This is a genomic window from Streptomyces sp. NPDC002838 (genome assembly GCF_040295365.1).
Classification (GTDB): domain Bacteria; phylum Actinomycetota; class Actinomycetes; order Streptomycetales; family Streptomycetaceae; genus Streptomyces.
Window position 1 is genome coordinate 57672 of record NZ_JBEOVF010000007.1, and the last position, 115343, is coordinate 173014.

A 115343-nucleotide genomic window follows, 5' to 3' on the forward strand; every position below is an offset into this window, starting at 1 on the left:
CGAACGTTTCGAACAGACGGACCTCAGGCGAGCAGCGCCGGGATGGTCCCCTCGTGCGCGGTGCGCAGCTCCTCCAGCGAGAGGGTGAACTCGCCCTGAACCTCGACGGTGTCACCATCCACGACACCGATGCGCGTGGCCGGCAGGCCCCGCGCGCCGCACATGTCGTTGAAGCGGAGCTCCTCCGAGCGCGGTACGGCGACGACCGCGCGGCCCGCCGACTCCGAGAAGAGGAACGTGAAGGCGTCGAGCCCGTCCGGTACGACCAGACGCGCGCCCTTGCCGCCGAGCAGCGCCGACTCGACCACGGCCTGGATCAGACCGCCGTCCGACAGGTCGTGCGCGGAGTCGATCATGCCGTCGCGGGAGGCGGAGATCAGGATCTCGGCGAGCAGGCGCTCGCGCTCCAGGTCGACCTTCGGGGGCAGGCCGCCCAGGTGGTCGTGGATCACCTGTGACCAGGCCGAACCGCCGAACTCCTCGCGCGTGTCACCGAGGAGGTAGAGCAGCTGGCCCTCCTCCTGGAAGGCGACCGGCGTGCGGCGGGCGACGTCGTCGATGACACCGAGGACCGCCACCACCGGGGTCGGGTGGATGGCCGCCTCGCCCGTCTGGTTGTAGAGCGAGACGTTGCCGCCCGTGACCGGCGTGCCCAGCTGCTGGCAGGCGTCGGCGAGTCCGCGGATGGCCTCCGCGAACTGCCACATCACCGCCGGGTCCTCGGGCGAGCCGAAGTTCAGGCAGTCGGAGACGGCGAGCGGCTTGGCGCCGGTCGTGGCGACGTTGCGGTAGGCCTCGGCGAGCGCCAGCTGCGCGCCCGCGTACGGGTCGAGCTTCGCGTACCGGCCGTTGCCGTCGGTCGCGATGGCCACGCCGAGCCCGCTCGCCTCGTCGATGCGGATCATCCCGGAGTCCTCGGGCTGGGCGAGGACCGTGTTGCCCTGCACGAAGTGGTCGTACTGGGAGGTGATCCAGGACTTGGAGGCCTGGTTCGGGGAGCCGACCAGCTTCAGGACCTGGTCCTTCAGCTCGTCCGGAGTCGTGGGCCGCGGCAGCTTGCCCGCGTCGTCCGCCTGGAGCTCGTCCTGCCAGGACGGGCGGGCGTACGGGCGCTCGTACGTCGGACCCTCGTGCGCGACCGTGCGCGGGTCGACGTCGACGATTTTGCCGCCGTGCCAGTAGATCTCCAGGCGGTCGCCGTCGGTCACCTCACCGATGACGGTGGCGATGACGTCCCACTTGTCGCAGATCTCCAGGAAGCGGTCGACCTTCTCCGGCTCGACGACCGCGCACATGCGCTCCTGCGACTCGCTCATGAGGATCTCCTCGGGCGAGAGCGTGGAGTCGCGCAGCGGTACGTCGTCCAGCGTCACACGCATGCCGCCGGAGCCGTTGGAGGCCAGCTCGCTGGTCGCGCAGGACAGGCCCGCCGCGCCCAGGTCCTGGATACCGACGACCAGCTTCTCCTTGAAGGCCTCCAGGGTGCACTCGATGAGGAGCTTCTCCTGGAAGGGGTCGCCGACCTGGACGGCGGGGCGCTTCGACGGCTTGGCGTCGTCGAAGGTCTCACTCGCGAGGATCGACGCGCCGCCGATGCCGTCGCCGCCCGTGCGGGCGCCGTACAGGATGACCTTGTTGCCCGCGCCGGACGCCTTCGCGAGGTGGATGTCCTCGTGCCGCATCACACCGATGGCACCGGCGTTGACCAGCGGGTTTCCCTGGTAGCAGGCGTCGAAGACGACCTCGCCGCCGATGTTGGGCAGGCCCAGGCAGTTGCCGTAGCCGCCGATGCCGGCGACGACACCGGGGAGCACGCGCTTGGTGTCCGGGTGGTCGGCCGCGCCGAAGCGGAGGGGGTCCACGACGGCGACCGGCCTGGCGCCCATCGCGATGATGTCGCGGACGATGCCGCCGACGCCCGTGGCCGCGCCCTGGTAGGGCTCGACGTACGAGGGGTGGTTGTGCGACTCGACCTTGAAGGTGACGGCGTAACCCTGACCGACGTCGACCACGCCCGCGTTCTCGCCGATGCCGACGAGCAGGGCGTCGGACTGCGGGGCCTTCTCGCCGAACTGGCGCAGGTGCACCTTCGACGACTTGTACGAGCAGTGCTCGGACCACATGACGGAGTACATGGCGAGCTCGGCACCGGTGGGCCGGCGGCCGAGGATCTCGACCACGCGCTCGTACTCGTCCTTCTTCAGGCCGAGTTCGGCCCAGGGCAGCTCGACGTCGGGGGTCGCGGCCGCGTGCTCGACCGTGTCCAGAGGCGTCCGGCTCATGCGTTGACCAGCTTCTTGAGGATCGAGGTGAAGAAGGGGAGGCCGTCGGTGCGGCCGGTGCCGATGAGCGGCTCCACGGCGTGCTCCGGGTGCGGCATCAGGCCTACGACGTTGCCGGCCTCGTTGGTGATGCCCGCGATGTCCCGCAGCGAGCCGTTCGGGTTGAAGTCCAGGTAGCGGAAGGCGACCCGCCCCTCGGCCTCCAGCTTGTCCAGCGTGTACTCGTCGGCGACGTACCGGCCGTCCATGTTCTTCAGCGGGATGTTGATCTCCTGGCCGGCCGTGTAGTCGGTGGTCCAGGCCGTCTCCGCGTTCTCCACCCGCAGCTTCTGGTCGCGGCAGATGAAGTGGAGGTGGTCGTTGCCGAGCATCCCGCCCGGGAGGAGGTGGGCCTCGGTGAGGATCTGGAAGCCGTTGCAGATGCCGAGGACCGGCAGTCCGGCCTTCGCCTGCTCGATCAGGGGCTCCATCACCGGCGAGAAGCGCGCGATGGCACCGGCGCGCAGATAGTCGCCGTAGGAGAAACCTCCGCACAGCACCACGGCGTCGACCTGGTGGAGGTGCTTGTCCTTGTGCCACAGGGCGACCGGCTCGGCACCCGCGAGGCGGATCGCGCGCTGGGTGTCCCGGTCGTCCAGGCTGCCCGGGAAAGTGACGACGCCAATACGAGCGGTCACTTCACGGCCTCCGCGGCGTGCGTCTCGTTGTTGTCAACCCTGACAGAGAAGTTCTCGATCACGGTGTTGGCGAGGAAGGATTCCGCGAGATCATGGATGCGGGCGAGCGTGGCGTCGTCGACCGGCCCGTCAACTTCCAGTTCGAATCGCTTTCCCTGACGTACGTCCGAGATGCCGTCGAAACCCAGCCGCGGCAGTGCGCGCTGCACCGCCTGGCCCTGGGGGTCGAGGATCTCCGGCTTGAGCATGACGTCGACTACGACGCGTGCCACTGGCACTCCCGGTGTTGTGGTGCTGAGCAGGTTCCTGCAGGTGCCTTCAGACTACCCGCACAAAATTTCTACGCGAGTAGAGTTGTAGGAATCTACGTGACCGCTGTCACGATCCGGTATCGGACGGGTGCCTTCACGAAAAGTTCAGGGAAAGATCCTGGATCAGCCCCGGCATCCCTATTGCGCTCGGACACGCTGACAGATTTAGTCGAGCTTCACATTGCAATGCCGGGCACTGTACAAATGAATTGCCAATAGCCGATACTTTGCCCAATAACAGGCGGACAGTCGACATCTCCCAGGCGTCCTGGCACGTCATCGCAGAGGTGTCGCATCGAAGGGACCGATATTCGTGGCGCAGAAGGTCGTGGTCACTCTCTTTGACGACATCGACGGCTCGGAAGCGGCGGAAACGATCGCCTTCGGACTCGACGGCAAGTCGTACGAGATCGACCTGAACACAACCAATGCCAAGAAACTGCGTAAGGCGCTCGCGCCGTACGTGGAGGCCGGCCGCAAGCGGTCGAGGTCCGGCAAGGCGTACCGGCAGACGGAGGTCGCCCCGGACCCGGCGGCCGTGCGGGCATGGGCCCAGGCCAACAAGATGGATGTGCCGGCGCGCGGGCGGATCCCGAAGAAGGTCTACGAGGCGTTCGCCGCGGCGCGGTAACCGTGGACGACGGCTGGTCACCCGCCCCTCGGAGCAACCGACTTGCGCTGCACCCCTCCTGGTCAGCTAGAGTCTGGAGCACGCCGAGGGGCGGGGCCGGAAAAGCCCAGTCCACGGAGGCTTGCGGGTGTAGTTCAGTAGTAGAACATCCCCCTTCCAGGGGGAAGGCGCAGTGTGCAATTCCTGTCACCCGCTCTGCACCGCCGGTACCGACCACTCTTGTGGATCAGGTAGGCTGGTGCTCGCGCCGATCGGTGAGAGCCGGTCGGAAGCAATGCGGACGTAGCTCAGTTGGTAGAGCGCAACCTTGCCAAGGTTGAGGTCGCGAGTTCGAGCCTCGTCGTCCGCTCTCTTTTCGAAGGCCCCAGTCTTATGACTGGGGCCTTCGTCGTGTGCCGTGACATGAGCCTCTGACATTTGTCATGCGGAGTGATGACAGCTCGCACTGCTGCCCGGCCCGGGATACCGGGACGCTAAAGGCATGAACACGAACGAACACGAACACGTGATTGAGGTCACTGACCTGCGGCGTGTGTACGGGGGCGGGTTCGAGGCGGTGCGCGGGATCAGCTTCCGCGTGGACCGCGGCGAGGTCTTCGCGCTCCTGGGCACCAACGGGGCGGGCAAGACGTCGACGGTCGAGCTGCTGGAGGGGCTGGCGCCGCCGGCCGGGGGCCGGGTGCGGGTACTGGGACATGATCCCTACGCCGAGCGGGCCGTCGTACGCCCTCGGACCGGGGTGATGTTGCAGGAGGGCGGCTTTCCGTCCGAGCTGACCGTCGCGGAGACCGCGCGGATGTGGGCGGGGTGCGTGAGCGGGGCGCGTCCGCCGCAGGAGGCTCTGTCGCTGGTCAGCCTCGAGGGGAAGGCCGGCGTACGGGTGAAGCAGTTGTCCGGGGGTGAGCGGCGGCGCCTGGACCTGGCGCTCGCTCTGCTCGGCAGGCCCGAGGTGCTGTTCCTGGACGAGCCGACGACCGGTCTGGACGCCGAAGGGCGCCGGGACACCTGGGAGTTGGTGCGCGCGCTGCGCGACGGCGGTACGACCGTGCTGCTGACCACGCACTACCTGGAAGAGGCCGAGGACCTCGCCGACCGCCTCGCGATCCTCCACGAAGGCCGTATCGCGGCCGCCGGAACACCGGCCGAGGTGACCGCCGCGCAGCCGTCCCGGATCTCCTTCGAGCTGCCCCACGGCTACTTCGTGGGAGACCTGCCGCCGCTCGGTGAGCTGGGGGTGTGCGGGCACGAGGTCGAGGGGAGCGTCGTACGGCTGCGCACGCGGGAGTTGCAACGGGCGGCCACCGGGCTGCTGGTGTGGGCCGAGCGGGCCGGGGTGGAGCTGCGACGGCTGGATGTGCGGTCGGCCTCGCTGGAGGAGGCGTTCCTGGGGATCGCTCGGGAAGCGGCCGGTTCCCCTGAGACGGTTGAGGAGTATGCGGCATGAGTGCCCTGATCACGACGCCTGTCGGCCGGATGACGTCGCTCGCGCGCGCAGAGCTGACGCTGCTGGGGCGGAGCAGGGGAACACTCGCCGCCGCCCTGTTCGTGCCCCTTGTCGTGCCGATCAGCGTGCGTTCCGCAACCAAGGACATGGACCTCGAGGAGGCCGGCCTGAACGTCGGCACGGTCCTTCTGCCCGCCTCCGTCGGCGTCTCGCTGCTGTTCGCGGTGTACGGGGTGCTCGTCGGCGCCTTCGTCGCCCGACGCGAGGAGCTCGTGCTCAAGCGGCTGCGCACCGGTGAGCTGCGGGACGGCGAGATCCTCACCGGCGCCGTGCTGCCGGCCGTGACCATCGGCCTCGTACAGTCCCTGGTACTGGTGGCGGGCTGCACCGCACTGCTCGACCTGGCGGCCCCGAAGGCACCCCATCTCGCCGTCGTCGGGCTGCTGTTGGGCCTGGTGATGTGCGCGGCCCTGGCCGCCGTGACGGCGAGCTTCACCCGCACCGTGGAGAGCTCGCAGGTCACCTCGCTGCCGCTGGTGATGGTCTCCATGGTGGCCTCCGGGATCGCCGTACCGCTGGAGCTCATGCCCGACCGGGTGGCGAGCGTGCTCGAACTGCTGCCGCTGTCGCCGGTGATCACGCTCGTACGGGGCGGCTGGACCGGTGACCTGTCGGCGTACGAGGCGCTGGGGGCGGTGCTGACCGCGCTGGCCTGGGTAGCCGTGGGGGTGTTTGCTGTACGGCGGTGGTTCCGGTGGGAGCCGCGGCGCTGACGTAGGTCGTACTGGTCGTACTGGTCGTACGGGTTGTACTGGGGGGAGAGCGGGGAAATGCGCGGGCCGGGCACGTGGTGGCGGGGGAAGAGCACGCCGGCGAAGGTGGAGACGTACACGCGGTGGTCGTTCCACTTCTTCGCGGTGATGGAGTTCGCGGCGGTCCCGCTCCTGGGGTTCAGCGGGATCGGACCGCGCCTCGCGATCGGGCTGCAGATGATGGTGGGCCTGCATGCCGTGACCTGCGCGGTGACCGCGTCGCGGGCGCTGGACTGGGCGCGCGGCCGCCGTGAGCGGCCCGTACGGCAGCTGTGGACGCTCGGGGGCGTCACCGCCATGGTCAGCCTGTTGACACTCGCGATCGTGGAGCACGGCCCGAGCGGTGACGATGTCGACAGCGCTGCGGGCGGGGCCTTCGGCACCGTCCTGATCTTCGGTGTCTGCGCCCTCGCGCTCGGAGTCCGGCAGCGGCGCCAGGTGGTCGCGCTGGTCGGGGGCTTCGGGCTGGGCGCCGCGGTCGTCTCGTTGGCGCTGGGCCGCCCCTGGCCCGCCGCCCTGTTCGGGGCTCTGGCCGTGCTGTTGGGCGCCGGGCTCCTCGCCTTCACAGCCGTCATCTCCGTCTGGCTCCTCAACACCGTCTACGAACTCGACGAGGCCCGCGAGACCCGGGCCCGCCTCGCCGTCGCCGAGGAGCGGCTGCGGTTCGGGCGGGACCTGCACGACGTGATGGGGCGCAACCTCACCGTGATCGCGCTCAAGAGCGAACTGGCCGTGCAACTGGCCCAGCGCGGGCGGGCCGAGGCCGTGGAGCAGATGATCGAGGTGCAGCGGATCGCGCACGCGACGCAGCGCGAGGTACGGGATGTCGTACGGGGCTATCGGGAGGCCGACCTGGAGGTCGAACTCGTCGGCGCCCAGGGGGTGTTGACGGCCGCGGGCATCCGGTGCGAGCTGACCGGCGAGGCGACCGGGCTGCCGACCGAAGTGCAGTCGGCGCTCGGCTGGGTGGTGCGGGAGGCGACGACCAATGTGCTGCGGCACGGGGATGCCGGGCGGTGTGCGGTGAGCCTGCGGGTGACGGAGGGGCGTGTGGTGCTGATGGTGGAGAACGACGGGGTCGGTGCCTCGTCCGGTAGGGACTCCGGTACGGACGGTTCGGGGCTGGCCGGGCTGCGGGAGCGGCTCGCGGCGGTGGACGGGACGCTGGAGGCGGGGCCGGTCGACGGAGGGCTGTTCCGGCTGGTCGCGGAGGTGCCGTTGAGCACGGCCTCGATGCGTGAGGTCATGGCATGACCTCTCCCGTACGACTCCTGCTCGCCGACGACGAGCATCTGATCCGGGGTGCGCTGGCCGCGCTGCTCTCCCTGGAGGACGACCTGGTGATCGTCGCGGAGGCGGCGACGGGACCCGAGGCGCTGGCCATGGCCCGTGCCCACGCCCCGGATGTCGCCGTACTGGACCTCCAGATGCCCGGCGCGGACGGTGTGAAGGTCGCCACATCCCTGCGCGCCGAGCTGCCCGGCTGCCAGGTGCTGATCGTGACCGGCCATGGGCGGCCCGGGCATCTGAAGCGGGCCTTGGAGGCGGGTGTGCGCGGATTCGTCCCGAAGACGGTCAGCGCCCAGCGGCTCGCGGAGATCATCCGCACGGTGCATGCCGGAAACCGTTACGTCGACCCCGAGTTGGCCGCCGACGCGATCTCCGCCGGTGACTCGCCGCTGACCGTGCGGGAGGCGGAGGTGCTGGAGCTCGCCGCCGACGGGGCGCCCGTCGCGGAGATCGCCGAGCGGGCCGCTCTGTCGCAGGGGACCGTACGGAACTATCTGTCGTCGGCCGTGACCAAGCTCGGGGCGGAGAACCGGCACTCGGCCGTACGGCTCGCACGCGAGCGAGGTTGGGTATAGTTGCTCTCGCGCCACGGCGCAACGCGGACGTAGCTCAGTTGGTAGAGCGCAACCTTGCCAAGGTTGAGGTCGCGAGTTCGAGCCTCGTCGTCCGCTCGGTTGTGAAGGCCCCGGTCCACTGGACCGGGGCCTTTCACGTTGCTGGTGCCCCGGCAGGCAACGTTTGCCCGTTGAGGAGCGGCGTCCGGTGCGCGTGCTCTCGGCGTGCCGGCCGGAAGCCCTCGTACTGGACGTACTCGGGCTTTCGGCCGGTGCGGCGAGTGGGGGCACCGCCCACGCCCTTGGGGCAGTGGGGGAGCGTGCCGGGCGTCGCGACGGGGCGAACGTTGCCTTTCGGGGCACTAGCTCCAGGTCGTGCCGGTGAGGCGCTCGTACGCCTCCACGTACTTGGCGCGGGTCGCCTCCACCACCTGCTCCGGCAGCGGCGGCGGGGGCTGCTCGCTCGCCCGGTCCCAGCCGGACTCCGGCGAGGTCAGCCAGTCGCGGACGAACTGCTTGTCGTACGACGGCTGCGCGCGGCCCGGCTGCCACTGGTCGGCCGGCCAGAAGCGGGAGGAGTCGGGGGTGAGGACCTCGTCGGCGATGACGAGGCTGTCGTTGTTCTCCAGACCGAACTCGAACTTCGTGTCCGCGAGGATGATCCCCCGGTCGCGGGCGATGTCGCGGGCGCGGTGGTAGACGGCGAGGGTGGCCTGGCGCAGCTGGGCGGCGGTGTCCGCGCCGACCTGGCGGGCGACCTCCTCGTAGGAGACGTTCTCGTCGTGCTCGCCGACCGCCGCCTTGGTGGCCGGGGTGAAGATCGGGGCGGGGAGCTCCGAGCCGTCGACGAGGCCTTCGGGGAGGGCGAGGCCGCAGACGGTACGAGTCTCGTCGTACTCGACCAGGCCCGAGCCGGTGAGGTAGCCGCGGGCCACGCACTCGACCGGGATCATCTGGAGCGACTTGCAGACCAGGGCGCGGCCTGCCCAGTCGGCGGGGGCGCCGGCCGGCAGTTCGGTGCTCAGGACGTGGTTGGGCACCAGGTCGGCGAGCTGGTCGAACCACCACAGGGAGAGCTGGGTGAGGATGCGGCCCTTGTCGGGGATCTCGGTCGGCAGCACCCAGTCGAAGGCGGAGATGCGGTCGCTGGCGACCATCACGAGGTCGCCCGCCTCGTTCTGGTACAGCTCGCGCACCTTGCCGGTGTGGAGGTGCACCAGGCCCGGAACCTGGATCGGCTCGGGCTTTTCTACGAATCCGGACACGGTTCCTCCCCGTGGTTTGAATAAAGGGTGGCCCGCAGGGCTCGAGGTGGTGGTGGGAGACGGGCGGGCCAAGTGGCTCGATTCTCCCGTATGCCGGAGATCGGTCTTGGTCCGGGGTGTGTGGGGCAGGGCTCAGTCACGTTTGCAGATGCGGTCCAGGAGGTTCGCGGTGGCGCGCTGGATACGGGGGTCGACGTGGCCCGGGCGGTCCAGTGCGGGGGTCCAAGCGAACGTTCCGGACGCGAAGACCAGGGCGCCTGAGGGGGCGCGGTAGAGGGAGGTCTCCTGGTGGCGGACGGCTCCCTCGCGGTCGGTGTAGGGGGAGTGCGCGAGCAGGATGCGGCTCTCGTGCTCGGGGAGCGGGGCGCGCGGGAAGTAGCGGTCGGCCTCGCCCGCGACCAGACCGGCGATCTCGTCGCCCTCGTGCGCGCCGGTCGCCTCCCAGAGCCAGTGGTCGGCGTTGCGGACGACTAAGGGGTGGGGTTCGGGGACGTGGCCCGCGTACTGGATACCCATCAGTTGCTGCTCGGGCCGGTCGATCTCGCGCCAGAGCACGGGTTTGCCCGGGCCCCTGCGTTTGCGGCAGGTGAGCAGGCGATCGGGGACGCCGGAAGGGGACGGGCCCAGCTCCACCTGCCAGTACAGGGTGTTCGCGGAGAGGAAGACGAGGGACGTGCCGTGGTCGCGGGCGCGTTCCACGGTGTGGCGCATGTTCGTCGACCAGTACTCGTCGTGGCCGGGGAAGACCAGGCCGCGGTAGCGGGTGGGGTCGATGTGACCGGCGTGCAGGTCGCGGGCGTCGGCGTAGGCGAGGTCGTAGCCGTAGCGCTCGGCCCAGCGGATGAAGTCGTAGGAGTGGCCGACGTGCAGGGGGAGGCCGGCGCCCGCGTACGGGCGGTCGAAGGAGACCGTGGTCGCGGCATCGGACTCGCCGAGCAGGCGGCCGTCGGCGTCCCAGGCGTGGTAGAAGCTGGCGCCGGTGCGGCCGTCCTCGGGGTAGAGGTTGTAGGCCTGCCAGGTGATGTCGGGCAGGAGGAGGAGCAGGTCCGCGGGTTGGTCGTCGCGGACGGTGAAGGGGATGTGGGAGCGGTAGCCGTCGGCGGTGGTGAGGACGGCGACGTACGCCCCGATGCTCCAGTAGCTCGGGATCTGCAGGCGCCAGGACAGCCACCAGTGGTGGCAGGAGACCGTGCGGTCGGCGGTGAGCGGCGGGGGTTGCACGATGCCGGACAGGCGGGGGCTGGAGGTGATCTTGGCGGCGCCGTCTCGGCTGTAGTGGCCGATGCGGTAGACGTCGACGCCGAACTCCTGGGGCGGGTCGACGGTGATGTGGAAGTCGACGGCCTCGCCGGGGGCGACCGCGCCGGTGGAGGTGAAGCCCTTGATCTGGCGGTGGACGTCGTCGGCGGAGCGAGGGCCTTCGCCGGAACGAGGGGCGGGCACGCGGGGGCTCTTCAGCGCGGGCTGCTGGGCGGGGTCGACGTACCAGTCGACGTACCAGGGGACGATCCGGCCGGTGTCGTCGAAGTGCGTCGGGTTGCCGCGGAGCCAGGGGACGGGGCCCTGGCCGAAGGGGTCCGTCACGGCGTGTGCGAGTGCCCCCGACTCCCAGCGGCGGATCTGCTCCGATCCCATGGTCGCTCCCCTCCTTCATGCCCCCGTGTGTGAAGTGCGTGTCTCGTGCGCGCTGTGTGCCTGTCTTATGTCGCAAGCCCTTGCCATGTGCGCGTTCGGTCCCAGCACATCACATTACGCACGCGGGCTGTCACTATTCGTTGCGAATTTGCCGGAAGTGGAAGTCGCGGCTCCGGTATGGGTCTGGGCGTGGTAGGCGGGGCGGGATGCGGGGGCCTGCCGGCCGTCCGTCGCCTGGTCTGTGGGCGCGGGAGGGGGCTTGGCGTCAGACGAGGCGTACCGGCTTCTCGGGGCGTATGCCCGACTCGATCAGCCAGGTCCGCAAGGGGGCGGGGTCGCCGTCCTCGACCAGGCTGAGGACGCGGGGAGTCAGGTCGGCCGCCCGTTCGCCGTTGACCATGAGGGACGGGCCGTCGAGCCAGTCCAGGCCCGGAGTCGCACCGGCGGTGTCCATCGCCGCGCAGCACACCATCGCGGTGACGTGGTCGGCGAGCAGTTCGCGGCCGGTACGAGGGGGTTGCATGGGGAAGAGGGGGAGCGTGCCGTCGTCCCAGAGGGCGGTGTCGGGGCTGCCCTGACCGGGAGCGGGCGATCCTGCCGGGGACGTGTTCGCGGGTGCCGTCGCCTCTTCGCGAGCGAGCTCGGCGGTGAGACGGGCGGCCAGGGCGGCGCTGCGTTCGTTGGGGGTGGGGGGGTCGTCGGGGTAAGGGGCGGGGGGGTCTTCGGTGTGGCCGACGTGTTCGGGGGGTTGGGGGGCGTCTGTGGGGCCCTCGGGGCGGTCGTCGGACTGGGCCTCGTCGTCCTGGCCCTCGGAGCGCTCGCCGGACAGGACCTCGACGCCGGAACCCTCGGCACATACGCCGGACGAGACCTCGCCGCGGTGGCCCTCGGGGCGGTCGCCGGACGAGACCTCGACGTCCTGGCCCTCGGAGCGTTCGCCGGACAGGACCTCGACGTCCTGGCCCTCGACGTCCTGGCCCTCAGAGCGGTCGCCGGACAGGACCTCGACGCCGGAACCCTCGGCACATACGCCGGACGAGACCTCATCGCGGTGGCCCTCGGGGCGGTCGCCGGACGAGACCTCGGCCTCTGTGCCGGACTCGTGCGGGAGGGAGTTGCCGGTGGCCGGGTGCGGCGCGCTGTCCCTGTCGGGTGGGGGCGGGGGCGTCAGGATGGTCAGGTGGTCCATGACGCGGGCCAGGGTGGGGCCGTCGGGGTTCGGTGACGTGGGGTCGGGGGCGCGGCGTACGCCCAGGGCGTCCAGGACGCGGTGGAGGCGGGCCGCGTCGGTGCGCCACTTGCGGTCGACGACCTCGTCCGGGTACTCCTGCCAGTCCACCGGGGACCAGTCCGGGCCGGGCTCGGCCGGACCGCCGTGGAACAGCCGGGCGGCGAGCAGCGAGGTCGCCTCGTCCACCGCACCGGGCTCTTCGAGCAGGTCGCAGGCGGGACGCTCGCCGAGGCGGGAGGCGAAGCCCTCCGCCAGCCGGTCGCGGCGGGACAGCTCGGTCAGGGCCGCGACAACACCGGCGTCCAGCCGGGAGGGCCACCGGCCCATACGCCATGCGGGCAGCGCGACCCGGGTCAGCAGCCGGTCCCAGCCCGCGTACGCAAGCCCCACCTGTTCCTGGGCGACGATCCTGAGCCCGTAATCCACAGCCTGTGCACGATCGGCGGCCGCGGCGGCGACGCCCCGCTCCATCTCGGCGGCATGACCGCGGCAACTGCGCAGCAGCAGGCGGGCGACCCAGCCGACGCCCGCGAGCACCGCGCGGGTCGCGGGGTTGCGGCCGGGGGCCGATGTCACGGCCACCGCCGCGTCCAGGCCCCGTACGAAACGGCGGGCCGCAGCTATGTCGGGGTGCGCCGAGGGTCCCGTACCGGCGACGACCGGGGCGAGGACCGCGCGCAGCTCGCCGACGCGCATCCACCACAGGAACGGGGAGCCGATGACGAGGACGGGCGCGGCCGCCGTACGCCGGTGGGGGCCGCGGACGCCCGCTATCTCGTCCTGGCCCTCGCGCGGGGGCGGGCCGTGGGCCCGGTGCGTGCGGTCCTCCAGCCAGCTGTCGCAGTCCGGGGTGAGCGCTATGGCGGAGGGGGCGGGGACGTCGAGGCGGTCGGCGAGGTCGCGCACCATCCGGTACAGGTCGGGGGCCGATTCCTCGCTGATCGGGACCGTCGGGCTGACGGCGGGGCGGGCGCGGGCCACGACCAGGGCGATACCGCCGGCGGCGAACAGGGCGAGGAGGGCGAGCACGCTCATGGTCCAGCGGGCGGTGTCCCAGGCCGGGCCCGGGAGGTGGCCCGCGGAACCGCCGGCGAACAGCACCACCGCGACCGCCGCGGGCAGCAGCGCGACGGCCAGGGCCCGGCTGCGGATGCGCAGCACCGCGAGTGCGCGGTTGCGCGCACCCTGTGCGCCCGACTCCACACTCATACCGCTCATGACCCGACCTCACCCCCTCCCTGCCGTCCTGGCCGACCGGCTCTCCGCCCGGCATTTCCTGGCGTTGCTCACTCCCCCACTGTGGCACCCACTACTGACATCGCAATGCCGGTGGGCCAAGTGCCGGACCGTGTGCGGACCGCTTGCGCCGCACCCTAGTTGGGGCCCCGGGCCCCGTCAGCCGGATGGGGCAGCGGTCACTCGATGGAATGGCTTTGGGGAAAGGTGGATGACGGAAAGCAAGCATCAGGCCCCGAATCCTGAGACGGAATCGGGGCCTGCGGGGTTTATCGACGCCGGGAGATTCTCCCCGGCGTTCCATGGCGCTCCATGGCGTTCCACCAGGATGCTCGGGCAGGATGCTCGGGCGGACGGGACGGCGACCCTGACTACGCCTCCGCCGCCTTCGCCGCGATGTCCGTACGGTGCTGGGAACCGTCGAGCCGGATGCGGCCGACGGCCCGGTACGCGCGGTCACGGGCCTCGGCGAGGTCCTTGCCGGTCGCCGTGACGGACAGGACGCGGCCACCCGCGCTGACGACGGCGTCGCCGTCGCGCTTGGTGCCGGCATGCAGGACGTACGCGTGCGGGGCGTCCTGGGCGGCCACCTCGTCGAGGCCGGTGATCGGGTCGCCGGTGCGCGGGGTGCCGGGGTAGTTGTGCGAGGCGACGACCACGGTGACCGCCGCCTCGTCGCTCCAGCGCAGGGGCTCGAGGTCGGCGAGGTTGCTGGTGGCGGCGGCCAGCAGGACACCTGCCAGCGGTGTCTTCAGCCGAGCCAGCACGACCTGGGTCTCGGGGTCGCCGAAGCGGGCGTTGAACTCGATGACCCGTACGCCACGGGAGGTGATCGCGAGACCGGCGTAGAGCAGGCCGGAGAACGGGGTGCCGCGGCGCCGCATCTCGTCGACGGTCGGCTGCAGGACGGTCTCCATGACCTCGTCCACCAGCTTCGGGTCGGCCCAGGGCAGCGGGGAGTACGCGCCCATGCCGCCGGTGTTCGGGCCTTCGTCGCCGTCCAGCGCGCGCTTGAAGTCCTGGGCGGGCTGGAGGGGTACGACCGTCTCGCCGTCGGTGATGGCGAAGAGGGAGACCTCGGGGCCGTCGAGGAACTCCTCGATGACCACGCGCTCACAGGCGACCGCGTGTGCCTTGGCGGCCTCCAGGTCGGCGGTGACGACGACACCCTTTCCGGCGGCGAGCCCGTCGTCCTTGACGACGTACGGAGGGCCGAAGGCGCCGAGTGCCTCGGCGGCCTCTTCCGGTGTCGTACAGACGTAAGACCGCGCCGTGGGCACCCCGGCCGCCGCCATCACGTCCTTGGCGAAGGCCTTCGAGCCCTCGAGCTGCGCGGCCTCCTGGGAGGGGCCGAAGACCGGGATGCCGGCCTCGCGTACGGCGTCGGCGACGCCCGCGACGAGCGGGGCCTCCGGGCCTACGACCACGAGGTCGACGCCGAGTTCGGCGGCCAGCGCGGACACCGCCGAGCCGTCGAGGGCGTCGACCGGGTGCAGCTCGGCGACCTCGGCGATGCCGGCGTTGCCGGGGGCACAGTGCAGCGCTGCGACGTCGGGGTCGAGGGACATGGAGTGGCACAGGGCGTGTTCGCGGGCGCCGCTGCCGATGACGAGGACCTTCACGGGGGTCAGCCTAACGGGGTTTTTGTGCGAGGTTCCGAAGGGGTGGGGGGTGGAGGGCTGTAGATACCTCCAAGGTTCTCGCCTACTCGGCTACTCGTTCGAGAACTCCTCCACCACCGTCGCTCCCAGCTCCCGAACGATGAGTTCGTGGCCGGAGAGGGCCGACTCGTCGAGATCGGGGTCGTCGTCAGCCGGGATGTCGTCCTCGGGGGCGACCGGACGTGGTTCCGGGGCGGAGGACGGTTGGTGAGTGGGGGTGGCCCGAGCGGGCGCGGGGGCCGGTGCCGACGTGGAGGACGTCGAGGACGTGGGTGCCGAGGACGGCGTGGATGCGGCGGGGGTGGGCTGGGGGGACGCCGGGCGCTGGGATGTCGTAGCGCCGCCGCCACCGCCGTAACCGCCCCCGGATCCACCGCCGTAACCGGCACTGGAGCCACCGCCTGCGCCATAACCCGCGCCGCCGCCTCCGCCGTAACCGCCGTTGGAACCGGGGGAGCCGCCGGTCGCGGGGGGTGCCGAGCCGCCGCCCGACGGGTCGACGATCGCCTCGATCTTCCACTGCACGTTGAACTGCTCGGCCAGCGCCTGCCGCAGTACGTCCTCGCTGCCGCTGCCGGCGAAGTTGTCACGCGCGCCGGCGTTGACGAAGGCGAGCTGGAGGGTCGTGCCGTCGAAACCGGCCACCTGGGCGTTCTGGCTGAGCAGGATCCAGGTGAACCGGCGGCGGTTCTTGACGGCCTCCAGGATGTTCGGCCAGAGCATGCGGGGGTCCAGGCCGCCGGTCGGGGCGGCGGGAGGGGAGGTCGGGGTGGAGGCCGGTGGGGCTGAGGGGGGCGACGGGGGCGGCGTGGGCGATGTGGGGGCGGGCGCGTTCGGCGTGGACGTCGTTTGTCCGCTGCCGGCGGGAGCCGCGGTGGGCCAGCCACCGGGTCGCCGACCGCCGCCACCTGCGGGTGTGGCGGCGGGCCAAGCCCCGGGGGCGGGGGATGCGGGGGCAGGGGTGGGCGAGGGCTGAGGCTGAGGCTGAGGTTGAGGTTGGGACTGAGCTTGGGACTGAGGTTGGGGCTGAGGCTGTTGAGATGGCTGGGGCTGCTGTGGGCGATCGATACCCGAAGGACCACCGCCAGGAGCCGCAGACGCCCCGGGGCCAGCCGCCGCCGGGACTCCCTGCCCCGAGGGCGCTCCTTGGAGGTTTCCGGCGCCCGGCGTCCCGGAACCCCGTACCGCCGCCCGAGCCGCAGCGGCACCGCCACCAGGCGGAACCGGGTCGGCGGCGGCCGCGGCCGCTCCCCCATGCGCGTCGGGCCCCGGCACATACCCCACCGCGGGCATGCCGGCCCCCGTGGAGAAGTTCACGCCACGCTCCAGCCGGTCCAGCCGGGCCATCACGGAACGCTCGTCGCCATAGGCCGCCGGCAGCATCACGCGCGCGCAGATGAGCTCCAGCTGAAGGCGCGGCGAGTTGGCGCCCCGCATCTCCGTCAGCCCGTCGTTGACGAGGTCGGCGGCACGGCTCAGCTCGGCGGCGCCGAAGGTGCCTGCCTGGGCCTGCATCCGCTCGATGACGTCGGCGGGGGCGTCGATGAGCCCCTTGTCCGCTGCGTCCGGCACGGCGGCGAGGATCACCAGGTCCCGCAGCCGCTCCAGCAGATCGGCGACGAACCGACGGGGATCATTGCCACCCTCGATGACGCGGTCCACGACCTCGAAGGCGGCGGCGCCGTCACCGGTGGCGAAGGCCTCGACCACGGAGTCGAGGAGCGACCCGTCGGTGTACCCGAGCAGCGAGGTGGCCATCGCGTACGTCACACCGTCGGCACCGGCCGCGGCGAGCAGCTGGTCCATGACGGACATCGAGTCACGCACGGACCCGCCCCCGGCCCGCACGACGAGCGGCAGAACCCCGTCCTCGACGGGGATGTTCTCCCGCCCGCACACCTCGGCGAGGTATTCCCGAAGCGTCCCCGGAGGCACAAGCCGGAACGGATAGTGATGGGTCCGCGACCGAATGGTCCCGATGACCTTCTCGGGCTCGGTGGTGGCGAAGATGAACTTGAGGTGCTCGGGCGGCTCCTCGACGACCTTGAGCAGGGCGTTGAAGCCGGCCGACGTGACCATGTGGGCCTCGTCGATGATGTAGATCTTGTACCGGCTGCGGGCGGGCCCGAAGAAGGCCTTCTCCCTGAGATCACGGGCATCGTCCACACCACCGTGGGAGGCGGCGTCGATCTCGATGACGTCGATGGATCCCGGCCCGTTCCGCGCCAGATCCCGGCACGACTCGCACTCACCGCACGGCGTGGGCGTCGGCCCCTGCTCGCAGTTCAGGCACCGCGCCAGGATCCGCGCACTGGTCGTCTTCCCGCAGCCGCGCGGACCACTGAACAGGTACGCGTGATTGACCCGGTTGTTCCGCAGCGCCTGCTGCAGCGGGTCGGTCACATGCTCCTGCCCGATGACCTCGGCGAACGACTCCGGGCGATAGCGGCGGTACAGCGCAAGAGACGACACGCATACGAGGTTATAGGCGTCCACTGACATCGGGTCCTGCCCAGGCCCCCGGGAACGCAAGCGCCCCCCACGCACCCGCCAGAGCCAACCTACCCTTGCTGCCTTCCGGCCCTGGGGGAGTTCAGTCAGATAGCGCCGCGTGAGGGGCTCCACAGAGAGTACCCGATGTCAGCGGCAGGGAACGAGTTCGCGAGCACTCCTCTGGGTCATGTAATGTTTCCGGCGGAGGATTCGCCTAGAGGCCTAGGGCGCACGCTTGGAAAGCGTGTTGGGGGCAACCCCTCACGAGTTCGAATCTCGTATCCTCCGCCAGTGCCTCACCGGGCACGATGTCGAAGGGCCCCACCGTTCGCGGTGGGGCCCTTCGTCGTTGTCCGTCTCAGTTTCCGTCTCAGTTGGATTTTCCGGCCGTGCCTGGCGGCTCCCAGAGCGCGTCTCCAACTTGCTGAGCGACCTTGCGGAGCATGGTCCCGGTCACGTGCATGTACCGGGCGCGCATCCGGGCCGCTCCCCCGGGCTCCCAACCCATGATCGAGTCGATCACGACGTCCGGGACGCCGAGGATCAGGAGCACGGTAGCGGCGGTGTGGCGAGCGTCATGGAGGCGGCCGTCTCGGAGGCCTGCGTCCCGAAGCAGCCGCTTCCAGATGTGGAAGTCAGTGTTCGGGCTCAGCGGCCCGCCGGTCGGCGAGGCGAAGACGTACCCCTTGCCCTCCCAGTCGGCACCGGCCGCGATCCGCTCCCGCTCCTGCGCTTCCTGGTGCTGGCGGAGAATCTTGATCAGCGGATCGGGCAGGCCGATGGTGCGCCGCCCCGCGCGCGACTTGGTGGACTTGTGCTCACGCCGGGTCTGCTCCCGCTTGGGGCAGTAGCCAGCCTTCCGACCACATGGGTTGGCACCGCAGCCGTGCGCGTACTTCGGGCGCAGTCGGTTCTTGCGAATGCGGACGTATCCCGCGTCCAGGTCGACGTCTTCCCAGTGGAGCCCGAGCGCTTCCCCTTGGCGGAGGCCGAGCGCCAGGGCGACGACCCACCGGGCGCTGTTGCGAAGCTTGGCCGCTTCGACGAGGAGACTCTGCACCTCTTCGATCGTGTAAGGCTCGATGTCCTCCTCTTCGAGGCGGGGAGCCTTGGCGATCTCGGCCGCATTGGTGACGACGTGGCCGCGCCGCACGGCCTCACCGAGGGCGACTCGGATCGTGCGGTGAGCGTGGTGGGCGGTGCCGGCGGAGCTCCCGGACGCCTGCATCTTCCGGTAGAAGCGTTCGAGGTGCTCGGGCTCCAGGCGGTCGAGCTTGTGAGCGCCCAGGCCGGGGACCAGGTGAACGCGTACGTCGACCTCGTACCCGTCGTACGTGTTCTCGGAGACGTACGGCTTGGCGATGTTCTCGACCCAGTGCTCAAGCCAGCTCTGGACGGTCCAGCCCTTACCCGGCTTCCGAAGCTTCCTGTCGTCGCGGGCCCGCTCCAGCTCGCGGACGGCCTTGGTCACCTCGGCCTTTGTCTTCCGCTCGACGTGACGGCGGTCGGGCTTCCCGTCATCGCGGACGCCGACGGTCACCCGGCCGTGCCACTTCCCGTCCTTGCCGAGGTAGATGGACGAGGCCCCGTTCGGCTGTCGGGTGCGCTTGTTCTCTGACATGCCTGCCCTCCTCAGGCCGCGTGGGCGGGTCGGTGGCGCAGCTTGGCCACGTACGCGGGGACGGCATCGGCGGGGACCCTTCGCAGCCGCCCGACCGTCACCGACTCGATCTCTCCGGCCAACACAAGCCGGAAGCACGTCGTACGGCCGATTCGGAGCCGCCGGGCCGCCTCCTCGACGGTCAGAAGGGCCAAGGAGGGGTCGAAGGGGTCCAGCTCAGCGGCGGTGGCCTGAGCCTCAGGCATGGGTCGGTTCTCCTTCCGTTCCGGGGGCGGGTTCGAGGGACTCGGCAAGCCAGGCTTCGGCGTCCGAAAGGCCGGTTCCGGCGAAGACCCAGTGCGCGAGGACGTACGTCGTGTCGTGCTCGGAGTCGGTGAGGGCGGCGGCTTGAGCGCGGCGCCATTCGGCTCGGGCGTCGCGGAGGGCGCCGAGGGTGGTGGAGTAGCGGCGGGACTTGGTGGAGAAGTGGCCGCGGAAGCCGAGCATGTGGGCCCAGGCGCGCAGGCGGAGGTCTTCGAGGTCCTTCCGCGCGCCGAGGGTCCAGGCCGTTCGGATCATGCGGCGGGCGTGGTCACTGATGTCGAGCTGGGCGAGTTCGGCGAGGAACTTGAGCGGGCGGTCGAGAGCTCCCGTGGCGGTCTCGGCACCCTTGGTCGCGTACTTGGCGATGTAGGCGGCTACGGCCCGTTCGGTGAGTTCCTGGCCGCCGTCGAAGTCGGCGCTGCGGATGGTGCGTACGTCGAGCTGACGGCCGAAGGTGAAGGTGTGCGGGCGGGCGTCAATGACCGGGCCGTCGACGCGGACGTGGGCGGCGGCGGTGCGGATGGCGTCGGTGAGCAGCTCAGCCGTGGCCCAGGCGGGTGGCGGGGTGTCGCCGCCCTCGGGGCCGTCGATGCGGATGACGGCGTGGAAGTGGACGGCGCCGCGCTTCTGGTACTCGGCGACCTTGGCGAACGACACCCGGGCGTGCTGGCGGAAGGCGCGCTGGGCGAGTCCGGCCCGCTTGGCGACCTCTCGGCGCAGGTAGGTCGAGAAGCGGCGCCAGAGGGGTCCGGCGTGGGCGTTCCAGAGGACGGCAGCGTCGTAGTCGTAGGTGTCCGGGTCGAGCGGGGTGCCGAGTGCGTCGTCGTCCTGGTCGTGGAGGGTGCCGCAGCGGCAGCGGCGGACTGAACCGGCCGGGCCGGTGGGGCGGTTGTGGACCGGGCCGAAGCTGGGGGCGGTGAAGGTGGCGAAGACGCGGGGGTGGGCGGCGACTCGTTCCGGGGTGCCTTTGCCGCCGCGCAGGCCGGAGGTGATCAGGTGGAAGGTGTCGCGGCGGTAGACCTCGGCGCAGGCCGCGCAGCGGGTCGTACGGCGGTTGTTGCAGCGCACGAGGAGGTGGCCGGCGGGGAGGTCGGAGGAGTCGAGGTGGTGGAGGACGTTGCCGATCTCGCCAGTCGCGGTGTTCACGTCGTATTCGGTGCGGTGGCCGTCGAGACGGATCGGGTGAGTGCAGCCGCCGAGGCTGGAAAGTTGGCGCAGCAGGCCCGGCATGGTGCCGAGCGCGGCCAGGTCGCCGAGTTCGTGCAGTGGAGGCGGGGTGGCGCGGGAAGTGATGACTTGCTCCTTCTGGCGTCGGTCAGGAAGGGGAGAGCCCACGGGGGTGGCAGATGGTTGACGGCATCGAGGCCACCCCGGGGTCTGTTGATCAGCGGCGGGTGTGCTGGTCGCGGAGCACCGAGCGCAGAACCACGGCGGCGACGGCTACAGAGATGGCCGTGACGGCGACGGCGGCCAGGAGGGCGGTCAGTACGACCCCGCCGACGATCACGGTCGCGATCGCGCCGGTGCTGATGGAGACCTGAGGGAGCGTGCGCTGTACCGGGGCCGGGTCTGTCGGAGCGTGGGTGTGCACGGGTGGCGGGGTGGCGCTGTCGGGGTACTTGGGCAGGAACACGGCGGAACTCTCCTTATCTACTCGTCTAGTCGTGTGAGCCGTTTATGACGTCCACGCCGGAGCGTGTGCCGGACTCGATGGCCGGGGCCATGAAGGTGTGCGAGAGCCAGAAGCCGAAGAGGGCGACCAGGACGACGATCCAGGTACGGACGCCGAGGAACTTGACCGCTCCCCAGGCGAAGAAGCCGAGGACGAGGACGAGCGGCAGGCTGACGGTCACGGAGGCGGGTCCTTTCAGCGGATGGGGCAGCGGTGAGTGCGGGCGGCCAGTTCGGCGGCGGCGCGGCTGTCGTAGTCGGCGGAGAAGCCGCAGCGGGGGGCGGTACAGGCGGCGGTGTGCTTCTCGCGGCCGCGACCGTCGTACGAGGTGCCGACCTGGACGGGGCCGATGCGGGTGACGGAGCGGAAGCGGCGGTTGGCGCTCATGTGGATCTCTTCTCAGAGCTGGGCGGCGATGGCGTCGGCCATGGGCATGGGGACGCCGAGGCGGGCGCGCAGGGTCGGGGTGTCGATGGACATTCCTGTGCGGGTGTGGTGTTCGGTGGCGACTTTGCGGGCGTGTTCGACCAGGGCGGCCGGGACGGAGACGGCGGGCGGAGGAGTCGGGGCGGGCGTGGGTTCGGCGACGGGTGGCGGCGGGAGCTGCGGGACGGGATCGGGCGCGTCCTCCTGGTCCTCGATGTCCTCGGGCTTCGCCGGGGGCTCGATCTCCTCGCGCCGGTCCTCGATAGCGTCGGTCTCCTCCTCCTCGGTCTCGTCGTGCGGGGGCGGTGTCGAGTGGGCGAGGAGAGTTCCGCCGAGGAAGGCGACCGCAGGCCAGCCCGCGACGAGGATGCGGAGCCAGTCCGGCACGTGGTCCATGTCGAGGAGTCCGGCGGTGGCGACGTTCGCGCCGAGGGATGCGGCGAGTGCGATGACGAACCAGCACCACCCGGAGGCTTTGGCGTCGCCGGTCCGCAGTCGGCGCCAGGCGGCGACGAGCAGCAGGTCGACCGAGATCGGGTAGGCCCAGGCTTTCCATCCGTCCTGTCCGGCCGCCGAGGCGACGTCGTGCAGGTGGGCGAAGGACAGGGCGGCGGCGATGACGGCTTGGACGAGCACCGCATCGATACGGGCCAGTTGGGCGCGCATGCTGCGGCTCCTTCCGGATTCAGGCATGGGCGGGGTAGGGACGTGGCGTGAGGCGGTCACGCCGGCCGGGGAAGAGGGGAGCGGCTCAGTCGGTCACGGGGCGCGGTGACACAACCGGCGCCGGGGGCCAGACCGGCCGTACGGGGATGCAGGGCCGGAAGGGCTTGAGCGCGGGCAGCTTCGGCGCCAGGTGGGCCGATTCCTGGCAGATCTCAGCAGCGTCGCCGAGAGAGAGGTAGGGCGTGCGGATGCGCGACCAGCCGCCGGAGGTGTCACCGGCCACGGCGAGGCCGGGCCGTTCGGGGGCGATGGCACAGGCGGCGGCGACCGCTTCGGGGGCGATGTCGCCGAGTGCCATTTTGGCGGAGGCTTCGTCGTTGACGCGGTGGCAGACCCGGCCGGTGAGCTGGGCACGGAGCATGGTGGCGCCCTTGCCGAGTTCGGCGCCGAAGCGTTGTCCGCAGACCTCCAGGTAGATGCCAGCGGCGCGACCGAGCTGGGCGAGGCGGATAAGCTGGGTGACCATCTCGTCCCGGCGTTCCTCGTCCTTGCGTGTCGCGACGAGGAAGAGCTCAGCCACCTCGTCGACGAACAGGACGATGGGCACGGGGCGTTGGTAGTCGGGCAGTCCCCAGATGTCGGAGGTGATCTCCTCGTCCGGTGTGCTCGGGGCGATGCCCTGTCGCGCCTTGATCAGGTCGTATCGGTCCTCCATTTCCTTGACGAGCACGGGCAGCAGATCGGCTGCCTGCTCGGGGTCGGTGGCGAGCGCCGAGAGTCGTGGGGCGAAGGGGGCCAGTTCGACGCCGCGCTTGCAGTCGATGCCGACCAGGGCGACGGGCTGAGGGGCGAGTCCGGCCACCAGGTGGCGCAGGTACATGGACTTGCCGGAGAGCGTTGCGCCGAGGGTGAGTTGATGCGGGACGGTGCGGTAGTCGCGTACGAAGGCAGTGGCGTCCTCCCGCAAGGCCACCGGCACCTTCAGGAACCCTTCCTCGGCCTTGCGGGGCATCCGCACTCGCCGCAGTACGTCGAAGCCGACGAGCCGCAGCTCGACGACACCGGGCTTGATCGTGGTGACGTAGACGGCGTGAACTCCCCAGGCGTGCCGCAGGCGTTCGGCCGAGGCAGCGACATCGGCAGGTTCCTGTCCCGGGGCGAGCCGCAGACGAAGCCGCAGTCCGGTCGACGTAGGGCGGATGATCCCGCGCCGAGGTGGGACGGGCCGGACCTCCCGTCGGGTGGTGGCCTTGACTGCCAGAACCCGCAGCCGGGACGGAGCGACGGTCAGGCCGCAGGCTTCCATGACCGAGCTGTACGAGCTGAGCAGCCGGACCGTGGATATCGGCAGGCCGACCGTGGACCAGTAGACCCCGGGGTGGTTGGCCCGGGCGTAGGCAGCCCCGCCGCCGAGCGCGGCGACAGGACCACCCACCTCCAGAAGCGTTGCCAGGTCGGTCATCAGGCCGAGGCCTCCATGGCGGCCGGGAAGGCGGCCGGAGTGACGGCGGCGGCGCGGTAGGCGATGCCGTGCCGCTGCTGCCCGTTGAACACGCTCTCCCACGGCCGGGCAATGAGCCCCGGCAGCGAGACCGGGGCGCCGAGTGCGAGCCCTTCCGCTACCCCGCTCTCCGGAAGGGTCACCTTGATCAGGGACGACTCCCCCTCCTCGATGTAGACGACGCCGATCGTCATCAGTGCCTCGCCGCTGACGGCGTCCTTGGCGATCTCGCCGGTCTGCCGGTCGCGGACCTTGGGCTCAGGTGCCTCGGTCAGCAGGATCGTGGCGGCCGAGGTCTCCACACGGATAGTGCGCAAGATTCTTTCCCATCTACTCGTCTATACAACATGCAGCCTTCGAACCCGATCTCCGGGAACGACGACCAGCCTGTCACACAACTTGCCCACTCGTCTATACGAGTATGCTTGTTGGGGTGTACGAGTTCGGGAAAGCGGCCCCGCGCACCACCGGCGGTCAGGCCCTCACGTGGCCGGGAGCTGGTACGACAGGACGTAAGCGTCCGCCGCCATGACCGTGTCACAGACCTCCACGGCCCGCCCCTCGGTGTCGTACGCGGTACGGATCAGGTGGATCACGGGCACGCCGGAGGCCAGCCGGAGCGTCTTCACCTCGGACGGCGACGGCATCCGGGCGCGGATCTCCTCCTCGAAGTGGTCGAGGTGGTGGCCCAGCTCTTCGAGGCGGGCGTAGATGCCGCCGGGGCCGGGGTTGGGTTCGGCGATCTGCGTGCCGCGAGCGATGTCGAGCGGGAGATAGGAGGTTGCGAACTCGACCGGCCGACCGTCGAGCAGATACCGGCGCCGACGGGCGAGCACGCGCCGCACCGAACCGAGCCGGGTGGAGATGTCCTGGCTGGCTTTCTCCTCCTTGACCTCAAGGCTGTCGACCTGGGGGTGACTGCCGGCCGCATCGGCTTCCACGATGAACGCGGACTTGCCTTGCTCGCGATGGCGCCGGGCGAACCGGTCGGAGGCGAGCCGCCGCACAGGTGGCCGTGGTCGCACGAACACGCCCTTGCCGTGCTCGGCGTGGACCAGGCCCTCGCCTTGGAGAATGGAGAAGGAGTTCCGAACTGTCATCCGGGAAACCCCGTAGTGTTCGACGAGTTCCGCCTCGGAGGGCAGCTTTTCGCCCTCCTTGAATCGCCCACGGTCGATGGCCTCGCGCAGCTGGTCGGCGATCTGCCGGAAGACCGCACGATCACTCGTGGGGTCGAGGTCGCCGAGGAGGCTCGGGAGAGACGTCACGTGTACTCCTTTAGGTATCTAGACGAGTGGGCGAGTGTTGTTGCTACCGTGGAGAGCCTAGCCAGCTGAAAGGGCCGAGGAACGTGAGCACTGACCGTCCGCACTCCGTGAGCGTTGCCGGAGTCATCGTCGACGACCAGGGCCGCGCTCTTTTGATCAAGCGCCGCGACAACGGCCACTGGGAACCCCCGGGCGGGGTCCTCGAACGCGAGGAAACCATCCCTGAGGCCCTTCAGCGCGAAGTTCTCGAAGAGACCGGCATCAAGATCGCACTTCCCGCGACTCTGACCGGCGTTTACAAGAACATGAACGGCTTGATCGTCTCGCTGGTGTTCCGCTGCGAGGCCGCCGACGGCACGCTCACCACCGGGGACGAGACCCGCGCGCTGCGTTGGGCCACCCGTGAAGAAGTCACCGACCTCGCCGACGAGGCGTACGCGATCCGTGTCCTGGACGCATTGAACGCGACATTTCCACCGGCCATCCGCGCCCATGACGGCGTGAAACTCGTCTAGCCCGTACCCGCTGCACATGGCGGCCTACCTGCACGAAGGAACTTGTATGCACGAGTATACGAGCACCGCTCGGGTTTGGGGCCTCAGTTGCCCAGGTTTCCCGGAAGAGGTCAGCCGGGCCCGCCGCTGGACCCGTGACATCCTGCGCGGCTCCCCTTTAGCCGAAGACGCCGAACTGATCGTCAGTGAGCTGAGCGCGAACGCGATTCTTCACACGGCCAGCGGCCTGGAGTCCGGCAGCTTCCACCTGGCCGTCGCCGTCTCGGCCCAGGTGATCGCGCTGTCGGTAACGGACGACGGAGGCGCGAGCGCGGCCCCGAAGGTCGACCACCGGGACGAGGACGCCGAACACGGTCGAGGTCTGGGCATGGTCAGCGCCATCGCACACCGGGTCGTCGTCCACGACAGCGACGGCGGCCACACGGTCACCGCGGAACTCTTCATGGACGTCCGAAGGGGGGAGCACCCGTGCTGATGGACAAACCGCAGCGCGGCTACTGGTGCGAATGCTGGACCGAAGACTTGGCCGAGGGATCGCGGCCGGCACTGCGAGGGTCTCTCGACGCGTATACGGCACCGCAGGCGGACCGATGGGTAGCGGTCGCACTCCGCACTATCTCTCCGGCGCTCGACCCCGAGGCATCCGACGAAGCATGGGCCTGGCTCTACGAGGGCCGCATCCAGACACGGCGAGCACTCCTCCGCGCGGAACCCTGCACTGTCTCAGTCACTCACGCCAGCACCCGCATCACATGGATGATCCGACCCGTGCTCTTCTTGCCGCTCGCTCACCGCCAGGGTGTCGAACTTCCGGCCTGCGTAGACGATTTCAAGCCCCTACCGACCGACTGAGTTACAACTTTCTCTACGGGTTCAAGGCACCCGGCTCCGCTCCGCTCCGCCGGGCGGGCTCACGGCTCCGCTCGGGGCGCCGCTCCTGCCTTCGGCCCGCTCGGCCCCGGCTGCGCCGACGCCCGCCCACTGTGGATAGGCCCGGAGGACATGAGTCGAGCACCCGACGAACGCGGCCCACGGTCACAGACGATGCCTCCGGCGGGGGACCGGCCGGCACCGGGTGGGAGGGGGCGCCGTTCCCGGCCGCGGGCACATCGTGGCGAGCGTGGGGGCTCCCATCCCGTCCGCCGTCGACCCAGGCAGAGCCGAGCAGACGCGGCCCATGGCGTCCAGGTCGTTCGTACAGTGGCGCGCTCCACCTGGACGCCATGAACCACGCCCGCTCCACGGTGTGTGGGTCGACGGCGGACGGGATGGGAGCTGGGTTGGTTGGCGAGCCGAGGAAGGGGCAGCGGAATTCGCAAGATCGGGTATCAACCCAGAAGATACGAGACCTTCTCAACGGCGTCAGGGAGCTTCGCTACAACTGGACATGCCTGATGCCCACCCCTCCACGACCTCTGTAGGTAATTGGTGGCCACTCTCTCAGCCACCACTACATCGGCATACGCGGCAGCGCATCCCAAATAGAGCATGTCAATCAGATCATTCGGCTCCCACTTAGCACGGATAGCCAGACGATGACCAATTGCATCCCCGTACACCCGGAGCGAGGGCATGGAATCAATTCGCTCATAGAGCTCAACAGCCAGACGTTCCTCCATGGGAATTCCCAAACTATGAGCCGCAGCGACCCCCTCTGATACCACATCACTGATAGCCAAAGCTCGCCCATCGATCGCCTTCTGCTTGGGCGACCGCGCCTGGAATTCTGGATCCATACTTACTCTGTTAAAGTGCTCATGCCAACCCGGGACCGGAGACGGAACCCGCTCCGGATTCATAAGGACGTCGTAAATACTAGCGAACGCTGTGAGCCTGTTAGTCAATTTCGACAAGTCCGCCGGAAGATCAGACGTTTCAGTGACACGCTCCTTCGTGTCCATAGCTCCAGCAGCCAGGCTAAAGACGTCGAGCTCAGGGAGAGCAACAGAAGCTGTGTACGCTTTCGATAGCGCTTCACCCATCTCATGCGTTCGCACCGCTACGGGACTCCGCATCTGCCATCCCCGCGAAATTCTGAGAATGGTAGACGCGAGATTCTGACGCCTCTCGTCAAATAGCGCCGAGGTCTCAAGGGCGTGAGCGGATGACACAGGAATGATGACACGCCCTGCCTCAGCCCATTCAATCAAGCGCTCAGCAGCTTCAAGGTCTTTCTCATTTCGAACCCGAGCACGGTCAAAAATGGAGTTAGATAGCGTACTCCAATGACATTGATCCAGGTAAACAACCGGAGGACGGATTGACTCAGAAGCCGCCCCCTCCGGGTCTACCTCAAAACGATCCCCACGTACGCTTTCTAGGCGAATTACTCCACTGGAAAAATCGTAGGACACTTCCCTAAGCACACTGCCTGGATCGCCGCCACCCAAGCTCGATTCCACTACACGACCATCACGGAACTTTATTCTCACTTCTCCCGTGACCGGATTCTCGGCGACCTCTTCGAATGCCTGGCTGATCTCGCTAAGATCAGGATTGCCCTCTGTCATGGTTCACGCCTCTCCTTGCGCCCAATGCCTAGACCATGCGGTACACCTCGTCAGAGACCGACCGTATCTGGTTGATGATCCGAGAGGAGCCTCAGCGCGCCATCCAGCCTGACATCACCTGCTGACATCAACGACCGCGCACACAGGCAGCCTTGAGCCACCCAGGACGCCCGGCGCGCGAGGGCCTCATAGCTCCATGGCGGCTGATGGATCGACCTGCTAGAGCGGGTGTCGCAAGGTGCCGTCGGCAGAAGCCGGCGCCTAGCCACGGACGGCTGGAGCAGGGGCCACATTCGCCAAATAGACTCGACAGCGTGCCAACCTGCTGACACAGTCATGCTCCATGGAGACGGACATGCAGACTGCCGTAATCTGGTCTGGAATCTTTAGTGACGCGAACTATTTTGGTCGCTACTTTCGAGACGTAACGCGCCACGGCGATGATCCGTTGAATTCCGTGTTGGCTTTCTGTATGGCACCGTATTTCTCGCTCGCCATGCACGAGTCTCTACAAAAGGCGGGGAAGATCGATGCCAACATCTCCGCAGTATTCGAAGAGGGTACAATCACCATTAGTGCCCGGTCTCGGCATTCATTGAAGCTCTTCGAAGACACTAAGCGAGGCATTGAGGGGCAGATTTCGTACTTTCGGGACGAGGTGTTCACCGCGCATTCTGCCAAGTTCCTCGGTAACACGTGGCTTCCGCTGGCTCGCTTTCTAGAAACCGATCTCGGCCTGTATAGCTATGGCGGGCGACTAGTCACAACAACCCATGCCGCGACGTTCCATCTCGGATTTGAGCCGAATGAGCTGCTCGCGGAGGGGGCCGGAACTCATATCCGAGCAGTCTTTGAGGAGTACGGATCATACTTCGCAGGTTTGGGAGCCAGCCTCGATGATCAGGGGGCGGACACCTTTGTAACTGCGTTGAGCGTTTCGGCCCTGGATGAGTCACGAGATGTGCGCGCCAGCAAGTACTACCGCAAGGTCTTCAACGGACCAGAAACGCCCGAGCTGAATGCAATACTCACAACCTTCCGAGCGATGCTTAATTTCGCCGAAATCGTTGTATCGTCTGGCGTTGATCGCCGGCACCTCGACTACACGGCTTTCAAGATCGGATACCTTTCGCTTTATCAGGTATTGCGCAGCGTGCGTATTCTGTTGGACGATTCATCCTACCGCCTCACGACTCGATCCGCTGCGATCGCTGATCACATTGTCAATTTGGAATCAGCACAAGATATCTTGGATCCGAAGGCCAGGCCTTTCCGTAACATGCTAATGCACTACAATTTGCCGCCCAAGGTGGACATGGCCAAGGTGGACTTGTCTCAGCCCTTCTTTGGCACAGTACCCATCTATTTCCCTCGACACGACATCTCCAGCTTTATTCAGCTGGTGAATCAGTGCGGCGCTATCACTGCCGCAATTTTTGACGAGTGGGCAGAAGGGGATTAAGGCGCATGGTGGAATCATCGCCATCACTTCTTTCCTTATACGGTCACGCCCCAGCAAGGTACAGCCCATGCCTCTCTCTCCTGACAACCCGGCAGCAGGGAAGATCTGGGGTGAGTGTCTAACTGCGTGACAACGCCGACACACAGCGGCGGACAGCCACGCACACCTACGGACCCTCGCCGCAGGTGAAAGGCGCACCAGGCCGACGTCAAGCACCCACCCAAGTTGCTTCGGGACGAAGAGGTCTCGCGGTTGGGCGGCGGTGGAACCGCGCGGGGCGATTTAGGCGTTTGGGCTGTGCGAGCGGGGGCCGTGTTCCTAGGCTGGGTCACCTGTAGTCGTGAGGTCGGGGGGCAAGTGAGCGCTGAGATCGTGCAGTTGGTGGAGCAGGCGGGGCCGTATCTGGCGACTGCGGTGGGCGCGTACGGGGCGGCGGTGTTCTCCCGGGCAGAGAGCGCGGCGGTGGATGCCACGGCGAATCTGGGGCAACGCATCCTGCAGACGGTGTGGCGCCGCTGCAACGAGCAGTGCCGGGCAGAGCTGGAGACCGCAATCCAGGACGCGGCCGAGGCGCCGGAGGATGCGGACGCGGCAGCCGCTGTGCGCCAGCAGATCAAGCGTGCGCTGCGTGAGGACGCCGAGTTGCTGGCAGAGCTGGCCAGGATATTGCCCGCGGTCGGGGAGACGGTGACCGTGACGGCCTCAGGTGAGCGGTCGATCGCCGCTAGGACCATCACCACGGCCGTGACCGGGGACCACACAACGATCAGACCATGACAGACAGTGCGGCAGCCGGGGGCGGCGACCCGCGGGCGACGGGCACCCGGTCCGTGGCGGTGGGCGGTGATGTAAGTGTGGCGATCACCGGGGACGGGGCCCGGGTGGTGATGCTGCCGGCAGAGGCGGTGCGCTGGGCCAAGGAGGTCGACGCGCCACCGGCGGCCGGTAACCTGCCCGGGTCCGCCTCCGGGGTGTTCGTCGGACGCCAGAGCGAGCTCGCAGAGCTGCGCCGGTTGCTGGCTGATCAGGGGGAGGCCGCGGTCACCCAGGTCTCCGGGGTACGGGCGGTCCATGGGCTGGGCGGGATCGGGAAGAGCACGCTCGCCCTGCATTACGCCCACACCTACCGACGTGTGTACACGCTGGTGTGGTGGATCAACGCCGCGAGCACCGAGCAGATCGTTACCAGCCTGGCCGCTCTCGCCTCGCGGCTGTGCCCGCAGTGGGCGGCATCTGCAGGCGTGCCGGAGCGGGCGGCGTGGGCGCTGCTGTGGCTGCAGTGGCACCCCGGTTGGCTGCTCGTCTTCGACAACGTCGAAGACCCCGCCGACCTGCGCCACTACCTCGGCGCGCTCCCAGACGGGCACCATCTGGCCACCAGCCGCACCGCGACCGGCTGGCACACCATCGCCCCCACCATGCCCCTGGGCCTGCTGGACGCCGAGGCGGCCGTGGACCTGCTGTGCACTCTCACCTTCGGGGCGGAGCACGCCCCCACGTCGGCACAGCGCCGGGACGCCGCAGACCTTGCCGCCGATCTCGGCTACCTGCCGCTGGCTCTGGAGCAGGCGGGCGCCTACCTGTTCGAGACCGGCACCTTGCTGGCCGACTACCGGCAGATGCTGGGACGCGTCATGGACGCGGCCGCGGGCGGCATCGACCCCGAACGCACCATCGCCCGCATCTGGCACCACACCCTGACCGCCATCGAACGCCGCAACCCCCAGGCCGTCACCCTGCTGAACGCCATGGCTTGGCTCGCGCCTGACGCCATCCCCCGCACTCTGCTCGCCCCGTTCTGCCCCGACCCACTCGCTCTCGGCCAGGCCCTGGGCGCGCTGTAGGCATACAACATGATCGCCTACAGCGCCGACCGCCAAGCCATCAACGTCCACCGCCTCGTACAGACCGTCCTGCGCCACCAGCCCGCCGGATCCGACGGATATCCGCCCGGCCGGCAGGACGCCGAACACCTCATCCAGCGAGCCGTCTCCGCCGGCAACACAGACACCCTGGAATGGGAACGGCTCCTGCCCCATGTCATCGGCCTCGCCGAGTCCACACCGGCCCATAGCCCAACATCCACCGAGACGGCCGATACCTACGACGCCGCTGCACAGTACCTGCACCACCAAGGGCGTGAAGCCCACACCATCCGACTGCGTACAGCCGCACTCGTCCAGCGCGAGCAAGCCCTCGGCGATACCCACCCCAGCACCCTGACCAGCCGCAACAACCTCGCAAGCGCCTACGAGTCGTCGGGGGACATGAAGCGGGCGATACCGCTGTACGAGGCGACTCTCGCCCAGCACGTGGAGATCCTTGGCGACACCCACCCCGACACCCTCACCAGCCGCAACAACCTCGCCTACGCGTACTGGTCGTCGGGGGATCTGAAGCGGGCGATACCGCTGTACGAGGCGACTCTCGCCCAGCGCGAGGAGATCCTTGGCGACACCCACCCCAGCACCCTGACCAGCCGCAACAACCTCGCAAGCGCCTACCGAGCGGCGGGGGACCTGAGGCGGGCGATACCGCTGTACGAGGCGACTCTCGCCCAGCGCGAGGAGATCCTCGGTGGCACCCACCCCGACACTCTGACCTGCCGCAACAACCTCGCAAGCGCCTACTGGTCAGCGGGGGACCTGCAGCGGGCCATTCCGCTTTTCGAAATGGCGCTTGAGCAGCGCGAACGGGTGCTGGGAACTTCCCACCCGGACACCATGACCGGGCGCAATAACCTCGCAAGCGCCTATTTCAAGGCGGGAGACCTAGAGCGGGCCATCGAGCTGCTTGAAACAGTTCTCGCCCAGGCTGAACAAATCCTCGGCGACATCCACCCCCACAGCTTGGCCACTCGCAACAACCTGGCAAGCGCCTACCTCATGGCGGGAGACGTAGAGCGGGCCATCGAGCTGCTTGAAACAGTTCTCGCCCAGGCCGAACAGATCCTCGGCGACACCCACCCCACCACCGTGACCAGCCGCAGGAACCTAGCGGATGCCTACCAGGATTTCGGGGCTCCAGCACGGGCAATCCCACTGTTGGAGACGGCCCTCGCCCGGAGCCAACAGTTTCTGGGCGACATGCATCCCGACACGCTGGCCATCCGCAGCAAGCTCGCTCAGGCGCGCCAGCCGCCCACGACCGATTGACCAGCCCGCAAGACCCGAATGACTGTACAGCCGAGAGTCCGGGACGAAGAGGGCATGCCAGACGCGTGCCAGATCGTGCGGGAAACCGCGGGGAGCACCGGGGAAACCAAAGGACCCGCCTACCGGCCGCCAACACCTTCCGCTGCAGGTCCGGTCAGCGACAGGCCCGAGATCACCTCAGCTTCCCAAGCTGATGGCGTTAGGCGAGGGAGGCCAAGGACGAGGCGGGGAACCGCTGCGGGCGTTTCGGGCGTTTCAGCTTCACGACGGGGGTGGGGTTTCTACCCTGGTGTTCTTTCGGATCGCTTAGGCCGGGGGATCAAGTGAGTGCTGAGATCGCGCAGTTGGCTGAGCAGGCGGGCCCGGCGGTGACGGCCGCGGTGGGTGCTTACGGGGCGGCAGTGCTGACCCGGGCGCAGGATGCTGCTGCCGAGGCGACGGTCGGTCTGGGGCAGCGGATCCTGCAACTGGTCTGGCGGCGCAGGGACGAGGCCGGCCGGACGGAGCTGGAACAGGTCGTGGGTGAGGCCGCCGACGAGCAGGATGACACCTACTCCACGGCTGTGCTGGGCCGGCTCCTGAGGCACGCGTTGCAGGACGATCCCGGGCTACGGGAGGAAGTGTCGGCCCTACTGCCCGCCCCGGCCGCGGGCACGGTCACCATCACGGCAGCGGGTGAGCGGTCGATCGCTGCTCAGCACATCGGCACCGCCATCACCGGTGACGGTCACACCCCGCCACGGTCGTGAGCGGAGAGGAGGCTGCGTCCGGGTCCCGGATCGAGGCGGCCGGAGAGCGGTCGATCGCAGCCCGGCAGATCGGCAGCGCCTACACGGGTGACGTCGTACTGCCTGCCGAGGCGTTGCAGGCGGCGGAGCGAGTCACTGCGGCGCCGGGCGTCTCGAACCTGCCTCCGTTGCCGCTGTGCCTGGGCCGTCAGAAGGAGCTGACCTGGCTGCGGCGCACCCTGACCGGCCAGCGCGAGGGTGCGATCACGCAGAGCGGGACCGTGTACGGTCTGGGCGGGATCGGCAAGAGCACGCTCGCCCTGCACTACGCCCACCAATACCGCGGCGATTACACCCTGATCTGGTGGGTCAACGCCGCCTCGCCCGACGAGATCGAGACCTCGCTCACCAGCCTCACTCAGACTCTGGTTCCCGGCTGGGCCGCCACGGCCGTGCGCAGGGCGCAGGTGGCGTGGGCGAGGCAGTGGTTGGCCTGGCACCCAGGCTGGCTGCTGGTCTACGACAACCTGGACAACCCCGACGATCTCGCCCCCTATACCGGGGCCCTGCACCAGGGGCACCACCTGGCCACCAGCCGCCGCACCACGGGCTGGCCCGACACGGCGCCCACCCTGGCCCTGGGCGACCTCCACCCGGACGACGCAAAGAATCTGTTGTGCCGTCTCGTGTTCAAGGACACCACCCCCACTGCGCGCCAGCAGGCCGATGCCCGCGCTCTCGCCGCTGAGATGGGGCACCACCCTCTGGCGATCAAGCAGGCCGGCGCCTACCTGGCCCAGAACCGTGGCATCAGCCTTGACGCCTACCGCCGACGCCTGGGTACCAACCTCACCAAGACCGCCCACGGCCTCGCCGCCGAACGCACCATCGCCCGCATCTGGGACGTCACTCTCCACGACCTGGAGCGAGCGAATCCGCTGGCCGTTCAGGTGCTGCACACCGCCGCCTGGCTCGCCCCCGACGACATCCCCCACACCCTGCTCACCCCGCCCGGCACCGACCCGGACGACATCGCAGAAGCCATCGGCACCCTGGCCGCCTACAGCATGGTCAGCGACACCGGCACCAACGTCACCGTCCACCGCCTGGTCCAAGCCATTCTGCGCGCCCCCCGGCCTGCCGACGACACCCAACCACCCCGGCACCTGCAAGGACGGGACCGCGCCGAACAAGCAGTCCTCCGCAGTTTGCCCCTGTCTTCGGGCCAGGACACCACCGCCGACAACCAGTGGGACACCCTCATCCCCCATCTGGTTACCCTCGCGGCTACCACCCCGCCAGGACGCCACAACGCTCCCCTCACCGACGCGTACACCACAGCTGCCAACCGTCTCCACCAGCAAGGCCACACCGCCCGCACCATCCCCCTGCTGAAGGCCACCCTTACCCAGCGCGAGCAGCTCATCGGCGACACTCACCGCGACACCCTGACCAGCCGCGGCAACCTCGCCTACGCCTACCTGGAGGCGGGGAATCTGGCTCGGGCCGTCCCCCTATTCGAGGCGACCCTCCCCCAGTACGAGCGGATCCTCGGCGAAACCCACCCCCAGACTCTGGCCAGCCGCATTCACCTCGCAGGTGCCTACCAGAAGGCTGGTGACCTGGAACGGGCCATCAGTCTGTACGAGACGACCCTCATCCAGTACGAGCGGATCCTCGGCGACACCCACCCCCACACCCTCGCCAGCCGCATTCACCTCGCCTACGCCTATCGGGAGTCGGGCAACCTGCGACGCGCCATCAGTCTGTACGAGGCCACCCTCACCCAATGCGAGCAGATCCTCGGCGACACCCACCCTCACACCCTGGCCAGCCACAGCCACCTCGCGGGCGCCTACCAGGAGGCGGGGGACCTAGAGCGGGCCATCCCTCTGTACGAGGCCACCCTCAGACAGCGCGAGCGAATCCTCGGCGAAACCCACCCCGAAACCCTGAATGGCCGCCACAACCTCGCCTGCGCCTACCAGGAGGCGGGTGATCTGACACGGGCCATCAAGTTGCTACAGACCACCCTCAACCAGTACGAGCAGATCCTCGGCGACGCCCACCCCCAGACCCTCGCCAGCCGCAACCACCTCGCAGGCGCCTACCAGAAGGCGGGTGATCTGACATCGGCCATCAACCTGCTGGAGACCACCCTGGCCCAGCGCGAGCAGATGCTCGGCGACACCCATCCTGACACCCTCGCGAGCCGCAACAACCTCGCGTATGTCTACCTGGATGCGGGTGACCTGACACGGGCCATCAACCTGTACGAGGCCACCCTTAGCCAGAGCGAGCAAATTCTCGGCGACATCCACCCCCGGACACTCGCCAGCCGCATTCACCTCGCAGGCGCCTACCAGAAGGCTGGTGACCTGGAACGGGCCATCCCGCTGTACGAGGCCACCCTCACCCAATGCGAGCAGATCCTCGGCGACACCCACCCCAGCACACTCGCCAGCCGCAACAACCTCGCAGGCGCCTACCAGAAGGCTGGTGACCTGGAACGGGCCATCCCGTTGTACGAGGCCACCCTCACCCAATGCGAGCAGATCCTCGGCGACACCCACCCCCACGCCCTAGCGAGCCGCAACAACCTCGCGTATGTCTACCTGGATGCGGGTGACCTAGAGCGGGCCATCCCGCTGTACGAGGCCACCCTTAGCCAGAGCGAGCAAACTCTCGGCGACATCCACCCCCAGACCCTCGCCAGCCGCAACAACCTCGCGGGTGCCTACCAGGAGGCGGGGGATTTGGCGCGGGCCATCCCTCTGTTTGAGGCCACCCTCAGACAGCGCGAGCAGATCCTCGGTGACACACACCCAGACACCCTGCTAAGCCGCAGAAACCTCGCGGGCGCCTACCGAGCCGCCCAAGCTGTACAGCAGAGAAGTACAGCAACCCCAACGACCACAACTGACCCTCAGCAGCCGCCTACGGCCGATTGACCAGCCCATCAGACCTCAATGACCACCCGGCCGAGAGTTCGGGACTAAGAGGTCGTCGTGCCACAGCCGTGCCAGATGCAAGGGTCAGCCACGGTCAACACGGGTGCTTAGCGGGTGCACCCCCTGCCCGCTAGCCCCGGCAGCAAAGCCGCAGGTCACCGGCAATACACCCCAGCCTCTCTCCTAAAGCGGTGCTCAGCTCCCGTCGTGCAGTGCGCTACTGATCTCCAGAAGGCGCCCCTCAGGCAGAGCGAAAGCGTTTCTGGGGTTCCGGTAGGAGTGTCCACCGTCGTTGATCCAGACGCCGTCTGCCAGCTTCCAGCAAGCGGGAGCCCATTGGCCCTGGTTCTCAAGGAGCATGCTCGCCACGTCGGCGGGCTGCTCGATCAAGGTAAGAGCGCTGAGCGCGGTGGTGAGGGCAACGGTTGCGTCGTCGGGAAGTCGCGCGTCGCCGAGTGTGGGAAAGAGCAGCAAGAGACGGGCGTCGGGATCGTCAACACCCCTTGTTGACGACTGTCGAGCAGCGGATAGCAACTCCGGCCAGGCCATGCCGGGCCCCATGAAGTGCCCGTCATCCACAGCGAGGGTTTCCGCTGCTGGCCAAGTCGGGTGATGGATCAGATAGTCCACCCCTCGGTCTCCGTCGAAGTTACGATAGATGACGTAGATGGTGTGGCCGGAGCGGAGGGGCACGCTGAACATCGGCCACTCCTGCTCGGCGGAGAGCACGCGGTAGAGCTCCATGGCCGCGTCCCAGTCAGCTCCGAACGCGGCTCGTTGCGCGTCCTCGCCGCGCAAACAGGTGCCGAGGTGCACGGGCCAGAACAACGGATCATCAAGGTAGGCGCCACCCTCGACCAGAGGGCCGCCTTCATATCCGGGGATCTTCAACACGCGAGGATCATGGCACGAGGGACCGACACCACCAGGGCCTGAGGGTCGGCCCCCGCTCCGTCTCAGTTCCCGTCTCATTCAGCGCCGTTCACGGCCGTTCAGACGAGGCCCAGAGCCGTCCCGCCCCGATGACCCGACCGCCCATGAACCCAGGTGAACGCCCCTGCACACAGCCCAAGACCCCACCAACACAGTTGGAAAGAGTGTTGGGGGCAACCCCTCACGAGTTCGAATCTCGTATCCTCCGCAGCCGCCTGAACAGGCGAAACAGAGCGTCGGACCGCAGCTCGCGGTCCGACGCTCTGGCATGCTCTGGTCTCAGTTTTGGTCTTATTTGTTTCTAGCATTCAAGGTATTTCACCCATGCGCGAACGCACCCTCTGTCGATGACCAGCGGTCGCGCATCGATGTGCGCCCCGGTCCCGGCCCGAGGTGCTCCGAAGCGGCTCTCCCTCGTGTCGTCAGGCCAGCGGGTAGCCCAGGGCCAGGGCGGCCGTACGGAACGCAGGCAGACGGTCGAGGGAGACCGCGAGATGGCGCTCGCCGATTCGGGTACACAGCGCGCGCAGGCGGCGGTCGCTGATGATGAGGGCTGCCAGTGCCTCGTCCGCGCACTCGATGAGATGGGCCTGCCCTGTATCGCGGAGCCGGCCGGTGCGGCGGCCGGTGTCGTCGAGCAGGGTGGTGACGGTCTGGGGCACGGGGTGCGAGGCGGCCTGGTTCAGGTAGCCACGGAGTTCGTCGAGAGTGTGCCCGCGGTCGAGGGCGTGCAGAAGAGAAGCGGTGGTGAGCGTCCAGACCCGGTCGGTTTTCCGGTCGGAGAAGGCGTCCAGGAGGAGTGCGTCGGCGGAGGGCAGCCCGTCGAGGGCGACGATGTCAAAGTTCGCCAGGACGGTGACCCTGCCCGTCGGGACGGCCGAGGCAGGGACCCCGGCAGGCGCGTAGTCGCCCGTGAGGCCGACGGCGTGGGCGCCCAGGGGATTGAGGCGGAGTGCGGACAGGCCGTCGTAGCGGCTGAGCTGGTCGAGGTAGTCGCCACCCCAGTTGTCCCGGTAGTCATCGCGCGCGCCCGACGGGGGGACGTACTCGATGTCGATGAGACCGAGCGTGGCGGCGTACTCGAAGAGCACCGCCAAGGTGTACCGACCTTGGAGGAGGGACCAGCCGTGGTAGCCGTCGTAGCCGAGGCTGCCGTATTGCGGATCCTCCAGGTACAGCTTCCACAGGGCGCGTTCACTGCGGTGGACGACTGGATCCAGACCGGCCGCGCGCATCTCTGTGAACAGGCCGTCGATGGACATCCACTCACCCGGGGTGAGGCCGGCCAGCGCTTGGCCGACGAGCTTGCGGCGCGGTTTGGCAGCGGTCAGGACGTTCGCCGAGCGCTGGCCCTTGATCTCCTCGACGCGGGAGAACTCGTCCAGGAGGCTGTTGTTCAGCCAGCGTTGCCACAGCTGAGGAATGGTCAGGTGCGGTGGCCGGGTCAGCGCGGCCCGTCCGCGTGTGGTCAGCATCAGCCGACCGCCGGTGAGCTGGGCGAGGCCGCCTGCCTGGAGCAGCATCGGCCAGGCGAAGGCGGCGATGGCCTCGTGCGGATAGAAGTCGCCGCCGTCCAGGACGTCGGCGACCGCCGAGACGGTGGCGGTGCTGGGGCGGCGGGTCTTTTCGCTGCACCGCAGTTTCCCCGTCATACACAGGCGCAGCACCGTCAGCAGGTTGGTCTGCGCCTCGTGCTCAGTGTGCCGGACCCGTGGAGTGCCGGTGGGCTCCTGTTGCTGTTCGACCGGTATCACTGCTCGTGTTCCCCGCCTCGTGCCGCTCGCGTCCCGTTCCTACAGATGGGCAACGTAGTCGTAGTTGCCCGGACCGCAGGTGCGCTCGAGGATCTGGACCACCTCGCGCGGGTTGTCGTAGGGGCCGGAGAAGTAGGACGGCTTGCCGTCCCGGCCGAAGCCGATGACGGGCCGGTCGCCGGGCGGGGCACCCAGGTGCACTGCGGCTTCGGTGAAGCCACCCGCGGGCTCGAAGCCAAGACCGCGGGCGTAGGCGACCGCATCGTGCACGATCGTCTGCGCCTGCTCTACGGCGATCGGCAGCGGCCGATCGTCGAAGGCCGAGTAGTACATCGGTACGTAAGTTGTCAGGGTTCCGGACCCCATCACCTCGGGGTCGGTGACGTTCTTGACTCCCAGGCAGTACACGTCCACCAGGAACCCGGTGACGGTCACCCTGCTGGCACGTTCCTGGCGGGCCAGGAGAATCTGGGCGAAGCCGCCCGGGTCCGGGTCCGGGTCCGGGTCCTGGCCGAGGGGGTCGGCCGCCGCCCAGTCCGGGGCTTTGGCCATGTCCAGTCCCGCGCTCCAGCCCGCGTTGACCCAGCAGCCCACCACCGGACGCTCATCCGGCGCGACGTTCGCCAGTGCCGCCTCGGCGACCCGTCTGACCAGCGCGGTGGCCTGGGCCGGGCGCAGCCCCAGCGCCTTCGCGATCTGCTTCGGCGCGCTGCCGCGCTCCCTCATCTCCCGGACCCGGGCCAGCAATTCCTCGTCGTGCGTGGTCACCGTCACAGTCTGCCACTTCCGTGTTGCCCCATGTGAAGCACAGAGTGCGCCGGCGGTGCTGCCATCCTGGGTTCGGGTGATACGGGACAGGAACCGGAACAGGCAGGTCAGCATGGGTGAGACAGTGGGCAGGACTGTCGAGCAGGTGCGAGCGCTGGTCGGTTGGGTCGGCGCGGGACGCAAGCTGACCCAGACCGGCCGTGTGACGCTTGCCGACGCGCGAGCACTGGTGGAGGTTCTGGACACCGGCGACCGGATGGACCCGGTGATCGGGGACCGTACGTTCAAGACGAAGTCCAGCGAGGAGCTGTACCACCTCACGCTGCTTCACTGTCCGCACTGCGTGGACGGTGCCGGGGCGTGCCCACCCGAGGACTGCGGCGGCGCCCCCGGCTACAGCGATCTCAAAGTGATTCTCGCCGACCCGGCGCATGAGGAACACCACGCCATGCTGGTGTGGCTCGGACTTCGGTCCGCCACGGAATTCGCCCCTGGCCGTTTCGCGCCGGACGAGGCCAACACGCGGCTGCTGCACCCCACGGCACCATGAAAGACGAGGCGTCCGGCCACGCAGCCGTTCACGGCCCTGGGTGCCACCGACTGGTCCACGGGCCCCGCCGCACTCGGACAAGGACGTACGGGCCGACCTTCCGCACCCGGCATTCGGGTCTTGGACGTCGACTACACGGCGACGAGGCGCACTCTGTCGCCGCAGAGCTTCGTCATGTCGTCGATGTCCGAGGTGAGCATGACGACCGGGCGGCGCTGACGCAGCGCCGTCTCGGCCACGGCAGCGTCGATGGCGTATTTGTGACCATGCAGCCCAGCGTTGATCAGCATGGCTGAGGCGGCCTTGGCCTCCTCGTCGCCGATGTGCACGATCCGCACGCCGGACAGGACCCAGGCGAGCCGCGCCTTGTCGGTCCGGCGATGCACCGCTTCGATGATGGTGAGTGCGCTGATGACGACCTCCATGCCGCGCTTGCGGGCTTCGGCGATGAGGGCGACGACGGACTCGTGATCACTGACGAACTTCGACAGGCCCTCGCAGTCGAGAACGAGAGTGCCTTCGTGGCTCAGCTTGCGGCGGGCCACTGCCCCTCCTCGGCGAACACCTCGTCGAAGACCCGGCGTGCCCGCTCCTGCTCGTGCTCGGAGATCGGCCCCTGACGGCGTTCGTAGTCGGCGAGGTACTCATCCAAGATCTGACCGCGCAGCTCGCGCTCCACCGCTTCGGTGATGAACGCGGAGAACTCACGCTTGCCGACCCGTCGGCGGATCGCCTCCGCCGTCCCCTCGGGGAGGGAGAGGCTGACCCTGGTGGCTGGCCCTTCGCCGACGCCGTAAGGAATCTCGCTCATGGGCCGACATTATCAAACAAGTAGGAATTCGGCCTGGGTGCAGTACCCGCCGAACGACGCGAGCCGCCCACCCGTCACCTCGTGGTCTCAGTTCTGGTCTCATTCACCCTCGTCCGGGAGCGTCCGGGAGCGTCCGGAAGCCCGTCTGCCAGTTGCTTCGTGGACTTCGGCCCCAGGCCCCAGGCCCCAGGCCGCGCAGCGCGTCGCCCGGCGAAGCGCCCGGAATGGGCCGAGCCCCAGGCCGTCGTACGGCCCGGGGCTCGGCTCGGTATGCGGGGAGCGTCAGTGGACCGCCTCCACTCTTACGTCGTCGACGCGGAACCGGCCGGACGAGCCGCGGAAGCCGACTTCGATGGCCACGTTGTCCACGCGGCTGTCGTCCCCGGTGGTGTACATGCGCTCGAAGAGCTTCCACTCCCCGTCCGGGGTGTCACCCGCCGGCAGCCAGCTGCGCTGCTCGGCCCCGATCTGAGTGCCTCCGTCACGGGAGCTGATGAAGTAGTACGCGCCCACCCGGAAGCCCGGCACGTAGTCCTTCAGCTGGTACCGGAAGGACACCTTGTACGTCTTTCCGGGCTCCGCGGTGATGGGCGAGGCGCCCTGCTTGCGGCTGTTGAACTGCTGGTTGTAGGACGCGTTGCCGGTGGTGTCCGTGCTGGTGAAGGAGAGGGAGCGGTCGCCCGTGCGGCCGTAGTCCTCCTCGATGGCCAGTGTGTACGGGCCGCTGCCCGCCTGCTGCCAGATGTCGCAGTCGGCGGCCTCGAAGCTGTCCGTGAAGGGCAGCTCCACCTCGCAGGTCTCGATCGGGGTCACCTGGACGTCGTCCACCCGGAACCGGCCGGACGAACCACGGAAGCCGAGCTCGATCGCGATGCTGTCGACCGAGGGGTCGTCCACGGTCATGTAGGTGCGCTCGAAGTACTTCCACTCCCCGTCCGGGGTGTCGCCCTTGGGCAGCCAGGTGCGCTGCTCGGTGCCCACCCGGTTGCCCGCGCTGCGCGAGGAGACGAAGTAGTACGCCCCCACGGTGGGGCCCGGCACGTAGTCCTTCAGCTGGTACCAGAAGGACACCGTGTACGCCTGGCCCGGCTGGGCGGTGAACGGCGAGGTGCCCTGCTTGAGGCTGTTGAACTGCTGGTTGTAGGCCGCGTTGCCGGTGGTGTCGGTGCTGGTGAAGGAGAGGGAGCGGTCGCCGGTGCGGCCGTAGTCCTCCTCGATGGCGAGGGTGTACGGGCCGCTGCCCGCCTGCTGCCAGATGTCCGGCTCGGACGCCTCGAAGCTGTTGTGGTGGACGGCCACCAGCAGGTCGTAGGCGTCGTACACCCGCTTGATCAGCGCGGACTCGTCGGCGTCCGGTTGCTTGCTCGCCTCCTCGACGGCGTCGACGACACCCATGAACCGGGCGAAGCTGCGCACCGTGTAGTCCTCGGCGGACAGCGCGCGGGTCTGCTGAAGGACCGAGGCGAGCGAGTCCGCCGTGATCACTGCCGGTTCGGCGGTGACCGAGGTGGTGCCGTCGACCGTGCGTGCGACGACCTTGTAGTACACCTGACCGCCGTAGACGTTGTCCTTGAAGGACTGGGCGTACTCGTCGTCCAGCAGCTTCCGCCAGCCTTCGCCGCCCTCGCGCGGGTCGGTGGCCGCGGTCCGCGGGTCGGAGGTGCGGTACAGGTCGAAGGCGACGGCCGCCTTCGGCTTGGTCCAGGTGACCGTGCCCGCCCGCTTGCCGAAGCGGCCGTCGGCGATGACCGTGTCGTCGGCCAGCGCCTCGGTGGCGACCTGGGTGAACGTACCGGCCCGGTCCGCGGCGACACCGGCGTGGACCACGTCCACCATCGGCACCGACGCCTCACCGGCCTTCTTCCAGTGCACCCCGTCCGGGGAGAGCATCGCCAGCACCCGGTCCGACTGGGGCAGCCGGACCAGCTTGACGTACGGGTACTCCGCGACGGTGTAGCCCGTCAGCTCCTCGGTGAACGGGCTGCGGGTCATGCCCCCGGCGCCGGTGCTGCCCGGGTTGCCGGTGCCGATGTCCGAGCGGGTGTCCAGGCTGCGGTGGCGCAGCGACAGCGCGCCCTTGGCGTCCGCGCCCAGGTAGACGTAGCGGCCGACCTTGTCGGTGCTGTCGCGCAGGGTCACGCCCCGCACCGCGCCGTCGCCCTCGGCGGTGTCGGAGAGCTTCGCCGAGATGGCTGTGCCTCCCTGGACCAGCCTGGTCACCTGGGTGTAGGCGTCCGGGTGGAACCGGTCGGTGTGCACGGTGTCGTCGCCGCCGCCGAAGCCGTCCCCGGCCGCGCCCTTCACAGTGATCGTGTCACCGCTCACCGAGACCGTTCCGCCGTCGGCGTCGCCGATGACGTCGTCCCGCCAGGCGCCGTCCCGCAGTGCCGCCGTGGCACCCGGGGTGACCTCGGCCTTCGCCGGGTTGGACGCCCGGCCCTCGCCCTGGCCGTTGACCGGGACGACCCGGTAGTAGAAGGTGCCCTTCTCCCCGCTCGACAAGGGAACCTCGTCGATGAGGCTGACGCCCTTCACTCCCTTCTTCACCGTGATGTACGGGCCGCTCCCGGAGGTCGCCCGCTCAATGGTGTACGAGGTCGCCCCCGCGGCCCGTGCCCAGGTCAGGCCTACCGCCTGCGAACCGGGCGTGGCCACCGCGACGTTGACCGCCGAGGGCACCTCCGGCACGACCTCGTCGGTACCGAGGTCGAGCACCACGGCGCCGAACGCGGACACCGTCACCGTGCGTTCGGCAGAGACGGGCAGCCGCTTGCCGGAGACCAGGTCCGGGACGTTGCTTCCGGAGAAGCCCGCCGGCAGCTTCACCTTGAACAGGCGCTCGTTGCCGTACGCCGCGCGGGTGGTGTTGACCGCCACGAAGTACTGGCCGTACCGGCTGGTGAGCAGGTCCGGGTAGCCCGAGTACGAGGTGTCGTAGCGCCAGTTGTCGCGCTCGACCGTGCCGACGCCCGGCTGGTGGGTGACCGGGAGCAGCTCGCCGGCCATGGCCAGCGGACGGTCCGGTTCGGTGAAGCGGTCGAAGAGCATCGGGTTCTCCCCCGAGGCCGCGCGGGGGTAGTACTCCTCGGACCGGAAGATGCCCTGGGTCTGGAGCTGGGCGAGCTGCTCGTGGTCGTCGTACTGCGCGTGCAGCCGCCCGTTGCCCATGTACCCCTTGTTGCGCTCGATGAGGTTGCCGAACAGGTGGGTGTCCCCGTCGCGGACCGACACCAGGAGGTTGTCGATGTCCACCCAGGCGAACGTCCGGTTCTGCTTGGTGCGGTCGATGCCGAGCTTCGTCAGTTCCTCGTCGGTGTACCGGTCGAGGTCGGTGTGCGGCAGGACGACACCCGCGGCGGTCTGCTTGAACCGCTCGTAGGAGCCGCGGCCCTCGGTGAGGTAGGCGTAGGTGCGCGGCAGCCGCAGGTCGTACCGGTGGTTCGCCAGCACGGAGTTGAAGTACGGGAAGTACTGGTTGTCGGCCAGTTGCTGCTGGCTGTATCCGACGGCCTCACGGGCGTAGCGCCAGTAAGGGGACCACTCCTCGCCCGCGTACGCAGCCGCGTTGTCGGCCATGTACTGCTCCAGCGAGGCGTACAGCAGGCCGCGGCCGGTGCCGATGTCCGTGCCGTACGCGATCTTGCCGGGGTAGCCGGTGTTGCGGTCGTCGACCACCTGCTGCATGTACATCACGCGGTTGCCGTCGGCGTCCGTGCCCTGGTAGCGGGTCTGGCCCCGGGCGTGGAGGTTCAGCAGGGCGAGCTTCAGGATCTCGTCGTTGAGCTTCTGGTCACCCTTGTGGTCGAGGGTGCGGAAGAACCAGGAGACCAGGTAGTTGGTGGATTCGCCGTACGAGCCGACGTAACCGTTTTCTCGGGTCAGACCGGCGGCGGTGACACCGGTGTAGTGCTTGCCGTACGGCAGTCGACGCACCACGTTGCCCTCGGCGTCGAGCTTGCTCTTGGCCAGACCCTTCATGACGATCTGGAGGTAGTCGTCGGTGTAGACGGCGTTGCGGTCGTGCCGGAAGAGCGAGTGGTAGAGGTCCAGGTCCTTGCCGTCCGGGCCGACGACGACCTCCTCGCCGAGGAACGGGCGGGAGCCCAGCGCCTCGCCCGCGATGGCGTGGCTGCGCTCCTTGCCCTCGTAGAACCCGGAGCCGATGACGCGCAGGCCCTCGTGGGCCTTCCAGGCGCCCTCGTAGGTGTACATGACCTGGTTGTAGATGTACGAGAGCCGCGAGCGGGCGAAGTCGAAGTTGGCCTTGAGCACGCGCTCCCAGGCTTCGCCGCGGGTCAGTTCGCCGCCCTTGAAGTCCACGCCGGCGATGGTGTTCTCGCCGTCGGTGGTGCCGGTGCTGAAGGGCTCGTCGAGGAGGGCGGCGAACTTCTCGCTGCCGTAGACGTCGTCGTCGGCGATCAGGTTCTCGACGATGTAGAGGGCCTCGCCGAGAGCGCCGTAGTAGCCGCCCCAGTCGGACTGGTGGCCGCCGTTGCCCAGGCTCTTGACGTTGCCGAAGTAGTTCCTGGTGTGGTTGTCGATGGACTTGAAGATCCGCTCCAGCGCGGCTGTCTTCTCCGCATCGGTCTGCGCCGGTGACCAGTCCGTCAGCAGGGTCTCGGCGTAGAAGCGCAGGTCGTCCTTGTAACGGACGATGGACATGGCGGAGGTGTCGCTCGCGTCGGACTGCGCGGACAGCTTGTCGAACAGCTCGACCTGGGTGGTGCGGAAGCCGTCGATCCGCTCCTGCTCCTCCGCCTTGGAGAGCGCGGGGGCCGCCTTGGTGCCGATCTCGTAGCCGGTGTCGTCACCGTCGGCGGGGGAGATCTTCGGGCTGGTATGGGTGATCGCCTGGTAGTAGCCGCGGGACGGCTCTTTCGCGGTGCCCGTCAGGCCGCCGAAGGTGCGGACGATGATCTCGACCTTGTCGTGCCCCTGGGTCGAGGCGAGCGGCAGCATCATGGTGGCGAAGAAGAACCGGCCTTCCAGCCCCTTGCCGGTGCCGGCGTTGATGGGCTCGTAGTCGCCGCTGCCGCGGTAGTTGGCCTGCTCGCCGCCCACGTACACGACGGTCGAGTACGGTGACGCGTCCTCGCCCCAGAACTTCAGGCTGAGGTAGTTCTGCCGGGCGGGATCGACCGCGGCCGTGAAGACCAGGTCGCCCAGGTGGCTGCCGGGCGGCGTCAGCGGCTGCGCCACTCGCGCCTGCTGCCCGCCCGCGCCGTCCACGACGGTCGTGGACTGCCCGGTGAAGTCGTGCGCCTTCTCCGAGGCGGGGTCGCCGAATGTCACCACGTCGAGCCGGTCACGCGGGGCATCGACTCCCGCGCCCGCCGCGCTCGTCGCGGGGCTCAGCCCCATGACCAAGGGCACCGCGCACAACAGCGCCACCACCCTTCGCGTGAACGCCCCCGAGCCGGGGTGCCGTCTTCGGCGCGGCCCGTCCGCGGCCCTGCCGTGTGCCGTTGACATCGCTGTCCCTCTCCAGCCCCGGGACGCCGGCCGCCAGGAGCATGCGTAGTAACCGTTTTCCGAGTGGCTGGACGATATGTGCGGAACAGAGCGGAAGGGAAGGCTCCGCCTCAAACCGAAACTTTCAGGAACTCGCCGTCGGCGGGCACGAGCCGCGGTCCTCGTGTACGGGCCCGGTTCATCAGCCCAACGCGAGGAGTCCGGCCAGGATGCCCCGCGGATATTCAGCCGAAGGCCGGGCAGGAGGGGTGAGTCCCGGGGCGGATTGGAGGATCTGGGCGTCGAGCACGGGTGCAAGCGGGCCGGTGAGCACGGGCGGCCGCCTCCGCGCGTCTTCGAGGTCCAGTCCCGCAGCCTTGCTTGCGGGTGCGGTCATGCGTCGTCCTCGTCATCCGCACCTACCGGAGACTCAACAGCCTGAGCCCAAACTCGGTGAGCTCGTCGGCCTGGTCCAACCCGAGGTCTCAGACATCGAACGCGGCAGGCGTCGCGTGACCTCGCTTCGGACTCGGCGCCTTGCCGGAGGAGTACCGGTGCGCAGGAACCTGGTACCAAGCCTGCCTCGCGCACGCACTCGCCGGCGCCGGTGAAGCAGCACAGGCACCAACCTCGACGCGTCGCTCTCTCACTGGCCCGCCTGCGCCCTCCCAAGAGTTCGAATTCTCCGACAAGCCAGGGCCTCCGCACCGAAGCCGGCCGCCACGAACAGACATCCCAGCCAGAAGAGCGACGCGTTCCGCCGTTCCACGCCGCCAAGCAGCATCACGACCACGCCAAGGCAGGGAAGGAAGACCGCGCCGGCCGCCCACCACTGGCCCTTACGCGCTTTCCCAACAGCGGAAGTCAACCCGAGCACGAAGACCAGCATCATCACTGCCGTTGCTATCCGCATAACGGCAGTCTGCCGCAGGAAGCGTTGGGCTGTCTGTTGTCAGCCCGCGCTCGTCCATGTATCTGGGCGGGGCACGAGCACCGCGGAGACCACCGTGTGGGACGAGGTCATGACATCAACCACGAATCGCAGGCGCCCGACGTCGAGTCGGCGCAGTGCCGGACCGTGGTCGGCGGCGACGACGAGAGAGACCGCGAGCAGGAGAAGTCGCCACAGGGCCATCACCGGGCGGCGCATTGCGCGGGGCAGCTCCGCCAGGGAGGCGTGCAGTCGCTCGCAGTGGAACGGGACGTGACGCTGCTCGTCGGACAGGATCCGCCCCGCCACATCCGCGGTGAGCGAGTCGTCGGTGCCATCGCGCAGGGCCCGGTAGTAACGCAGCGCCACCACTTCCGCGATCATCAGCACCAGCAGTTCCATGCGTAGGCCCATGAGACGCCGCAGCCGTACGAAGACCGCGTCGCTCCAGTGCCCGGTCAACGTCGGTATGCCCCCCGCGGCCAGCAGCCGAGCAAGTAGACGGGCGTGGTTCTGCTCCTCGGCGATGAAGAGCCGGACCGCCTGCCCGTAGTCGGCGTCGCCGGCCTGGTCCGCCTTGGCGACGAGGTTGGCGCCGTCACCGTCCTCGCCGACCTGGAAGCGCTGGATGCCGGCCCACACCGCCGGATGCAGCGTCGCGCCTTTCCCCCAGTCCGGATCACCGTGGGCGCACCTGCGCTCGCGCTCGTCCTCGAACCGCCTTGTCCACTTGGCGAAGCCGCCCGAATGCACCCGGTCTCCCCTTTCCGGAACACGGCCACCGTGCCCCGGAGAGGGACGACGCAGGCGGACACCGAACCGTTCCACTGCCGCCAGGTGACCACAGTTCACAAATTCACATGCCCGCGTAGACAGCCACTTCCCCATGACCCCAAGGCGGGCACCATCAATCGCGAACCTGCGCTCCCTCCCGCGTCGGCTGCGACGGGACTCTCGCCGTAAGCGGCGCGGCCGGGCGCGAGGCAGCCCGACCCGTCCCTTCGAAGCGGCTCGGGAACGGGTACTTCCGCTCCAGGAAGGCACGGATGGCGGCCTGGGCCGCCGACCTGGCCGCCGGGGCGGTGTCCACGTCGTTGAGGCAGAAGAAGTCGATGTCCTCGCCGGTCGCCAGGCGGGCCAGGCGGCGGCGCATGTCCGGTGTGCCCAGTTGGACGTAGCGGAAGCGGTAGTCGGCCGGGACGGCCCGGCCGGTGGCGATCGCCCAGTGGTGGTGGAGGGTGGACGCCGGAGCTACGTCGGAGGTGGAGCGGAAGCGCGAGTAGGAGGTCTGCTCGAGTTCCTCGATTCCGAGGCTCTCCATCTCCCGCATGACCGACAGCAGTTGGGGGTGCGGGGTGTGCAGCGACTTGTTGGTGATGTGTCTGCCGTGGAAGCGCCTGATCACCTCGCGGGCGTTCTTGCCGGCGGAGTTCGGGGCCGGCTCCAGCGGGTGCGGGGCACCGACGCCGAGTTTCAGCGGGGACAGTGGGATCCGGGCGATGCCGTTGCCGTGGAAGAAGTGCTCGGCCTGTACCGGGCGATTGATGAAGACGTCGTCGTTGAAGTAGAGGTAGTGCTCCGACAGGCCGGGGATGTGGTGCAGTCGGCTCTCTATCGCGTGCGAGTTGAAGACGGGGAGCGCGTCGGCCGGGAGGAGCTCCCGGTGGTCGACGACGGTCAGGCCCTCCGCGTCCGGGTCCAGCCAGGCGGGGATCTGGGAGTCGGTCACGAGGTAGACGTGCCGGACGAACCCGGCGTACATCTCCAGCGAGCGCAGGGCGTACTTCAGTTCGTCATGGCTGGTGTAGCGGGAGGCGCCGGTCTCGCGCGGAGCGATGACGTTGTCGGAGAGCTCCTGATAGGCGCGGCGCTTCGCGGTCATCGCCGGGTCGTCCCCGTCGACCCAGGTGTACACGGCGTCGACGGGGAAGCGCACCTCGTCGATGCCCGGCTCGGCGAACGGGGCGAACGTCGGCACGCTGCGGCGGCGGCACGCCACCGCGGCCGGCTGCTGCGCCGCCACCGGGAGCACTTCCGACACGGGGTTGTGGCGCGGGGCGACGAGCGCCGGGCCGAAGACGTCCGGCAACCGGCCGCCGGGCACGGTGAGCCAGGAGGGATCCGTGCCCGGGATGGTGCCGAGGTCCCGGCCGCGACGCCAGAACTCGATGTCGCACCCCGTCTCGAGGCCGGTGAGCACCTGCCCCCCAGGGCCGAGGCGCACCACACCGGTACGGACCACCGCGGCCCGCCTCAGCGCCCGCGGCAGCTTTCCGTCGGCCCACAGTGCCGCGTTCGTCACGGCGCCGTCCGGTCCGACGGCGCCGACGTACCCGACGGTGCCGGCGAAGCGCTGAGCGGCCCGGGAGAGAACCGCGCCGCGGTACGTCTCCTCGACGCCGATGATCTGCCGCGGCGCACCGTGCCCGTGGTCGGAGGGGACCAGGAAGTACGGGACGCCGAGCCCCTCCAGCAGGGCGCACACCCGCTCGAGATCGGCTTCGACGGCGTTCGCGGCGGTGTAGCCGGCGACCGTACGGCCGTACAGCCGCGTCGGTCCGAAAGTGACCCGGCGCAGTCCGGGGACGGCGGCCCGCAGGCGCCGTCGGGCCCGGGCCGCACGCAGCGCCCAGAGCCGGGCCGCCAGCCAGAGTCTCAGGCGTACGAGAAAGTCCCGGGCCGCCCGGATGCCTCCCGGCATTCCGAAGCGGTGACGGATGTCCATGCCCCCCATGTCCATGCCCCCAGCCCCCGTTACTTCTGCTTCTCGAAGGGGCTCGCGAAGGGGAAGTAGTCCTCCAGGAACTCACTCATCCGGACGCCGACCTGCTCCCGCTCCTCGGGCGGCACATCGACGTCGTTGAGGCAGAAGAAGTCGAAGCGGCGGTTGCGGCGCAGGTCGGCCAGGCGTCTTTCGGCGTCCGGGCGGCTGATGTTCACGTACCGGAAGCTGTACTTCCCCGGCACGCCGCGGCCGGTCATCAGCGCGTACTGGTAGAGCAGCGGGGACGTCATGGCGATGTCCTGCGGCGAGCGGAAGCGGGACGCCGTGGTGCGGCGGATGTCCTCCGCGAAGAGCTCCTCGAGCGCCTGCAGTGTCTTACGCTGCTGCGGCAGCGGGGTGTGCATGAAGTTGTTCGTCGTCATCCGCCCGAGCTTCTCGAGCAGCAGCCGGCGGACGTTCTTGCTCGCGGAGTTGGTGGCCGTCTCCTCGGCGTGCGGCTTGCCGACGCCTATCTTGAGCGGGGACACCGGGATCTTCATCAGACCGCTGCCGTGGAAGAAGTGCTCCGCGGTGACCCGGCGACCGACGAACACGTCGTCGTTGAAGTACAGATAGTGCTCCGACAGGCCCGGGATGTGGTGCAGCCGAGTCTCGATCGCGTGGGAGTTGAACACCGGCAGGACACCCTGCGGGAAGATGTCGCGGTGGTCGACGACCGTGATCCCCGGGGCCCGGTCGTCGAGCCAGTGCGGCTTCTGGCCGTCGGTCACGATGTAGATGTGCCGGACGAAGTCGGCGTACATCGCGAGCGAGCGCAGCGAGTACTTCAGCTCGTCATGGCTGGTGTAGCGAGAGGCGTTGGTCTCCTTGTCCAGGATCTCGGCGGTGCCGCGCTCCTGGTACCGCGCCCGTTTGGCGCGCATCTCCGGCTCCTCGCCGTCCACCCAGGTGTAGACGACATCGACGGGGAAGGTCACGTCGTTCACGGTCGGCAGGGTGAGCGGGACGAAGCTCGGCAGCTCCCGGTCGCCGACCCGCACCGCGGCCGGCTTCTGCTCGGACGCCGGCAGTACGTCCGTGATGCCGTTGTTCCGCGGCGCGATGAGGGACTCGGCGAAGATGTCCTCGGACGCCTGCGGCTGCACCTTGGCCAGTCGGCGAGGCCCGTCTTCGGAGGCGAGGAGCTGTGCCCCGTCTTCCCAGAACTCGACGTCGCAGGCGAGCTCCGGCCCGGCGAGCAGCTGGCCCGAGGGCCCGAGGTGGTTCTCCCCGATCCGCAGGATGGGGGCCGTACGCAGCGGGGCCGGCAGTACACCGTCCATGAACAGCGCGGGATTCTTGAGCTTTCCGCCAGTCACCGGTCTGCCGATGAACACCGCCTTCCCCGCGTTCTGCGCCTCGAGGGTGGTGAGGAAGCGCTCCCGGTCGACGGCGTTCACGCCGACCGTGTGGCGCGTACGCAAGGCCGGTACCAGGAAGTAGGGGATACCTTCCTGCTCCAGCGCGGCGACGACCAGGCCGAGGTTGGCTGCGGCCGCATCGGCAGCGGTGAACCGGGTCACGACCCGTCCGTAGAGCTGCTGGCCACGCACCGCCACCGGGCGGAGCACCGGGTCCGTGACCGCTGCCCTGCGGCGCCGCCGCATGGTACGCAGCTGCCACACCCTTTCGGCGGCCTTCCGCTCGACTCGCGGTCGCATCCGCCGGGCAAAGGAACGCACGGTCACGTTCTGAGCTCCTCTTCATCAACCTCAAAAATCCCTGCCTTAGCCAGACAGACTCATGCGGCGGAAGGTTGTATAAGAGTTCTCCGGGAATTAACGAATGATGGGCCGTCCGCACAGCTGAACCTCAGCTGTGCGTGGTAAGGAGCTGCCGCCTTTCCGATCTTGAGAGCGACTGCCTGGCTCACCGGAAACTCCGCAGGCAACCCGATGCAGCCGCCTGAACAGGCGAAACGAAGAGCCGGGCCGCACCTGCGGCTCGGCTCTTCGGTGTGTGCGGAGGGCCTACGGAACTTGGCGGTAGATGTCGCGGTGGTTGCCGACGGCCAGGACCCACACGATCACCTGGCCGTCCTCGACGGTGCAGACGACGCGGCAGTCGCCGACCCTGAGCCGCCAGCGGGCACTGTGGCCCTGGAGGGCCTTGATGTCGAACGCCGTGGTGTCCCCCGCGTCCATCGCCTTCTGGAGGTCGGCGAGGCGGTACAGGATGCGCAGGGCGTCCGGGCGCGGGATCTTGAGCATGTCCCGCTGGGCGTGTGGCGTAAAGCGCGTGACGTACCCCACAGGGTCAGCCCTGCTGAGCGCGCAGCAAGGCGGCCATCTCTTCGAGCGAGACCGACCCCTCCGTGCCCTCGGACTCTGCTTCGTCGGCCAGGCGGTTGAGCCAGGCCTCCTCGGCGTTCTCCGCGATCTCGCGCAGGCGCTGGTACTCCTGGATGTCGATCACGACGGCTTCCTGCTTGCCGCGTCGGGTGATGATCGTCGGGGTGTCCTCCCGGCGAGCGCGGTCGATGACGTCAGCGAGGTGACTGGCCAGTGGAGGGGACCTAGTGGCCCGCACCGAGTACTACGACGACCCCGACGCCCCGGAGCCGAACAGCCTCGTCGTGGCGGCCTCGGCAGTGGTCGCCGACGACCAGGGCCGCATCCTGCTCCAACGCCGCAGGGACAACGACCTGTGGGCCCTGCCGGGCGGCGGAATGGACATGAGCGACTCCCTCCCCGGCTGCGCGGTCCGCGAAGTCAGGGAGGAAACGGGCTACGACATCCAGATCACGGGACTCGTCGGGACCTACACCGATCCCCGGCACGTGATCGCCTACAGCGACGGTGAGGTACGCCGCCAGTTCAACATCTGCTTCCGCGCCCGCGTCATCGGTGGCGAGCTGACCATCTCCGACGAGTCCACGGAGGTGCGGTTCATCGACCCGTCGGAACTGGACGCACTGCCCATGCACCACACCCAGCGCCTGAGGCTCCGCCACTTCCTGGAAAACCGTCCGGCGCCCTACCTGGGGTAGGCCGAGCCCGTACACCGTCTCCACCCGTTCCAAATGCTGGACTGCAGACGCGCCTCACCACGGATGCAGCCGTCGCACTTCCAGAACCGCCACCTCAATCTCAGGCGGCAGCTACCACAGACGCGCCCTCGGACGATGCGACCGGTCCGCCAACCCCGCCAGACCAGAGGCCTCATACCGGGACTTCCGCCCACTGACCGTCTGCCGGGACACAGCCAGCTGAGCGGCGACCACCGTCACCGTCGCACCCGCCAGCACCGCAAGCACAGCCCGGTATCTCTGCTCGACAACCGACAACTCCACCAGCGCCAACCCCGGCCTCCCCACACACGCCGCAACGACGCGCACAGAAAAGCCGATCACGACCACTGTCAACCATCAGCTGGGACCGAAGTGTCAAGCATCTCCCGGGACCGGACAAAGGCTCCATCGAAGCCTGAGTTACAACTTTCTTCACGGGTTCGAGACGCATGTATCTGTTGCCCCAGGACGCAAGCCTCCCGCGGCATGCGCCATTCTGGTGTCCTGCGCAGGACCGGTTCCGGTCCGGAAACCAACGGTGCTCGTTCTCGTGAGGTGCTCCCATCGGTATGCCCAGCGGATCAACGCTCGTCGCGTGGCTGAGTGGTCTCGAGGCCTCTCGGCTGGAGCGGGTCCTCGCGGCTCGCTCGGACGCCGTGTCGCCGCCCGAGCCGCGGTCGTTCGGCGAACTGGCGGACCGGCTTCAGCGCCCTGCGTCGGTGGCGCTGGTGCTGCCCGGGCTCGCGCTGCCTCACCTGCAGGTGGCCGAGGCGTTGGCGGTGCTGGGGCCGGCGCAGCGTGCTGCTCTGGCGGAACTGCTGGGCGTGGGTGGAGCGGAGAGCGCTCGCGGGCTGGACGCGGCCCTCGGGGTTCTGGCCGATCACGCGTTGGTGTGGCCGGACGGTGAAGGGCTGCTGCGCATGGCGGCGCCGTTGCGGCAGGCGTGGGACTCGCCGCTGGGGCTGGACGCACCGCTCGCCCGGCTGCTGGCGGACGCGACCTCTGAGGAACTGCGCCGCATGCTGGTGGCGCTGGGTGTCCAGTCGCCCGGTAATGCCAAGCAGCAGCGGTTGACGGCCCTGGTGGATCACCACAGCGATCCGGAGCGGGTCGCCGAGGTGGTGGCACGGGCGCCTGCGGCCACCCGGGAACTGCTTGAGCGGCGAGCGAACAACGAGGCCGGACGACCGGAGTCTCAAACGGAGTTCGTCCTCGGGGTCCCACAGGCCGATTCCGAGCCGGGTGCGCACTGGGCGCTGGAGAGGGGACTGCTGGTGCGGGACCGGCACCGGTACGGACCCGCCCGTATGCCGGCCGAGGTGGCGCTCGCACTGCGCGGAGCCGACTGGCACGCCCCGTTCGAGCCCGTCCCGCCCGACGTGCGTACGACGCCCGTCACCTCGGCGGACGTGGACCGGGAGGCGGCGGCAGCGGCCACGGCGTTCGCCGCCCGTGCCGCAGCGGTGCTGGCGGCGTGCTCCGCCTCTCCGCCGAGCCTGCTGAAGTCCGGCGGGGTCGGAGCACGTGAGCTGTCCCGGATCGGCAAGGCGGCGCAGTGCGACGACATCGTCGTACGCCTCGCTCTGCAAACGGCGTACGCCGCTGGGCTGCTCGCCCGGGACGGCAGCCAGGTCGCGGCGACGGAAGGCTACGACGCCTGGGCGGAACGAGAGCCGGCGGAGCAGCTCACCGTGCTGCTCCAGGCGTGGCGGATGCTGCCGCTCACGCCGACCCAGTCCCGCGACGAGGACGGCAAGGTGCTGCCCGCACTCGCCGGAACACCGCCCTGCGGTGGCTGTGTGCAGGCCCGGGACGGGCTCCTCGCCGCCGCAGCTCAACTCCCGGCGGGCCAGGGCGTGAAGAGGCCTACGGAACTGGGGCCGTCGGCCGCCTGGTTCCGTCCGCTCGCCCATCAGCTCCCCCAGGACGCCACGCCCTTCGCCACCGTTGTCCGCGAAGCAGAACTGCTCGGCGTCATCGCCCGTGGCGCCCTGTCCCGCATCGGTGCCGCGCTCCGGACCGACGACGCCGAAGCACTCGCCGCGGCCTGTCAGGGGCTGCTGCCAACGGCCACCAGGACAGCCCGCTTCGGCGCCGACCTCACCGCCGTCGTCACCGGCACGCCCTCGGCCCACCTCGCCGCGCTCCTGGACGCCGTCGCGGACAGGGAAGTCGGCGGTGCGGCATCGGTGTGGCGGTTCGGTCCGGGCACCATCCGCCGCGCCCTGGACAGCGGCCGCACACCCGACGCGATCACGGCCGACCTGACCACCGTCGCCGTCGGCGCTCTCCCGCAGCCGCTGGCGTACCTGATCCACGACACCGCGCGCAGCCACGGCCGTATGCGTATCGCCCCCGCGGCCTGCGTGATCCACGGCGCAGAACCCGCCCTTCTCGCCGAACTCGCCGCCCACCGCAAGCTCGCCGGCCTCGGCCTACGACAACTGGCACCGACGGTGCTGGTCAGCCGGACCCCGCTGGACAAAACCCTCGCCGCACTCCGGGCCGCGGGCTATGCCCCCGTCGCCGAGACCGCGGACGGGACCGTACGCGTCGAACCGACCCGGCGTCACCGCGCTGCCGCCCCGGTCCCGGCCCCACGTCTGCCCGGTGACACGCCGGACCGTCGGAATCCGAGCGCCCGCAAGACGGAGGCGTCGGCGACCGTCGACCTGAGCAGCCTGGCCACCAGGCTGCGGGCTGCCCCGCCCACCACACCGGAACCCGATCCGGGCAACGGAATCCCCTTCGACAGCGACACCGAGGAGATCGTCGCCGGGCACGCGCGCCTGCTCTCCCTCGCCGATGTCCGTCAGCTGGCCCATGCCATCAACGAAGGCCGGCCGGTCACCATCGAATACGTCGCCGCCTCGGGCAGCCGCACCGTACGCACCCTCAGCGAGCTCGATCTCGACCCGCCCCACCTGTATGCCTGGTGCCACCTGCGCGACGACGAACGCGTCTTCACCCTCTCCCGCATTCAGGGAGTCATGCCCGGGTAGCCGACGTCCGCTGCGGGAGCTGGTACTGACGGCCTGATTCGACCTGCCCGGGCCCCGGGTCGGCCTCGTCACCCCCGAGCCCGGCAACGGCTCAAGCCAACCGAACCAAGTTCAGCCGGTAATCCTCAACCTGCGGCAGCCGCAGCTCCACCATCCTCGCGATCATCTCCCGGTGCTCCGCCGGCAAACCGTCGTGCACCTCGGCGGGCAGGGTCGTGAAGGTGTGCGAGGCGAGCAGGCGGTTGCCCGGGCGCCAGTCCTCCAGGAGCCGCGGGTCCGGGCAGTTCCAGCGGATCCGTGCCTCCACCTTGCTGAGCGCGTCGTGGCTGTCCTGGGTGTCGACCATGCCGGGACCCGTCGTGTCGAGGGCGAGCAAGGCGCCGGGGAAGCGCTCGGCGAGCAGATCGACGGCGCGGCGCACGTCCTGCTCGGGGAGGTAGGGCAGCACCGCCTCGGCGGCCAGGAAGTACGGGCCGCCCGTGGTCAGCGGCGCGGCGGTCCAGGCGTCGTCCAGGACCGACGCGGCGAGCATGTGGCGGCGCGGGGTGTCGGCGAAGAAGGTCCGCCGCAGCGCAATGACGTCGGGCAGGTCGAGCTCGAACCAGTGGGCGCGGCCGTTGTCGACGCGCTCGTAACGGGTGTTGAGCCCGGTGCCGATCTCCACCACCGTGGCGTCCGGGTGCTCGGCCAGGAAGGCGCGCACCCAGTGGTCGAAGAGGTTCGTGCGCAGCACCGAGCCGGCCAGGCTCGGCCCGCCGTCGAAGCGGGCGAAGTCGTAGTCGATCGCGGCCACCATCGCCTCGGCCGCCGGATCGCGCAGTACAGGCTCGGGCTTACGGCTCTCCACGGCGCGGCCGTAGAGCGGGATCAGGAGCGTCTCCTGGACGGTGCCCAGGTGTACGGAGCCCGACGGCTTCCGCTTCGGTACGGCCATGGGTTCCTCCTGAGGGTGAGTGGGCCCAGGCGTGCATACCGACAGGCTAGCCTTAATGGTTGTCGTTTTCACATGGATTCATATAGACGTGCGCAGCGAGCGGCGCCCGTCCCTTCAGGGACGTGCGCCGCTCGGTGAGCTTGCTGTACCTAACCGGCCATGGACGGAGCGTGGGGCGAGAGGGCCGGAGCCAGCTGCACTCCGGGGGCCAGGCCCAGGGCGACCAGAGCGTCGGGCAGGCCGCGACCGACCCGTGCCGCCTCCGCGGTACCCGGAACGGCCAACGGGCGGCAGCTGGCGGCGATGATGTTGAACAGGCGCTCCACCCGACCCGGTCCACGCGGCAGCAACTGGCCGTGGAAGTCCTCGTGGTGGGCGAGAACGAGGGCGGCGAGGCCGGCGACATGGGCCGAGGCCGTGCCGGTGCCGTCGAGGGCCGCGTATCCGCCTCGTGGGGCGCACGACAGCACCGCCACACCGGGAGCGGCCGCGTCCACCCCGGGGCCGTAGCAACTGAACGGCGCGGCGAACAGCCCTTCCGGCGTCAGCTGCACGCCCAGATGGGTGGCCTGGGACGTGTCCGGCGGGTAGGAGCCGAAGACTCCCAGCGCGCCCACGGTGAACACGGTGGGCAGCGAGCCGGGGAAGGCGACCGGGCCGTTCGTGTCACCCGCGGGGGCGAAGCAGGCGATGCCCACCGCACTGGCATCGGCCAGCTTGCGGGAGACCAGGGCCGACGAGTACGGGACCGCTACGGCGATGTGGGTGACGTCGACGTCGTGCTCGATGCAGTGATCCAGCGCGGCGATCAGGTCGCTGAAGCAGCCGTTCGGCAGTACCTGACAGACCTCCATCTCGGCGTCGACCGCGATGCCGATGAGACCCATGCCGGTGTCCGCCCCGGCGATGATGCCCGCCGCATGGGTGCCGGTGCCCACCTTGTCCTGGTCCCAGCCCAGTTCCGCGCCACGGCCGAGACCCGTCCCGGAGCGCACCCGTTCCTTCAGATCGGGGTGTTCGGCGGAGACACCCGAACCGATGACCGCGATCTTGACCCCGAAGGCACGGAACGTGGGGGGCAGCCGGTCGAGGCGCATGGCCTGCTGCCCCCACCCGTACTGCTGCCTCTCGTCCAGTCCCGGGGACACCTTGGCCAGCGGTGTGAGGGTGACCAGGTTCTGCCTGGTCACCGACAGGTCCGGGCGATGGATCCAGCGGTCCAGGTAGCGGCCCACGGGCCGGACGTACAGGGACTGAACGGACTCGACGGTCTCCGTGGCCAGGGAGACGGTGACCGTCCCGTCGTTCGCGGTGATGCCCTGGCCCGGCCATGACGAACCGATCAGGAAAACGCCCGCGCCGGCCAGCGGTTCGCCGTCCGGACCGCACACCCGCAGCGAGATCTCAACAGGTTCGTCCAGCGGCACGACCAGCCCCGGATCGCGCAGCGGCAGGACCCCCGCGCCCGCCGTGGGGGTGGGGCCGGTTCCGGACAGGGGCAGGTCCGGTTCGATGTGTACGTGCAGCGATCGCATCGCCGGTACCTGCGACTCGGCCGCTTCGACGACCGCGATTTCCGGGCAGGAGGGGTGCAGCCCGGCCGATTGGAGCTTCTCCGACGGCTGGAGCCTGCGGGTCACCTTGACCTCGGGCATCCGGTCCAGCCGGTCACACACCGCGTCCATGCCGAGTGCGGGCACTCCCGGTGGGAGCAGATGCTGTGGCAGCGGTGTCACCATGTACCGCTCGCGGCGCGGTTGCACCGAGTGGGGTGACTTCGCGCCTTTCTCCTGCGGCTTCGCTTGCCTGCCCTCGGGTTCGGGCCCGCCCGCGCCCCCGCCCTCCGCCCCGCTCGCGCGGCTGTTTCCGGGCCTTTCCTTGACCATCACGTCCACCTTCACCACGCCTACGTCGAATGTGCATCTGATCCGGCGACGGGGCGGCTCACGCTTTCACGGTGATGCGGTGTGCCCGGCCGACTGCTCCGGGCACACCGCATCGCGCCGCCCTCAGGTCAGCCGATACCGAAGGGCTGACCCATCTGACCGAAGCCGCCAGGCTGCTGGGACTGCTGGCCGAACGGCTGCTGGCCGAACGGCTGCTGGCCGTACGACTGCTGGCCGAACCCGCCGCCCCACGGCTGCTGGCCCTGCTGGCCCTGCTGACCCTGCTGGCCCTGCTGGCCCTGCTGGCCCTGCTGGCCCTGCTGGCTCTGCTGGAGCAGCGTCACGATCGCCGTCGGCAGCGCCTGCTGCACGGACTGCTCCACGGCGTGCCGGATGCCGGAGTGCAGCGCGCGGTGCAGCGCGATAGCGAGGTACGGGTCCGCCTGCTGCGGGGAGATGCCCTGCTGCTGGACCTGCTGACGGACCTGCTGGATCTGCTGGGCCGTCTGCTGCACCTGCTGGGCGACCTGCTGGGCCGTCTGCTGGCACGCCTGCTGGACGGCCTGCTGGACCACCTGGGCGATCTGCTGCGGGCCGGCCTGCTGGCCGACCTGCTGCTGGGGTTGGGTACCGGTCATCACCGACATGAATGCTCCATTTCGCTGCCACCAAAGGGGAGACCGGCATCAGAAGGATGTCGGTCTTGTCGTGTAATCCGACATTCGTGACGCTAAGTCGGTGCTGGCTCACTCGCAATCGGACGTCCCGCTCCTGGCGGCCGATCGGGTCACATGGCTGCCCGATGGCCCGGCCTCGTCCGAACGGTGGTCACGCCGCCGAGCGAGTGACGTCATCGGCAGCCGGCCCTCATGTCGAACAGGTCTGCCAGGTCTGCCAGGTCTGCCGCGCCTGGGCAGGGTCCGCCCGCACGACCTTCAACTTCAATGACCACTACCACCCGCTTCTGCCGAGGCAGGTGCCACAGGGGGCGCGGACGGCGCTGGACGTCGGGTGCGGGACGGGCCGGTTCGCGCGGCTGCTCGCGGGGCAGGGGCTGGACGTGGAGGGGGTGGACGCCAATGCGGACGTCGTCGATGCGGCGCGAGCGGCCGGCGGCGGCCCCCGGTTCCGCCGGGCCGACGTGCGGGAGGAGCAACTGCCCGACTCGCACTACGACTTCATCTCGTGCATCGCCGGCCTCCACCACATGCCGTTCGATACGGTGCTGACTCTGCGGAAGGCCCTCGCTGCTGAGCAGGCGCCGCCCCGCACCGGGCGTCCAGGTGCCGATCGTGTGGCCGCCCCCGCTGTCGTACGCCGAAACCCGCGCCGGAGCCGGGCGGCGGCTGCCCGGCTCCGCCTTGCGCCGCCTGGTGTTCTGGCGGTATCTGCTGGTGCACCGGGAGCAAGCCTGATGGTCGCTCCCCCGGCGCGCGACGCTCCGCCGCATCGTCGGAGTTCCACCCGGCCAACTGCACGGACCGGGCCCCGCCACCGGTGGTGCGGGCCGGCCTTGGCCTCGTACGACTCCCCTGGCTACCGAACGTAAGGACGTATTGACGTCTGGTCACACGAAAGGGCACTCTGCGGCTGCGGTACATGAAGCCGCATTGCCCAGAGAGGACTTCTGTGGCCCTTGAGCCGACCCAAGAGCAGCAGGCCGCCCGCGAGTTGTTCGTCTCCGGCCAGGACCTGGCCCTGGTCGCCGGAGCCGGGACGGGCAAGACCTCCACGCTGATCCTGATGGGTTCCGCCACCCGCAAGCGCGGGCTGTACGTGGCGTTCAACCGATCCATCGCCGACGACGCCCGCAGACGTTTCGGGCCGAACGTGGAATGCCGCACCGCGCACTCCCTCGCGTTCAGGGCGGTGGGCCACCGCTACCGGGCCCGCCTGAACGCCTCCGCACGCATCCCCGCCAAGCACACCGCGCAGATGCTGGGCATCGCCCGCGACCTGGTGGTCAACTCCCGCCGGATCAAGGTCGGACACCAGGCCCGCCTGGTGATGGGCATGATCCGCAAGTTCTGCTACTCCACCGACCGGCAGGTCATGGCCCGCCACATGGAGTGGCTCAACGGTCTCGACGACCAGGCTCAGGAGTACGTCGCCCGCACCCTGCTGCCGTACGCGCACCGGGCCTGGGACGACATCTGCTCCAGCAACGGCAAGCTGCGGTTCGAACACGACCACTACATGAAGCTGTGGGCGATGACCGAACCCGTGCTGCCGGCCGACTTCATCCTGCTCGACGAGGCCCAGGACACCAACCCCGTACTGGAGGAGATCTTCCTCGCCCAGCAGGCCCAACGCATATGTGTCGGCGACCCCGCCCAGCAGATCTACGGCTGGCGCAACGCCCGGGACGTCATGACCGGCTTCCCCGCCGAACACCTCCACCTCACGCAGTCGTTCCGCTTCGGCGCGGCCATCGCCAAGGTGGCCAACCGATGGCTCAAGCACGCCGAGTCCGAGATGCAGTTGACCGGCCACGGCACCGGCACCTCCCGCATCGGCGCGGTGGCGCACCCGGACGCGGTGCTGTGCCGGGGCAATTCCGACGCCATGCAAGAGGTCCTGGCGTTCCTGGAGTCGGGCGTCCCGGTGGCGCTGACCGGCGGAGGCAGCGCGCTGCACCGCATCGCGCAGGCCGCGATGGAGCTGAAGGCGGGCCGGCGCACCAGCCATCCCGAGCTGTTCCTGTTCAACTCCTGGGGCGAGGTGCAGGACTACGCCGAGCACGACAAGGCAGCCCAGGACCTCCGGGCCATCGTGAAGCTGGTCGACACCTACGGTCCCGACCAGATCATCGCCGCGGTGGACCGGCTCTCCTCCGAGGAGGACGCACGGGTCACCGTGTCGACGGCGCACAAGGCCAAGGGCCGGGAGTGGGCCACCGTCCGGATCAGCAAGGGGTTCCAGGCCCCGATCGTCGATGACGACGGCCTGCAGCGTCCGCTGATCCCGAGCGAGGCCCGCCTGATCTACGTCGCCGTCACCCGAGCCCGCCACCAGCTGGACACCGAGGGCATCGCCTGGATCGACGCGTACGAGACCGCGATGGCCGGCGCGGGCCGCGACGGCACCGTCGCCGGGCGGCCGATGATCGAGCTCAGTCTGACCGGACAACTGAAGTACGAATCCTCACCCGTCACGCAGTTCATGACGCACCGTCTCCCCCACCACCAGAACCTGGTGCGCGACTATCTGACCCGCATCGCTCGCCTCCCGCGCCCCGTCCAGCCCATCGAGGTGCAGCATCCGAACTGGTCGGCGCTCGGCCACGCCGTCGACTACCGGCTGCGCCTGTCGCTCGGCGGGCGACTCGGGCCGGCCGTGACCGCCGGTGTCCAGGCCCTCGACGGCACCCATCCCCTCCCCGGGGCACCCGGGCCGGAGAGCCGCAAGGCCCTCCACGCGGCCGGCCGGCAGCTCCTGGCCACGGTCGACGCCTGCCTCGCGGCCCCCGGAAGCCTGGGCGGGCACGCACTCACCCGCCTGTGCTTCGTCGCCGGCTTCTTCGAGGACATCGCCCGCACCGGCCAGATCCGCCGCTTCAGCATGCTGGCGCCCGCGACCCCTGCCACCACCCTCGACGATCTGACCGCCGCGGTCCCGGCGTACGTCCTCGACGACATCCACCAGCAGATGGCTCTCGCCGAGGTCCCCTTCGCCCCGCTCCGCGCCCTCGCGCCCCGACACCGCGTCTGCGGACCGGTGTTCACCGGCAGCACCGACATCGGCGGAGCCGACGCCGACTACATCCTCGACGGCCTCCTGCTGGACTGCAAAGCCACCAAAGAGCCTCGCCGCCTGGGACGCGAGGAGATCTACCAGCTCGCCGGCTACCTGCTCCTCGACTACGACGACGCCTTCGGCATCGACCACGTCGGCCTGTACCTGTCCCGCCAGGGCGGCCTGGTCACGTGGAGGGCGGACGAGTTCCTCCGACGGCTCGGCGGCAACGCCCCGCTGCCCCGACTGCGCCAGGAATTCCGCCGGCACCTGCGCGATGCCGGCCGGCGTCGGAGGCCGTGACGCGAGGTCGGCCACCCCGCCGATTGCAGACCGACAGCGGCCTCGACCTGATCAAGCGGAGGCTTGCTCCTCCAACGGTGCGTCACGCGGGGTTCACACATACGAACAAGAATCACGTACACGTCTATTGACGTGCTCATAGCAAGAGCTCTAGCTTCCTCCAGAAAGCGCTTTCCCGTCACCCCGTGCACGACCCGCACGCACTCTGGAGACGAACCATGCGCCCCAAACCCGTCACCCTGTCCACCGGCCTCTCCGCCCTCCTGGCCGGATTCCTCGTCCTGTCATCCGCAGGCGCCGCGGAGGCCGGCAGTCAGTTACAGGCCACCGACCTATACGTGGCGACCAACGGCAATGACAGCAACGCGGGGACGCTCGCGGCCCCGTTGAAGACGATCCAGCGGGCCGTGGACCTGGCGCAGGCGGGGACCACCATCCAGGTCCGGGGCGGGACGTACGCACCGAGCAAGAACCTTCAGCTGCTCAAGAGCGGCACGGCGAGCCAGCCCATCACCCTGCGCAACCACAACGGCGAGCGCGTGGTCATCGACGGCGAGAACATGCCGTACACCCCGGGGGCGGTGGGCTCGAGCATCCCCCGTCCCGAGCGCGGTGCCGTCCACATCGAGGGGGAGTACTGGCGGCTCGTCGGCCTGGAGATCGTGCACGGTCCCTACGGCGTGTTCGGCCTGGACACCAGCCACAATCTCTTCGACCGCCTCGTCACCCGGGACAACTACGAGTCCGGGTTCCACCTCCAGGGCGCCTCGAGCAACAACCAGATCCTGAACCTGGACAGTTACGGCAACCGCGACCCGCGCAAGAACGGCGAGAGCGCCGACGGCCTGGCCATCAAGGAGGGCTCCGGCAGCGGCAACGTGCTACGCGGCGCCCGGCTGTGGAACAACGCCGACGACGGCCTGGACTTCTGGATGTTCGACAACTCGCCGATCCTCGTGGAGAACACCCTCGCCTGGGGCAATGGGTTCAACCGGTGGAACCTGCCCGACTACCAGGGCGACGGCAACGGGTTCAAGATGGGCGGCAACGGTGTGGCGGCGAACCACACCGTGCGGGGCAGCATGGCGTGGGACAACTCCGCCGGCGGCTTCGTCGACAACAACAACCCCGGCAAGATGAAGATCGAACGCTGCACCGCGTGGGACAACCCGAAGACCGGGTTCAACTTCAACCGGTCCTCCAGCACGCTGACGAAGAACCTCGCGGTGGCCAACGGCACCAACGTCTCGCTGGGCTCGACCTCCACCGGCAGCGGCAACTCCTGGAACCTCGGGGGCACCTGGTCGTTCGTCAGCACCAACGCGGGCACGATCACCGGTCCGCGGGCGGCCGACGGCTCCATCCCGGCCTCCACCTTCCTGCGTCCGAGCAATGGCGCGGACGTCGGGGCACGGTTCTGAGCGGCCGGCCCGAGGACGAACGATCCCCAGCCCGGCGGAGAAATCCGCCGGGCTGGGGATCAGTGACCGCCGTCAGGAGCCGTCGGTGACCGTGAAGGTCCCGGTCTCGGCGAACGCCGCGCCGGTGCCGTCCTCCGGCGCCGCCGTGAGCTGCCAGGTGTACGTGCCGGCGACCACGCGCGTGCCGTCGGCGAGCGTGCCGTCCCAGCGGGCCGTCAGGGCGGCGCCGAGGGCGGTGACGTCGAGCGTGCGCACGATCTTCTTCTTGTCCTTGATCACCAGCTGGGCGTCGGCCGCCGGCTTGGACAGCTGCCACACCGGGTTCCAGGTGGCGTCGGCCGTCCGGGCGTAGACGGTGTCCACCGAGGTGGCGGTCGCGGTGAGGGGCTCGGTGGGGACGCCGGTGGGGACGACGTGCGCCGTCCCGGACGCGTCCAGCCAGGCCACGCCGCCGCCGAACTTGTCCACGTCGTAGTTCTTCCAGTTGGAGACCGCGGGCAGGTCCGTCAGCGTCCGGGGCGCGACCGCCGTACCCGTGTGGAAGTCGGTGAGCCGCAGCTTGGCCGCGGTCGTGTCGTGGTTGACGACGAAGCCGTCGCCGAGCTCGCCGCGCTCGGGCAGGGTGATGTGCGCGCCGGTCTTCAGGTCGTACACGCCGAACGGGGTGGACTCGTCGCCGCCGACGACGTCCCGGCCCAGGCAGTCCCAGTACACCCAGCGTCCGACGGTCCGGATGTCCCGGATCACGCAGGAGGCGCCCACGGAGTACGAGGTGACCGTGCCGGACGCCAGGTCGCGTGCCTCGATCTGTCCCCCCGTACCGTCCGTGGTCCACAGCTTGGAGCCCCACAGCGCCGCCGCCGGGGTGCTGAGCCGCTGCACCACCGCCCCGCCGCCGGACGCCTCGAAGTCGACGACCGCCCGCTCGTCGCCGCTGCCGTACACCGCGTACCGCCCGGCGGCGTCGCGCAGACCGCGGCCGGAGGTCGACGGGGTGGCGCGGTCGAAGGGCACGACCTCGGTGCGGGCGCCGGCCGCGGTGGCACGGACGAGGACGTTCCGCTGGGTCGCCTCGTCGTACCGGACATGCACGACGGACCCGTCCCCGCCGCCCAGCGGCCGGCCGTAACTGTCACCGGCGGGAGCGGTGGTGACCTGGGAGCGCTCGCCCGCCGACGGCGTCCCGGTGAGCGTCACCTTCCGCGTCTGGTAGGCGGGGCGCGGCGCGCTGTCCTCCTCCTTGGTGACCAACTGGCCGCCGGAGAGCGCGATCCCGCGCACCACGGCCTTTGTGCCGGGCACCTCGGAGAGCGTGCGCAGCGTCAGACCGCCGTCCGCCGCGACCTCGATCCGGCGCACCGCCCAGTCACCGGCGCCCGCGCCGCCGACCGTGATCGCCCCGCCGCCGGGAATCTGGGCCAGGTCGCCCTGGGCGGCGGCGAGCAGGGTGACCGGCGATCCGCCGCCGAACGGGGTGGCCTTGAGCGGGCTGCCCTGACGCAGCGGAGGGTTCTGCACGGTGGAGGGCTTGAGCCGCTCGCTCGTGAGCAGCCAGTCGCCGGCCAGTCCGACGACGGTGGTGCCCTCGTCGGAGGTCGGTACGGCCACGGAGGTCTGCGCCCCGGTGGGGTCGTCGCGGCGGACCACCCGGGCCTGGCTCATGCCCGCCTGGTACCAGGCGATGTGGGTGGGGGAGACGGCCGCCTGGATGTTCCAGGACTCGTCGACGGCGACGCGGGAGGAGACGGGGGTGAGTGCGCCCGTGGCCAGGTCGAGGATCCCGAGCGTGCGCCCGTGGATGAACCGCACGGCGGCCACCTGCCCGTCGCCGGCCACGACCGGGTACCGGTCGAACCGCTCCCCCTCCGGCGGGTCGACCGGCGTGTCGACGGTCACGCCGTCCTGGACGCGCAGGATGTGCAGCTTGTCCGCCTGCCACACCTCGTTGAAGGAGATCGTCAGCACGGTCGTCCCGAACGAGCCGACGGTGGACTGCCCTTCCGGCACGGTGAGCGACGTCGACTCCCCGGTCGCCGGGTCCCGCAGCCGCACGACCCCGCTCACGCCGATGGGCACGGGCAGGATGTCCGTGCCGGCGCCGTAGTAGCCCTGCTGGTCCGGCAGTGTGCCGGTGAAGTTCTCGACGGTCCGCTCGGTGCCGTCGTAACCGCGCCACTGATACGACGGCGTGGAGCCGTCGGTCGTTTCCCGTCTGTGCAGGTAGCCGTTGTCTCCGGCCGCATACAGTACGTCCTCCACCGGCTCGAATCCGGCCGGGGCCGTCAGCACGAGCTCCGCCGAGGCGGTGTCCGCGGCATGGGCGACCGGGGGTACCGCGATGACCGGTACGGCGGCGACCGTGAGGACGAGGGCGAGACGGCGGGCAAAATCGGGCGTGAGTTCGAATTTGAGGTCCACGTGGATCCCAGCGCACTGGGGGGCTGGAACGTCACAGTTGGTCAACCGGGGCGCAGCGGGCATGAGTTACCCGGCGGCCGGGCTGTGACGCGCAGCGATGGATGGCCATGCGCGGCGACAGTTGGGTCCCAGTCGCCTCGCGAAGATCCTCGAGGTGGGGCTGCGCATGCGCTACGTCGTTGCCCCGCGCGTCATCGGGTACCCCCCGCCGGATGTCGAGCCGGTCCCCGAGGAGGTCGGATGGGGCGGCGTGGCCCTCGGAGAGGTCACGGTGGACGCGTTCGTCATCGATCTGAAGCAGGGGGACGTCCCGTGCCGCTGGCACCTGAGCGCCGGACACCCAGCCCCCGCCCTAGCCGATCCGCACCTTCCGCGACTCGCTCACCTGGTCGATCTCCGACACCCGGACCGTCACCTTCATCGTCCACTCGCCGGCGATGGGCAGGTTGAGCGCGCTCGTCCCCCAGTAGCCGCCCTGGTCGGTCAGTTCGGCGTCGATCGGGCCGATGTCCTGGGCCGGGAGCGTGAAGGAGAGGCGGATTTCGGGGACGGTGGACAGCAGGCCCTCGGAGTCGAAGACCACGGCCTGGACCGAGTTGTCGCCGGTGCGGCCGGGGTCGAGGGTGATCTGCACCTTGCCGTGGCCGCCGGGCGTGCCGACGTCGAAGGGGACGGTGGTGACGGACGCGGCGGGCAGCCCCGTCGCCGGGGTCGATGTCGCCGCCTCGGCCGCAGCGCGGCCGGGGAGCGTGCCGGTGAGCACCGTCGTGATCACCAACACCACGACACCGACGCCGACTTCGGCCAGCACGGAACGGCGCAGGCCGCGGCGGTAGGGGTCGTTCACGGAGGGGGCGGTCGGCTCCTCCGGCGGCAGCGGCGGGCCACCCACCGGCTCCGGCACCCGTTCCCGTACGACCGCCTCGGCGTTCACGGTGTCCTCCGTCACCAGCCGTGCCGTCCACGCCCGCGAGAGCCACGCCGCCGCCAGCACCACCACCACCGCGGCCAGCTTGGCGAGCAGGAGCTTGCCGTACGAGGTGTCGGTGAACGCGGTCCAGGAGCCGAGGCCGCGCCAGGACTGGTAGACGCCGGTGACGACGAGGACGCTCACGCAGGCGAAGGCGAGCCGGGAGAAGCGGGCGACCACGTCGGCGGGCATGACCGCGGACGACCGGTACAGCGTGGTGAGCAGGGCCATGAGGCCGCCGAGCCACGCCGCCATCGCCAGGACGTGCAGCACGGAGGAGGTCATCGCCACCGGCACCTGGATCCCGGCGGACGCGTGCTCTCCGGCGGCCCAGGTCAGCGCCAGGCCGACGGCGAGCGCACCGCCCGCCGCGGACCAGGTGCGCGACCACGCCCCCCGCCCCAGCAGTCGTACGAGGAGGACGGCCGCCACCGGCAGCAGCGCCAGCCGGACCAGCAGCACCAGGCCCGGGCGGCCGGTCAGGGTGTCGCCGAGGGCCGAGGCGTCGAAGGCGGTCGCCGGGCCGGTGCCCGTCTCGTAGGGGGCGCGCAGCAACAACAGCAGCAGCGTCGATCCGAGCAGCGTCCACCAGCCCGCCCACAGGGACCTGCGCAGCGGGCCGGTGTCCGGCGGGCGGCAGACGGTCACGAAGACGGCCGTGCCGATGAGCAGGGCGGCGGCGAGGTAGGCGAGGTAGCGGGCGATGTTGTAGAGGCTGGCGGTCGCCGGGTCCTCGACCGGGCCGGTGTCGACGGCCGGCGGCGTCGGGGAGGGTTTGCCGACGGAGAAGGTGAAGGCGCCCCCGACGGGGTGGCTGTCGGCCGACACCACCCGCCAGGCCACCACGTAGGTGCCCTCGGCGAGCTCGTCGGGCAGGGTCACCCGGGCCGTGTCGGAACCGTCCGGGCCGTGCTGCGCCTTGCCGAGGTCCAGCCGCCGGTTGTCGGGGTCCAGGATCCGGAAGGAGTCCTTGACCAGGCTGACGGACTCGGTGAAGGTCAGGGTGACGTGGCGGGGGGCCGACTTGAGGACGGTTCCGTCCTCAGGGTCGGTGGAGCGAAGGGCGGCGTGGGCCGACGCCGGTCCCGCGCCGCCGAGGAGCAGGACCAGCAGGGTGCCCAGCAGCACCAGCCCTTGAAGTCGCCGGTGTCCGCGTCGTCGACCTGCGCTGCGCTCAACATCACACCCCACGTCAGTTCTCTCCGCCTTGGGACTCGCCGCCTTCCGCATAGGTACGGACGAGGACGCGGGAACGCTCACCACGTGGGCCGCGCCGACACCCCGCCGTCCACGACCAGGTCGTGCCCGGTGATCCAGGACGCGAGCGGCGAGGCCAGGAACACGCAGGCGTCGCCCACGTCCTCCGGTCGCCCCAACCGGCCCAGCGGTGCCGCCCCCTGCCACCGCCGCACCCCCTCCGGCCAGTCCCGCGCCAGCCCCTCCCGGGCGATCAGGCCGGGCGAGACCGTGTTGACGCGGATGCCGTACGGGCCGTACTCCAGGGCCGCCGCCCGCGCGTGCGCCACCACGGCCGCCTTGGACGCGGAGTAGTGGGCGTGGTCGACGGCCGGGTGGCCGGCCTCGATCGACGCGATGTGCGTCACCGAACCGCCGACCCGGCCCTCGCCCTGCTCCCGCATGACCTCCGCGGCCGCCTGCGTGCAGGCGAAGACGCTCGTCAGGTTCGCGTCCACGACCGCCCGCCACTCGGCCGCCGTCATCCCGGGCAGGGCCCGGGTCGGCTGTACGCCCGCGTTGTTGACCAGCGCCGACAGCCGCCCGCCGGCCCACTCGGCCGCCTCCCGGACCAGGCGACGGCACCCGTCCTCGTCGGTGAGATCCGCCCGCAGTACGACGGCCTTCCGGCCCAGGTCCCGGACGCGGTCCGCCACTTCGCGCGCCGCCTCCATCGCCGTACGGCAGTGCACGGCGACCGCCGCGCCCTCCTCGGCGAACCGCAGCGCGATGCCCCGCCCGATGCCGCCGCCGGCACCGGTGACCAGGGCGACCTGCCCCTCCAGCAACCCCGTGGATCTCATGGCCGGCACAGTCCCGCGATCCGCTCGGCCTCCGCCGGGTAACGTGCCGTCAACTCCCCCACATCCCCGTGCTCGTAGTCCTCGTAGGTGAAACCGGGCGCCATCGTGCAGCCGAAGAAGGTCCACTCCCCGCCCGCCACGACCCGTCCGCCCATCCAGGTGCCGGCGGGAACGGTGAACTGCGGCTGCTGGCCGGCGAGGATGTCCGGCCCCAGGACGGCCGTGCTCGACGTGCCGTCCGGGGCGAGGAGCAGCAGTTCCAGCGGGTCGCCCCGGTAGAAGTGCCAGATCTCGTCGTGGGGCAGGCGGTGCAGGGCCGAGAAGTCGTCCGAGGTGAGCAGGGCGACGATGGCCGTGCCCTGCGGTCGGCCGTCGGCGCGCTCGGGTCCCGCCCAGGTCTGCCGGAACAGCCCGCCCTCGCGGGGGATCGGTTCCAGTCCGTAGTGGGCGATGAGCTGGTCAGGCGTCACCGGGAAAGGCTACCTCGCGATCGAGAAACGCCAGTTGGGCGTGCTTCTCCGGCAGGTGCACGTCCGGGATGTCGATTTCCGGCAGGACGACGGCCGGACCCGTCGTGAAGCCCTGCTTCAGGAAGCGGGCGATCGCCTTCTCGTTGCGCACGTCGGGGTCGACGACGACCCGCTCGCGGCCCAGGCCCAGCAGCACGTACGAGGTGACGGCGACCAGCAGCGCCGACGACCAGCCGGACCGCCCGCCGCCCGGTCCGGCGGGCGCCAGCAGCAGGTGGACGCCGATGTCGCCGTCCCGCACCTGGTAGCACTCGCTGACGCGGTCGGCCCCGGGCTCGTAGGTCTGCAGGAGCGCGGCCGGTTCGCCGTCCTTCACGACCAGGTAGGCGTGGTGGGTGTCGAGCGTGTCCAGGTGCGCGTAGATCTCGGCGACCTGGTCCTTGGTGAGGCCGTTCATGCCCCAGAAGACGGCCCGCTCCTCGCTCACCCACGCGTGGACGACCTCCGCGTCGGCGTGCGCGTCGAGGGGCAGGACCCGGACGGTGCCGAAGCCGTCGACGGTCTGCTCGTGGACGGGCTCGCGGGTGGGGGCGTACACGTCAGACATCCTCGTTCTCCCTCTTCAGCTGCTGCCAGTCGGTGACGACCGGGACGAGATCTCCCTCGATCCACAAGGGGAGTTGGTCGCGCTGGTGGGGCGAGCCGGGGACGCCCGAGGCGCCGAACGGCACCACCCAGAGGCTGTCCGCACGGCGGGCGAGGTCCCACACGTAACGGGCGGCGGGGCCGCGCGCGCTCAGGTCGGTCCAGCCGGGCACGGCGGAGGTGCACAGCACGCAGTCGTGGTCACCGGACAGGCCGGGCTCCTCGGGGGGCGTGTCGGTGAGGGCCCGCCAGGGGGACAGGCGGTGGGTGTCGCCCCAGGTCGCGGGCAGGTCGCCGGAAGCGGCCACCTCCTCGACGGCCGCGCGCACGGTCTCCGCACGGTCGATCCCGTACAACTCCTCGGCCCGCAGCAGGTGCTCGAGGGCGAAGCCGACGCGCGGGACGAGGTTGAGCCAGGGGAGGAAGACCTCCGGGTAGGCGGGCGGGGAGGTCAGTGCGGCGAACGCCGGGTGCGCCGCGAGACGTCGTACGACCGCACCGCGCACCGCCGCGTACCCGGCGGCCTCCGTGCTGCTCGCGTCCATGTGGCGGTCCCAGCGCAGGAGCCGGTCCCGCAGCCGGGCGGCTTCGGGCGTCAGGTCCTCCAGGGCCTCCAGGTGGTCCAACAGGGGTACGGCGGAGGCGAGCCGGGTGTCCATGTGGATCACCGGCATGTCCGCGGGCGACCAGCGGTCCTTCTCCGTCAGCAGGGCGGTGATGCGGTCGGCGCGGTGCGGCGGGGCGAACTCGACGCCGAGCGGGGTGGCAGGGCCGCGCTGGTTGGCCATCACGGCGATGCCGTCGGTGAGGCCGGCGTACGGCGTCTCGTGCCAGCCCTCCCAGTCGTGGCCAGGCTCCCAGGCGGGCACCAGCCGGGTGCGGTTGGCCTCGGCGCGCAGCGGTACCCGGCCGGCGACCCGGTGCAGCAGGCCGCCCTCGGTGTCGGCGGCCTGGACGACGTTGACGGGTTCGGCCCAGGCGTCGAAGGCGCGGTCCACGTCGGCGACCCGGCGCGCCCGCAGGAGGGGGAGCAGGGCACTGAAGCCCAGGTCCTCGGTGACGCGGGGCGGGTAGCGGAGGCTGACGGCGACCGGGGTGCCGGAGTCCGGTACTCGGTCGTCCAGACCCTCGGGCCCGCCGATGATCACCGGCCCCCGGTCCGTCTCGATCACCTCGACCTCGGCCGGCTCCTCGCCCGCCACCTCGACGGTCTCGGTGTGCCGGGCGGCACGCCGCCAGACCCCGTCGGGGCCGAGGGCCTCGACACCTGCGCCGGTGCGCCGCAGCCGCTCGCGGTAGAGATCCTGGTAGTCGGCCATGGCGTTGGTGATCGCCCAGGCGACCGTGCCGGCGTGGCCGAAGTGGGCGATGCCGGGGACGCCCGGGACGACGAGGCCGACGACGTCGAACTCGGGGCAGGAGAGGTGGATCTGCTGGTAGACGCCGGGGTCCTCGATGAAGCGGTGCGGGTCGCCGGCGATGACGGCGTGGCCGGTGGTGGTCCGCTCCCCGCTCACCAGCCAGCCGTTGCTGCCGGAGGTGCCGGGTCCGTCGGTGGCGAAGAGCGCGACGGCGTCCGCGCCGAGGTGCTGGACGACCTGCTCCCGCCAGAGCTTGGCCGGGAAACCGGCGAAGAGGATGTGGGTGCCGAGCCAGACGCCGAGCGGGGTCCAGGGCTCCCAGCGGCCGGGGGTGAGGCCGGCCCGGGCGAACTCCGGTGCCGTCGCCTTGGCCAGCCCCTCGTTCACACCGTCGACGTACGCCCGCACCCAGTCCGCCGTCTCCGGGTCCCGTCTCTCCAGGGAGCGGAAGCAGCGTCTGGCCGTGTCGTCGAGGCGGGCCCGTCTCGCGAAGCTGTCCCAGGCGAGGGCCTCGGTGCCGAGGAAGGCGGCCGAGGTGCCCTGCGCGCGGTGGCGCTCCACCTCCAGCTGCCAGGCCCGGTCGAGGGCGGTCACGCGGCCCTGGGCACGGGCGAGTGCACGCGCGCTGTCCGCGCGCAGGTGGGGTATCCCCCAGGCGTCGCGGTAAATCCCGGTGATCACCCTGTGCCCTCGCTTCCTTTAGGTTAGCCTTGCCTAAGTAACTGGTGGGGAATCGTACGCGAAGGGTGAAGACGCGATGGGGCAGGGGCACGGCTGGGAGGGCGCGGTCCTCAAACTGCTGCGTGCGAAGGACTTCGTCTTCACCGTGACGGGCGCCGAGGACGTCACCGAGCACTACCGGCGCGTCCACCTCACCGACGGCGGCATGCTGGCCGTCACCGGAATCCACCCCACGATGTGGGTACGGCTCTGGTTCGACAACGCCGGCAAGCCCCATCAGCGCGCGTACACCCTCGTCGACCCGGACCCGGCGGCCGGCACCTTCACCCTGGAGTTCGCGCTCCACGAGGGGCGCGCCAGTGACTGGGCGCGGGCGGCGAAGCCCGGCGACACCATCGAGGCGACCGTGCACGGGACGGGCTTCCAGCGGCCCCAGCCCGATCCCACGCACGTCTTCGCGATCGGCGACCCGGCTTCGCTGCCCGCGCTCAACTCCCTGCTCGACGCGCTGGACACCGCCCCGGCGACCATCTGGTTCGAGGGCGCGGTCGACGGCCTGCCGTGCCGCGCCGACGCCACCCGGCACGACCTGCGGCAGGTGCCCCGACGGGAGTCCGGCGCCCACCTGATCACCGAGGTGAAGGCATCACTGCCCGAGCTGCTCAGGGCCTGCCCGGAGCCGTACGTGTGGATCGCCTGTGACACGGCGACGACCCGGACCCTGTCGTCGTACGTCCGCAAGGAGCTGGGCGTTCCCAAGCAGCGCATGCACGCACTGGGCTACTGGCGGCCGTGACGCCGAAGTGGGCGGCCCGCCCCCGTCCGCGCGATGATCGGGGCATGGACGTCACTCTTCACCTCGCCCAGGACCCCGAGGCCGACGAACTCCTCGGGCGCTCCCCGCTCGCCGCGCTGGTCGGGATGCTGCTGGACCAGCAGATTCCGATGGAGTGGGCGTTCAAGGGGCCCTCGACCATCGCCCGGCGGATGGGCGCCGACGACCTGGACGCGCACGAGATCGCCGCACAGGACCCGGAGGCCTTCGCGGCACTCCTGTCGGACAAGCCCGCCGTGCACCGCTACCCGGGGTCGATGGCCAAGCGCATCCAGCAGCTGTGCCAGTACCTCGTCGAGCACTACGACGGAAACGCCGAGCTCGTCTGGAAGGGCGTCGACGACGGGCGCGAGCTGCTGAGGCGGCTGCAGGAGCTGCCCGGGTTCGGCAAGCAGAAGGCGCAGATCTTCCTCGCCCTGCTGGGCAAGCAGCTCGGCGTGCGCCCCGAGGGCTGGCGCGAGGCCGCGGGCGCCTACGGCGAACCGAAGTCCTTCCGGTCGGTCGCCGACATCACCGGGCCCGAGTCGCTGGTCAAGGTCCGGGCGCACAAGCAGGAGATGAAGGCGGCGGCGAAGGCCGCCAAGCCTTAGGCCGAACAGCGGCCACTGGGCCAAGTAGCGGTCCGCCGATCGGGCGGATCTCACCACTAGTGCGATGAACGACATGGGTGCCACGGGGAGAGGACCCCCTGTGAGCACCGCACCGCAGGCCCCCCGTGTGGTTCGTCGGCATGCCTGGCCGCGGGTGCTCGTGCTGCTGCTGGCCCTGCTCGTGCCGGGCGCGCACGTGGGGGCGCAGGCGGTGCCCGCCGGAGCGGTGGCGGGCGAGAGCGGTGCGGCCGGCTTCGAGTACGACGCCCTCGACACCGTGCTGCGGCCGGCGCCTCGGGGCACGGCCCGCCCCGTCGTACCGCTGCGGCCCGCGCCCCTCCCGGAGCCGGAGCCCCCGGCCGCCCACCCCCTGCCCGTGCCGCCGCGCACCCCGCACGCCCTGCACGCCCTGCGCTCGGTGGTCCTGCGCTGCTGACGGAACCGGCCCCCTCCCCGGTTCATCAGTACGACGCAAGGAACACAGCCATGCCGATCGACCCTTACGCGGTCCTGCGCGCCCTGCTGCGCGCGGAAGCCGCGCGCAACACGCCGAAACCGCAGGTGAAGGAACCGAAATCGCAGCGGCCCCCGGAGAAACGGGACCGCTGACACGGCGGCGGGGGTGGGCCCACCGCCTCCGCCGCGCCGACCCATTTGGCTGATATGCGCCACCATCTGTGCGTACTTGCTCGCGCGGGCCGGGCCGGGAGGCTGCGCCCGGCGAGGCTTGACCGGTAGGCTTTCCGTGTGATCTTCAAGCGCATCGGAAACGGCCGGCCGTACCCCGACCACGGCCGGGAAAGCACCCGGCAGTGGGCGGACGTCGCGCCGCGCCCGGTCCGCCTCGATCAGCTCGTGACGACCAAGGGCCAGCTCGACCTGGAAACCCTGCTCGCCGAGGACTCCACCTTCTACGGCGACCTGTTCGCGCACGTGGTGAAGTGGCAGGGCGACCTGTACCTCGAGGACGGCCTCCACCGCGCGGTGCGGGCGGCGCTGCAACAGCGCCAGGTGCTGCACGCGCGCGTACTCGAACTGGACTGAGCTGCTCGCACGGACTGATGTGACCGTCCGGTAAAGGCTTGGCCCTTTTGGGTTCTCCTGCGCGGCATCCAATGATCATCTAGTAGGCATCGCCGCCCAGGCGCACTACGCTGCGCTCATGAGCATGCTGACTCCCCAAGGCATGGGCCGCCAGTACCGGATCAAGGGGAACAAGTACCCCCGGATGCGCAGGTCCCGGCGGCGCGGCAGGCTCGCGGTCGGGCTGGTGGCCTCCGTCGCGGTCCTCGGGCTGATCGGCTGGGGCACGCTGCAGCTCATCGACGTCTTCACGGGCGGCGGCGACAAGGCCACGGCGGTCGGCCCCAAGGCGGACTGCGCCACGCGGGCGACCCCGTCCGCGTCCAGCAGTGCCGCCCCCGTGGTCGAGCCGGGCCGGATCACCGTCAACGTCTTCAACGCCACGCCCCGCAGCGGCCTGGCCAAGAAGACCGCGGACGAGCTGAAGAAGCGCGGCTTCAAGATCGGCGACGTGGGCAACGCGACCAAGGAGTACGACAAGAAGGTCGACGGCACCGGGATACTGCTCGGCCCCGCGTCCTCCCTGAAGACCTCGCTGCCCGTCCTGGCCACCCAGCTCACCACGGCCGAGCGCCGCACCGACGCCGCCCGCAAGGGCGACGCGCTCGACCTGATCATCGGCACCGGCTTCAAGGACCTGACGAGCAGGGCGGACGCCGACAAGGCCCTGGCCGAGCTGGCCGCACCTCAGCCGACGTCCACGCCTTCGAACAAGGCCTGCTGAGCGGTCGTACGACCTACTCAGCGGCCCCGTACAACCGGTCACCCGCGTCGCCCAGGCCCGGGACGATGTAGCCGTGCTCGTTGAGGTGGTCGTCGACCGCGGCCGTGACCACCGTGACCGGGGTGCCCGCGAGTTCGCGCTCCATGATCTCCACACCCTCCGGGGCGGCGAGGAGCACCACCGCGGTCACATCGTCCGCGCCCCGCTTGATCAGCTCGCGGATCGCCGCGACCAGCGTGCCGCCGGTGGCCAGCATCGGGTCCAGGACGTACACCTGGCGGCCGGAGAGGTCCTCCGGCAGGCGCGTGGCGTACGTGGAGGCCTGGAGCGTCTCCTCGTTGCGGATCATGCCCAGGAAGCCCACCTCGGCGGTCGGCAGCAGCCGCATCATGCCGTCCAGCATGCCGAGGCCGGCCCGCAGGATCGGCACGACCAGCGGGCGCGGGTGGGAGAGCTTGACGCCCGTGGTCGAGGCGACCGGCGTCTTGATGTCGACCTGTTCGGTGCGCACGTCGCGCGTGGCCTCGTAGGCGAGCAGGGTGACCAGCTCGTCGGCGAGACGGCGGAAGGTCGCGGAGTCGGTGCGCTGGTCGCGCAGCGTGGTGAGCTTGTGGGCGACCAGAGGGTGGTCGACGACGTGGAGACGCATGGCCCTAACAGTAGCTGGGCTCCGTTAGCCCTTGTGCTGGCATCAAACCGCCCGTCAGAGGGAAAGTGGGAGGGACGTACCGGGGTGGTGCGTACCGGGGTGGTGTGCCTATGCCTGACCGCGAAACCCGACAGGACTCGTCGTCGCAGGAGGCCGACGCCGAGCGCCGGCGGCGCCGGGCCCAGTTCCTGCGTGATCTCGCCGAGGCCCGCGAACTGCGGGACCGGGTCCAGCCGCGACGCGCCAAGACGGCCCGGCTGAGGCATGCGATGCGCATGCGGACGTTCCGCTGGTAAGACCCGGGTGAGGGCGGGGACACGCCGAAAGGGCTACGGCAAAGCTACGGCCGGGGGAAGATCACAGGGCGCGCGGGCGTTAGTCCGGTGGTCGTGCGCGGGTGTCTGGAAAAGCCGCGTACGATCCGCTGTTGGCGGCGACGAGTGCGCTGGTGAGCCCTCCATGGACCCTCCGCGGACTCTCGACGCACACGCGATCGGCGGCAGCCGGACACACAGGGAGCCGAAGACGTCCCCTGAGCGCCTTGTTTCTGCCACGATTCCGAGTGGGTGGGGCTCGGAGCCCAGCTCTCTCCGCCCGCTACCTCCGCCGGGGGGACCCCCAACCGGCACGCCTATGACCAGTGGGAGAGTCACGGTGTACTTCGCCGCACTGCTCGCGCGCACCGAAGACGGGTGGGAAGCGAGCGACACAGAGCTCGACGATGTGGAAACCCTGTCGGATCTGGCCGACCTGGCCCGGGAAGCCTCTCCCGACGAGGACACGGTGCTCGTGCTGATCGAGCAGGAGGACGCCTGGTTCGGCGTCGTCCGCATCGACGGCGAGGAGGACCCTCGTATCTACGTGTCGGACGCCGCCGCCGCTGCCCGCAGCAGCTACGGCGAGATCCTGCTCACCGACGAGCTGCTCGGAAGGGAGCCCGGCGACGACGACGCCACCGACCTGGACTCCCTCGACCTCGACGGCACCGAGGACGGTGAGGACGAGGACGACGACGACGCCGAGGACGGCGGCTCCGCCGAGGCCGTGCCGCACGGTCCCGTCGGCGACGTCGAGATCCTCGACGACCTCGGCGTCGGCGAGAAGGAACTGAAGTCGCTGTCCGCGGACGCGCTCACCGAGATCGCCGAGTCCCTGGGCGCCTCGGAGGTTCTGGAGACCGTCCGCTGACCTCGCCCGCCGCAGGACGGACACCGGACCCTGTACGTGACCGCTGGCGGGCCGCGATGCGGCTCGCCCTGGACGAGGCCGGGCGGGCCGGCGCGGACGTGCCCGTCGGCGCCGTCGTACTGTCCCCGGACGGTACGACCGTGCTCGCGGCCGGCCACAACGAGCGCGAGGCCACCGGCGACCCGACCGCGCACGCGGAGGTCCTGGCGATCCGCCGGGCCGCCGCGCGGGTCGGGCAGTGGCGGCTGACCGGCTGCACGCTGGTCGTGACGCTGGAGCCGTGCACGATGTGCGCGGGCGCCCTCGTGCAGTCCCGGGTGGACCGCGTGGTCTACGGCGCCCGGGACGAGAAGGCGGGCGCGGCCGGCTCCCTCTGGGACGTCGTCCGCGACCGACGGCTCAACCACCGCCCCGAGGTGATCGAGGGCGTGCTCGCGGAGGAGTGTGCCCGGCTTCTCACGGACTTCTTCCGGTCCGGCTGACTGATCGTGTGGCCGTCGGTCCCGCTGAATACCGATTTCAAACCACGCCCGGCCTTGCTGTAAGGTCTCCCTCGGTAGCGTGTCCGAGCGGCCGAAGGAGCTCGCCTCGAAAGCGAGTGTGGCGCAAGTCACCGAGGGTTCAAATCCCTCCGCTACCGCAGGTGGACGAAGGGTCCGGCTCATCGAGCCGGACCCTTCGCGCTTCCCCGGATCACCAAAACGGGCGCACAAGACTCCCACGACTCGCGGCCATCGCGGACCGTTACGGTTGCCGGTGATAAAGAACGGGACATATCGTCTTGTTATGGATGAGGTTCATCCCAACATCGATCAGATCATGGCTCTTGTCGCGGACAGCCATGGGCGCGTCGGCTACCGGGTCTGGCGCACTGTGCAGGACGACCGCTTCGACACGTACACCGGCCCGAAGACATACTGGGACGTCGAAATCCGCAGCAAGAAGCAGGCCAGGAGCGTCGCTGCCCAGGAAGGCTTCAAACTGCGGTGTGAGGGCGAGGTCTGGGATCGCCTACCCGAAGATGAAGAGGACTGATCGGCGACCTCTTCAACCGGCCCAGGACGGCGGCACAATGAGCGGGGGCGAGCGACCCCGAACGGCGCCCCCGCAGGGGGGAACAGATCTCGAAAGCGAGTGTGGCGCAAGTCACCGAGGGTTCAGATCCCTCCGCGACCGCTGAAGAAGGGCCCCGTCGTCAGACGGGGCCCTTCGTGCGATCATGTGCGCTCGACAGGGCACGTCTATGACAGGAGGGGCCGCGATGGCGGTGAACTCGAAGAAGGTCGCCGTCTATGTACTCGTGGTCTTCCTTCTCTACGTGATCATCACGGATCCGGCCAAGGCCGCGGACTACGTCCAGATAGGGTTCGAGGGCATATCGGACGCCGCGAAGTCCATCGGCGACTTCATGACGTGGGTCGCCAACGGAGGAGATTCATGATCCGCCACCTGGTCCTCTTCAAGCTCAACGAGGGCGTCCGGCGTGACGACCCCCGCGTGGTGAAGGGCGAGGAGGCCTTCCGCGCCCTCGACGGCAAGATCCCCGAGATCCGCTTCTGGGAGCTGGGCTGGAACATCAGCGACCGGCCCGTCGCCTACGACTTCGCCATCAACTCGGGGTTCGAGGACGCGGCCGCGCTGCGGCGCTACGTCGAGCACCCGGAGCACCAGGCGGGCGTCGCGCTGTGGCGCGAGTTCGCCACGTGGGTGATCGCTGACTACGAGTACTGAGCCCGCTCGCTTCGGAGCTTCGGAGCCCCACGCCACGAAGGGCGTGGGGCTCTTCTGCACCTTATGAACCGACTTGCCCTCAACACGGCGTTATGCGGTGCTTGCACACAGTGCACATGTCTTGTGATGCTATGACCGCTTTTGACGGATGAGTTGATGGATCACGAGGTGGAGTTGACCGTGCCGGCCAGTACTGCGCCTCAAGCGCCGCCCCAGCCGACGGCCGAGCCGGTCCCGGAAACCCCCGCGCCCGCCGCGCCCCAGCGCAGCCGCGGCGCCGACACCCGCGCCCTGACCCAGGTGCTCTTCGCCCAGCTCAAGGAGATGCAGCCGGGCACGCCGGAGCACAATCGGGTGCGCGGGGCGCTCATCGAGGCCAATCTCCCGCTCGTGCGCTACGCGGCCGCCCGCTTCCGCTCCCGCAACGAGCCGATGGAGGACGTCGTCCAGGTCGGCACCATCGGCCTGATCAACGCCATCGACCGCTTCGACCCGGACCGGGGCGTGCAGTTCCCGACGTTCGCGATGCCGACGGTGGTCGGCGAGATCAAGCGGTACTTCCGCGACAACGTCCGCACGGTCCACGTACCGCGCCGGCTGCACGAGCTGTGGGTGCAGGTCAACAGCGCGACCGAGGACCTGACGACCGCCTTCGGGCGCTCTCCGACGACCGCCGAGATCGCCGAGCGGCTGCGCATCAGCGAGGAGGAGGTGCTGTCCTGCATCGAGGCCGGGCGGTCGTACCACGCCACCTCACTGGAGGCCGCGCAGGAGGGTGACGGGATGCCGGGGCTGCTGGACCGGCTGGGCTACGAGGACCCGGCGCTGGACGGGGTGGAGCACCGGGATCTCGTCCGGCATCTGCTGGTGCAACTGCCGGAGCGGGAACAGAGAATCCTTCTGCTGCGCTACTACAGCAATCTCACCCAGTCGCAAATCAGTGCGGAACTCGGCGTCTCCCAGATGCATGTCTCGCGGCTACTCGCGCGTAGCTTCCAGCGGCTGCGATCGGCGAACCGGATCGACGCGTAAGGGTGTAAGGACTGCGTAAGGACGATGCCCGTCGGGCAGTAACCGAATACGCGATCGACAGGTCACCGTTGCGAGCGAATCACTCACCAGTACAGATCCCGACATCTCTCCGTTGAAATACCGTCAGACCCCCTTCTTCCAGGGCGTATTCGCGTCTCGCATGTCGACATGTCACTACAGCGTGTTGCCGACATGTGACATTCTGCGGGAAGCGCGTTTGCCGGGGCTTCGGCTCCGGTATTCAGGTGAAGGCTGCGTTCCTGAAGTGGGAGCGTTCGCCGTGACCGTCCTCGCGACCCAAAGGGGGTGGCATGTCCGCAGATCAGGGCAGCTCGAAGGTGCTCACGCTCACGAAGAGCGAGGCTGCGCCAGACGCCGCGCTTGACGACGTTCCGGCCCTGGAGGCCGCGCCGGCCCCGGCCCTTCCGGCCTCGGAAGCAATCGACACCCGCACCCTGTCCCGCTCCCTGTTCCTGCGGCTCGCCGCACTCGACGAGAACAGCCCCGAGCGTGCGTACGTCCGGGACACTCTCATCGAGCTCAACCTCCCGCTGGTGCGGTACGCAGCCGCCCGGTTCCGTTCCCGCAACGAGCCGATGGAGGACATCGTCCAGGTCGGCACCATCGGCCTGATCAAGGCGATCGACCGCTTCGACTGCGAACGGGGAGTCGAGTTCCCGACGTTCGCGATGCCGACGGTGGTCGGCGAGATCAAGCGGTTCTTCCGCGACACGTCGTGGTCGGTCCGCGTCCCGCGCCGCCTGCAGGAGCTGCGGCTCGCCCTCACCAAGGCCAGCGACGAGCTCTCCCAGAAGCTGGACCGCTCGCCTACGGTCACCGAACTCGCCGCCGTGCTCGGCGTCTCCGAGGAGGACGTCGTCGACGGCCTCGCGGTCGGCAACGCGTACACGGCCTCGTCCCTCGACTCCCCGGCCCCCGAGGACGACGGCGGCGAGGGCTCCCTCGCGGACCGTCTCGGGTACGAGGACAGCGCCCTGGAGGGCGTCGAGTACCGCGAGTCCCTCAAGCCCCTGCTCGCCAAGCTCCCGCCCCGCGAGCGGCGGATCATCATGCTGCGCTTCTTCGCCAACATGACCCAGTCGCAGATCGGCGAGGAGGTCGGCATCTCCCAGATGCACGTCTCCCGGCTGCTGACCCGGACACTGGCGCAGCTGCGCGAGGGCCTCATCTCCGACTGACGGAAGCACGGCGTAAGGCTTCCTATTTGACGGAGCGTCAGCCACCATGGCGCGATGCTTCGATCGACATGGACGCATGGCCGCCGGGGCGCCCTGATCGGCGCGTCGGCGGCCGTCGTCTGCCTGGGCGGAGCGCTGGCGGCGTGCGGAGGCGGTGGTGGCGGCGGTTACGTGGCCACGGGCGCGGCGGGCGGCCCGCCCAGGGCGTCCGGTACGGCGGTGACGCCGACGGGGGCGGTCACGCTGGTGCCGCTCGACGAGGAGCCGGCAGAGCCGACTGCGAGCGCGGCGCCCCGTGCTCCCAGTGGGCCCACTCAGGGCGGCACTTCGGAGAGCGCTCGGGAAACCGGCCCGTCCGGCTCATTCAGCAGCTCACCGCGTCCTTCGGCCGAGGGCGCCAAGTCCGGTCGTACGACGCCGAAGCCCTCACCTTCGCCGACGGCGCCCACCGCCGGACCCACGGCACGACCCGGGGGCCCCGCCGACCTGACCGTGAGCGCGCCCGCACGGAAGCCCACGGACAAGCGATGGTGCGAGGACGTGACCGTCGCCTTCCACAACACCGGGGGATCGGCGCTGCGTTCGGGCACGGTGACCTTCGAGACGCACGTCATCGGCGCACTCGGCGTCGACTGGGCGACGATCGAGTCCACCGCGAAGCTTCCGGCGCCGATCGAGGCCGGCGCGCGGAAGACGAAGACCTGGACGGTGTGCGTCGAGGCCTGGCGCGTACCGCTGGGCATGCGTGTGGAGACGCGGGACGTGTCCGTCAAGTGGGAGTAGCGGCCTGAGAGGCCCTACTTCAGCGCCAGCCAAGCCACCGCCGCGACGATCGCGACGGCGACAACAACGCCGATGATCAGGCCCACGCGCGGACCCGAGGAAGCGGCCGCCTGCTGCCGGCCCTGTCGGCCCTGCGGGCCCTCGTCGACGAACGCGCGGAACATCTGGGTGCTGCCTGCGGGGTCATGGTTGCCCTGGGGGCCCTGGGTGTTAGCCATGCCCCGAGACACTAGCGAATCCGGTGGTGTGGCCCAAGTGGGGGCCGGGGCTCCGGGTCACCTGAGGTCACCTGCGCGTTTACGGTCGCAATACTTGCCTTTGCCAAGTTTTTATGGCGCGCTTACCGTTTTTATTTGCCTGTAGCAACCAAGCTCCTCTACGGTTGCCTTAAGCAACGAATGCGGGAGGTGTGATGGCCGAGCAGGCGCAGTACGAGGAGCTGATCCGTCAGTTCAGCGCCTTCGGGGCCGTGAAGAGGGAGATGGGGCGCCTTCTGCCGTCCGACTGTCCCAGCGGTTCCGCCACCGTGCTGACGATCCTCGCCCGCCACGGGGACATGCGCATGAGCAAGCTCGCCGAGCTGCTCGCCGTGGACATGTCGGTCACCAGCCGCCAGGTCGCCCACGTCGTCGACCGCGGCTGGATCGAGCGCTCCCCCGACCCGGCGGACAAGCGCTCGCGCATCCTGCGCCTCACGCCCGCGGGCCGGGAGCAGATGGACGAGCTGTCCCGGCGGACCACGCGGATGCTCGCCGAGCGGCTGAGCGACTGGAGTGATGACGAGGTCACCGAGCTCACCCGGCTGATGGCGCGGCTGCGGGCCAGCTTCGACGACTGCCGGTCCACGCCGGCCGGGCCGCCCACCGAACCCGCACTCGAACAGTCCACCCGTACACCCGCTACACCCGCGACACCCGCGATCACCACGTAAGAGAAGGAAGCCCATGGCAACGACCACACCAACCGGTGTGCGGGCACACGCCAAGCACGGGGGAGGCTCCCCGGGATCCTCCGACGGCGCTCCGATGACGCACCGGCAGATCCTGGAAGCCCTCACCGGGCTGCTGCTCGGCATGTTCGTCGCGATCCTGTCGTCGACGATCGTGTCCAACGCCCTGCCCGACATCATCAACGACCTCGGCGGCGGCCAGAACGCCTACACCTGGGTCGTGACCGCGTCGCTGCTGACGATGACGGCGTCCACCCCGCTGTGGGGCAAGCTCGCCGACCTCTTCTCCAAGAAGCTGCTCGTTCAGCTGGCGCTCGTCATATTCGTGGCCGGCTCGGCCGCGGCCGGACTGTCCCAGAACACGGGCATGCTCATCGGCTTCCGTGCGGTCCAGGGCATCGGCATGGGCGGTCTGACGGCGCTCGCCCAGATCATCATGGCCGCGATGATCTCCCCTCGGGAGCGCGGCCGGTACAGCGGCTACCTGGGCGCCACCTTCGCCACCGCGATGGTCGGCGGCCCGCTGATCGGCGGTGTCATCACCGACACCAGCTGGCTCGGCTGGCGCTGGTGCTTCTACGTCGGTGTGCCCTTCGCCGTCATCGCCCTGATCGTGCTGCAGAAGACGCTGCACCTGCCGGTGCTCAAGCGGAACGTGAAGGTCGACTGGGCCGGTGCCTTCTTCATCACCGCCGCGGTCAGCCTGCTGCTGGTCTGGGTGACCTTCGCCGGGGACAAGTACGACTGGCTGTCCACACAGACGTACGCCATGGTCGGCGGGTCGCTCGTGCTGTTCGCGGTCTTCGTGCTCGTCGAGGCCAAGGCGAGCGAACCGATCATCCCGCTGCGGCTGTTCCGCAACCGCACCATCTCGCTGGCCTCCGCGGCCTCGCTCTTCGTGGGCGTCGCGATGTACGTGGGCGTGATCTTCTTCAGCCAGTACTTCCAGCTGGCCCGGGGCGAGTCGCCGACCATGTCCGGCGTCCTGACCATTCCGATGATCGCCGGTCTGGCCATCGCCTCGACCGTCTCGGGGCAGTTCATCTCCCGGACCGGGCGGTGGAAGGGCTGGCTGCTGGCCGGCGGTCTGCTGATCACCGCGGGGCTCGGGCTGCTGGGCACCATCCGGTACGACACGGAGTACTGGCACGTCGCGATCTTCATGGCGCTGCTGGGCCTCGGCGTCGGCATGATGATGCAGAACCTCGTGCTGTGCACCCAGAACCAGGTGGAGCCGGGCGACCTGGGCGCCGCCAGCTCCACGGTGGCCTTCTTCCGCACACTGGGCAGCGCGGTCGGCGTCTCCGCGTTCGGCGCGGTGCTCAGCCACCGGATCACCGACCACCTCAAGGACGGCGTCGCCACCCTCGACCCGAAGTACGCGGCCGGGCTGTCCGGTTCCGGCGGCTCCTCCGACAGCATCCCGGACGTGAGCGCACTGCCCGGTCCGCTGCGCACGGTGGTGGAGAGCGCCTACGGGCACGGCATCGCGGACGTGTTCCTGTACGTCGCCCCGGTCGCGCTGGTCGCCCTGTTCATCTGCCTGTTCATCAAGGAGGTTCCGTTGCGGACGAAGGGCGCGCTGGCGCAGGCCGCCGAGCAGAAGGCGCAGGCGCGGGACACGGCTCCGGCGGAGGCCGCCCAGGCCGTCACCGAGGCCCCGGCTCCCGCCGAGGAGCGGGTGCCGAGCCGGCCCGTGGCGTCCGCCGAGACCGCCGCCGAGGGCACCGGCACGCAGCGGCTCGCGGCCGTCGCCACGGTGGCGGCTTCCGGCGAGTCCTCCGGTGGCATCCCCGTACGCGGCTACGTCCGCGGTGCCGAGAGCGCGCCCGTGCCGCGGGCCGCCGTCACGCTGATCTCGCTCGCGGGCCGGCAGCTGGGCCGGTCGGTGGCGCAGGCCGACGGCTCCTACGCGGTGGACGCGCCGGGCACGGGGTCGTACGTCCTGATCGCCTCCGCCGACGGGTTCCAGCCGCAGGCGTCCACCGTCGTCGTGAACGGTGAGCCGGTGTCGTACGACATCCTGCTCAGCGGCACCAGCGGGCTGAGCGGGCTGGTCCGGGCCGTGGAGACGGGCGGGCCCGTCAAGGACGCGATGGTGATCGTGACCGATGTGCGCGGGGATCTGCTGGCCACCGGGACCACCGGTGAGCAGGGCGAGTTCTCCTTCGCCGAGCTGGTGCCGGGGGCGCTGACCGTCGCGGTGAACGCCGCCGGGTTCCGGCCGCGCGCCCTGCCCGTCGAGGTGAGCGGCACCGGAGTGACCCGGATCGAGATCGACCTCGACTCCGGCGCCCGGCTCCAGGGTGTCGTACGAGCGCCGTACGGCCCCCTCGCCGACGCCCGCGTGACGCTGGTCGACGCCGCGGGCAACGTGGTCGGAACGGCCACGACCGGGGCGGACGGGGCGTACGCCTTCACCGACCTGGACGGCGGCGAGTACACCGTCATCGCGACCGGCTACCCGCCGGTGGCGACGGCGCTGACCGTGAACGGCCGCGGAGTCGACGACCACGACATCGAACTCGCCCACCCGGGCGAGTGATTCGGACCCCGGCCCGTGGTGGTGCGGCGCGCTCTGAGCGGAGGTGCGCCCACCGCCACGGGCCGGTCCCTCAAGGCTGAGGAGTTACGTGAGATGGGACTGACCGCGAGGATCCGTACCCGGGACGGATGGGCCGTGTCGCACGCGGTCGTCACGGTGACCGACATGACCGGCTCGCAGGTGCTGCGGGCCGAGGCGGACGCGGAGGGGGCCGTACGGGACCCGAACCCGCTGGAACCCGGGGCGTACACCGTCATCGTCACCGCCGTCGGGTACGCGCCCGCCGCGTGCGGCGCGCTCGTCACCGCGAGCGGGCGGGCCGAGGTCGGGACGGTGACGCTGGCCCGGCAGGGCGGCACCGAGCTGCCGCCGCCGGGGCCGTGGACCGTCGACCCGGCGCACTCCAGCGTGGCCGCCGTCGCGCAGCATCTGGGGATCTCCAGCGTGCACGGCCGGTTCACGGAGTTCAGGGCCTCGATCGAGATCGCGCCCGACGACGTGAGCAAGTCCCGGGTGGAGGCGGTCATCCGGGCCGCGTCCATCGACACGGGGAACGGGATGCGCGACGACCACCTGAGGTCGCCGGACTTCCTGGACGTCGAGCGGTACCCGGAGATCACGTACCGCTCGACGGGCCTGACGGAGGCCGGTTCCGACCGCTGGACGGTGCATGGCGAGCTGGCCCTGCACGGTGTCGTACGACCGGTCGACCTGGACCTCGCCTACCTCGGCACCGGCGCGGACCCGTGGGGCGGCACCCGGGCGGCGTTCCGCGCGACCGCCCAGCTGCGGCGCGAGGACTTCGCGATGGACTACAACCAGGTCGTCCAGGCGGGCATCGCGGCCATCGGTACGACGCTGAAGGTGGAGCTGGACATCCAGGCGGTGCAGGGGGAGTCGCTGCCGCAGGCGTAGCCCTGTGGGGCCGGGGTCACATGAGGCCGACGATGCGAGGCGGGGCGAACAGGTGGCGGGCGCGGTGCTCCTCGGCCACCATGACGACTCCCCGCAGCCTGTCCGGGGTCCGCTCTCGCGCCCTGGCCAGGGAGTCCTGGTGGTCGGCGCAGGTCTTGCAGGACGGGTCCCAGTCGGGCAGCGCCTCCCGGTGCGCTTCGGCGAGATGGCGGCTGAGGCTGATCTGCGTCCCGACGATGCTGTCCGTGACGTCCCAGTCGACGCCGGGGTCCTCCGCGGTCAACCCGGCGATGACGGCCTGCACATGCTTCATCGCCTCGTAGCGGCGGACGCACTCGGCGCAGTCCCACATCCACCCGGGCGGCAGCGGCCACTGTTCCTCGGGGCTGAGGTCTTCCGCGCTCATGCGGACGACGGTAGGGGGTCGGGGCGGGGCGGCGCAGGCCTCCGGCCGAACTGACGCCGCGAGGCGAACCGCCGGGTTCTAGGCTGACCCCATGGCACCGAACATCGCGACCAACACCTCCGTGTCCCTGGACGAGCTGCTGGACTTCGTACGGCCCCGGCACCGGGCGATCCTGCTCACCCGGCGGGCCGACGGCAGCCCCCAGGGGTCGCCGCTGACCTGCGGCGTCGACGACTCCGGGCGGATCGTCGTCTCGACCTACCCCGAGCGCGCCAAGACCCGTAACGCCAAGCGGGATCCCCGGGTCAGCCTCCTCGTGCTGAGCGACGACTGGAACGGGCCGTGGGTGCAGATCGACGGCACGGCCGAGGTCATCGACATGCCCGACTCGGTCGAGCCGCTGGTGGAGTACTACCGGAACATCGCCGGTGAGCACCCGGACTGGGACGAGTACCGGGAGGCGATGGTCAAGCAGGGCAAGTCGATCATCCGGGTCACGCCGGAGCGGTGGGGGCCGGTGGCTACGGGTGGATTCCCGGCGCGGCTGGTCGGCGAGGAGGGGTAGGACAGGCGGGACAGTCCGTCAGCCGCGGGCCACCATCGCCTCGATCCCCGCGACCAGCAGGTCCAGGGCGAAATCGAAGTCCCGCTCCCACATCTCCTCGACCGTGTCGCCCCCGCGGGCCTCCATGAGCTCCGCTGACTCCTGGATGAGCTCGGAGGCTTCCGGGGCCTGTGTCACCGTGCTCATGGCGTGCTGGAAGTAGTCGTCCGGGGTCATGCCGAAGTCCGCGCTGCGGGCGAGGAAGTGGCCCTCCATCGTGCCGAAGCCGTACACGAACTGGAAGACGGCGGAGATGGCGGCCGCCAGACCGTGCGTGGGCAGGCCGGTCTTGCGGATGACGCGCTGCACGACGCGCGAGAAGGCGAGGCTGTTCGGGCCGATGTTGACGTAGGTGCCGACGAGCGGCGACACCCAGGGGTGGCGGACCAGCACGGTCCGGTACCCCTGGGCCAGCCTGCGCAGCTGGTCGCGCCAGTCCTCGTCGGCCTCCGGGTCGGGCAGCTCCTGCTCGCCCATGACCGCGTCGAGGGCGAGTTCGAGGAGGTCGTCCTTGGTGTCGACGTACCAGTAGACGGACATCGCCGTGACGTTCAGCCCGGCGGCCAGCCGGCGCATGGAGAACTTGGCCAGCCCCTCGGCGTCCAGCAGCCGTACGGTGACCTCGGTGATCCGGTCCCGGTCCAGCCCGGACGGCTGCCCGCCGCCACGCCCACCGCGACGCGTCTTGCCCTCCAGCCAGACACTGGTCCGCGCCGCCCGCCGGGCCGCTTCCACCATGGCGCACCTTCCTAGCCTTGCTAACGCCGGTCATGCCCATTTAGGGGCGCGAGGAACTGCGCGATCAACCACAACAGACCCGCAGCCGCACCACAAAACCAGCCACCCGAGCTCCTAGGCGGATTCTCCCCGCTCAGCCCGCCGCAACAAAGCAGCCGCGACGAGTCCCCCAAGCAGCACAGCCACCGCCCCCACCAACTGACTGGTCTCCAGCCCGGAGGAGAACGCATCAGTGATACGCCGCCTCTCCTGCGCCGACCCCGCCGAAGCCAACGCCGCCGGCAACGAAGAAGCCGCCACAGAAACCCCCGCCGCGAACCGCGAGTTCAGCACAGCGCCCAGCACCGCGACCCCCAGCCCCTGCCCGAACTCCGCCAACGTGCCGTTGACGCCCGCGCCCACCCCCGCCTTCTCCGGCGGAATCGCGCTCATCACGGCGTTGGCCATGGCCGGCATGGCGACGGCGACGCCGGCGCCCATGACGATCAGGCCGAGCAGCATGCCGCCGTAGCCGTCCCCGCCGAGCAGCGCGATCGCCGCGAGCCCCGTCGCCAGGCACGTCATGCCGGCCGCGATGGTCAGCGGCGTACCGAGCTTGGGCAGCAGCCGCGCACTCACCCCGGTGAGGTTGAGCGCGACGATGGTGAGCGCGAACGGCGCCGTCCGCAGACCCGCCTCCAACGGGCCGTACCCGAGGACGAACTGGAGGTGCTGGGTGAGCAGGAAGAGCGAGCCGGCCATCCCGAAGGCGACCAGGATCGCGCCCGCGACGGCGCCCGTGAACCGCTGGTTGCGGAAGAAGTGCATGTCCAGCATCGGGTAGGGGATGCGCAGCTCCCACGCCGCGAACCCGGCCATCACGACGACGCCGATCGCGGCGGAGGTCAGGACGGGCGCGGAGGTCCAGCCGTCGTCGGGCCCGGTGATGATCGCGTAGACGATGCTCGTCATGCCGATCGTGGAGAGCAGCGCGCCGAGCAGGTCGGGGCGGTCGCCCTGCGGGTTCCTGGACTCGGGGACCAGGGCGAACACGGCGATCAGGCCGATGGCCGCGACCGGGGTGTTGATGAGGAAGATCGCGCCCCACCAGAAGTGGTCGAGGATCACGCCGCCGAGCAGCGGACCGACGGCGAAGCCGAGCGAGTTGACCGTGGACCACAGGCCGATCGCCTTCACGCGCTCGCTGTCGTCGAAGATCTGGACCACGACGGCGAGCGTGGTGGTGATCAGGAGCGCACCGCCGACGCCCATGCCGGCGCGGGCGGCGATCAGCTGCCCGCTGGTGGTCGCGAGACCCGCCACGAGCGAGCCGATGCCGAACAGGGCCAGGCCCGCGAGCAGCAGCTTCTTGCGGCCGTAGCGGTCGGCGGCGCTGCCCGCGGTGAGCAGCAGGCCCGACTGCACCAGCGAGTAGGCGTTGATCATCCACTGGATGTCGGAGGTGGACGCGTCCAGCTCGCGGGTGAGCGAGGGGATCGCCACGTTCAGAACGGTGTTGTCGAGCAGCACGGTGAGCTGCGCGAGACAGATGACGCCGAGGATCAGCCAGCGCTGCGGGTGGCCGCCTGTCAGGGGCTGCGCGGGGGCCTGTTCCTTGGGGGACGTTGTCATGCTGTACACCGTAGAGCAACTCCCATACGCTGTACAACGGAGATACGGAGGCGGGGCGACGGCCTCAGCCACCGCCCCGCCTCCGACCGATCGTCAGCCGCTCGCCTCCTGCGTGAGGTCGTAGAAGGTCGCCGAACCGACCGTCACCTTCTTGAAGTTGGCCTCGACCCAGGAGGTGATCTGCGAGGACGTGCCGCTGTCGCTGCCGCCCATGCCACCGCCGGTGCCGCCGGAGACGAAGTAGTGGATCTTGCCGTCCGCCACGTACTGCTTGAACTGGGCCGGCGTCGGCGACGGGTCCGTGCCGTTGAAGCCGCCGATCGCCATCACCGCTTCGCCGGTGGCGAGCTGGTAGCTCGCGGCGTTCTGGGCGCCGATGGCCGCGGCGGCCCAGGTGTACTGGTCGGCGTCGGCCTCCAGCAGCTTCTTGGCCTCGGAGGTGACGCTGGCGCCGTTGAGCAGGCCGCCCATGCCGCCACCGCCGCCCATGCCACCGCCGTCGCGGGTCTGTCCGCCGGGCATGCCGCCCTGCTGGTTCTGGCCCTGGGTGTTGCCGTTGCCGTTCTGCTGGCCCGGCTGGTTCTGGCCGCCGCCGGGGAATCCGCCGGTGCCGCCGCCCGGGAAGCCGTTGCCGTTGCCCTGCTGGCCCCGCGCGTTCCCGTTGCCGTTCTGCTGGCCCTGTTGGTTCTGACCGCCGCCCGGCATCCCGCCGCCGAAGCCGCCGCCCCCGCCGGGACCGCCACCCCGGCCGCCGCCGCCCATCATGCTCGCCCCCGCCGGTCCGGCCGTCACGATGGACCCGGTGTGACCCTCCTGAAGCGTGCTGAGGGTGTACGCCGTAGGACCGGCCAGCGAGGCCACGATGCCCAGGCCCACCGCGGCGAGCGCGAGCTGTCGGCCGAGCCGGGCCACGAAGATCAGGCCGAGCGCGGCGACCAGGCCGCCGATCAGGACCAGCCACTTCAGCCAGGGCAGGTGGTCCGGGGTGCGGTTGAGCAGGACGTAGCCCCAGGCGGCGCTCGCCACGACCGCCGCCGCGAGGGTCAGCGACGCCCACATCTTGGCGCGCTTCTCCCACAGGGCCGCCCCGCCCATGCCGATCACAGCTGCCATGTAGGGGGCGAGGGCCACCGTGTAGTACTGGTGGAAGATGCCCGCCATGTAGCTGAAGACGACCATGGTCATCAGCAGCGAGCCGCCCCACACCAGGAACGAACTGCGGGTCACCGACGTCCGCTTGAGCTTCCGCGTCGCCACCAGGCCCGCCACCAGCAGAATCAGTGCGGCGGGCAGCAGCCAGGAGATCTGGCCGCCGATCTCGGAGTTGAACATCCGGTCCCAGCCGGTCTCGCCCCACTGGCCCGTGCCGCCCCCACCGCCGCCGACGCTGCCGGTCTCCTCGCCGTTCAGGCGGCCGAGGCCGTTGTAGCCGAAGGTCAGTTCGAGGAAGCTGTTGTTCTGCGAGCCGCCGATGTACGGGCGGGAGGAGGCGGGCCACAGCTCGACGATCGCGACCCACCAGCCGCCGGAGACGACCAGGGCGACCGTGGCGAGGGCCAGCTGCCCGAAGCGCTTCTTCAGGTTGACCGGCGCGCAGACCGCGTACACGAAGGCCAGCGCCGGCAGGATCAGGAAGGCCTGCAGGGTCTTGGCGAGGAACGCGAAGCCGATCGCGACTCCGGCCCACACCAGCCACTTGGTACGGCCGTCCTCCAGGGCCCGGACCACGAGGTAGCAGGCCACCGCCATCAGCAGCGCCAGCATCGCGTCCGGGTTGTTGAACCGGAACATCAGCGCCGCGACGGGAGTGAGCGCGAGCACCGCGCCCGCCAGCAGACCGGCACCGGGACTGAACCGGCGGCGCACGGACGCGTAGACGACGGCGACCGTGCCGACGCCCATCAGGACCTCGGGGACGAGGATCGCCCAGGAGTTGAGACCGAAGATCCTGACCGACAGTTCCATCGGCCACAGCGAGGCCGGGGGCTTGTCGACGGTGATGGCGTTGCCCGCGTCCAGCGAGCCGAAGAAGAAGGCCTTCCAGCTCTGGCTGCCGGCCTGGACGGCCGCGGAATAGAAGGAGTTGGCGTATCCGGAGGCGCTCAGGTTGTACAGGTAGAGCACGGCGGTCGCGAGGAGCAGGCCGAGGAACGCGGGGCGCGCCCAGCGGGGGTCCTCGGGCCGGCCCCGCCACAGTCTCCGTGCGAAGGGCCGCTCGGGTTCGCCGGACTCGGGGGCGGCGGGCGGGGCCTCGGGAGCCACGGGCTCCTGAACGGCCGCATGGGAAGCTGCTGTTGGTGGATCCCAGGCGGAGTGATCCTGCGGGGTCGTCGTCGGGTCGGTGTGCGTGGTCATCGGGAGTCCCTCGGGTCGGTGTCGGTCGGGCGCACCGGCTGCGGGTGCAGGGTCGCGTCCCCCCGGGTGGTGCGGTCCGCGGCCTCAACGGCGCGGAAGGGGGTGGTGTCGTACGGGGATCGCGGCGCCGTGGCGTATCGGGGTGCCGTCGGCCGCTGCGGGAGCGGCGGGTACTGCTGGAGCGGCTGCGTGGTGTAGGTGGGCGCGGACGGGGCGGGCGACGGCGTGTGCGCGGCGAGGACGGTCGACTCGCGCTTGTCCGGGAACACCCACGCCCGGAAGAGCAGGAAGCGCAGGACCGTCGCGGCCAGGTTGGCGGCGATGAGGACCGCCAGTTCGGTGGAGTGCGCGGGGTCGGAGGTCGCCGCGTTGAGGGCGGCGAGGGAGCCGCTGGTCAGGGCGAGGCCGATGCCGAAGACGACCAGTCCCTGCGCCTGGTGTCGGACGGCGCCGCCCCGCCCGCGCACCCCGAAGGTCAGCCGCCGGTTGGCGGCGGTGTTCGCGACCGCCGAGACCAGCAGGGCGAGCGCGTTGGCGATCTGCGAGCCGCCGAACTGCCGGAAGACGGTGTAGAGCAGCAGGTAGAAGAGGGTGGACAGACCGCCGACGACACAGAAGCCGACGAGCTGGCGGGCCAGGCCCTTGGGGACGTCCTGGATGTCGCGGTCGCGCGGATCGTCGCCGAACGGGCGGGTGATCCGGTCCAGCGGCAGCGAACCGGTGGCCAGGGCCTTGCCCACGCGCCACACGCCCTTGAGGTCCTCGGTCGCCGTCTTCACGATGTGGACCGTCGAGTCCGGGTCGTCGACCCAGTCGACGGGCACTTCGTGGATACGAAGGCCCGCGCGCTCGGCGAGCACCAGCATCTCCGTGTCGAAGAACCAGCCGGTGTCCTCCACCAGCGGCAGCAGCACCTGGGCAACATCCCGGCGGATCGCCTTGAAGCCGCACTGGGCGTCGGAGAAGCGGGCCTGGAGGGAGCCGCGCAGGATGAGGTTGTACGCGCGGCTGATGAACTCCCGCTTGGGCCCGCGGACGACGCGGGAGCTACGGGCGAGCCGGGAGCCGATCGCGAGGTCGGAGTGGCCCGAGATCAGCGGGGCCACCAGCGGCAGCAGGGCGTTGAGGTCGGTGGACAGGTCCACGTCCATGTAGGCGAGGATCGGGGCGTCCGAGGCGGACCAGACGGTCCGCAGCGCCCGGCCGCGGCCCTTCTGGTCGAGGCGGAAGGCCCTGACCTCCGGGATCTCCGCCTCCAGCCCGGCGGACACCAGCGGGGTGGTGTCCGTCGACGCGTTGTCCGCGATCGTGATGCGGAACGCGTACGGGAAGGTGCGCTTGAGGTGGTCGTGCAGTCTCAGCACACACGGCTGGAGGTCCTTCTCCTCGTTGTAGACGGGGATCACTACGTCCAGGACAGGCGTACCGGCGTCTCCGGCCGGGAGGTGCTCCCGCGCCGGCAGGGTGCCGGGAGAAGAGTCGGTTCGCATGGAACCGACTCAACTCAAGCCCCCTGTCGCACCCATATGGTGGCGCTGTGCTGTGCCTGTGAGTGCGATTGCCAGTTCGTTTCGGGCGCCGGACGGGGCGTCACCGGGGCCGGCGCGGGCAGGTGAACGGTGAACACGGTGCGCCCGGGAACGCTGTCCACGGTCACCGCGCCGCTGTGCGCGGTCGCCACGGCCTGCACGATGGCGAGGCCCAGACCGGTCGATCCGGAGGCGCGGGAGCGCGAGGAGTCGCCGCGCGCGAACCGTTCGAAGACGCGCGGCAGCAGCTCGGCCGGGATGCCCTGGCCGTCGTCCTCGACGTCCACGCACAGCATCGGCCCGCGCCGCTCGACGCGCGCGGTGACGGTCGTACCCGGTGGGGTGTGCGTCCGGGCGTTGGCCAGCAGGTTGACCAGCACCTGTTGCAGGCGTGCGGCGTCCGCCGACACCAGGGCCGGTTCGTCGGGCAGGTCGAGGCGCCAGTTGTGGTCGGGTCCGGCCGCGCGCGCGTCGCTGATGGTGTCCACGACGAGGGGTACGAGGTCGGTCTGCTCGAACTGCAGCGGCCGTCCGGCGTCCAGGCGCGCGAGCAGCAGCAGGTCCTCGACGAGGAGGGTCATCCGCCCGGCCTCGGACTCGATCCGGCCGAGCGCGTGCCGGGTGTCCGGCCCGACCTGCTCTCTGCCGCGTCTGGTGAGCTCGGCGTACCCGCGGATGGAGGCCAGGGGAGTACGCAGCTCATGGCTGGCGTCGGCGACGAACTGCCGTACCCGCGTCTCGCTCTGCTGGCGGGCGTGCAGGGCGTCGTGGACGTGGTCCAGCATCCGGTTGAGCGCGGCACCGACCTGGCCGACCTCGGTGTGCGGGTCGGTCTCGGACTCGGGGACGCGTTCGCTGAGGTTGACCTCGCCGGTGTGGAGGGGGAGTTCGGAGACGCGGGTGGCGGTGGCGGCGACCTTGCGCAGGGGGCGGGTGGCGACGCCGACGAGGACGTACCCGGCGATACCGGCGGCGACGAGGCCGGCGGCGGTGACGCTGAGCTCCACGAGGATGAGGGTGTTGATGGTGCCGGTGACCGACTCGGTGGGCAGGGCGACGTAGTAGTTGCCCTCGGGCCCGGCGACGTACGTCACGCGGTACTCGCCGAGACCGGGGAGGGTCATGGTGTGCGTACCGGTGGTGGGTACGTCGGCGAGCACGTCCTTCACGGCGTCGCTGAGGTCGGTGGCCTGCATGCCGTTGAGGAAGCCGCCGCTGTCGTCAGACTGCTGCTCGGCGATGACCGCCCTGGTGACCGTGCCGCCGGTGCCGACCTCGGCGGCGACGGAGTCCACCTGCGTGGGCCCCTTGGTGACAAAGCCCTCGAGCCGGCCCTCCTCCGGCGCCGAGGAGTTGTTCCCGCCCCCGGGCTTGAAGGGCAGCGCCGACAACCGCTTGCCGGCATCGTCGACCTGGCCGTCCAACTGCTCGTACAGATGCGACCGCAGCGCCAGCGTCGTCACCGTCCCGATCACCGCACACACCACGGCGATCAGCACCACGGACGCGACGACGAGCCGTGTCCGCAGGGTGCGCGGCTGACCCGCTCGCTTCTTCTGCGGACGCGGCCGTCGTCGTCCGCTCATGACACCGCGGGCTTGATCAGATAACCGGCGCCGCGGCGGGTGTGGATCATCGGCTCCCGCCCCGCGTCGATCTTCCGGCGCAGGTACGAGATGTAGAGCTCGACCACATTGGCCTGACCGCCGAAGTCGTACGACCACACACGGTCGAGGATCTGCGCCTTGCTGAGCACGCGCCGCGGATTGCGCATCAGGAAGCGCAGCAGCTCGAACTCGGTGGCGGTGAGGTGGATGTTCTCCCCGCCGCGCGAGACCTCGTGGCTGTCCTCGTCGAGCATGAGGTCGCCGACGACGAGGACGGAGTCGGAGCGGCGGTCGGCGGCACCGGAGCGGCGGATGAGTCCGCGCAGCCGGGCGACGACCTCCTCGAGGCTGAACGGCTTGGTGACGTAGTCGTCGCCACCGGCGGTGAGCCCGGCGATACGGTCCTCGACGGCGTCCTTGGCCGTCAGGAACAGCACCGGCACGTCGGGCAGATCGCGCCGCAGCCGTCCCAGCACGGCCAGCCCGTCCATGTCGGGCAGCATCATGTCCAGGACGACCGCGTCGGGCCGGAACTCACGCGCGGTCTGGACAGCGCCCTGTCCGTCACCCGCGCTCCGGATCTGCCATCCCTCATAGCGCAGGGCCATGGACAGCAGTTCGGTGATCGACAACTCGTCGTCCACCACAAGCACTCGGACGGGGCTCCCGTCCGGCCTCAGCAGTTCGGTGCGCCCTTGGGGCGAGGTCGTGGTCATGCTGGACACCTTGTCGGGGCCCCCTGAGAACACCCTTTCGTGTCTCTGTGATTTTCCTGAGAAACACACAGGGGGCTCTCAGGAAACCCCTGGGGTACTTCTGGGTGCTTCTTACCTGTCGCCGTCGGCGGCGGGCGCGAAGTGCACCGGGATGTACTGGTCGTACAGCCGCTCGTTGGTGGCCGTGAAGTCCGCGCGGGTGACGATCGCGCAGCGCACGGTCACGTCACAGACGACCCCGTCCTTGATCTCGGGCCGGAGGTTCTCCAGCGTCGTGCGGAACTTGCCGCCCTCCTTGTAGGGGAAGGTGATCTCGGGCGTGCCCGTGCCGGTGTCGGTGATCCAGCGCGACGAGCCGTCCTTGGTCTCCCGGCCGGGCAGACAGGGGCCGGGCAGGGACTTGTACGTCTTGGGGTCGCCGGCGTGGACACCTTCGGGTATCGCGCAGAAGGCGAGGAAGATGCCCTGCGCGCGGTTGTATCCAGCGCCCTTGACCTTGATCGTGCCGCCGGAGGCCGGCAGGAAGGTCTTGTCGGCGGCCAGTCGCAGGTCGAACGTCCGGCCGTCGGCCGTGGTGACCGTGCGGTGCGCGTAGCCGCCGAACTGCGGGTGATCGCCGAACGACGGCGCGGCACTCGCGGTACCGGCCAGCGGGAGTACCGAGGCGAGCCCTGCTGCGGCGGCGACGACGGCGAGCGCGGGGCGCAGTCGCTTTCCGGCGCGGGAAGTTGTGGGGGGTTTCATGAGGCGGAGGCCGTCCTCTCGGTGATGCGTTCCCTGTGAACGCCCTAGATCGCCATGCCTAGAACACGACTGATCAGTAGGCAACTCCGGCCGCGTTCCTTCACATTCCTCCCACCCACGCTCAGAACAGACCGTCCTGCACAGTCATCGTCTTCTTGAACTCCCGCACCGGAACGGTCACTTCACCGCTCCCAGTGTCACCCCCGGTGGGAACCAGCTCCCACCCCGTCATCAACCGCGAGTCGAGCACCACCACCCCGGCCCCCGTCTCCAGATGCAGATCCGGCCCCGCGGCCGCCACCAACCGACCGCTCACCGCGCCACCGGCGACGAGTTCGCTCACCTCCCCGACGGCGTCGGGCACGTCCCCGAGCCCGAACACCCGGACGTGGTCGACCGGTTGGAAGGGCGCGGGGGCGAGCGACTCCGGCCGGCCCCCGTGCGCCACCGCCCGCGCGTGCAACTCCGCGATCTCAGCCGCCCGTTCCGCCTCCGACGCCGGCAAGGCGCTGCGCACCGCCCGCTTCTCGCCGTACGGAATCCGATCCGGTACGCCGAGGGCGGCGCGCAGGAATTCCTCGGTGCGCCGGGCCGTCATCAGCGGTCCGGTGCCCAGCCAGCTGAAGCAGACGGCGCCCTGTTCAAGCAGCCGTGCGGCGCCCCGTTCTTCGGCGGTGATGCCGGCCTTGACCATCCCGGGTCCGAACCACGCCAGGTAGACGCGGTACGGCCGGGGGTCGTCGGCGATCGTGTCGGCGGCCACGGAGTGCGCCCGGTCCAGCCGCGCGCACTCCTCGCACCGCGCCCCCGTACTCCGCCCCGGCACCGCCGCCCGTACCGGGCACGCATGTCCCCGCGCTCCCACGCATGTCCGTACGCCCCCTTCCGCGACCCCGAAGGCCACCTGCTTCCCCCAGGTCAGCGCACTGCGCCGACCCCCGTCCCACGTCAGCACGGGACCGTCCGCCGCCCACCGCAGCCCCGAGCACTTCCATGCCTGTGCCATCGCTCCTGAGAGTAGGGGGCGGCACTGACAATGGCGGGTCCGCGCAGGTCAGAGCCAATTTTGCGCGGTTCGGCTCCGAGGCGTGGCGGCAGCGGGCGCCGGTTCGGCGGCGGCCGTGGGAACGACCTCGGCCGCAGCGGCCGTACGCCGCACCCCCCGCCCCGCCAGCCGGCACCCGACACACCCGGGATGCCCCGCGCGGGCCGCCGTGTCGCGCACCCGCATCCCCCACTGCTCCCTGGGCCGGATCCCCGGCGGCTTGCCCCAGCCGGTGAGGTGCAGCGCCCAGGTGACGAGGACGCTCACCGCCACGATCCCGAGTCCGCCGACCACCACAGGTGCCGACACCATGCACACCCCCAGCCCCAGCACCGCCGTCCCGACGGTCGTGATCCCGAAACCGGTCCATCCTGCGACCGTGTGCCCCTCGTCATACTGGTGTGCGCTCACGTGCCCGCCTCCCTCTCGTACGGGTATCTCACAGCCTAAGAAATTTAGCTCATAAATCTCTCACGTACTAAGGGAATCGGAAATCCGGATGCACCCCAAGCCGCGCCCCGCCGCCACTCCGGCCCAGGCGCTGTCCGCGATGGACTCCCTGGTCGCGGCCCACCTGCTCGGCCAGCAGGAGATGGCCCAGCGGCTGGGCCTGACCGTCACCGACCTCCTCTGCTTCGCCTGCGTCCTCAAGGCCGGCGAGAACCTGCTCACGGCCGGCGACCTCGCCGAGCACGCGCACGTCACGACGGGCGCGGTGACGGGCATCCTCAACCGGCTGGAACGCGGGGGCTACGTCACCCGTGTCCCCGACCCCAAGGACCGCCGCCGTGTCCGCGTGGCCGCAGTCCCGGCCGCGGTGGCCCGCGTCCACGCCCTCTACGAGCCGTACTACGCGCGCCTGAACGCCGTCTTCGCCGACTACTCCCCCGATGAGATCGCCGTCCTCGCCGACTGGTTCGCCCGCACGACCACCCTGGCCCACGGCTACATCGAGGAACTCCGCGTCGAGGACGCGAAGGACGCCGAGGGCAGCTGATTCGACCCGGCCCCGGCGCGACCCCACCCGGCATGGTGGAGCCAGCCCTACCACAGGTTCGGTAGGTCACTCCATCGTTCCCGCAGGCCGGCGACGGCATCGTTGACGCCAGCTGATCCCGCCTGATCCCGACTGATCCCGGATGAAGCTCCACTGAAGCCCCGTTGAAGCCCCGCAGGGTTCAACTGGCCCAGTTGGTCCAGAGGTTCACGCCCAGTCCGGAAGGAAACCGCCATGGAGTCGCCGCTCCCGTCGAAGCCTCAGTCGGCTCCGGGTCCCCTCTCCTCCTTCGTCCGTTTCGTGGTCTGCGGCGGCGGTGTCGGCGTCCTCTCCAGCGCCGCCGTACCACTGGTGGCGACGGCGATGCCCTGGCCGGTGGCGAACGCGCTGATCACGGTCGTCTCCACCCTCCTGTGCACCGAGCTGCACGCCCTGTTCACCTTCGGCACGGGCCGCCGGGCCGGCCTGCGCCGACACCTTCAGTCCGCCGGCTCGGCAACGGCCGCGTACCTGGTGACGTGCGCCGCGATGTTCCTCCTGCACGCGGTGCAGTCGTCGCCCGGCCTGCTCCGGGAGCAGGCGGTCTACCTCACCGCGTCCGGACTGGCCGGCACAGGCCGCTTCCTGGTGCTGCGTCTGTTCGTCTTCGCGGGCGGCCGCAGTACCGAGGCACCCGCACCGCAGCGGGCGACGAGCGACTGGAACACTCCGTTTGTGAGGGCTGGGGCGTTTGCCGGATGAGGGGTTGCCCATTCGGTGCTGGCGGGACACGCCCGTAACCGCGCCTGCTCAGCGATTTGCCGCCAGCAGTTCGCCGATCCGCTCATACAGCGAGCGCGGCACGCGAATGCCCCACCGCTCGGCGGCCTCGGTGCTCATCTCCCGGCTCCAACGCCAACTGCTGCGCGCCGCCGCCCGCAGCTCCTGTGGCAGGGCGGCGGAGGTGGTCGCGGTGTACCGCGCCCGATCGGCGGCGGGCAGATCCTGTTCCAGCGCCCGGCTGGGGGTCAGCCAGTGGGCGGTGCTGTCCCGCAGCAGGCGGCAGAGCTGAAGTTGCAGGGGCGCGATGACGATGTGCAGCACGGCGTGGGCACGGGCCACTTCGCCGCGGGCCAGGACATGGGCGAGCATGAGGGTCCAGTTGGCCAGCTCGTGGGTGAGCTGCTGCGCGGTGGTGGCGGGCTCGGGCGGCCGGAACGCGGCCAGGTGACGGGCGGCCCGGGTCAGGCGGCCGGTGCGGTCCAGCAGGACGGCGCTCTCGGGCCGGGGCAGGTGCACCATCCCTTCCCAGGCGGGGACTTCGTCGATGCCGGGCCCCGCTGCGGTGATGTGGAACTCCCCCCGCATGAGGTCGTCGAAGACGACGGCGAGGATGCCGTGCATGTTGGTGTACGCCAGCTCGAGCGGGGCCAGTTGTTCCAGGAACGCCGGCCCGTCGAAGTCGTCGACGTACTCATCCTGGACGTAGAGGTACGCCTCGATGTCGGAGTGGGCGTCGGCCTCGCCGAGCGTCCAGGAACCGTAGAGCAGGACGCCTTCGAGCCGAAATTCGGACTGGGCGAGCTCCCGCAACCGGGCGATGCGGTCGTCCAGGGCGGGGCAGGCGGAGCGAGAGGACATGATGGTGGCTGACTCCTGAGTGAGCACGCGGACGTGCGACCACGCACGCGCGAACGCCCGGCGCCGGCCGGGCGGGGAACGGTGGACCGTGTCGTGCCGGTCTGCTCAGGAAACGCCCATGGGCGGCATTCTACGGAACGCGAGTCCCCTGCGTCGGCGCTGGAGTCGGCCGAGCCAGGTAACGCTTCAGGGCTTCGACGCCATCGGGTACGAACGTCCGTCGTCGAAAGGCTCGTGCAGCTCGCGCTCAGTGACCCAGCCCCCAGGCGATCTCCGAAGGGTCGGGAGCGATCGCCTCGGTGACAACGGCTTCGTGCACACCGAGCCAGTAGGGACCGAGCACGCCTCGGTATGCGCCAACTTCCCCCGGACTCCGCCCCCTTACCACTTCCTCACCATCTTCTCAACCACCGAACGGCCGGCCTTCGCCCCCTCCCTCAGGCCCGTCTCGGCCTCGAGAACAGTTTTCGTCCACGCAGGCAACTCCTCCCTCCCGTTCCGCTTCTCTCACAGCGACACCCCCGCGGGAGGAAAGGACTTGCAGTGCGAACAAGTCATGCTGGACGGCTGGTGCTCGCCCTCACAGCCACAGGGGCGGTTCTGGCGCCCACATCCCTGGCGCAGGCGGCGGAGCCGCTCCGCGTCGACCTGAGGTCGGACGTCAACCGTGACGGGCGGGTCGACGTCACCGGTAACTCCGACACGTCCGGAGAGGACAGCTGGTCCATCGGGCGAGGCGCGCTCTTCCTGCCCAACATCGACGACGACAGCAGGCGTTGCAAGGCCACAGGGCCCGGCGGGAGACCGCTCCCCGACGCCAAACTGGCCGCCTGCAACGACGCCCTCGACACGAAGGTCAACGGCACCGCCGACGCCGCCGACCTGGCACGTGTGCGCTCGGTGCCGATGAAGAACGTGCCGTCCGACGCCAAGGGCAGCATCAAGGTCACCACAGGAGCCGCGCAGACCCGGGTCTTCCTCAAGCGGTCCGGCGCGTGGACGCCGGTCACCGCCGGCACCCGGCTGACGGCCAAGGAGCTGCGCTCCGGCGTGGAGTTCGGCGTCGAGGCCAAGGACGTCATCCGGGACAGCCGGAAGTGGGACGGCCGTACGGTGATCCGGCTGACGGTGACCTCCGCCGCCGGCAGCACCTCCGACTCCCTCACCCTGCGCGTCGCCCCGCTGCTGACCCACCACCACCTCCAGCAGGCGCAGCAGCTGATGGTCACCAAGCTGCCCGGCAACGACCCCGGCGCGAAGATGCAGCAGACCTTCGTCAAGGACCTGGCGAAAGAGGTCCGGCAGGCCGGCATCACCAAGCCGCTGGTGACGCTCACCAAGTACCAGGACGTCTGGGCCCAGGACTTCGTCGAGCCGGCCTACGTCAGCATGACCGGCCCCGGCGGTCACCGTCAGGTGATGCGCGTGATGCTGCGCTCCGCCCAGGACCGGGAAGCGGGCCGGGAACTGTACGAGAAGCTGCGCGGCCCGAACATCGGCGTCGTACAGGCGAAGGGCCCGGACATGAAGGGCTGGGAGACGCTGAACTCCATGGGCAACCTGGAGACCATCCCGCCGTACGCGCTGGGCGGCCGGTCGTTCCCCGCCGGCCGCGTCATCATGGGCGAGCGCAAGGACAGCAAGGTGCGCCCGTCGCAGGAGATACGCACGCTGCTGAAGTCCCAGGGCCTGCAGGACCCGCTGCTGCTGGACACCTCCTGGCTGTACGTCGGACACGTCGACGAGTTCGTGCAGTTCCTGCCCGCCGACACCCCGCGCGGCTGGCGGCTCGGCGTCGCCGACCCCGAGGCCGGACTGAACCTGCTGCGCGACGCCCAGCGGGACGGCCACGGCAAGACCAAGGTGTTCTCCGTCCCCGCCTCCGCGGGCGCGGTTCCGAAGGAGACCATCGACCAGGCCCTCGCCTCGCGATACCTGGTGGCCGACAACACCATGGCGGCCAAGCGCATCGCGGCCAACGTGGAGCTCCTCAAGCGGGAGACAGGCATCACCGACGCCGAGATCGTGCGGGTCCCGTCCCTCTACACCCGCGGCACCGAGGACGAGCGGAGCGGCACCCGCACGCCGACGCTGAGCCGCCTCGGCGGCACCGTGGCACCACAGGCGGCCGAGGAGTACGGCCAGCAGAGCTTCCTCGCCCGGAACCGCGACGCCTCCGCCGCGCCGGCCGAGCCGACCGTCGAGACCGCCGCCTACATCCCCGGCGCCGTCAACGGCATCATGCTCACCCGCGACCGCTACCTCGCCCCGCGGCAGTGGGGCCCCGTCATCGGCGGCAAGGACATCTTCACCAACGCGGTCACCGCCGCCTACACGCGGGCCGGCCTGAAGGTCTCCTACATCGACGGCTGGTACTACCACCTCGGCATGGGCGAGGTGCACTGCGGCACCAACACCCTGCGCGACGCGTCGGCCGCCTGGTGGAAGCCCTGACAGGGCCCGCAAGCGCCGACTGACACGCCAGGGGCCCCGGATCTCCCGGGGCCCCTGGCCTGTGCGCACCGGGAACACGCGGGCGCCCGGCGTACGTACCTCTACTCGACCTCGACCCAGTCGAGGCTGCGTTGCACGGCCTTCTTCCAGCCCGCGTAGCCCTTCTCCCGCTGCTCGTCGCTCCACTGCGGCTCCCACCGCTTCGACTCGTGCCAGTGCAGCCGGAGCTCGTCGGTGCTCTCCCAGAAGCCGGTGGCGAGCCCCGCCGCGTAGGCGGCGCCGAGCGCGGTGGTCTCGGCGACGACCGGACGGCTGACCGGTACGCCGAGGACGTCGGCCTGGATCTGCATGCACAGGTCGTTGGCGGTGACGCCGCCGTCCACCCGCAGCACATCGAGTCTCACCCCGGAGTCCTGCTCCATCGCCTCGGCCACGTCGCGGCTCTGGTAGCAGATGGCCTCCAGGGTCGCCCTGGCGAGATGCGCGTTGGTGTGGAACCTGGCGAGACCGACGATCGCGCCCCGGGCGTCGGAGCGCCAGTAGGGCGCGAACAGTCCGGAGAACGCCGGTACGAAGTAGATGCCGCCGCTGTCCTCCACCTGCCGGGCCAGTGTCTCGACCTCGGCGGAGGAGGAGATGATCCGCATCTGGTCGCGCAGCCACTGCACGGCGGACCCGGTGACCGCCATGGACCCCTCCAGCGCGTACACCGCCGGGGCGTCCCCGAACTGGTAGGCCAGCGTGGTCAGCAGGCCGGTCCTGGACCGGACGATCTCCGTGCCCGTGTTGAGGACCAGGAAGTTGCCGGTGCCGTAGGTGTTCTTCGCCTCGCCCGGGCGGAAGCAGACCTGGCCGACCGTGGCCGCCTGCTGGTCCCCGAGGACGCCGGTGATGGGTACGGCGGTGCGCAGCGGACGGGTGGTGCGGGTGGTCCCGAACGCCTCCGGGTGCGAGGACGGGTTGACGGCCGGGAGCATGGCGCGCGGGATGCCGAAGATGTCGAGCAGCTCGTCGTCCCAGTCGAGGGTCTCCAGGTTCATCAGCATGGTGCGGCTGGCGTTGGTGACGTCCGTGGCGTGGATGCCGCCGTTAGGACCGCCGGTGAGGTTCCACAGCACCCAGGCGTCGGTGTTCCCGAAGACGGCCCGGCCGTCCTCGGCGGCCTCCCGGACCCCGTCTACGTTGTCCAGGATCCACTTGATCTTGCCGCCGGAGAAGTACGTCGCCGGTGGCAGCCCCGTCTTGCGCCGGATGAGGTCGCCGTGCTCCCGCTCCAGCGCCGCGGCGATCGAGTCGGTGCGGGTGTCCTGCCAGACGATCGCGTTGTAGTGGGGCTGACCGGTGGTGGGGTCCCAGATGACCGTGGTCTCCCGCTGGTTGGTGATCCCGATGGCCACGAGGTCGGCGGCGGACAGGTCGCCCTGGCGGATGGCGTTCTGCATCGTGGAGTTCGTACGTTCCCAGATCTCCACGGGGTCGTGCTCGACCCAGCCGGAGCGGGGGAAGATCTGCTCGTGTTCGAGCTGGTGGCGTGCCACCTCGTTGCCGTCGTGGTCGAAGATCATGAAGCGGGTGCTGGTGGTGCCTTGGTCCACCGCACCGACGAATTCGGGCATGGCCGTCCGTCCCTCTCACTTGTCCGGCGCGGGCACCCGGCCGGGTTCCTGCTCGGTGACCGGCAGGTGTGGGCTGATCAACAGGCGGTAGACCAACGCCCCGACCAGGCCGCCGATCAGGGGTCCGGCGATCGGCACCCAGAAGTAGAGGTCGCCGTACTGATCACGCCAAGCGCCTCCGTAGCCCGTGAGGAACGCCGCCAGCCTGGGGCCGAAATCACGGGCCGGGTTGATCGCGTAGCCGGCGTTGGTTCCCCAGGCCATGCCGATGACGACGACGATCAGGCCGATGACGAACGGGGCCATGTTCGCGCCCGGCGGCGTGTTCAGCAGGTCGGTGACCGCGAAGACCAGCAGCACCAGCAGGGCGGTGCCGATGATCTGGTCGCGGAAGGCCCCCAGCTGGCTGATCGGGAGAGTGCCGTTGCCCGGCAGGGTGGAGAAGACGATCTCCGTCTTGTCGGTGTGCCCGGGGTCGGCCCTCGCCAGCACCTCGCTGTAGTTCCAGCGCACCAGCAGGGCAGCCACGAACGCGCCCGCCGTCTGGGCCAGCATGTACGGCAGGACCTTGCTCCACGCGAAGCCCTTGAAGGCCGCGAGCGCGAGGGTGACCGCGGGGTTGATGTGGGCGCCGCTGACCCGCGCCGCCACGTAGACGCCGAAGACGACGCCGAGGCCCCAGCCCCACGCGATGCTGTCGTGGTCGCCCAGGCCACCGTCGGTGAGCGCACCACCCGCGACGACCTGCGCGACGACACCGCATCCGAAGAGGAGGAGGATCATGGTGCCGGCGAACTCGGCCGAGAGTTCACCGACGAGACGTGCCTTAGATGTGGGTTCCGGCATGTTCAGATCGTCGGCGGCGCGGACGCGGGCGGCATCCGCAGGCGGTCCGATCGGGTGGGCCGGGGCCCGGCGCCCGGAGGTGGAGGGCCGGCCGGTCAGGCTTCGGGAGCGTCCTCGCCACGACCCTCGGAGAACTCCCACCAGGCAAGGGGAAGCCAGTCTCCGTTGACGAAACCGTCGACCGCCGACCCCCGGCCGCTGATCGACACGGTGGTGCCGGGCGGGTAGGTGGTGCCGGACAGCCCGGACACGGGGACGAGCAGGGTCCCGAGGCGTCGCATCACTGTTCGCTTACTCTCGCTTCCGCACGGCAAATATGTGATGACAATAGCCAACTTGTCCGATGGCGCACAACGGGCGGAGCATGAGATAGAGCACGAAAACACGAGGGCACGAAAGCAGCACTACCGTGCGGAGGTGCGTAGGCATGAAGGCCGTCGTCTACAAGGGACCGTTCGAAGTCGCGGTCGAACAAGTGGAGGCCCCTGGGCTCCAGCACCCGAACGACGTGATCGTCCGCGTGACGTCCACGGCGATCTGCGGTTCCGACCTGCACATGTACGAGGGCCGCACCGCAGCCGAGCCCGGCATCGTCTTCGGCCACGAGAACCTCGGAATCATCGAGGAGACCGGGGACGGGGTCTCGTCGCTCAAGCGGGGCGACCGGGTGGTCATGCCCTTCAACGTCGCCTGCGGGTTCTGCAAGAACTGCACGGCCGGCTTCACGGGCTTCTGCGTGACCGTGAACCCCGGGTTCGCGGGCGGTGCGTACGGCTACGTCGCGATGGGGCCGTTCAGCGGAGGCCAGGCCGAGTACGTACGGGTGCCGTACGCCGACTTCAACTGTCTGAAGCTCCCGGAGGGCGATGCCAACGAGAGCGACTTCGTTCTGCTCGCCGACATCTTCCCGACGGGCTACCACGGCAACGAACTGGCCGACGTCCGTCCCGGCGAAAGCGTCGCGGTGTACGGCGGCGGGCCGGTCGGCCTGATGGCCGCCTACTCCGCGCTGCTGCGCGGCGCCAGGAAGGTGTTCGTCGTCGACCGGGTGGCCGAGCGGCTGCAGAAGGCCGAGGAGATCGGCGCGATCCCGGTCAACTTCGCCGACGGCAATCCGGTGGAGCAGATCAAGGACCAGACGGAGGGAGAGGGCACCGACAAGGGCATCGACGCGGTGGGCTACCAGGCCCAGGCACGCGGCGAGGACCGTGAGGAGCCGGCGACCGTTCTGAACTCGCTCGTCGAGACGGTACGGCCGACCGGAGCGCTCGGCATTCCGGGCCTGTACGTTCCGTCCGACCCCGGCGGGCCGGACGAGCAGGCCAAACAGGGCATGCTGCTGGTGGCCATCGGCAGGCTCTTCGAAAAGGGACTGCGCCTGGGCACCGGCCAGTGCAACGTGAAGCGCTACAACCGGCAACTGCGCGAGATGATCATCGAGGGCCGCGCACGGCCCAGCTTCGTCGTCTCGCACGAGCTGTCACTCGACGAGGCACCGTCGGCGTACGAGAAGTTCGACAAGCGCGTCGAGGGCTACACCAAGGTCGTACTGCACCCGAACAGGTGACGCGAAAGGCCCCGGATCTCTCCGGGGCCTCTCACCTGTGCGCACTCGGCAGGATTCGAACCTGCAACCTTCTGATCCGTAGTCAGATGCTCTATCCGTTAAGCTACGAGTGCTTGTTTTTCCTGCCGGTCCCGGTCCTTCTGGCCCGCTCGCGGCGACAGGAAGAACATTACATGACTGCCGCCGCCATGTGAAATCCGTTTGCCGTACCCCTTGTGACCTGCGGAAACGGCCCTGTGGGCGGGTGCGTGGACAGGTGCGTGAACGACGAAGCCCCGGCCTGTTGGACCGGGGCTTCGTGATCGGGCGCGGAGGCGGAGGGATTTGAACCCTCGATGGGATTTAAGTCCCAAACCGCATTAGCAGTGCGGCGCCATAGACCGGACTAGGCGACGCCTCCAGCACAGCCGCCCGCGCGAGCGCGAGTGGTGCGTCCAGATGATGACACAGTCGAGCGTGGTGTCACCAATCGCCTCCCACGGTACTAGGCGGGCGGGTCGCAGAGCAAAGCCCTTAGCTGCGCCGTCGGCGCCGGTGGGGCGTTGTCCGGTGGCGCGCAACGTCCGCAGGGCCCAGGCGTTAGTCAGGGCATGTCGCAGGTCTTCCGGCTCGGCCGGTTCGCAGGATTCGCTCAGTTGATCGTTGCCGCCGGCTCCGTCGTGTCCGTGTCCGCCGCGCCCGCCGCCGCCTCCTCCTCCCTCGCCGCGCCCCCGCCCGTCCGGGACGAGGACCGGGCGGGCGGCGATCACCTCACCGTCACCGTGCGGAACGCGGGCCGTGCCGACGGGACGTACGAGGTGGACTGTCACCCCGGTGGGGGGAGCCATCCCGACGTCAGCGGGGCCTGTGGCGCCGTCGACCGGAACACGCGCTGGGGGAAGGACGCCTTCGCCTCCGTGCCGCGGAACACCCTCTGCACCATGCAGTACGGCGGGCCGGCCACCGCGCATGTCACCGGCACCTGGGCCGGGCGGCCCGTCGACGCGACGTTCGACCGCAGCAACGGATGTGAGATCGGGCGGTGGGATCGGCTCGTGCCGCTGCTGCCCGACCTCAGGGCCCCGGTCAAGGCTCAGGCTCGGTAGGCGAGCGGCCTTCGGGGTTCCATGGACGCGCCCGGCCCGCCGTCACGGTTCTTTCATGGCGGATGCCCCGACTCCGCAAGAGCCCCGCGAGAGTGCCGTAAAGGTGTCGCGAACGTCTCGCGAAGCCGAATCGGAAGGCTGAGCAGGAACCCTTGCAAGTGGTCGCATGTCCGGTCACACGTTCTGCTTCACTTCCTCGTGCGACCTCCCTCTCATCCGGCGTCGCGAGCGCAACCACTGCCCTTAGACTCCCTCGCGTGACACGTCGCGGGCAGGTTGGCAAGATGGCCCGAGCGGTCGGCAAGGTGCGGTAACAGGGAGGAAGCGTCTCGTGAGCAGCAGGCCATCCCGAGGCGCTGCTCGCCTCGCAGCCATACTCGACGCGCTTCCCGATGCGTTGGTGCTGGTCAACGCCAATGGGACCGTCGTCAACGCCAACACCATCGCCCTGGAGGCCTTCGAGGCGCCGGGGACCGCTCTGGTGGGCCGGGGGCTTCTCGACCTGCTGCCGCACTTCGACTCCAGGCTCATCCCCGGGTCCATGCGGCGGCCCGACCACATGGACCCGCGCGGGCGCACCAAGCCGACCCGGATGATGGCCCGGCGCACCGACGGGAGCGAGTTCCCGGTCGAGGTCACCAGCGCGAATCTGGAGAACGGCCAGCAGGCCTACGACGGCTACGGCTACAGCGGCGACGAGCTGCTGATGCTCGTCGTACGGGACTTGACCGGGACCGTCGACACCGAGGCCGAGCTGGCCCGGTCGCAGCGGCAGACCGAGATGATCCTGCGGGCCGCGTCGGAGGGTGTCGTGGGGACGGACACCGACGGGCGGATCGTGCTCGTCAATCCGGCCGCCGCTCAGATACTGGGTTATCGGGCCAGTGACCTCGGCGGGCGTGAGCTGCACGACCTCGTCCTCCACTCGCGTGCCGACGGCACTCCCTTCCCGTACGAGGAGTCGGCGCTCGCCGACACCCTGCGCTCCGGGCGCAAGCACCGGGTGCGCGGGCAGGTGCTGTGGTCGAAGAAGGGCGACAAGGTTCCGGCCGACCTGACGACCGCGCCCGTGCGCGACGGCGACCAGCTCGTCGGCGCCGTGATGACCTTCACCGACCGGCGTCCGTACGACGCGCTCACCGAGGAGAAGACCACCGCCGAACAGCGGCACGAGGAGGAGCTGGAGCGGCTCTCCGAGGACCACGCCTCCGAACTCACCGCGCTGCGCCAGAAGCACGTGACCGAACTGGAGGAGCTCCAGGAGCGGCACGAGGAGGAGCTCGCCGCGGGCGAGGAGCGGTACGCCGCCCTGGGGGAGCGGGAGAAGGACCGCTACGAGGCCCTCGCCGGGCGGCACGAGCAGCTGCTGACGCTGCTCGGGCGGTCGCTGCGCGGGCCCCTCGACGAACTGCGCCGCGAGCTGGCCGCGCTGGCCGCCGACGACGCGGGGCAGTTGTGGCCCGAGGCCAACCAGGTGCTCCATCACCTGTCGGCCGGCTATTCGCGGATCACGACCCTCATCGACAACGTCCTCGGATATCAGCGGCTCGACACGGGCGCCGACGACATCACTCGTACGAAGGTCATGCTCGACGCCGTCGTGGCGGCGGGCGTCGACGGGGCCGTGGAGCTCATCGGGCCCGGGCGCGTGCAGTTCGCCGTGCACGCGCCGCCCATCGAGGCCGAGGTCGACCCCCGGCTCCTCGCCACCGCGCTCGCCCACCTCGTCGCGGACGTCGCCGGTGTCGACGCGACCGGCAACTCGCCCGTCTCGGCGGGCGGTTACATGGACAACACCGTCGTCGTGGCGGCGGCGCAGCGCGGCGAGGGCGTACGCATCGAGGTGCGCGGGCCGTACGCCGGCGGAGACCCGGTGCACGAGCCGATCGTGCGCGGAATCGTGCGCGCCCACGGCGGCGTGCTGCAGACGCACGAGGTGCCGGGGATGAGCGGCAGTGCGTACGTCCTCGAAGTGCCGATCGGTGGCGGGGCGGGGGCCGTCGCCGCTCCGGGACCGGCCGCTCTGGAAGCCGCCCCTCAAGAGGTCGCCCTGCCCGAGCAGGCCGCCTCCGGCGGTGGGCGGCGACGGGCCCGCAGGGCCACCACCGACGCCTTCCTGGAGAGCGAGGCGGCAGGCGCCGAGGGTTCGGAGCCGGAGGCAGCGGAGGCCGCCGCGCCCACCGGGCGGCGCAGGCGACGGGCGGCGGGCGGCCAGGAGGCCGCGCTACCGGCGCAGGCGGCCAGCGACGGCGCGGAGGTCTCCGGGGGTACCGGGCGGCGCCGTGGGCGGCCCGCCGAGGGTGTCGGTGACGACGCTGCCGAGGGCGATGGTGTGTCGGAGGGTGCCGTCGTCATGGCCGGCGAGCATGGCGCCGGAACCGCGGCCGCGGGGACCGGTCTGGGCGGGACCGTGCCGCCGCAGGGCGTGCCCGTGCCCGACACCGGCGGACGGCGCGCCCGGCGTGACTCCGGCGAACAGCACGCGTTGCCGCCCGCGCTGCCCGCGGCTTCCGCCGAATCGGCCCAGGGTGCCGACCCCGCCGACAATCCGCAGCAGCCGACCGGCCGGCGTCGGCGTGCCCTGGCCGCCGCGTCGGAGCGCGCCGCCGCGCAGGAGGCGGCGCCCCGTACGGTGTTCGCCCTGCCGCCCGCCGCGGCGGACCAGCCGTCCGGCGACGGTGCGGAGGGGATCGCGGACGAGCAGGGGCAGGGGCCCGTGGCTGCTGCCGCGGGGCAGGGGCAGGTGCCTGGCCAGGGGGTTCCCGGTCAGGGCGTCCCCGCTGACGGACTCGTCGACGACGGTCGGCACGACGCCGTACCGCACAGCCAGGCCGACGACCACACTCCGCCGCAGCCGCACCCGTCGAGCGCGCCGACGGGCCGCCGTCGGCGGGCGGTGGGGCAGCGCGCGGAGGCGGAGGCCGGTGGGGCGCCTGTGCAGGGGGCCCCGGCTCAAGGGGCTTCGGTTCCGCAGGGTGCTCCGGTGCACGAGGTTCCCGCACAGAGGGCTCCGGTTCAGGCGAGCGTGCCTCAAGCCCAGGGCAATGCCTCGGGCCAGCCCGTTCCGCCCGGGCAGCCGGTACAGCCGGGTGCTCCCGTACCCGCCCACGGTGCCGTCGCTCCTGGCGTCCAGGCCGCGCCCGGCCAGCCGGTTCCGGCGCCGGGCCAGGGCGCCGTCCCCGTGCCGAACCCGGCTGTGCGGAACGGGTCGGCGCAGAACGCACCGGCACAGAACGCGCCCGGTCAGACCGGCCTGCCCGCCCAGGCCGTCCCGGGCCACCCTCAGCCGCACCAGGGCCACCAGAACCCCCAGGGCATGCCCGCCCCTGCCCCCACCCCCGCCGGCGCCGGTCAGCCGCTCCCGGCCGAGGCCGCCCCCGACCAGGGCACCCCGCCGCAAGGCACGCCCGCACCGGGCACCCCCGCCCCGCAGCCGTGGCCCGTCGCCGACGACACTCCCGGCGCCGGTACGGCCGTATCGGCGAACGGTGCGGCAACCCCCGTACCTCCGCACACGGCCACGGCGCCCGCTCAGCCGAACGGCGCCGCCACCGCCGTACCGCAGGACCCGGCCACCCCGCAGAACCCGCAGGCCGCCCAAGCACCGCAGCCCCCACAGGCCTCTCAAGCCCCACAGGCCGCGCAGGGCACCCCGCCGCCCGGCACCCCCCTCCCCCCGGAGGCCGCCGCCGCGCAGCCCCGGGCCGCGCAGCCGTTGCCCGCCGAGGCCGCCGCCGCGCCGGTCGATCCCAACTCCACGCAGGGTCGGGCGATCAGCGTGCGAACGCTGGGGCAGGGCGTGCCGTTCACGCGGCAGGCTGCTCAGGTGCAGCAGCCTGCGACGGCGAACGGCCCGCTTCCGTCGGCCACGCCCGCCCCGCATCAGCCGGGCGGTTCCGGCCGTCGCCGCAAGCTCGGTACCCGGCCCGATCCCGCCGCCGCGCCCGCCGAGCAGGCGGCCCGTCCGCATCCGCCGACCGAGCAGGCCCCCGCACAGCCGCAGCCCTCGCTGGCCGGGCAGTCCCGGCTGGCGCAGGCGACCGAGGGGAGCGGGCGGTCGTACGCCATAGGCGCGCCGGACGAGAACGCCGCCGAGGGGCCCGAGCCGTTGGACGGGCCGGGCGGTGCCGTCGAGGTGTCGGACTCCCCGCGCCCGCAGCCGATGGACGACGAGCTGCCGCCGGAGCCGCTGGACAACCCGCGCCGGCTGCTGGTGTGGCCGGCGCCGGATGTGACGACCCAGCAGGCGCTGAGCGACCGTGGCTACCGGCCGGTCATCGTGCACTCGCGCGAGGAGGTCGACGCGCAGATCGCGGCGTTCCCCGCCGCGCTGTTCGTCGACCCGCTGACCGGGCCGATCACGCGTACCGCGCTGCAGTCGCTGCGGCAGGCGGCGGTCGCGGCCGAGGTACCGGTGATGGTGACGGCCGGGCTCGGGCAGGCCTCGCGCGAGGCGGCGTACGGCGCCGACCCCGCTGTACTGCTGAAGGCGCTCGCGCCGCGCGACAGCGAGCAGCACCCGCCGCGCGTGCTGCTCATCGAGGAGCACGCCGAGATCGCGCTGGCGCTGACCGCGACGCTGGAGCGGCGCGGGATGCAGGTGGCGCGGGCCGCGAGCGATGCCGACGCGGTGACGCTGGCGGGGCAGTTCCGGCCGAACCTGGTCGTGATGGACCTGATGCAGGTGCACCGGCGCCGGGCCGGCATCGTCGACTGGCTGCGCGCGAACGGGCAGCTCAACCGCACCCCGCTCGTCGTCTACACCGCCGCGGTCGACCAGGCCGACCTGCCGCGGCTGGCCTCCGGCGAGACGGTGCTGTTCCTCGCGGAGCGGTCCACCAGCAGTGAGGTGCAGTCGCGGATCGTGGACCTGCTCGCTCGGATCGGGACCAACTAGCCAACCACTGGGCAACCGAGGGCGCGCCGGGCGGGATGCTTGATGTCCCGCCCGGCGCGCCCTTCTTGTGTCTTGTGCAGGCCTGGGTCAGAGCTGGATGACGGCCAGCTCCCCCTCCGCGTACTTCCTGCGCAGCACCTTCTTGTCGAACTTGCCGACGCTCGTCTTCGGCACCGCCTCGATGATCGTCCAGCGCTCCGGGAGCTGCCACTTGGCGATCCCGCCCTCGTCGGCGAGGAAGGCGCGCAGCGACTCGAAGTCGGCGGTGGCGCCCTCCTTGAGGACGACGGTGGCCAGCGGGCGCTCGCCCCACTTCTCGTCGGGGACGGCGACCACGGCCGCTTCGGCGACGTCGGGGTGGGACATGAGCGCGTTCTCCAGCTCGACCGAGGAGATCCACTCGCCGCCGGACTTGATGACATCCTTGGCGCGGTCGGTGAGGGTGAGGTAGCCGTCGGGGGAGATCGTCCCCACGTCGCCGGTCTTCAGCCAGCCGTCCTCGCTGAACTTGTCGATGGGGCGCAGGGGTTCGGCGTCGAGGCCGTTGTAGTAGGCGCCCGCGATCCACGGGCCGCGCACCTCAAGCTCGCCTGCCGACTTGCCGTCCCAGGGGAGGCGCTCGCCGCCGGGGCCGGTGAGGCGGGCCTCGACGCTCGTCGGGAAGCGGCCCTGGGTGAGGCGGTAGGCGAACTCCTCCTCCGTACCCACCACATGGGCCGGCGGACGGGCGATCGTGCCGAGCGGGGAGGTCTCCGTCATGCCCCAGGCGTGGCAGACCCGCATGCCGAGCTTGTCGAAGGCCTCCATGAGGGAGGGCGGGCAGGCCGAGCCGCCGATCGTGACCTGGGTGAGGGAGGAGACGTCGCGCGGCTTGGCGGTCAGCTCGGCGAGCAGGCCCTGCCAGATGGTGGGCACGGCGGCCGCATGGGTCGGCTTCTCCCGCTCGATCATCTCGGCGAGCGGGCCGGGCTGCAGAAAGCGGTCCGGCATCAGCATGTTCACGCCGGTCATGAAGGTGGCGTGCGGCAGGCCCCAGGCGTTGACGTGGAACTGGGGGACCACGGCCAGCGAGGTGTCCTGGTCGGTCAGACCCATCGACTGGGCCATGTTGACCTGCATCGAGTGCAGGTAGATCGAACGGTGGCTGTACACCACGCCCTTGGGGTCGCCGGTGGTGCCGGAGGTGTAGCACATGGCGGCGGCCTGGCGTTCGTCCAGCTCCGGCCAGTCGTACGTGGTCGGCTTGGCGGCGATCAGGTCCTCGTACTCGTGCACCTGGACGGAGGCGTCCGCGCTCGCGAGCAGGGAGCGGTCGCCCGGGCCCGACACGACGACGTGCTCGACCGTCTTGAAGTGCGGGAGCAGGGGGGCGAGCAGGGGGAGCAGCGAACCGTTGACAAGCACCACCTTGTCCGCCGCGTGGCCCACGATCCAGGCCAACTGCTCGGGCGGGAGGCGGAGGTTGAGCGTGTGCAGGATCGCGCCCATGGAGGGGATCGCGAAGTAGGCCTCGACATGCTCGGCGTTGTTCCACATCAGGGTCGCC

The 115343-nt window shown here is 70.1% G+C and carries 103 protein-coding genes, 7 tRNA genes, 1 other RNA gene and 2 pseudogenes (1 of these 113 only partly in view); 51 read left to right on the top strand and 62 right to left on the bottom strand.

Annotation, left to right across the window (positions count from 1 at the left end):
• Positions 1-23: 23 nt before the first annotated feature.
• The 3 genes from purL to purS are packed head-to-tail and all read right to left on the bottom strand — an operon-like array spanning position 24 to position 3231.
• A complete protein-coding gene (purL, locus tag ABT063_RS11775) occupies positions 24-2282 on the bottom strand; it encodes a phosphoribosylformylglycinamidine synthase subunit PurL (protein ID WP_351057093.1) in 2259 nt (752 codons plus the stop codon).
• Complete coding sequence (gene purQ, locus ABT063_RS11780; protein WP_351057094.1) at positions 2279-2959, bottom strand: phosphoribosylformylglycinamidine synthase subunit PurQ; 681 nt, start codon at positions 2957-2959, stop codon at positions 2279-2281. Before purQ ends, purL begins: the two co-directional genes overlap by 4 nt.
• Positions 2956-3231 (bottom strand): phosphoribosylformylglycinamidine synthase subunit PurS, encoded by a 276-nt coding sequence (gene purS / locus ABT063_RS11785; RefSeq protein ID WP_351057096.1) that lies wholly within the window; start codon positions 3229-3231, stop codon positions 2956-2958. Before purS ends, purQ begins: the two co-directional genes overlap by 4 nt.
• Positions 3232-3583: 352 nt before the next feature.
• Here purS and ABT063_RS11790 point away from each other — a divergent pair, with 352 nt between their 5' ends.
• From ABT063_RS11790 to ABT063_RS11825, 8 genes are all read left to right on the top strand, one after another.
• Positions 3584-3901: a histone-like nucleoid-structuring protein Lsr2 gene (locus ABT063_RS11790; protein ID WP_351057098.1), complete on the top strand. Its 318-nt coding sequence runs from the start codon at positions 3584-3586 to the stop codon at positions 3899-3901.
• A 123-nt stretch (positions 3902-4024) separates the two neighbouring features.
• Positions 4025-4096: transfer RNA gene (locus ABT063_RS11795), tRNA-Gly, on the top strand.
• A gap of 81 nt (positions 4097-4177) precedes the next feature.
• Positions 4178-4250: transfer RNA gene (locus tag ABT063_RS11800), tRNA-Gly, on the top strand.
• 132 nt (positions 4251-4382) lie between these two features.
• Entirely contained in the window at positions 4383-5345 is a 963-nt protein-coding gene (locus ABT063_RS11805; protein WP_351057099.1) for an ABC transporter ATP-binding protein, read from the top strand.
• Positions 5342-6118, top strand: coding sequence for an ABC transporter permease (locus ABT063_RS11810; protein ID WP_351057100.1), 777 nt, complete (start codon positions 5342-5344; stop codon positions 6116-6118). Before ABT063_RS11805 ends, ABT063_RS11810 begins: the two co-directional genes overlap by 4 nt.
• Positions 6119-6175: 57 nt before the next feature.
• A complete protein-coding gene (locus ABT063_RS11815) occupies positions 6176-7411 on the top strand; it encodes a sensor histidine kinase (RefSeq protein ID WP_351057101.1) in 1236 nt (411 codons plus the stop codon).
• On the top strand, positions 7408-8022 hold the full coding sequence (locus ABT063_RS11820; protein ID WP_351057102.1) for a response regulator: 615 nt from the start codon (positions 7408-7410) through the stop codon (positions 8020-8022). The genes ABT063_RS11815 and ABT063_RS11820 overlap by 4 nt, the downstream gene beginning before the upstream one ends.
• A gap of 23 nt (positions 8023-8045) precedes the next feature.
• Positions 8046-8118, top strand: a tRNA-Gly gene (locus tag ABT063_RS11825).
• A gap of 245 nt (positions 8119-8363) precedes the next feature.
• On the opposite strand, the gene ABT063_RS11830 is transcribed toward ABT063_RS11825, so the two are convergent.
• From ABT063_RS11830 to ffs, 6 genes are all read right to left on the bottom strand, one after another.
• Positions 8364-9266, bottom strand: a complete 903-nt coding sequence (locus ABT063_RS11830; protein ID WP_351057103.1) for a phosphoribosylaminoimidazolesuccinocarboxamide synthase — start codon at positions 9264-9266, stop codon at positions 8364-8366.
• 132 nt (positions 9267-9398) lie between these two features.
• On the bottom strand, positions 9399-10901 hold the full coding sequence (locus ABT063_RS11835; RefSeq protein WP_351057105.1) for a N,N-dimethylformamidase beta subunit family domain-containing protein: 1503 nt from the start codon (positions 10899-10901) through the stop codon (positions 9399-9401).
• Positions 10902-11166: 265 nt separating this feature from the next.
• Positions 11167-13350, bottom strand: coding sequence for a hypothetical protein (locus ABT063_RS11840; RefSeq protein WP_351057106.1), 2184 nt, complete (start codon positions 13348-13350; stop codon positions 11167-11169).
• Between the two features lie 389 nt (positions 13351-13739).
• Positions 13740-14990, bottom strand: coding sequence for a phosphoribosylamine--glycine ligase (gene purD / locus ABT063_RS11845; RefSeq protein WP_351057107.1), 1251 nt, complete (start codon positions 14988-14990; stop codon positions 13740-13742).
• 90 nt (positions 14991-15080) lie between these two features.
• Positions 15081-17501, bottom strand: a complete 2421-nt coding sequence (locus tag ABT063_RS11850) for a DNA polymerase III subunit gamma and tau (RefSeq protein ID WP_351057108.1) — start codon at positions 17499-17501, stop codon at positions 15081-15083.
• Positions 17502-17554: 53 nt separating this feature from the next.
• Positions 17555-17653: signal recognition particle sRNA small type (ffs, locus tag ABT063_RS11855), an RNA gene on the bottom strand.
• Positions 17654-17725: 72 nt separating this feature from the next.
• Here ffs and ABT063_RS11860 point away from each other — a divergent pair.
• Positions 17726-17813: transfer RNA gene (locus ABT063_RS11860), tRNA-Ser, on the top strand.
• 79 nt (positions 17814-17892) lie between these two features.
• Here ABT063_RS11860 and ABT063_RS11865 read toward each other — a convergent pair.
• The 10 genes from ABT063_RS11865 to ABT063_RS11910 all read right to left on the bottom strand — a co-directional run bounded on the left by ABT063_RS11865 (position 17893) and on the right by ABT063_RS11910 (position 24979).
• Positions 17893-19143 carry a tyrosine-type recombinase/integrase gene (locus ABT063_RS11865; RefSeq protein ID WP_351057109.1) on the bottom strand — a complete coding sequence of 417 codons (1251 nt, stop codon included), beginning with the start codon at positions 19141-19143 and terminating at the stop codon, positions 17893-17895.
• Positions 19144-19154: 11 nt separating this feature from the next.
• Positions 19155-19388 (bottom strand): excisionase family DNA-binding protein, encoded by a 234-nt coding sequence (locus tag ABT063_RS11870; RefSeq protein ID WP_351057110.1) that lies wholly within the window; start codon positions 19386-19388, stop codon positions 19155-19157.
• Positions 19381-20676: a replication initiator gene (locus tag ABT063_RS11875; protein WP_351057296.1), complete on the bottom strand. Its 1296-nt coding sequence runs from the start codon at positions 20674-20676 to the stop codon at positions 19381-19383. Before ABT063_RS11875 ends, ABT063_RS11870 begins: the two co-directional genes overlap by 8 nt.
• Positions 20677-20830: 154 nt before the next feature.
• The gene (locus tag ABT063_RS11880) at positions 20831-21079 is read right to left on the bottom strand and encodes a SpdD protein (protein ID WP_351057111.1); all 249 of its coding nucleotides are present in this window, start codon (positions 21077-21079) and stop codon (positions 20831-20833) included.
• Between the two features lie 25 nt (positions 21080-21104).
• Positions 21105-21299: a hypothetical protein gene (locus tag ABT063_RS11885; RefSeq protein ID WP_030673585.1), complete on the bottom strand. Its 195-nt coding sequence runs from the start codon at positions 21297-21299 to the stop codon at positions 21105-21107.
• 14 nt (positions 21300-21313) lie between these two features.
• Entirely contained in the window at positions 21314-21505 is a 192-nt protein-coding gene (locus ABT063_RS11890) for a mobile element transfer protein (protein ID WP_351057113.1), read from the bottom strand.
• 12 nt (positions 21506-21517) lie between these two features.
• Positions 21518-22210, bottom strand: a complete 693-nt coding sequence (locus ABT063_RS11895; RefSeq protein ID WP_351057114.1) for a DUF2637 domain-containing protein — start codon at positions 22208-22210, stop codon at positions 21518-21520.
• 85 nt (positions 22211-22295) lie between these two features.
• A complete protein-coding gene (locus tag ABT063_RS11900) occupies positions 22296-23672 on the bottom strand; it encodes an FtsK/SpoIIIE domain-containing protein (protein WP_351057115.1) in 1377 nt (458 codons plus the stop codon).
• Positions 23672-24028, bottom strand: a complete 357-nt coding sequence (locus ABT063_RS11905) for an SCO3933 family regulatory protein (protein WP_351057116.1) — start codon at positions 24026-24028, stop codon at positions 23672-23674. The genes ABT063_RS11900 and ABT063_RS11905 overlap by 1 nt, the downstream gene beginning before the upstream one ends.
• 165 nt (positions 24029-24193) lie before the next feature.
• Positions 24194-24979: a GntR family transcriptional regulator gene (locus ABT063_RS11910; protein ID WP_030684069.1), complete on the bottom strand. Its 786-nt coding sequence runs from the start codon at positions 24977-24979 to the stop codon at positions 24194-24196.
• A gap of 107 nt (positions 24980-25086) precedes the next feature.
• Here ABT063_RS11910 and ABT063_RS11915 point away from each other — a divergent pair, with 107 nt between their 5' ends.
• Genes ABT063_RS11915 through ABT063_RS11925 form a run of 3 tightly spaced genes read left to right on the top strand, consistent with a single transcriptional unit; the run spans position 25087 to position 26346 of the window.
• Complete coding sequence (locus ABT063_RS11915) at positions 25087-25494, top strand: NUDIX hydrolase (protein ID WP_351057118.1); 408 nt, start codon at positions 25087-25089, stop codon at positions 25492-25494.
• A gap of 46 nt (positions 25495-25540) precedes the next feature.
• Positions 25541-25969 carry an ATP-binding protein gene (locus ABT063_RS11920; RefSeq protein WP_351057119.1) on the top strand — a complete coding sequence of 143 codons (429 nt, stop codon included), beginning with the start codon at positions 25541-25543 and terminating at the stop codon, positions 25967-25969.
• The gene (locus tag ABT063_RS11925; protein WP_351057297.1) at positions 25969-26346 is read left to right on the top strand and encodes a hypothetical protein; all 378 of its coding nucleotides are present in this window, start codon (positions 25969-25971) and stop codon (positions 26344-26346) included. The genes ABT063_RS11920 and ABT063_RS11925 overlap by 1 nt, the downstream gene beginning before the upstream one ends.
• Positions 26347-26822: 476 nt before the next feature.
• Here ABT063_RS11925 and ABT063_RS11930 read toward each other — a convergent pair whose 3' ends face one another.
• Positions 26823-28004 carry a hypothetical protein gene (locus tag ABT063_RS11930; protein WP_351057120.1) on the bottom strand — a complete coding sequence of 394 codons (1182 nt, stop codon included), beginning with the start codon at positions 28002-28004 and terminating at the stop codon, positions 26823-26825.
• Between the two features lie 343 nt (positions 28005-28347).
• On the opposite strand from ABT063_RS11930, the gene ABT063_RS11935 reads away from it, so the two are divergent.
• The 6 genes from ABT063_RS11935 (at position 28348) to ABT063_RS11960 (ending at position 36300) form a co-directional block, all read left to right on the top strand.
• Positions 28348-29466, top strand: a complete 1119-nt coding sequence (locus tag ABT063_RS11935; protein ID WP_351057121.1) for a hypothetical protein — start codon at positions 28348-28350, stop codon at positions 29464-29466.
• Positions 29467-29823: 357 nt separating this feature from the next.
• Positions 29824-30243, top strand: coding sequence for a hypothetical protein (locus ABT063_RS11940; protein WP_351057122.1), 420 nt, complete (start codon positions 29824-29826; stop codon positions 30241-30243).
• A complete protein-coding gene (locus ABT063_RS11945; protein WP_351057123.1) occupies positions 30240-31310 on the top strand; it encodes an NB-ARC domain-containing protein in 1071 nt (356 codons plus the stop codon). The genes ABT063_RS11940 and ABT063_RS11945 overlap by 4 nt, the downstream gene beginning before the upstream one ends.
• 9 nt (positions 31311-31319) lie before the next feature.
• Complete coding sequence (locus tag ABT063_RS11950; protein ID WP_351057124.1) at positions 31320-32621, top strand: tetratricopeptide repeat protein; 1302 nt, start codon at positions 31320-31322, stop codon at positions 32619-32621.
• Between the two features lie 323 nt (positions 32622-32944).
• A complete protein-coding gene (locus tag ABT063_RS11955) occupies positions 32945-33370 on the top strand; it encodes a hypothetical protein (RefSeq protein WP_351057125.1) in 426 nt (141 codons plus the stop codon).
• Positions 33367-36300, top strand: coding sequence for a tetratricopeptide repeat protein (locus ABT063_RS11960; RefSeq protein WP_351057126.1), 2934 nt, complete (start codon positions 33367-33369; stop codon positions 36298-36300). Before ABT063_RS11955 ends, ABT063_RS11960 begins: the two co-directional genes overlap by 4 nt.
• Before the next feature lie 195 nt (positions 36301-36495).
• Here the strand turns inward: ABT063_RS11960 and ABT063_RS11965 are convergent, their stop codons facing one another.
• From ABT063_RS11965 to ABT063_RS11975, 3 genes are all read right to left on the bottom strand, one after another.
• Positions 36496-37194: a hypothetical protein gene (locus tag ABT063_RS11965; protein ID WP_351057127.1), complete on the bottom strand. Its 699-nt coding sequence runs from the start codon at positions 37192-37194 to the stop codon at positions 36496-36498.
• Positions 37195-37655: 461 nt separating this feature from the next.
• The gene (locus ABT063_RS11970) at positions 37656-38987 is read right to left on the bottom strand and encodes a helicase-associated domain-containing protein (RefSeq protein ID WP_351057128.1); all 1332 of its coding nucleotides are present in this window, start codon (positions 38985-38987) and stop codon (positions 37656-37658) included.
• A gap of 39 nt (positions 38988-39026) precedes the next feature.
• Positions 39027-39755 carry a hypothetical protein gene (locus tag ABT063_RS11975; protein ID WP_351057129.1) on the bottom strand — a complete coding sequence of 243 codons (729 nt, stop codon included), beginning with the start codon at positions 39753-39755 and terminating at the stop codon, positions 39027-39029.
• A 112-nt stretch (positions 39756-39867) separates the two neighbouring features.
• On the opposite strand from ABT063_RS11975, the gene ABT063_RS11980 reads away from it, so the two are divergent.
• On the top strand, positions 39868-40305 hold the full coding sequence (locus ABT063_RS11980) for an IS1096 element passenger TnpR family protein (protein WP_351057130.1): 438 nt from the start codon (positions 39868-39870) through the stop codon (positions 40303-40305).
• Between the two features lie 131 nt (positions 40306-40436).
• Here the strand turns inward: ABT063_RS11980 and ABT063_RS11985 are convergent, their stop codons facing one another.
• The 10 genes from ABT063_RS11985 to ABT063_RS12030 form a co-directional block, all read right to left on the bottom strand.
• Entirely contained in the window at positions 40437-40850 is a 414-nt protein-coding gene (locus ABT063_RS11985; protein ID WP_351057131.1) for a DNA-binding protein, read from the bottom strand.
• Complete coding sequence (locus ABT063_RS11990) at positions 40832-41116, bottom strand: hypothetical protein (protein ID WP_351057132.1); 285 nt, start codon at positions 41114-41116, stop codon at positions 40832-40834. Before ABT063_RS11990 ends, ABT063_RS11985 begins: the two co-directional genes overlap by 19 nt.
• Before the next feature lie 282 nt (positions 41117-41398).
• Positions 41399-46588, bottom strand: a complete 5190-nt coding sequence (locus tag ABT063_RS11995) for a Tat pathway signal protein (protein WP_351057133.1) — start codon at positions 46586-46588, stop codon at positions 41399-41401.
• Positions 46589-46769: 181 nt separating this feature from the next.
• A complete protein-coding gene (locus ABT063_RS12000) occupies positions 46770-46964 on the bottom strand; it encodes a hypothetical protein (RefSeq protein ID WP_351057135.1) in 195 nt (64 codons plus the stop codon).
• A gap of 249 nt (positions 46965-47213) precedes the next feature.
• Entirely contained in the window at positions 47214-47459 is a 246-nt protein-coding gene (locus tag ABT063_RS12005; RefSeq protein WP_351057136.1) for a hypothetical protein, read from the bottom strand.
• A 60-nt stretch (positions 47460-47519) separates the two neighbouring features.
• Positions 47520-48251 (bottom strand): ferritin-like domain-containing protein, encoded by a 732-nt coding sequence (locus ABT063_RS12010; RefSeq protein WP_351057137.1) that lies wholly within the window; start codon positions 48249-48251, stop codon positions 47520-47522.
• 154 nt (positions 48252-48405) lie between these two features.
• Entirely contained in the window at positions 48406-50223 is a 1818-nt protein-coding gene (locus ABT063_RS12015; RefSeq protein ID WP_351057138.1) for a stealth family protein, read from the bottom strand.
• Between the two features lie 29 nt (positions 50224-50252).
• Complete coding sequence (locus ABT063_RS12020) at positions 50253-51950, bottom strand: stealth family protein (protein WP_351057139.1); 1698 nt, start codon at positions 51948-51950, stop codon at positions 50253-50255.
• Positions 51951-52232: 282 nt separating this feature from the next.
• Positions 52233-52514, bottom strand: a complete 282-nt coding sequence (locus ABT063_RS12025) for a type II toxin-antitoxin system RelE family toxin (RefSeq protein WP_351057140.1) — start codon at positions 52512-52514, stop codon at positions 52233-52235.
• 4 nt (positions 52515-52518) lie between these two features.
• On the bottom strand, positions 52519-52767 hold the full coding sequence (locus ABT063_RS12030; RefSeq protein ID WP_351057298.1) for a type II toxin-antitoxin system Phd/YefM family antitoxin: 249 nt from the start codon (positions 52765-52767) through the stop codon (positions 52519-52521).
• Between the two features lie 13 nt (positions 52768-52780).
• Here ABT063_RS12030 and ABT063_RS12035 point away from each other — a divergent pair, with 13 nt between their 5' ends.
• The gene (locus tag ABT063_RS12035; RefSeq protein ID WP_351057141.1) at positions 52781-53251 is read left to right on the top strand and encodes an NUDIX hydrolase; all 471 of its coding nucleotides are present in this window, start codon (positions 52781-52783) and stop codon (positions 53249-53251) included.
• Between the two features lie 114 nt (positions 53252-53365).
• Here the strand turns inward: ABT063_RS12035 and ABT063_RS12040 are convergent.
• Positions 53366-53563 (bottom strand): annotated as a pseudogene (locus ABT063_RS12040) (helix-turn-helix domain-containing protein); the annotation flags it as partial.
• Positions 53564-53841: 278 nt separating this feature from the next.
• Here ABT063_RS12040 and ABT063_RS12045 point away from each other — a divergent pair.
• A complete protein-coding gene (locus ABT063_RS12045; protein ID WP_351057142.1) occupies positions 53842-56274 on the top strand; it encodes a helicase-associated domain-containing protein in 2433 nt (810 codons plus the stop codon).
• A 91-nt stretch (positions 56275-56365) separates the two neighbouring features.
• Here ABT063_RS12045 and ABT063_RS12050 read toward each other — a convergent pair whose 3' ends face one another.
• The 3 genes from ABT063_RS12050 to ABT063_RS12060 all read right to left on the bottom strand — a co-directional run bounded on the left by ABT063_RS12050 (position 56366) and on the right by ABT063_RS12060 (position 59741).
• A complete protein-coding gene (locus tag ABT063_RS12050; RefSeq protein WP_351057143.1) occupies positions 56366-57208 on the bottom strand; it encodes a class I SAM-dependent methyltransferase in 843 nt (280 codons plus the stop codon).
• A 149-nt stretch (positions 57209-57357) separates the two neighbouring features.
• Entirely contained in the window at positions 57358-59094 is a 1737-nt protein-coding gene (locus tag ABT063_RS12055) for a S8 family serine peptidase (protein WP_351057144.1), read from the bottom strand.
• A 128-nt stretch (positions 59095-59222) separates the two neighbouring features.
• Positions 59223-59741, bottom strand: coding sequence for a hypothetical protein (locus ABT063_RS12060; protein WP_351057145.1), 519 nt, complete (start codon positions 59739-59741; stop codon positions 59223-59225).
• Between the two features lie 155 nt (positions 59742-59896).
• On the opposite strand from ABT063_RS12060, the pseudogene ABT063_RS12065 reads away from it, so the two are divergent.
• From ABT063_RS12065 to ABT063_RS12080, 4 genes and pseudogenes are all read left to right on the top strand, one after another.
• Positions 59897-60277 (top strand): annotated as a pseudogene (locus tag ABT063_RS12065) (class I SAM-dependent methyltransferase); the annotation flags it as partial.
• A 109-nt stretch (positions 60278-60386) separates the two neighbouring features.
• Entirely contained in the window at positions 60387-60509 is a 123-nt protein-coding gene (locus tag ABT063_RS12070) for a hypothetical protein (protein ID WP_351057304.1), read from the top strand.
• 214 nt (positions 60510-60723) lie between these two features.
• Positions 60724-63132 (top strand): UvrD-helicase domain-containing protein, encoded by a 2409-nt coding sequence (locus tag ABT063_RS12075; RefSeq protein WP_351057146.1) that lies wholly within the window; start codon positions 60724-60726, stop codon positions 63130-63132.
• A 218-nt stretch (positions 63133-63350) separates the two neighbouring features.
• Positions 63351-64553, top strand: a complete 1203-nt coding sequence (locus tag ABT063_RS12080; RefSeq protein ID WP_351057147.1) for a right-handed parallel beta-helix repeat-containing protein — start codon at positions 63351-63353, stop codon at positions 64551-64553.
• A 72-nt stretch (positions 64554-64625) separates the two neighbouring features.
• Here the strand turns inward: ABT063_RS12080 and ABT063_RS12085 are convergent, their stop codons facing one another.
• From ABT063_RS12085 to ABT063_RS12110, 6 genes are all read right to left on the bottom strand, one after another.
• The gene (locus ABT063_RS12085; RefSeq protein ID WP_351057148.1) at positions 64626-66971 is read right to left on the bottom strand and encodes a FlgD immunoglobulin-like domain containing protein; all 2346 of its coding nucleotides are present in this window, start codon (positions 66969-66971) and stop codon (positions 64626-64628) included.
• Between the two features lie 352 nt (positions 66972-67323).
• Positions 67324-69069, bottom strand: a complete 1746-nt coding sequence (locus ABT063_RS12090; protein WP_351057149.1) for a copper resistance CopC/CopD family protein — start codon at positions 69067-69069, stop codon at positions 67324-67326.
• A 128-nt stretch (positions 69070-69197) separates the two neighbouring features.
• The gene (locus ABT063_RS12095; RefSeq protein WP_351057150.1) at positions 69198-69980 is read right to left on the bottom strand and encodes an SDR family NAD(P)-dependent oxidoreductase; all 783 of its coding nucleotides are present in this window, start codon (positions 69978-69980) and stop codon (positions 69198-69200) included.
• Positions 69977-70450 carry a cupin domain-containing protein gene (locus tag ABT063_RS12100; protein WP_351057151.1) on the bottom strand — a complete coding sequence of 158 codons (474 nt, stop codon included), beginning with the start codon at positions 70448-70450 and terminating at the stop codon, positions 69977-69979. The genes ABT063_RS12095 and ABT063_RS12100 overlap by 4 nt, the downstream gene beginning before the upstream one ends.
• The gene (locus ABT063_RS12105; protein WP_351057152.1) at positions 70440-71057 is read right to left on the bottom strand and encodes a GNAT family N-acetyltransferase; all 618 of its coding nucleotides are present in this window, start codon (positions 71055-71057) and stop codon (positions 70440-70442) included. The genes ABT063_RS12100 and ABT063_RS12105 overlap by 11 nt, the downstream gene beginning before the upstream one ends.
• On the bottom strand, positions 71050-73137 hold the full coding sequence (locus tag ABT063_RS12110) for a penicillin acylase family protein (RefSeq protein ID WP_351057153.1): 2088 nt from the start codon (positions 73135-73137) through the stop codon (positions 71050-71052). The genes ABT063_RS12105 and ABT063_RS12110 overlap by 8 nt, the downstream gene beginning before the upstream one ends.
• A gap of 76 nt (positions 73138-73213) precedes the next feature.
• Here ABT063_RS12110 and ABT063_RS12115 point away from each other — a divergent pair, with 76 nt between their 5' ends.
• The 6 genes from ABT063_RS12115 (at position 73214) to ABT063_RS12140 (ending at position 76369) form a co-directional block, all read left to right on the top strand.
• On the top strand, positions 73214-73933 hold the full coding sequence (locus ABT063_RS12115; RefSeq protein ID WP_351057154.1) for a siderophore-interacting protein: 720 nt from the start codon (positions 73214-73216) through the stop codon (positions 73931-73933).
• A gap of 44 nt (positions 73934-73977) precedes the next feature.
• On the top strand, positions 73978-74562 hold the full coding sequence (locus ABT063_RS12120) for an HhH-GPD-type base excision DNA repair protein (RefSeq protein WP_351057155.1): 585 nt from the start codon (positions 73978-73980) through the stop codon (positions 74560-74562).
• Between the two features lie 100 nt (positions 74563-74662).
• Complete coding sequence (locus ABT063_RS12125; RefSeq protein WP_351057156.1) at positions 74663-74998, top strand: hypothetical protein; 336 nt, start codon at positions 74663-74665, stop codon at positions 74996-74998.
• Positions 74999-75048: 50 nt separating this feature from the next.
• Complete coding sequence (locus ABT063_RS12130) at positions 75049-75171, top strand: hypothetical protein (protein WP_351057157.1); 123 nt, start codon at positions 75049-75051, stop codon at positions 75169-75171.
• Positions 75172-75309: 138 nt separating this feature from the next.
• A complete protein-coding gene (locus ABT063_RS12135; RefSeq protein WP_003999914.1) occupies positions 75310-75606 on the top strand; it encodes a type II toxin-antitoxin system VapB family antitoxin in 297 nt (98 codons plus the stop codon).
• Positions 75607-75724: 118 nt separating this feature from the next.
• Positions 75725-76369 carry a LytR C-terminal domain-containing protein gene (locus tag ABT063_RS12140; RefSeq protein WP_351057158.1) on the top strand — a complete coding sequence of 215 codons (645 nt, stop codon included), beginning with the start codon at positions 75725-75727 and terminating at the stop codon, positions 76367-76369.
• Between the two features lie 13 nt (positions 76370-76382).
• On the opposite strand, the gene upp is transcribed toward ABT063_RS12140, so the two are convergent.
• Complete coding sequence (gene upp / locus ABT063_RS12145; RefSeq protein WP_351057159.1) at positions 76383-77018, bottom strand: uracil phosphoribosyltransferase; 636 nt, start codon at positions 77016-77018, stop codon at positions 76383-76385.
• 110 nt (positions 77019-77128) lie between these two features.
• Between upp and ABT063_RS12150 the strand changes: the two genes are divergently transcribed.
• From ABT063_RS12150 to ABT063_RS12195, 10 genes are all read left to right on the top strand, one after another.
• A complete protein-coding gene (locus tag ABT063_RS12150; RefSeq protein ID WP_351057160.1) occupies positions 77129-77314 on the top strand; it encodes a hypothetical protein in 186 nt (61 codons plus the stop codon).
• 358 nt (positions 77315-77672) lie between these two features.
• Positions 77673-78206, top strand: a complete 534-nt coding sequence (locus ABT063_RS12155; protein WP_351057161.1) for a tRNA adenosine deaminase-associated protein — start codon at positions 77673-77675, stop codon at positions 78204-78206.
• Between the two features lie 56 nt (positions 78207-78262).
• Positions 78263-78688 carry a tRNA adenosine(34) deaminase TadA gene (gene tadA, locus ABT063_RS12160; protein ID WP_351057162.1) on the top strand — a complete coding sequence of 142 codons (426 nt, stop codon included), beginning with the start codon at positions 78263-78265 and terminating at the stop codon, positions 78686-78688.
• A gap of 73 nt (positions 78689-78761) precedes the next feature.
• Positions 78762-78846 (top strand) — tRNA-Ser (locus ABT063_RS12165).
• 146 nt (positions 78847-78992) lie between these two features.
• Positions 78993-79241, top strand: a complete 249-nt coding sequence (locus ABT063_RS12170; RefSeq protein WP_351057163.1) for a hypothetical protein — start codon at positions 78993-78995, stop codon at positions 79239-79241.
• Positions 79242-79467: 226 nt separating this feature from the next.
• On the top strand, positions 79468-79647 hold the full coding sequence (locus ABT063_RS12175) for a hypothetical protein (protein ID WP_351057164.1): 180 nt from the start codon (positions 79468-79470) through the stop codon (positions 79645-79647).
• Positions 79644-79937, top strand: coding sequence for a Dabb family protein (locus tag ABT063_RS12180; RefSeq protein WP_351057165.1), 294 nt, complete (start codon positions 79644-79646; stop codon positions 79935-79937). Before ABT063_RS12175 ends, ABT063_RS12180 begins: the two co-directional genes overlap by 4 nt.
• 156 nt (positions 79938-80093) lie before the next feature.
• Positions 80094-80969 carry an RNA polymerase sigma factor SigF gene (locus tag ABT063_RS12185; protein WP_351057166.1) on the top strand — a complete coding sequence of 292 codons (876 nt, stop codon included), beginning with the start codon at positions 80094-80096 and terminating at the stop codon, positions 80967-80969.
• A gap of 311 nt (positions 80970-81280) precedes the next feature.
• Complete coding sequence (locus ABT063_RS12190) at positions 81281-82168, top strand: RNA polymerase sigma factor SigF (RefSeq protein WP_351057167.1); 888 nt, start codon at positions 81281-81283, stop codon at positions 82166-82168.
• A 54-nt stretch (positions 82169-82222) separates the two neighbouring features.
• Positions 82223-82951 carry a hypothetical protein gene (locus tag ABT063_RS12195; protein ID WP_351057168.1) on the top strand — a complete coding sequence of 243 codons (729 nt, stop codon included), beginning with the start codon at positions 82223-82225 and terminating at the stop codon, positions 82949-82951.
• Between the two features lie 14 nt (positions 82952-82965).
• Here ABT063_RS12195 and ABT063_RS12200 read toward each other — a convergent pair whose 3' ends face one another.
• Positions 82966-83169 carry a hypothetical protein gene (locus tag ABT063_RS12200; RefSeq protein ID WP_351057170.1) on the bottom strand — a complete coding sequence of 68 codons (204 nt, stop codon included), beginning with the start codon at positions 83167-83169 and terminating at the stop codon, positions 82966-82968.
• Between the two features lie 194 nt (positions 83170-83363).
• Here ABT063_RS12200 and ABT063_RS12205 point away from each other — a divergent pair, with 194 nt between their 5' ends.
• The 3 genes from ABT063_RS12205 (at position 83364) to ABT063_RS12215 (ending at position 87360) form a co-directional block, all read left to right on the top strand.
• Positions 83364-83882, top strand: coding sequence for a MarR family winged helix-turn-helix transcriptional regulator (locus ABT063_RS12205; protein WP_351057171.1), 519 nt, complete (start codon positions 83364-83366; stop codon positions 83880-83882).
• Between the two features lie 94 nt (positions 83883-83976).
• A complete protein-coding gene (locus tag ABT063_RS12210) occupies positions 83977-86445 on the top strand; it encodes an MFS transporter (RefSeq protein ID WP_502990801.1) in 2469 nt (822 codons plus the stop codon).
• A 93-nt stretch (positions 86446-86538) separates the two neighbouring features.
• A complete protein-coding gene (locus ABT063_RS12215) occupies positions 86539-87360 on the top strand; it encodes a YceI family protein (RefSeq protein WP_351057174.1) in 822 nt (273 codons plus the stop codon).
• Positions 87361-87376: 16 nt separating this feature from the next.
• Here ABT063_RS12215 and ABT063_RS12220 read toward each other — a convergent pair whose 3' ends face one another.
• Complete coding sequence (locus ABT063_RS12220) at positions 87377-87766, bottom strand: hypothetical protein (RefSeq protein WP_351057175.1); 390 nt, start codon at positions 87764-87766, stop codon at positions 87377-87379.
• 91 nt (positions 87767-87857) lie between these two features.
• Between ABT063_RS12220 and ABT063_RS12225 the strand changes: the two genes are divergently transcribed.
• A complete protein-coding gene (locus tag ABT063_RS12225; RefSeq protein ID WP_351057176.1) occupies positions 87858-88331 on the top strand; it encodes a PPOX class F420-dependent oxidoreductase in 474 nt (157 codons plus the stop codon).
• Positions 88332-88349: 18 nt separating this feature from the next.
• On the opposite strand, the gene ABT063_RS12230 is transcribed toward ABT063_RS12225, so the two are convergent.
• The 9 genes from ABT063_RS12230 to ABT063_RS12270 all read right to left on the bottom strand — a co-directional run bounded on the left by ABT063_RS12230 (position 88350) and on the right by ABT063_RS12270 (position 99126).
• Positions 88350-89108: a TetR/AcrR family transcriptional regulator gene (locus tag ABT063_RS12230; protein WP_351057177.1), complete on the bottom strand. Its 759-nt coding sequence runs from the start codon at positions 89106-89108 to the stop codon at positions 88350-88352.
• A gap of 114 nt (positions 89109-89222) precedes the next feature.
• A complete protein-coding gene (locus tag ABT063_RS12235) occupies positions 89223-90719 on the bottom strand; it encodes an MFS transporter (RefSeq protein ID WP_351057178.1) in 1497 nt (498 codons plus the stop codon).
• A 93-nt stretch (positions 90720-90812) separates the two neighbouring features.
• Positions 90813-93074, bottom strand: coding sequence for an ArnT family glycosyltransferase (locus tag ABT063_RS12240; protein WP_351057179.1), 2262 nt, complete (start codon positions 93072-93074; stop codon positions 90813-90815).
• Positions 93071-94564, bottom strand: coding sequence for a bifunctional glycosyltransferase family 2/GtrA family protein (locus ABT063_RS12245; protein WP_351057180.1), 1494 nt, complete (start codon positions 94562-94564; stop codon positions 93071-93073). Before ABT063_RS12245 ends, ABT063_RS12240 begins: the two co-directional genes overlap by 4 nt.
• 14 nt (positions 94565-94578) lie before the next feature.
• Positions 94579-96189, bottom strand: a complete 1611-nt coding sequence (locus tag ABT063_RS12250) for a sensor histidine kinase (RefSeq protein WP_351057181.1) — start codon at positions 96187-96189, stop codon at positions 94579-94581.
• On the bottom strand, positions 96186-96926 hold the full coding sequence (locus ABT063_RS12255) for a response regulator transcription factor (RefSeq protein WP_351057182.1): 741 nt from the start codon (positions 96924-96926) through the stop codon (positions 96186-96188). Before ABT063_RS12255 ends, ABT063_RS12250 begins: the two co-directional genes overlap by 4 nt.
• A gap of 111 nt (positions 96927-97037) precedes the next feature.
• The gene (locus ABT063_RS12260; RefSeq protein WP_351057183.1) at positions 97038-97670 is read right to left on the bottom strand and encodes a hypothetical protein; all 633 of its coding nucleotides are present in this window, start codon (positions 97668-97670) and stop codon (positions 97038-97040) included.
• Positions 97671-97791: 121 nt separating this feature from the next.
• Complete coding sequence (locus tag ABT063_RS12265) at positions 97792-98676, bottom strand: DUF2797 domain-containing protein (protein ID WP_351057184.1); 885 nt, start codon at positions 98674-98676, stop codon at positions 97792-97794.
• Between the two features lie 48 nt (positions 98677-98724).
• Positions 98725-99126, bottom strand: coding sequence for an HGxxPAAW family protein (locus tag ABT063_RS12270; protein WP_351057185.1), 402 nt, complete (start codon positions 99124-99126; stop codon positions 98725-98727).
• Between the two features lie 88 nt (positions 99127-99214).
• Between ABT063_RS12270 and ABT063_RS12275 the strand changes: the two genes are divergently transcribed.
• A complete protein-coding gene (locus ABT063_RS12275; RefSeq protein ID WP_351057186.1) occupies positions 99215-99712 on the top strand; it encodes a MarR family winged helix-turn-helix transcriptional regulator in 498 nt (165 codons plus the stop codon).
• 234 nt (positions 99713-99946) lie between these two features.
• Complete coding sequence (locus tag ABT063_RS12280; RefSeq protein WP_351057187.1) at positions 99947-100453, top strand: GtrA domain-containing protein; 507 nt, start codon at positions 99947-99949, stop codon at positions 100451-100453.
• A gap of 48 nt (positions 100454-100501) precedes the next feature.
• Here the strand turns inward: ABT063_RS12280 and ABT063_RS12285 are convergent, their stop codons facing one another.
• A complete protein-coding gene (locus tag ABT063_RS12285) occupies positions 100502-101332 on the bottom strand; it encodes a nucleotidyltransferase domain-containing protein (RefSeq protein ID WP_351057188.1) in 831 nt (276 codons plus the stop codon).
• Between the two features lie 543 nt (positions 101333-101875).
• Here ABT063_RS12285 and ABT063_RS12290 point away from each other — a divergent pair.
• Positions 101876-103786 (top strand): protein-arginine deiminase domain-containing protein, encoded by a 1911-nt coding sequence (locus tag ABT063_RS12290; protein WP_351057189.1) that lies wholly within the window; start codon positions 101876-101878, stop codon positions 103784-103786.
• A 101-nt stretch (positions 103787-103887) separates the two neighbouring features.
• Here ABT063_RS12290 and glpK read toward each other — a convergent pair whose 3' ends face one another.
• The 3 genes from glpK to ABT063_RS12305 form a co-directional block, all read right to left on the bottom strand.
• Positions 103888-105402, bottom strand: coding sequence for a glycerol kinase GlpK (gene glpK, locus ABT063_RS12295; RefSeq protein ID WP_351057190.1), 1515 nt, complete (start codon positions 105400-105402; stop codon positions 103888-103890).
• Between the two features lie 15 nt (positions 105403-105417).
• The gene (locus ABT063_RS12300) at positions 105418-106248 is read right to left on the bottom strand and encodes an MIP/aquaporin family protein (protein ID WP_351057191.1); all 831 of its coding nucleotides are present in this window, start codon (positions 106246-106248) and stop codon (positions 105418-105420) included.
• A gap of 95 nt (positions 106249-106343) precedes the next feature.
• On the bottom strand, positions 106344-106529 hold the full coding sequence (locus tag ABT063_RS12305; RefSeq protein ID WP_351057192.1) for a hypothetical protein: 186 nt from the start codon (positions 106527-106529) through the stop codon (positions 106344-106346).
• 146 nt (positions 106530-106675) lie between these two features.
• On the opposite strand from ABT063_RS12305, the gene ABT063_RS12310 reads away from it, so the two are divergent.
• A complete protein-coding gene (locus ABT063_RS12310) occupies positions 106676-107815 on the top strand; it encodes a glutathione-independent formaldehyde dehydrogenase (protein WP_351057193.1) in 1140 nt (379 codons plus the stop codon).
• Positions 107816-107855: 40 nt separating this feature from the next.
• Here ABT063_RS12310 and ABT063_RS12315 read toward each other — a convergent pair.
• Positions 107856-107928 (bottom strand) — tRNA-Arg (locus tag ABT063_RS12315).
• A 196-nt stretch (positions 107929-108124) separates the two neighbouring features.
• A tRNA-Ser gene (locus ABT063_RS12320) sits at positions 108125-108215 on the bottom strand.
• A 190-nt stretch (positions 108216-108405) separates the two neighbouring features.
• Between ABT063_RS12320 and ABT063_RS12325 the strand changes: the two genes are divergently transcribed.
• Positions 108406-108900 carry an SSI family serine proteinase inhibitor gene (locus ABT063_RS12325; protein WP_351057195.1) on the top strand — a complete coding sequence of 165 codons (495 nt, stop codon included), beginning with the start codon at positions 108406-108408 and terminating at the stop codon, positions 108898-108900.
• A 331-nt stretch (positions 108901-109231) separates the two neighbouring features.
• Positions 109232-113797 carry a PAS domain-containing protein gene (locus tag ABT063_RS12330; protein WP_351057196.1) on the top strand — a complete coding sequence of 1522 codons (4566 nt, stop codon included), beginning with the start codon at positions 109232-109234 and terminating at the stop codon, positions 113795-113797.
• Between the two features lie 87 nt (positions 113798-113884).
• Here the strand turns inward: ABT063_RS12330 and ABT063_RS12335 are convergent, their stop codons facing one another.
• A protein-coding gene (locus ABT063_RS12335) for a long-chain fatty acid--CoA ligase (protein WP_502990802.1) crosses the window boundary here: on the bottom strand, positions 113885-115343 show its 3' portion. The gene runs 218 nt beyond the window's last position; 1459 of the gene's 1677 nt are visible here — the last part of the coding sequence; its start codon lies off the right edge, out of view; the stop codon is at positions 113885-113887.

Excerpts from the sequence above, each read along its gene's own strand:
- purL (WP_351057093.1), bottom strand. The coding sequence starts at position 2,282 with ATGAGCCGGACGCCTCTGGACACGGTCGAGCACGCGGCCGCGACCCCC.
- ABT063_RS11805 (WP_351057099.1), top strand. The coding sequence starts at position 4,383 with ATGAACACGAACGAACACGAACACGTGATTGAGGTCACTGACCTGCGG.
- ABT063_RS11810 (WP_351057100.1), top strand. The coding sequence starts at position 5,342 with ATGAGTGCCCTGATCACGACGCCTGTCGGCCGGATGACGTCGCTCGCG.
- ABT063_RS11815 (WP_351057101.1), top strand. The coding sequence starts at position 6,176 with ATGCGCGGGCCGGGCACGTGGTGGCGGGGGAAGAGCACGCCGGCGAAG.
- ABT063_RS11820 (WP_351057102.1), top strand. The coding sequence starts at position 7,408 with ATGACCTCTCCCGTACGACTCCTGCTCGCCGACGACGAGCATCTGATC.
- ABT063_RS11835 (WP_351057105.1), bottom strand. The coding sequence starts at position 10,901 with ATGGGATCGGAGCAGATCCGCCGCTGGGAGTCGGGGGCACTCGCACAC.
- ABT063_RS11840 (WP_351057106.1), bottom strand. The coding sequence starts at position 13,350 with ATGAGCGGTATGAGTGTGGAGTCGGGCGCACAGGGTGCGCGCAACCGC.
- ABT063_RS11865 (WP_351057109.1), bottom strand. The coding sequence starts at position 19,143 with ATGTCAGAGAACAAGCGCACCCGACAGCCGAACGGGGCCTCGTCCATC.
- ABT063_RS11870 (WP_351057110.1), bottom strand. The coding sequence starts at position 19,388 with ATGCCTGAGGCTCAGGCCACCGCCGCTGAGCTGGACCCCTTCGACCCC.
- ABT063_RS11875 (WP_351057296.1), bottom strand. The coding sequence starts at position 20,676 with ATGCCGGGCCTGCTGCGCCAACTTTCCAGCCTCGGCGGCTGCACTCAC.
- ABT063_RS11890 (WP_351057113.1), bottom strand. The coding sequence starts at position 21,505 with ATGAGCGCCAACCGCCGCTTCCGCTCCGTCACCCGCATCGGCCCCGTC.
- ABT063_RS11895 (WP_351057114.1), bottom strand. The coding sequence starts at position 22,210 with ATGCGCGCCCAACTGGCCCGTATCGATGCGGTGCTCGTCCAAGCCGTC.
- ABT063_RS11900 (WP_351057115.1), bottom strand. The coding sequence starts at position 23,672 with ATGACCGACCTGGCAACGCTTCTGGAGGTGGGTGGTCCTGTCGCCGCG.
- ABT063_RS11920 (WP_351057119.1), top strand. The coding sequence starts at position 25,541 with ATGCACGAGTATACGAGCACCGCTCGGGTTTGGGGCCTCAGTTGCCCA.
- ABT063_RS11925 (WP_351057297.1), top strand. The coding sequence starts at position 25,969 with ATGGACAAACCGCAGCGCGGCTACTGGTGCGAATGCTGGACCGAAGAC.
- ABT063_RS11930 (WP_351057120.1), bottom strand. The coding sequence starts at position 28,004 with ATGACAGAGGGCAATCCTGATCTTAGCGAGATCAGCCAGGCATTCGAA.
- ABT063_RS11935 (WP_351057121.1), top strand. The coding sequence starts at position 28,348 with ATGGAGACGGACATGCAGACTGCCGTAATCTGGTCTGGAATCTTTAGT.
- ABT063_RS11945 (WP_351057123.1), top strand. The coding sequence starts at position 30,240 with ATGACAGACAGTGCGGCAGCCGGGGGCGGCGACCCGCGGGCGACGGGC.
- ABT063_RS11950 (WP_351057124.1), top strand. The coding sequence starts at position 31,320 with ATGATCGCCTACAGCGCCGACCGCCAAGCCATCAACGTCCACCGCCTC.
- ABT063_RS11980 (WP_351057130.1), top strand. The coding sequence starts at position 39,868 with ATGGGTGAGACAGTGGGCAGGACTGTCGAGCAGGTGCGAGCGCTGGTC.
- ABT063_RS11990 (WP_351057132.1), bottom strand. The coding sequence starts at position 41,116 with ATGAGCGAGATTCCTTACGGCGTCGGCGAAGGGCCAGCCACCAGGGTC.
- ABT063_RS11995 (WP_351057133.1), bottom strand. The coding sequence starts at position 46,588 with ATGTCAACGGCACACGGCAGGGCCGCGGACGGGCCGCGCCGAAGACGG.
- ABT063_RS12000 (WP_351057135.1), bottom strand. The coding sequence starts at position 46,964 with ATGACCGCACCCGCAAGCAAGGCTGCGGGACTGGACCTCGAAGACGCG.
- ABT063_RS12005 (WP_351057136.1), bottom strand. The coding sequence starts at position 47,459 with ATGATGCTGGTCTTCGTGCTCGGGTTGACTTCCGCTGTTGGGAAAGCG.
- ABT063_RS12015 (WP_351057138.1), bottom strand. The coding sequence starts at position 50,223 with ATGGACATCCGTCACCGCTTCGGAATGCCGGGAGGCATCCGGGCGGCC.
- ABT063_RS12045 (WP_351057142.1), top strand. The coding sequence starts at position 53,842 with ATGCCCAGCGGATCAACGCTCGTCGCGTGGCTGAGTGGTCTCGAGGCC.
- ABT063_RS12050 (WP_351057143.1), bottom strand. The coding sequence starts at position 57,208 with ATGGCCGTACCGAAGCGGAAGCCGTCGGGCTCCGTACACCTGGGCACC.
- ABT063_RS12055 (WP_351057144.1), bottom strand. The coding sequence starts at position 59,094 with ATGGTCAAGGAAAGGCCCGGAAACAGCCGCGCGAGCGGGGCGGAGGGC.
- ABT063_RS12060 (WP_351057145.1), bottom strand. The coding sequence starts at position 59,741 with ATGTCGGTGATGACCGGTACCCAACCCCAGCAGCAGGTCGGCCAGCAG.
- ABT063_RS12080 (WP_351057147.1), top strand. The coding sequence starts at position 63,351 with ATGCGCCCCAAACCCGTCACCCTGTCCACCGGCCTCTCCGCCCTCCTG.
- ABT063_RS12095 (WP_351057150.1), bottom strand. The coding sequence starts at position 69,980 with ATGAGATCCACGGGGTTGCTGGAGGGGCAGGTCGCCCTGGTCACCGGT.
- ABT063_RS12105 (WP_351057152.1), bottom strand. The coding sequence starts at position 71,057 with ATGTCTGACGTGTACGCCCCCACCCGCGAGCCCGTCCACGAGCAGACC.
- ABT063_RS12115 (WP_351057154.1), top strand. The coding sequence starts at position 73,214 with ATGGGGCAGGGGCACGGCTGGGAGGGCGCGGTCCTCAAACTGCTGCGT.
- ABT063_RS12120 (WP_351057155.1), top strand. The coding sequence starts at position 73,978 with ATGGACGTCACTCTTCACCTCGCCCAGGACCCCGAGGCCGACGAACTC.
- ABT063_RS12130 (WP_351057157.1), top strand. The coding sequence starts at position 75,049 with ATGCCGATCGACCCTTACGCGGTCCTGCGCGCCCTGCTGCGCGCGGAA.
- ABT063_RS12140 (WP_351057158.1), top strand. The coding sequence starts at position 75,725 with ATGAGCATGCTGACTCCCCAAGGCATGGGCCGCCAGTACCGGATCAAG.
- upp (WP_351057159.1), bottom strand. The coding sequence starts at position 77,018 with ATGCGTCTCCACGTCGTCGACCACCCTCTGGTCGCCCACAAGCTCACC.
- ABT063_RS12150 (WP_351057160.1), top strand. The coding sequence starts at position 77,129 with ATGCCTGACCGCGAAACCCGACAGGACTCGTCGTCGCAGGAGGCCGAC.
- tadA (WP_351057162.1), top strand. The coding sequence starts at position 78,263 with ATGCGGCTCGCCCTGGACGAGGCCGGGCGGGCCGGCGCGGACGTGCCC.
- ABT063_RS12170 (WP_351057163.1), top strand. The coding sequence starts at position 78,993 with ATGGATGAGGTTCATCCCAACATCGATCAGATCATGGCTCTTGTCGCG.
- ABT063_RS12175 (WP_351057164.1), top strand. The coding sequence starts at position 79,468 with ATGGCGGTGAACTCGAAGAAGGTCGCCGTCTATGTACTCGTGGTCTTC.
- ABT063_RS12180 (WP_351057165.1), top strand. The coding sequence starts at position 79,644 with ATGATCCGCCACCTGGTCCTCTTCAAGCTCAACGAGGGCGTCCGGCGT.
- ABT063_RS12185 (WP_351057166.1), top strand. The coding sequence starts at position 80,094 with ATGGATCACGAGGTGGAGTTGACCGTGCCGGCCAGTACTGCGCCTCAA.
- ABT063_RS12190 (WP_351057167.1), top strand. The coding sequence starts at position 81,281 with ATGTCCGCAGATCAGGGCAGCTCGAAGGTGCTCACGCTCACGAAGAGC.
- ABT063_RS12195 (WP_351057168.1), top strand. The coding sequence starts at position 82,223 with ATGCTTCGATCGACATGGACGCATGGCCGCCGGGGCGCCCTGATCGGC.
- ABT063_RS12200 (WP_351057170.1), bottom strand. The coding sequence starts at position 83,169 with ATGGCTAACACCCAGGGCCCCCAGGGCAACCATGACCCCGCAGGCAGC.
- ABT063_RS12205 (WP_351057171.1), top strand. The coding sequence starts at position 83,364 with ATGGCCGAGCAGGCGCAGTACGAGGAGCTGATCCGTCAGTTCAGCGCC.
- ABT063_RS12210 (WP_502990801.1), top strand. The coding sequence starts at position 83,977 with ATGACGCACCGGCAGATCCTGGAAGCCCTCACCGGGCTGCTGCTCGGC.
- ABT063_RS12215 (WP_351057174.1), top strand. The coding sequence starts at position 86,539 with ATGGGACTGACCGCGAGGATCCGTACCCGGGACGGATGGGCCGTGTCG.
- ABT063_RS12220 (WP_351057175.1), bottom strand. The coding sequence starts at position 87,766 with ATGAGCGCGGAAGACCTCAGCCCCGAGGAACAGTGGCCGCTGCCGCCC.
- ABT063_RS12225 (WP_351057176.1), top strand. The coding sequence starts at position 87,858 with ATGGCACCGAACATCGCGACCAACACCTCCGTGTCCCTGGACGAGCTG.
- ABT063_RS12230 (WP_351057177.1), bottom strand. The coding sequence starts at position 89,108 with ATGGTGGAAGCGGCCCGGCGGGCGGCGCGGACCAGTGTCTGGCTGGAG.
- ABT063_RS12235 (WP_351057178.1), bottom strand. The coding sequence starts at position 90,719 with ATGACAACGTCCCCCAAGGAACAGGCCCCCGCGCAGCCCCTGACAGGC.
- ABT063_RS12240 (WP_351057179.1), bottom strand. The coding sequence starts at position 93,074 with ATGACCACGCACACCGACCCGACGACGACCCCGCAGGATCACTCCGCC.
- ABT063_RS12245 (WP_351057180.1), bottom strand. The coding sequence starts at position 94,564 with ATGCGAACCGACTCTTCTCCCGGCACCCTGCCGGCGCGGGAGCACCTC.
- ABT063_RS12250 (WP_351057181.1), bottom strand. The coding sequence starts at position 96,189 with ATGAGCGGACGACGACGGCCGCGTCCGCAGAAGAAGCGAGCGGGTCAG.
- ABT063_RS12255 (WP_351057182.1), bottom strand. The coding sequence starts at position 96,926 with ATGACCACGACCTCGCCCCAAGGGCGCACCGAACTGCTGAGGCCGGAC.
- ABT063_RS12260 (WP_351057183.1), bottom strand. The coding sequence starts at position 97,670 with ATGAAACCCCCCACAACTTCCCGCGCCGGAAAGCGACTGCGCCCCGCG.
- ABT063_RS12265 (WP_351057184.1), bottom strand. The coding sequence starts at position 98,676 with ATGGCACAGGCATGGAAGTGCTCGGGGCTGCGGTGGGCGGCGGACGGT.
- ABT063_RS12275 (WP_351057186.1), top strand. The coding sequence starts at position 99,215 with ATGCACCCCAAGCCGCGCCCCGCCGCCACTCCGGCCCAGGCGCTGTCC.
- ABT063_RS12280 (WP_351057187.1), top strand. The coding sequence starts at position 99,947 with ATGGAGTCGCCGCTCCCGTCGAAGCCTCAGTCGGCTCCGGGTCCCCTC.
- ABT063_RS12285 (WP_351057188.1), bottom strand. The coding sequence starts at position 101,332 with ATGTCCTCTCGCTCCGCCTGCCCCGCCCTGGACGACCGCATCGCCCGG.
- glpK (WP_351057190.1), bottom strand. The coding sequence starts at position 105,402 with ATGCCCGAATTCGTCGGTGCGGTGGACCAAGGCACCACCAGCACCCGC.
- ABT063_RS12300 (WP_351057191.1), bottom strand. The coding sequence starts at position 106,248 with ATGCCGGAACCCACATCTAAGGCACGTCTCGTCGGTGAACTCTCGGCC.
- ABT063_RS12305 (WP_351057192.1), bottom strand. The coding sequence starts at position 106,529 with ATGCGACGCCTCGGGACCCTGCTCGTCCCCGTGTCCGGGCTGTCCGGC.
- ABT063_RS12310 (WP_351057193.1), top strand. The coding sequence starts at position 106,676 with ATGAAGGCCGTCGTCTACAAGGGACCGTTCGAAGTCGCGGTCGAACAA.
- ABT063_RS12325 (WP_351057195.1), top strand. The coding sequence starts at position 108,406 with ATGTCGCAGGTCTTCCGGCTCGGCCGGTTCGCAGGATTCGCTCAGTTG.